Genomic DNA, 114,717 nt, shown 5'->3' with positions numbered 1-114,717 from the left:
AGCCAAAAATCTTACTAGCTTTGACTTAACTAGCATTGCGTATCACATGGATGCTCAACTGACATGTCCCGACTACTTTCCTCTGCTACTTCTTCACAGGCTTGACCTCTGGCTGCAAAAGTTAAAGGATGATAAAACTCTAAGAGATTCACTAAAATCTCCAGATGAGGTTCAGTCTATTTTCAATAATGTTGAAAAAGATGATGCTCTTGAGATTCTTAGCAAGGAAGTTTCTGACTTGGCAGCCTCTGTTTATCGAGATCTGTACCCATATGATAGAGAGAAAGATATAAACAAATTAGTCTACAAATCTATTTATATTTAAGCAAACAATTAATTTCCCGAAAAATATTACCGCCTTTAACCATGGCCCCAATGGGGCCAATGAGTAACATCGTAGGATCTTACTATTATTTCTCAGGTTGTCTGACCCAATGATGAGGACTATAATCCCCACCCTGATTTTGATTCCTACTAATTGTTGTCTTTCGAGACTGAGGGTTACCTATGGGCTCCCAAACTGTGTGGCTTCCAACCGTACTCTACACTGCACTAATTCGGTTACAGCTGAACGATTTCACTGCACAGGAGTGCGTAATCGCGGTATTTGGTGACAAGTTAAAGCGCCCATCAAAACATAAATACTATGGACTCATATACCGCCATCTGAACAAGTTGGTCGGTATGGGTCTTTTGAATAGGCGCAGTGTGGGCAATAAATGGTTTCGTCCAAATTACGTCAAAGCGCAGTTGTTTGATGGGGTGACTTTTCTGGAGGATCTACTTGGCCCACAGGTTCCAGTGACTCAGGTCGAGCAAAAGGCAGTCGTGGAAGTGAAGGATGAGGTGCGAAAGGGGTTGGAAGAATTGGAGGCCAAGGCGAAATCTTATCGATTTGAAATTCAGGAATACCAGGCCACGTTCGCCGAATACAACGAACTACGAGCAGATTTCCCCGCGCTAGAGGCAACCATTGATAGTGTGCTCAGGCACACCAGTCAGGAATTTCAGTCCTTACGAGGACGGTTGGCAGCCGTGGAGGAGGTAATGAGGGCGTTGAAGGCCTAGAAAGAGAATCGACCTGTGTCTAGGGCAAGACCAGCCTGACGTTAGCTACAAAAACGCACACTATCGCTGGCATGGCTTTCAGCTCGGCACTTCGTAAGTTACATCGCGAACAACTCATCAGAAGTTCACTCAAAAACCAACTATGTAAAATCAGGAAAAAAGCCATCCCCTATGCGGGGGGGTTGTCCACAGATCGTGGAAAAACAGAACAAATTTACCTAAAAAAATTCCTAATTAAAATCAGCGGCATTATAAGACGTTGTTTTAATTGAGAAGAATCAATTCATTCATTCAATTGATAAACCTTAGGTCTAAAGAACTCCACCAAACGTTTGGAAAGGGCCACTTCGCAAGAAGTGGCCCTTTTTGTATCCTTTTTCTCGCCTTCAGAGGATGTATCCGCCCCGCGAGTGCTGTGCATCTCCAGACCAAGGGCCAAAGGCTCTGCGGGTCGTGACTGCATTTGACATGGGCCAGCATCCAGGTGATGCGGCCAGCAAAAACCGGCGAGTGGAACGGCAATTTGCCCGGGAGCTCTGGGCTACGCCATCAGCCCAGCGCCTCCATGGGGTTGAAACAGCCTCGAGGATTCGCCCCCGAGAACTTTCCACTAGCCGTTGGCAGTGGAATGCTGGGTCAGATGAACGACGGGATTTTCGGAGAAGAGGTAGCGGTCATCCTCCATTTCGTCATCGAAGATGGTGGCCTGGAAGAGCATCTGCTTGGTGTTCTCCAGGTGCTGCCACATGGCCAGCTTGGCCGCCTGCGGATCCTTGCGCATCAAGGCCTTGAGGATCTGGTCGTGATCGTCGCACCAGCTGGAGATAGCCTTGTCGTCGATATGCTCGTGGAGCTTGCGCCAGTAGGGGTTGCGCTCGCGATGCAGCCAGAGCTGCTCGGTCAGGATCACCAGCACGGAGTTCTGGGTCGCCTTGGCCACCTGGATATGGAACTGCTTGTCCCACTCCGAATCGCGGGCACGATCCTCCTTGCGGGCCAGGGCCTGGATCTTCAGCAGCTCCATGATGTCCTGCTTGGTCACCTGGGTCGCGGCAAACTCGGCGATGTTGCTCTCCAGCAGTTGCCTGGCTTGCAGCAGCTCGAAGGGGCCCGCCGTCAACAGGGCGTCATCCAGGGTGGGAATCGCTTCGGCATACTGGCTCTCCCGGGCGATCACGTGGATCCCGGACCCTTTCTGCACCGCCACCAGCCCTTCCACTTCCAGCATGATGATGGCTTCGCGCACCACGGTGCGACTCACGTCCATCTCCTCGGCAATCAGCCGCTCGGCCGGCAGACGCTCGCCAACTTGATAACGCTGGCTGGCAATGCGTTGTTTCAGCTCGGCGGCGACTTTCTGATAGAGACGCTTTGATTCAACCAAGTCCATATTCATCTCACTCACACCCCAGCCTCATACTCTTCAAGTGCCGGGACTGTCCCCCGGATACGGTAACTTGTTATACCAATTTACATGAAAATGAACAAGTGAGCCCTGGGCTCACTTGCTCTCTCATGACTCAATGCATGCCAAACAGTCCCGGCAGGAAGAGGCTGAGTGACGGTATGTAGGTCACCGCCATCAGGCTCAGCAGCAAGACGAAGAAGAAGGGCAGCATGGGCCGGATCAGGGCCTGCAGCTTGACCCCCGAGACCGAACACCCCACAAACAACGCACTGCCCACCGGCGGTGTACAGAGCCCGATGCAGAGGTTGAAGATCATCATGATGCCGAAGTGGACCGGATCCATGCCGAGCTCGGTGACGATGGGCAGGAAGATCGGGGTGAAGATCAGCACCGCCGGGGTCATGTCCATGAAGACGCCCACGATGAGCAGGATCACGTTGATGATGAGCAGGATGACCAGAGGGTTATCGGAGACATTCATCAAGGCGTCACTGATGGTGTAGGGGATATCCGCATTGGTCATGGCCCAGGACATGCCCACCGAGATGCCGATCAGCAGCAGCACGATGGCGGTGGTGATGACCGAGTCCAGCATGATGGCCGGCAGATCCTTGAACTTCACTTCGCGGTAGATGAGCACCGAGAGCACGAAGGTGTAGACCACGGCGATGGCGGAGGCTTCGGTGGCGGTGAAGATGCCCCCCAGGATCCCGCCCATGACCACCACCACCAGCAGCAGGCTGGGGATGGCATCCCAGAAGGCGCGCATCACCATGGCAAAGGAGGGTCGCTCCGCAACCGGGTAGCCACGGCGCTTGGCGATGATGGCTCCCACGGCCATGATGCTGAGCCCCATCAGGATGCCGGGGACGTAACCGGCCATGAACAGGGTGGCCACCGAGATGCCGCCGGCGGTCAGGGCATAGATGATGAGCACGTTGGAGGGCGGGATCAGCAGACCCGTGATGCAGGAGGTCACGTTGATGGCCGCCGAATAGGCCGGATCATAGCCGGACTTCTTCTGCATGGGGGCCATGGTGCCACCCACCGCGGCCGCGGCTGCCACCGCCGACCCCGAGATGGAGCCGAACAGCATGTTGGCCATGACATTCACGTGGCCGAGCGAGCCCGGCATGCGGCCCACCAGCACCTGGGAGAAGTTGATGAGCCGCTGGGCGATGCCGCCGCAGTTCATCAGGGTCCCCGCCAGGATGAAGAAGGGGATCGCCAGCAGGGAGAAGCTGTCGAGGCCGGTGGCCATCTTCTGGCCGACCACCGCAAGGATGGTTTCCATCGGCAGCATCATCATGCCGGAGGCCAGGGTCGCCAGGCCGATGGAGAAAGAGATGGGCACGCCCGCGAACACCAACACGAAGAAGGAGCCGAACATGACCAGGGCTATGGTCCAATCCATCAGATGTTCTCCTCTGAGGGGGCAAGATCGGGGGTGGGCGCCAGACTGTCGAGCAGGGTCTCCAGCATGAAGAGCACACAGTAATAACTGATGATGAGGCCGCTCAGGGGCAGCACGGCGTAGACATAGGCCATCGGCAACTGCATGGCCGGGGAGACCTGGCCGGTGCTGTAGACCTTGGTCACCAGGGTCAGGCCGCCCCACACCATGGCGCCGCTGGAAAACAGCAGCACGCAGAGATCCACGAACAGCTGGTTGGCGAGCTTGCGCCCTCCCTTGAGGTCGGAAACGAACAGGTCGATGCTGAGGTGGCGACGCTTGCCGGTGGCGTAGGCCGCTCCCAGCAATCCCACCCAGATCATGCTGAAGCGGGCTATCTCGTCGGTCATGGTGCTCGGCTGTGCCAGCACGTAGCGGCTGAACACCTGCCAGACCACGCAGACCACCAGCATGGCCATCACGGCGACGGTAAACCCGGCGAGCAACCTGTCGATGGGTTGCTTGAACTTTTCAAGACGCATTGCGGTTCTCCCGGGAGGGCGATCTCGTCGCCCTCCCCTCATGATTACTGACCGGCTTCATTCTCGATCTTGGTGAGCCACTCACCGCGTATCGGATCCTTGCGGAAATCGTCATACAGGGGGGCCAGCGCAGTGCGGAAAGCCTCCTTGTCGACCTGGATGAAGGTGGCCCCCGCGTCGGTCGCCTGCTTGCGAGATGCCGCGACCTCCTTGTCCCACAGCTCCTGTTCGTAGGTTTCCGAGTGCTTGGCGGCAGTGGTGAGGATGGCCTTCTGCTCGTCGGAAAGCTTGTCCAGCACCTTGCTCGAGATCACCAGGAAATCGGGCACAGAAGTGTGCTGATCTTCGGCGTAGAACTTGGCCACCTCGACATGACGAGTCTGCACGTAGGAGGGCTCGTTGTTCTCGGCGCCGTCGATGACCCCTTGCTGCAGTGCGGTGTAGACCTCACCGAAGGGGATCGGGGCCGGGGCCGCACCCAGCAGTTCGATCAGCTTGATGGTGGTGGGGGTGGCGACCACCCGGATCTTCATCCCCTTCATGTCGGCCGGGGTGTGAATAGGCTTGTTGGCGTAGAAGCTGCGGGTCCCCGCCACGTAGGCGGCGATGGAGACGAAGCCCTTGTCACGGGTCTGGGCCATCATGGATTCGCCCACGGGGCCGTAAATAACCTTGTTGAAGTGGGCCTGATCCTTGAACAGGTAAGGCAGGCTGAAGATGGAGAAGGCGGGCGAGAAGGGTTCCATCTCGCTGGCACTGGCCTTGGTCATGTCCAGGGCGCCGTTTTGCAGCAACTCCAGGGTCTCACGGGGACCGCCCATCTGGCCACCCGGGTAGATGCGCAGCTTCATCTTGCCGTCGGAGGCGGTGCTGATCTCCTTGGCCATCTGGGCCAACGCCTGGTGTACCACATGGTTGGTGTCCAGGTTATGGGCCAGCTTCAGCGTCACTCTCTCCATGGCATGGGAAGAGAAGGCTGTCAGGGCCAGGGGGGCGGCCATCAGGATGGCGGCGGCGATGGTTTTCATTTTCATTGGAGCGGGACCTCAAGTGTGTGCGTTTATCTGCTAGACCTCTTCCCTGAGGAGTCAGTCTTAATGTCCTACATCTTTGTGATGCACACTGTAATTGGTAGAACATCTATGAATGTTGAGAACCATCACAAAAACGGCATACCCCCACAAATGGGCTGTGATAAACCCAACGCAGGTCACATTTTCCCGATCCACAAGAGTAAAAAGGTGTCATACAAACCTCTCATCCAGCCTCTTCATCCTCTTTCCCGCTCTTTCTCACCCTGTTAGGCACCATTGAAGGCCCTCTTTGAGACTCAAAATGGTTTAATTCGACGATTTTGTGAGCCGACCGGTGTTTTTTCAATATGGTGACTGGACGAGATGTCTGGCAATGAGAATAATTGGTCCAACAACTATCTCCACTTCACCGAGCACTCTCGTAGGGAGCAAGCGAATGACCGCCTTCATGACCGATGACTTTCTGCTGGATACCGAATTCTCGCGCCAGCTTTATCATGGCTTCGCCGCCGGACAGCCCATTTTCGACTATCACTGCCACCTGCCGCCCCAGCTGATTGCCGAGGATCACCGCTTCGCCAACCTGTATGAGATCTGGCTCAAGGGGGATCACTACAAGTGGCGCGCCATGCGCTCAAACGGAGTGGATGAACGCTTCTGCACCGGGGATGCCGACGACTACGCCAAGTTCGAGGCCTGGGCCCGCACCGTGCCCCACACCATCGGCAACCCCCTCTATCACTGGACCCATCTCGAGCTCAAGCGGCCCTTTGGCATCACGGGCCAGCTGCTGGGGCCGCAGACCGCACAGGCCATCTGGCACCAGTGCAACGACAAGCTGGCCCAGCCCGACTTCTCGGCCCGCGGCATCATGAAACAGATGAACGTCAAGATGGTGGGCACCACGGACGATCCCGTCGACGATCTGCGCCACCACGCCGCCATCGCGGCCGACGGCGGCTTCGACATCAAGGTGCTGCCGAGCTGGCGTCCGGACAAGGCGTTCAACATCGACGCCCATGGCTTTGCTGACTACCTGGCCGAACTCGGCCGGGTCAGCGACATCCAGATCCGCACCTTTGCCGATCTGACCCGGGCCCTCGGCGTGCGGCTGGATCACTTCGCCGCACACGGCTGCAAGATTGCCGACCATGCCCTGGACGAAGTGCCCTTCGGCCAGGCCGGCGAACAGGCGCTCGACGCCATGCTGGCCCGCCGTCTGGGGGGCATCGTGCTGGAGAGCGCCGATGTGGCCGCCTTCAAGACCGCCGTGCTGCTCTATCTGGCGAGCGAATACCACAGGCGCGGCTGGGTGCAGCAGTACCACATCGGGGCGCTGCGCAACAACAACAGCCGCCGCCTGCTGACCCTGGGGCCGGACACCGGCTTTGACTCCATCCACGACGCTCCCGTGGCCAAGGCCCTCTCCCGTCTGCTCGACGCCCAGGACGCGCAAGGGACGCTGCCCAAGACCATCCTCTACTGCCTGAACCCGAGGGACAACGAGGTGCTCGGCACCATGATCGGCAACTTCCAGGGGGACAACCTCCCCGGCAAGATGCAGTTCGGCTCGGGCTGGTGGTTCAACGATCAGAAGGATGGCATGGAGCGCCAGATGACCCAGCTCGCCCAGCTCGGCCTGCTCAGTCGCTTCGTCGGCATGCTGACCGACAGCCGCAGCTTCCTCTCCTACACCCGTCACGAATACTTCCGCCGCATCCTGTGCCGCATGATCGGGCACTGGGTCGCGGACGGCGAGGCCCCGGCCGATCTCGCGCTGCTGGGCCAGATGGTGGAGAACATCTGCTTCCACAACGCCCGCGACTACTTCGCCATCGAGCTGAACTGACCAGAAATAAAAAATGAGGCGGCGGGCATGTCCCGCCGCCGGAGCGGACCATTCCATGGGTCAAACCGCGCCCATCATCCATATCCGCCACAGGGGCACAGCCCCATGAGGACCACAACAAGATGCAACGCCTGAATCGTGATGCCTTCCCGGGGGCCCAATATCCGGACCGCGTGATCCAGTTTGGCGAGGGGAATTTCCTGCGCGCCTTCATCGACTGGCAGCTGGACCTGCTCAACGAGCACACCCGCCTCGACGCCGGCGTGGTCATAGTGCGCCCCATCGACAGCGACTTTCCCCCCAGCCTGAGCACTCAGGACGGCCTCTACACCACCGTCATCCGCGGGCTGGACGAGTCCGGCAAGGCCATCAGCACCCAGCGCCTGATCCGCAGCGTCAACCGCGAACTGAGCTGCTATCGCCAGTTCGACGAGGTGCTGGCACTGGCGCGCAACCCGGATATCCGCTTCCTCTTCTCCAACACCACGGAAGCCGGGATCAGCTATCACGCCGACGACCAGTTCGACGACACTCCGCCCGCGAGCTTCCCGGCCAAGCTGACCCGCTTGCTGTTCGAGCGCTTCAGTCACTTTGACGGCGCCGCCGACAAGGGCTGGGTGCTGCTGCCGTGCGAGCTCATCGACTACAACGGCGACGCCCTGCGCGAGCTGGTGCTGCGCTACGCCGCCCAGTGGCAGTTGCCAGAGGCCTTCCAGACCTGGCTGCGCGAACACAACACCTTCTGCTCCACCCTGGTGGATCGCATCGTCACCGGCTTCCCCCGGGACGAGCACGCCGAGCTGCAGGCGCAATTTGGCTATCAGGATCAGTTCGTGGTCACCGCCGAGCACTTCTACCTGCTGGTGATCCAGGGGCCTGCATGGCTGGCGAGCGCCCTCTGCCTCGATCAGCTGCCCGCCGGGCAGGCACTCAACATCCTAATCGTCGACGACATCAAGCCCTACAAGGAGCGCAAGGTCGCCATCCTCAACGGCGCCCACACCGCCCTGGTACCGGTCGCCTTCCTGGCCGGGCTCGACACGGTGGGCGAGGCCATGGCCGACGAGGAGATTGGCGAGTTCGTCGAGCGCATCATGCGCGATGAGATAGTGCCGACCTTGAGCCTGCCGCAAGAAGAGCTGCTCTCCTTCGCCCGCGACGTGCAGGGGCGCTTTCGCAACCCCTTCATCAAGCACCAGTTGCTCTCCATCGCCCTGAACGGCATGACCAAGTTCCGCACCCGTTTGCTGCCGCAGTTGCTGACCTATCAACAGCAGCAGGGCACCCTGGCGCCGCGCCTGAGCTTTGCCCTCGCCGCCCTGCTCGCCTTCTATCGCGGGGAGCGCAACGGACACGCCTATCCGCTGCAGGACGATCAACCCTGGCTCGACGCCTACGCCCGCCTCTGGCCTGCGGTGGAGCGCGGCGAGATCCCCCAGCTTGCCCTGGTGCAAGAGGTGCTCGGCCAGGAGGCCCACTGGGGCCAGTCCCTGTGCGAGGTGCCCGGCCTGGTCGAACGGGTCGATTGTTGCCTGACCCAGATCCGCGAGCAGGGCCTGCGCGCGGCGCTGGCCGCCTGCTGCTAAGGAGTGTCCATGCAAGCCGTGATTCGCATCCACCCCGCCGACAATGTGCTGGTGACCCTGAGAGAGCTCGCCGCCGGCGAGCAGATAGCGCACGAAGGTGTTTCCTTCACCCTGAGTAACCCCCTCCCCCGCGGCCACAAGCTGGCGCTGGTGGGCCTCTGTGAAGGGGATCAGATCATCAAGTACGGTCTGCCCATCGGCCACGCCACCCGCGCCATCGCGGCGGGAGAGCATATCCATCACCACAACCTGGCCACCAACCTCAGCGATCTCGACGAGTACAGTTACCAGCCGGAGCTCATCGACGTCAGCACCGCGCTGCCGGACCGGGAGATCCAGGTCTACCGCCGTCACGACGGCCAGGTCGGCATTCGCAACGAGCTGTGGATCCTGCCCACCGTGGGCTGCGTCAACGCCCTCGCCAAGCAGATGAAGCAACAGCTCGAGCGCGACACCGATCTCGGCGCCATCGACGGGGTGCACCTGTTCAGCCACCAGTACGGCTGCTCCCAACTCGGTCAGGACCACCTCAACACCCGCACCCTGCTGCAAAACCTGGTGCACCACCCCAACTCGGGGGGGTTCTGGTAGTGGGGCTGGGCTGCGAGAACAACCAGATCGCCGCCTTCAGGGAGACCCTGGGCCCGATCGATGCCGCCCGTGTGCGCTTCATGGTGTGCCAGCAGCACGATGACGAGGTCGAGCACGGGCTGGGGCTGCTGCGCGAGCTGCTCGCGCAGATGCAGCAAGACAGGCGCCAACCCGGTCGGCTCGGCGAGCTCAAATTCGGACTGGAGTGCGGCGGCTCGGACGGCCTCTCCGGCATCACCGCCAACCCGCTGCTCGGCTGCTTCTCCGACTACGTGATCCAGCACGGGGGCAGCTCGGTGCTGACCGAGGTGCCGGAGATGTTTGGCGCCGAGCGCATCCTGATGTCCCGCTGCCAGGACAAGCAGACCTTCGACAAGACGGTGCAGATGGTCAACGACTTCAAGCAGTACTTCATCGACCACCAGCAGCCCATCTACGAGAACCCCTCCCCCGGCAACAAGGCGGGCGGCATCTCGACCCTGGAGGAGAAATCCCTCGGCTGTACCCAGAAGGCGGGGCACAGCCAGGTGGTGGACGTGCTGCCCTACGGCGCCCGCTTGCAGCGCCCCGGTCTGAACCTGCTGAGCGCCCCGGGCAACGACGCCGTCGCCACCAGCGCCCTGGCCGGCGCGGGCTGCCACATGGTGCTGTTCAGTACCGGGCGCGGCACCCCTTACGGTGGCCCGGCCCCCACGGTCAAGCTCGCCACCAACAGCGATCTGGCCAGGCGCAAGCCGCACTGGATCGACTTCAATGCCGGCACCCTGATTGAGGGCACCCCCATGAGCAGCCTGCTCGCCCAGTTCATCGACCTCATCGTCGACATCGCCAACGGCAAGCCGACCTGCAACGAGCGCAACGACTTCCGGGAGCTGGCCATCTTCAAGAGTGGTGTCACCCTGTGAGTCTCGAGCTTGGCTGGCTGCAACCGGTCTGGACCCTGATTGAACAACAGCCCCTGGCGCAAGGCATCGGCCTTGCCGCCATGCTGGTCGGGGTGAGCGCCTTCCTGCAACGGGACGACAGCCGCTTTCGCTGGCGGCTGTGCCTCTACCAGGGGGCCATCGCGGTCCACTTCCTGCTGATGGGTGCCAGCACGGCGGCTCTCAGCGCCGCCCTCAGCTGTGGTCGCACCATCGCCTCGGGGCGCACCCGCAGCCCCTGGGTGATGCTCTTCTTCCTCGTGCTGGTGTGGGTACTGGGCATCCCCGGGATCACCAGTGCGGTGCAGTGGCTCCCCATCATCGGCACCACCATCGGCACCTGGGGCCTGTTCCGGGCCCGCGGGCTGGCGCTGCGGCTGTGCATGCTGGCGGGCGGCCTGTGCTGGACCAGCCACAACATACTGATCGGCTCCATCGGCGGCAGCCTGATTGAGACCACCTTCCTGTTCGTCAACTGCCACACCATGTATCGCATGTGGCGTCATCCCCTGGCGAACCCCCTGTAACGATTGCAAGGAGTCGAAACCATGACCCGACAGATAGCCGTCATCGGCGAATGCATGGTGGAGCTGCGCCGAGCCGGGCAAGGCCTGCTGGCACAAGGTTTCGGGGGCGACACCCTCAACACCGCCCTCTATCTCGCCCGCCTGGGTAGCCAGGCGCTCGCGGTGCACTACGTCACGGCCCTCGGCCAAGACGGGTTCAGCAGCCAGATGCTGGCCGCCTGGCAGCAAGAGGGCATCCACACCGACTGGGTGCAGCGCCTGGCTGACAAGGCCCCCGGTCTCTATCTCATCGACACCGCGGCCGACGGCGAGCGCTCGTTCACCTACTGGCGCAGCGACGCCGCCGCCCGCTACTGGCTGGCGCAACCCGAGGGCGAGGCCATTCTCGCCGCCCTGGGCCAGTGCGATCTTGTCTACGTGAGCGGCATCAGCCTGGCCATACTGCCGCCCGCCTCGCGCCAGCGCCTGCTGGAAGGACTCGCCGCAGCGCACGCCCGGGGGGCCAGAATTGCCTTTGACAACAACTACCGCCCCCGCCTCTGGCAAGACAAGGAGACCGCCAAAGAGGCCTACACCGCCATCCTGCGCCTGGCGGACATCGCCCTGCTGACCCTTGATGACGAGCAGGCGCTCTGGGGCGACGAGGAGGTCGAAACCTGCCTCGCCCGCAGCCAGGGCTTCGGGGTGGGCGAGATCGTCGTCAAGCGCGGCTCTGAGCCTTGCCTGGTGGTCACGGCAGCGCAGCGGATCGAAATCGCCGCCCTGCGGTTGGCCGCCGAACAGGTGATCGACACCACGGCGGCGGGCGACTCCTTCAGCGCCGGTTATCTCGCCGCACGCCTGCAAGGGGCCGACGTCACCGACGCCGCCCGGGCAGGCCACCGCCTGGCGGCGGCCGTCATCCAGTATCCGGGGGCCATCATTCCCCCCTCCCACATGCCATCACTCAAGGAAACGCACCATGTCTGATCTCATCGCCCGCCTCGAAGCCCTCAAGGTGATCCCCGTCATCGCGCTGAAAGATGCTGCCCAGGCCGTCCCCCTCGCCCGGGTGCTGGTGGAAAATGGCCTGCCCGCCGCCGAGGTGACCTTCCGCACCCCCGCCGCCGCAGAGGCCATCCGCCAGATGCGTGCGGCCTACCCGGATCTGCTGATCGGGGCCGGCACCGTGCTCAACCGCGAGCAGGTGGATGCGGCCGTTGCGGCGGGCGCCGACTTCATCGTCAGCCCCGGCTTCAACCCGACCACGGTGCAGTACTGTCTGGACAAGAACGTCACCATCATCCCCGGGGTCAACAACCCCAGCCTGGTGGAGCAGGCCATGGAGATGGGGCTGCGCCACCTCAAGTTCTTCCCGGCAGAGCAGTCTGGCGGCACCGTCATGCTCAAGGCCCTGGGCGCCGTCTATCCGGTGCGCTTCATGCCCACCGGCGGCGTGACGCCGGCCAATCTGAAGGAGTATCTGGGGCTGAATGCCGTGATCGCCTGCGGCGGCACCTGGATGGTGCCGGCCAAGCTCATCGACGAGGGCAGGTGGGAAGAGCTGGCCGCCCTGGTAAGAGAGGCCGTGGCGGCCCTGTGATCATCCGCTGACTAGGGGAAGGTCTGTCCTCCCCCGATGTGTTGAAGAGCCACTTCCCGCGAAGTGGCTTCTTTATGCCCTGCCAGGGCTGGAGATCAATGTGCGGTGCGGTTGCCGCAGTCTGCCAGCGGCTTATTCCCCTGCGTCATCGGGCGTCAACACCAGCCTGCGCCAGGGCCCCGTGATGTCGCAATGACCCGTTTCTTCGGTGTTCTCCCAGCCCAGGCGATGATAGAAAGCCATCGCCGTGGTGTTGCGCATGGCCACCTTGAGGGAGGCCGGGGAGGGGTACCCGGCCAAGCCGGCGGCAAGCAAGGCCCGCCCCATGCCCTGCCCGTGCCAGTCCGCCACCACGTAGAGATGATGCACGAAGCTCTCGGCCCCCCAGATGGAGACGAATCCGCACGGGCTGCCCCCTTTCTCCGCCACCCAGATCTCCTCGCCCCGGGTCTGCTCGGCAAAATCCTCGAGCCGGAACAGGGCGGGATCAACCCAATGGAAGGCCTGGCGCCTTCCCTTGAGGAAGAGCTGCGCCAGCATGGGCTCGTCAGCTTCCGTCATCATTCTGATCATGACACCATCCTTGCGTTGCGTGCTTGTCGCTTCCCACTCTCGATGGATCCCGCCGTGCTGTCAAATCGGCAATGTGGACCCTCTTGAATACGTAACCGTGTGACACAGGGCTGCCTATTTTATCGCCTCAGGGGCTATACTGCCGAGGTCCCGTCCATGACTGGTTTGAGGTTCACTGATTTATGGATAACAAGCAAATTGAAGGCAGTATTCTGGTACCCGCCCACATTGACGATGTCTGGCGGGCCTGGACCACGGAGAGCGGGCTGCGCAGTTTTCTGGCGCCGGAGTGCCTCATGGTCCCGGAACCCAACGGGCCGTTCGAGATCTATTTCAGACCCGATGCTCCCCTCGGCGAGCGTGGCAGCGAAGGGTGCCGGGTGATGGCGGTCATGCCCCATGATCTGCTCAGCTTCAGCTGGAATTTCCCTCCCCAGTTTCCCCACATTCGTCAGCAGAAGACCCAGGTCAGCCTGCGCTTCGTGCCGGAGGGCCAGGGCACCCGACTCCACTTCCTGCAGACCGGCTGGGCGCAGGATCCAGACTGGGACCAGGGCTATGCCTACTTCCGGGAGGAGTGGCTGGAACTGAGTCTGCCGAGGCTTCAGTACCGTTTCACCCACGGCCCCATCGACTGGAACAACCCGCCGGGCAAGCAGCAGCTGAAATCACTGGCCCAGTGACGTCCATTCAAGCGATGGGCATGGCACGAAAAAGGACCCGCTCAGGGTCCTTTTTCATGGATGGGCAGGCGGTCACTCCACCGGCTCTTCATCGAACAGGGGGTGATAGAGCACCTCGCCCCTTACCCCGTCGAGCCCGCCGGGTTGCAACTCCATCGCCATGAAACACTCCGTCGGCACCTCGTAGATGCAGTGCAGGCCGAAGTCGCTGGCAGGCCGAAAGCCGAAACGGGCGTAGTAGGCGGGATCCCCGAGCACCACCACCGCCTTCCAGTCCATCTCCAGTGCCGTGTCCAGCCCTTCCCGCACCAGATCCGAGCCAATGCCCTGTCCCTGCCAGTCGGGATGCACGGCCACGGGTGCCAGTCCCAGCCAGGGCCCTTCCTGTCCCTCAATGGTGATCGGGCTCAGCATCAGGTGCCCCATGAACTCGTACTCTTCCTCCTCGACCATGGTGACCACGGCGGCCCCACATTCTCGCAGGCGGTTGACCAGTTCGGCCTCGTCGGGACGACCAAAGGCGGCACTCACCAGCTCATAGACTGGCAGCATGTCGCCGGGACGCTCGGTTCTCAACATACAGCGTTACTCCTCGTACAGCAGGGCGGCCATTATTCCACAGAAGTGGGGCGCCTCTTCACTGCCTTTGTCTGAAAATGGGAGGGCGGACTCAGGAAAACGCCTGACAGACCCCGCACCAGGCTTCGCGATGACCGCCCTTGCGCAAGCCATCAGCGTCCGTCGTCAGGCTGTCGCAATCGCCGCAGATAGGCGAGGCCCAGATCCCCGCACTCCTTGAGCAGGGCGCCACCACCATGGGCCTGCACCCCGGGTGCCTCTGGCGCCAGCATGGCCAGGGGATAGCGCCGCACCGTCAGCCCGCTGAGTGTCTGCTCGCCCTCTGTCGCCTCCCCCGCCATGAAGAGCGCCACCCCCTCATCGTGCAGTATGGCCACGACCACTTCCTCGTCATCCAGCCAGGGGGCCAGCGCCTCTTTGCGTGCATCCGTCAGGCGCGCCGGGCGATCCAGCCGCCAGTGATCGAGCTCGAGGGCGCCATCGGCCGGATCTGGCCGACGCCCGTCATGGTGCATGCCAGTCTTTTCCATCACCCGGCCTGAGGCGAGGTTGCCCGGCATGTGGCGGGCGGTGAGGGCAGGCAGGTGCCACTGTTCGAAGGCAAACGCCCTGACCAGGTTCGCGGCCCGGGTGGCCAGCCCCCTGTTCTGCCAGGGCACGCCGACCCACCATGCCAGCTCCCCGTGCCAGTGCAGGGAGAGGGTGCCGACCAGGGGAGCGGGCTCGTCTTCACGCCCCTGGGGCAGAGTCAGGGCCCAGGTGCATCCCAGCCCGAGAGCAGCCTTGCGCCCGCTCAGGGCAAGCCAGTCCCGCGCCGCCTCCGGCGAATAGGGGTGGGGGATGTTGAGGGTATAGCGGGCGAGCGCCGCATCCGAACAATAACGCAGGATGGCGCTCTCATCGCCGGGCAGCAGGGGGCGCAGCACCAGCGCGTCCTGCCCGCCAGGCTCGCGCAGCACCGGGGTCATCAGGCGGCGGGCAAGCAGGCGTTGCAGGGCAACCCCGAGGTCGTCATCGGCACCGAGGCGGTGATCCGCCCCCGCGGGCCCCAGGGTGAGCAAGCCGCTCTCTCTGGCCAGGGTCAGCAGGGAGCCGGAGGCAGCGATCAGGATCTGCCGGTCCGGCTGTGTCACCATCAGCGGGGAGGCGGCCTCACCCAGCCAGGCGGCAAGCAGGTCGCGGGCAAGGAGAATGCCATCTGGCGGGCTGGCCGCCCAAGGTGCCATCTCCCTCGCCTCCCCTTTGCCAAGCAGCAGCCACCAGCGGTTTCCCTGGTGCTGCCAGGCCTGCAACGCCGCTTGCCAGGAGGGGCGCCAGAGCGCGCCCTCTATCAACAGATCCATTCCTTCCCCCACATCCCCCCCCGGATCAGGCACCGGGTGCCCGGGCGGCACCACACTCCTGTCTGAGGCAGCATAAGCAGCTGCCAATGAGTTGTTAAACCATATGTTTACCATGGTTAAACGGCATACCCCATGAAAAAATGCCATATGGCTGACTTGATGGCGGTCACATTCCTTCCCCTCCTCGCTTCCTATCATGCCCCCATCATGGCGTGACCAAAGACGCCCATGAAGGACAACGGATAACAAGAGAACACACTATGCAGCCAACCAGCCCACTCAAAACGGTAGTAGTCAGTACCCTGGCGACCGCCCTGCTGATCTTCGTGGCCCAATCCCTCATCGGGAAGCAGGAGATCAGACTCGGCATCGCCATCATCCCCATCCTGCCCATGCTCTTTGCCGTCATCATCGGCATGATCGTCTCCGCCAAGCCCGTCAAGGATCGCATTCCCGGCTGGAAGAGGCTCTTCACCGAGCGAGAAGAGGGCTTCTGCGGCAAGATGGTGGGTTTCAGCCTGCTGATCCTCGGGACCCAGTATGCGGGGATGATCATCCCCAACCTCAAGATGATCCTGAGCGTCGGCGTACCGCTCTTCCTGCAGGAGATAGGCAACCTCCTGCCCATCCTCATCGCCATTCCGCTGGCGGTGAAGTTCGGCTTTGGCCGCCGCGCCATCGGGGCCTGCTCCTCCATCAGCCGTGAACCCTCGGTCGCGGTGATCCAGGGCAAGTTCGGCACCGGCTCCCAGGAGTACATCGGCGTGCTCGCCATCTACCTGTGCGGCTCCGTCATCGGCACCCTCTGGTTCAGCGTGCTCGGCAGCATTGCCCCCCTCACGGGGCTGCATCCCCTGGCCCTGGCCGCCGGTTCCGGCGTGGGATCCGGCTCCATGCTGAGCGCCGCCTCCGGTGCCCTCATCAACGGCCTCGATGAGGCGATGGCCCAGCAGGTGCTCAGCATCGCCGCCGCCTCGAACCTGCTCTCGTCGGCCCAGGGAGCGCTCTCCCTCACCTATCTGGGTCTGCCGCTCGCTGAAAAAATCTATGCCCTGACCGCCAAAGGAGAGAAAGCATGAAAAGCATCGTGATGGATATGCGCTTCGTCTTCCTGGCGATCCTGCTGGCCATGTTCACCCAGACCCTGACCTCGGGCCTGCCGCTGTGGCAGATGGGGGACAGCTTCATCGCCATGTCCCTGGTGGTGTTCGCCTCCCTGGTGACCAAGCGCTACCTGCCCTCCTCCCTGCCGGCCTTTGCCTATGCCACCATCATCGGCATTCTCATCTGCCTGCCCGAGACCCCGGTGCGCGGCCTCTTCATCGATGCCGTGGCCAAGATCTCCTTCCTCTCCTGCTGCGTGCCGCTCCTGGCCTTCGCCGGCCTCTCGGTGGGCGGTCAGCTGGAGGAGCTCAAGAAGATGTCGTGGAAGGTGATCCTCATCTTCATGGTCGTCTCCACCTGCTGCTTCTTTGGCGCCTCCCTGGTTGCCCAGCTCGGTTTCTCCATTCAAGGGATCATCTGATGAACCACTACCATATCGAACCTGACCTGTTGGCCCTGCGCGACTTCAGCTACGAAGTGCGCCACCACCTGCACCGCATCCCGGAATACTCCGGGGCCGAGTTCAAGACCTCTGCCTACTGCCGTGGGTTGATGGAAGAGTTCGGCTACAGGATCACCCTGTATCCCGGCTTCACCGGTTTTCACGGGGATCTGGCGGTCGACCCCACCCTGCCCACCATTGCCTTTCGTGCCGACATGGATGGCCTGGAGATGCACGACATGAGCGAGGTGGCGTTCAAATCCACCCATGAGGGGATGGCCCACAACTGCGGCCACGACTCCCACATGGCGATCGCTCTGACCGCCGCCAGGTTTCTGGCCGCCAACCGCGATCGCCTGCGGTACAACGTCCGCTTCATCTTCCAGATGGCGGAAGAGGACATGCGCGTCCCCGGGGCCGAAAAGATGGTGGAGCTTGGCTGCATGAAGGGGGTGGACGAGGTCTATGCCCTGCACAACGACGGCGCCATGGAGACGGGCACCATCAAGTTCAACCAGGGGGTCATGTCCTCCTGGGGGTCGGCCTGGACGCTCGATGTGCACGGCATCTCCGCCCACGGATCCACCCCCCACAAGGGGCTGGATGCCATCCGGGAGGCGGTGCGGATCATCGAGGATATGGACTACATCGTCGCCAAGCGCACCAGCCCGTTCAGCCCGGCGGTCTTTGGTTGCGGCATGATCAACGGCGGCACCATTCCCAACGCCATCGCCGATCATGTGCAGGCCCGTGGCACCATCCGCGCCATGGACGCCGAAACCGACCAGATCCTGAAAAACAGCTTCAGGGACATCATCGCCCAGAGCGAGCTGCGCGGCTTCAAGACCACCATGGTCCATGCCGGCTACCCGGCAGTGGAGAACCACCCCCAGGCCTGCGAGCGCCTGCAACAAGCCGCCTCGGATGTGTTGTCCAGCGACGGGATCAACGCAAAGGGCCAGCCCATGACCGGCAGCGAGGACTTCAGCTACATGATCAACGCCACGCCAAGCCGCATGGGGGCCATGTTCTTCCTCGGCAGCGGCAATCAGGCCAAGGGGATCTGCAACTACCTGCACGCGAACCCCTATTACCTGGACGACGACTGCCTGCTGGTGGGAGCCCAGATCTTCGTCAATCTGGCGACCAGGGTCGACTGACGGGCCAGGGGGATCTGCCACTACCAGCACCACGTCAATCCCCTACTACCCGGATGATGACTGCCTGCTGATCGGTACCCAGATCTTCGTCAATCTGGCGACCCGCCCCCCCTAAGCAGCAAGGGGGCTGCCGCACCCCGAGGCCATGCTGGATGATGGCGAACTGCGGCTCGGCACCCGGAGCGCCGTCAATATGGTGACCACGATAGCCGGGAGAGAGGGATCACCGGGAAAAGGCAGCGCAGGACACCACTTATCACAAAAAAGAGAGGCCATTGGCCTCTCTTTTTTGCCTCTATGCAGCACATCTGACTCCCCCTGACGGCCTTCAGAGCCAGGGCAGGGTCGCAGACGGGGCGGGCGTTCCCTGGTTGAGCAGCGCCAGCTGCACCGTCTCCCGGCTCACATGGGGGGCATAGAGGTTGATGAAGTCGTACATGTAGTCCCGCAGGTGGGCGTGCCTGCGCAGGCACACATGGGCCACGCTCGAGGCGATCAGATGATCGATGTTGAGGCAGACCAGGCTCTCCCTGTCCCCTTCGTCGAACGCCGAGGTGGCGATCACCCCGACACCCATCCCCAGGCGCACATAGTGCTTGATGATGTCGCTGTCGGTGGCCGTCAGCACGATGCGGGGGCTGAGGCCATGGCGTCCGAACGCCTTGTCCATCTTGGAGCGGCCGGTGAAACCGAACACATAGGTGATGAGGGGATACCGGGCCAGATCCGCCATGGCCAGCGGCTGGCAGTCCAGCAGCGGATGGCCGTGGGGCACCACCACGCTGCGCCCCCAGCGATAGCAGGGCACGGTCGCCAGCTCGTCGAACAGGTGCATGGACTCGGTGGCGATGGCCATCTCCACATCCCCGTTTTGCGCCATCTGCGCCAGTTGGGCAGGGGCTCCCTGATGCAGCTGGATGCTCACCTCGGGGTAGCGGCGGGAGAATTCGGTGATGACCGCCGGCAGCTTGTAGCGGGCCATGGTGTGGGTGGTGGCGATGCGCAGCACCCCGCTGGTGGCCAGCTGATCCCCGAGGGAAAGCTGGCCAATTTGCTCCACCTGGGCCACCACTCCCCTGGCCAGCTCCATCACCTGCTCCCCCATGGGGGTCAGGCCCGACAGGTTCTTGCCCTTGCGGGTAAACAGCGCCAGCCCCAGCTCCTCTTCCAGCATCTTCATCTGCTTGCTGAGGGTCGGCTGGGAGGTATAGAGCTTCTCCGCCGTCGCCGAGATGTTGAAGTTGTTCTTCACTATCTCGGTGAAATTCTTGAGCCGGGCGATGTTCATCAGGGCGCCAGGCGCTCGATGTGCCAGCCGTCCCCCTCGCGGGTGTAATAGAAACGATCGTGCAGACGATGCTCCCCGCCCTGCCAGAACTCGACGGTGTCGATGCGCACCCGGAAACCACCCCAGAAGCTCGGCAGCGGCACTTCGCCATTGGCAAACTTCTGCTTGAGTTCGAGGAACTTGGCCTCCAGCACGCCACGGGCCGAGATGCGGGTCGACTGTTTGGAGACCCAGGCGGCGATCTGGCTGTCCTTGGGACGGCTGTGGAAATACTTCATCACCTCGAAGGTGCTCATCTTCTCCACCCGACCGGTCACGTGCACCTGTCTGTCCAGGGTGTGCCAGGGGAAGAGCAGGCTGATACGGGGGTTGCCCTCCAGCTGATGCGCCTTGCGGCTGCCCATGTTGGTGTAGAACACCATGCCTTCGGCATCGTAGTGCTTGAGCAGCACGGTGCGCTGCCAGGGCTGGCCATCGGCATCCACGGTGCCCACCACCATGGCGGTGGGATCGGTCAGTTTGGCCTCGCAAGCCTGGGCCAGCCACTTCTCGAACAGGGCGAGGGGCTCGGCCGGCAGATCGGCCCGGTGCAGTCCACCCCTGGTGTATTCGCGACGCAGATCAGCCACATCCATCATCTTGATTTTCCTTCTCTCTTTCTCTGCCGCCCGTGCGGCGATGGGTGCAGGCATTGTGCGACGAGCGCGCCATGGGTACAAGCCTCGGGGCGGCCAAATGGCGGAGCAAAAAAAGAGGGAGGCTCATGCCTCCCTCTTTATGCCGATGACCGTCAGCCTACTGCTTGCCGTCAACCGGCGGGCAATGGGCCAGCATGCGCCGGTTGTAGTCCGCCGCATAGGCGCTCAGCCTGGCATGGGCCTCCTTCTGATCCGGCTTGATGACATCCCCGAATCCATCGAGATAGCGCACGCCGCAGCGCGCCTTGGCCGCCGCCTGCTGATCCGCCGCGATCCCGGGCGCCACCTCGCCGCGCCCGGCCCGCACGATCAGCCGGTAATCCTGCCTGGCAAGGCTGGCGCTGACCGCCTGTTCCAGGGTGTCTGCATCGGCCTGACAACCACCGAGCAGGGTGAGCAGCAGCACCCCGGCCAGTCTCATGCCCGCCTCCGCTGCCAGCCCAGCAACGCCAGGGCCAGGGTCCAGAAGCCGAGGGCACCGCCGCCACCGCTTCCCCCCTCTTCACCGCGCTGGGTGACCGAGAGCTTGAGGGGACTGATGGCGAAGAAGATGTTGTCGCTGCACGCCACCTTCAAGCGGGCAGTGCCATCCTGGCCCGCCGGGATGGTGACGCTCGCCGAGCCCGAGTTGGGTTTGCCGCTGGCAAGGGAAGTCCAGTTTGCCCCCTCGTCCCGGGTCATGAAGAGATCCACCTTGCTGCAGTTGATGGGGGCGGCATTGGTGCCGGCCACTTCCCAACTGATGGTCTGCGTCTTGCCCGCCCCCAGGGGGGTCACCACCGGGCTGGTCAGGGCAAAGGCCTTGCCGGTGTTGACCACCTGGATCTTCATGTCATCGCTGGCGACACCGCCCTTGCCGTCCCGCGCCGTGAGGCGGAAGTTCAGGTCCCGGTTGGTGGCAGGCCAGGCCTCCCCTATCGCCAGGGTGTTGGTGAGCAGGGAGGTGAGACTCGGCAGGGTGCGCTCCGGCACGCTGGTCGGCGCCACGAAACGGAACAGCGGACGGCTGCCGTCGTCCACCATGGTGGCCGGGCTGCTCGACTCCGTCCCCAGATCGATCTGCTCCCAGGTGTAATTCAGCGGATCGCTGTCAAGATCGGCCCCCGCCCCCTTGAGCACGAAGGGGGTGTTCGCAGGGATGACGTAGTCATTGCCTGCCGCCACCTGGGGCGCATTGTTGACCAGCGCCAACGGGGTGCCGCAATTTGGCACAGTGGCCATGTGGGCCCGCATCTGCTCGATGGACTTGCTGTGGAAATAGGGCTCGCTGTGGGGCTGCAGATCTTCGTCTCCGCAGATCCCCGCATAGGCCATGATGGAGCTGCCGCTGCCCGGCTCCCAGGCCTGGCTTGCCTCCCGGTTGCCGCCGCCACAGCTGCCTGTGGTGCCGTTGAAGGTGTGGTCTGCCCCGAACTGGTGACCAATCTCGTGGGCCACGTAGTCGATGAAGAAGGCATCCCCCACCGGCTCGGAGGAGCCCGTCATCCCCGCCGATTTGTCAGGGGTGCAGAGTACGCCCAGTCCCGCCAGGCCGCCGCCACCGGTGTTGACCACATGGCCGATGTCGAAGGCCCCCAGACCCTTGGTCAGGGCATCGGCCTGCACCTGCATGTTGGCATCGACATCGCCGTCATCATTGTTGAAGGGATCGTTCGCCACGTCGGTGAAGATGATGGTGTCGTTGCCGCTGGCCAGCTGGAATTCGGCCGCAACATCACGCTGGTAGACCTCGTTGACCCGGTTGAGCAGGGTGGTGATGGCGCCAAGACCCGCCTCCACGGTACCGCCGTGATACTGGGTATACTCCCCCGCCGCCGAGATGGCGATGACATAGCGCTTGCGCTCGTTGCCATCCACCAGCACCTGACGGGCCAGCTTTTTGGCCTCGCCCCCGATCACCTTGTCCGCCTCTTCTTCCAGCCGGCTGTGGGCATCCTGCTGGTAATAGACGGCATAGCCTTCCCCATTGCGAAGGGGATCGACGAACACCATCTTTCCTTCATGGCTGAACATGGCGTGGAATCCCTGGGGACCGAGATCGAAGCGCCCGGTCTCGCCCGGCGCCGCTTCGTTGTGCCCCTTGAAGGCCAGGATATCGGGATATTTGGCGGCCAGATCCGCCGGCAGCAGATCATAGGGTTGCAGGCTGAAGGTCACCTCCTTGCCATCCGGCAGAGGCAAGGTCAGGCGGCGCTCGCCCCCCTTCAGGGCAGCCAGGTAATCGGTAGAGACGGTGACGATGCGATACTGGCTGGCCCTCACCTCGTACCCATCGGCGGCGGTGGCCCGCGCCGTGACCGTATGCCACTCGCCGGCCATCAGATTGCCGGACGTCATCAGACCCGCCACCAGCACCGCCAGCGGAGAATATTTCATCAACTGCATCTTTTTAATTCCTTTTTAAACGGATTCACCTGAACTGCCACGGCATCATTTGCCCGCTGGTCCGATTAGTCCAGCAACATCCTCTGTACATTCCCCGAATGGGGAAGGTTGCACCAATGCAGACTAGCCCCTATCATGGCGCGGATTTGTCCGTTCCAGAACCCCTCTTCGACGGGGCCGGTTCACTCTTTCTTTGGCCAAGGTTAATCTCATGCTCAAATCCCCACTGTTGCCCCGTTTCGGGGATCTGGTCGTTGCCATCGTTGACGATGTGCTGGGTCAGGGTCTTACCCTCGACCGCGCCTATGCACGTCACTTCTCCGGCATCGAACTCAAACCGCAAGAACAGGCAAGGATTGCCCTGGTCACCGGCGATCTGCTGCGCCGCCTCAGCCTCTACTGCTTCCTCACCGGCATCCAGGTCCGTCAGGCGGAGAAGAATGTCTGGCCGCTGCTGCACAGCTGGCACGCCTTCCACAAGATAGATCAGCCCAACCACCCGACCCTGGATCGCTTCAACGAGGAGGCCTTCCGCCGCCGCCTGACCGAAGCCAAGAAGAACCCGGTGCTGATGGACGGCTGCCCTGCCTGGCTGGAAAAACTCGGCAGCGAGCAACTGGGCGACGCCTGGCCGGCCGAGCGTGCCGCCCTGGCCTGGATGCCCAAGCGTTACCTGCGGGTCAACACCCTCAAGTGCACCCGGGACGAGCTGCAAGCCATGCTGGCCAAAGAGCATGTCACCACAGTGCCCGTCGACGGAGTGGAGACTGCCTTGCAAGTGACCTCGGACGCCGCCCTGTTCCGTACCCAGGCCTTTGCCGATGGCTGCTTCGAGCAGCAGGATGCCGGCTCCCAGCTGGTGGCCGCGGCCCTCGACGTCAAGCCCGGCATGCGGGTCATCGACGCCTGTGCCGGTGCCGGCGGCAAGACCCTGCACCTGGCCGCCATGATGCAGGGCAAGGGCCGTCTGCTGGCCATGGACGTGGAAGAGTGGAAACTGGAGAACCTCAAGCAGCGCGCCCGCCGCGCCGGTGCCCACAACGTGGAGACCCGGGTCATCACCAGCAGCAAGACCGTCAAGCGCCTGAAAGAAAGCGCCGATCGCGTGCTGCTGGACGTCCCCTGCTCCGGCCTTGGCGTGCTCAAGCGCAACCCGGATGCCAAGTGGCGCGACACCGCCGAGCGCCTGCCGGTGCTGGTCGCCCTGCAAGAGGAGATCCTGCAGCGCTACAGCCAGATGGTGAAGGTGGGCGGCCTGCTGGTCTACGCCACCTGCTCCATCCTGCCCGAGGAGAACCGCCAGCAGGTGGACAAGTTCCTCGCCGCCAACGAGCACTTCCGCCTGATCGGCGATCACAACGTCAGCCCGGCCGAGACCGGCTTCGACGGCTTCTACATGGCGCGCCTCGAACGCATCGCCTGATGTCTGTCGTGGGCACAAAGAAAAGGGGAGCCAGTGGCTCCCCTTTTTGCATGGTATGGATGCGGCCTTATTCGGCGGCAGCGTCATCCTGCTTGTGCTTGGCGGCAGTTTCCTTGATCAGGGTCTGCAGCTCGCCGGCCTGGAACATCTCGATCATGATGTCGCAACCACCGACCAGCTCGCCCTCGACCCACAGTTGCGGGAAGGTGGGCCAGTTGGCGAATTTCGGCAGCTCGGCGCGGATGTCCGGGTTCTGCAGGATGTCGACATAGGCGAAAGGCTCGCCGCAGGACATCAGGGCCTGGGAGGCCTGGGCAGAGAAACCGCAGCTGGGCAGCTTGGGGGATCCCTTCATGTAGAGGATGATGGGATTCTCAGCCAACTGCTGTTTGATCTTTTCAATAGTTTCCATAAATGCCTCACTGGAGCGATTTCGGCGGCCATTCTACTGCAATCCGGGCAGACCACAAACTGGCAAACCGTTGCGAATGAAAGAAGTCATGCATCAATACGCCGCAGCTTGATCCGGATCATGGCAAGAATCAAGGGTTGTTCGCCCATCTTTGATACTGCTACAATCGACGGGCTTTGGGCCGTCTGGCCCCCTCATTTCAAGAACAATTCTTTTCAAGATAGAAAAGAGTACGCAATGTCTTGCAACCGTCGCCTTCGCACGGACCAGCCAATGGAGAGTAGAAAATGGCTTTCGAACTTCCCGCTCTGCCCTATGCAATCAATGCTCTGGAACCGCACATCTCCCAGGAAACTCTGGAATACCACCATGGCAAGCACCACAACACCTACGTGGTCAACCTGAACAACCTGGTGCCGGGTACCGAGTTTGAAGGCAAGTCTCTGGAAGAGATCATCAAGACCTCCACTGGTGGCGTCTTCAACAACGCTGCCCAGATCTGGAACCACACCTTCTACTGGCACTGCCTCTCCCCGAACGGCGGTGGCGAGCCCACTGGCGCCCTGGCCGATGCCATCACCAAGGCCTTCGGCTCCTTCGCCGAATTCAAGGATGCGTTCACCAAGTCTGCCATCGGCAACTTCGGCTCCAGCTGGACCTGGCTGGTGAAAAAGGCTGACGGCTCCCTGGCCATCGTCAACACCTCCAACGCCGGTTGCCCGCTGACCGAAGCCGGTACCACCCCGCTGCTGACCGTCGACCTGTGGGAACACGCCTACTACATCGATTTCCGCAACCTGCGTCCGAAGTACATGGAAACCTTCTGGGCCCTGGTCAACTGGGAATTCGTGGCCAAGAACCTGGCTGCCTGATAAGCCTTTCTTGCCAAAACGCCCCGCACTTGCGGGGCGTTTTTTTATGGTCGAACACCTGCCATCGACAACAAAGGCGCCCGCAGGCGCCTTGTGGAAGATGACCGTGCTTACTGGTCTATCTCGTCCATGTAATCGTCGAGGTTGCCATCATCAGCCGCCTCTGGCTTCTGCTCCTGGAGCTCGGGTTTGCGGCCCGTCACCTTGCCATCGTTGTACTGCAAGTAGAAGTCCTTGGTCAGGGCGTAAGGATCCAGCGCGTTGTCGATGATGCGCTCCTGATCGATCAGCTTGGAGCGGGTACCGAGGCCATCCAGCGCCCAGTGCACCACCTTCAGCGGGAAGGTCAGCAGGGCATAGGGGAAGTAGATGGTATCGATGGTATCCCCCACCAGTTGCCGGGTGGTAGTGGGACCGTAGACCGGCACCATCAGATAGGCGCCATCCCCGATGTCGGCCTTGCCGAGCACGGTATCCATCTCCAGCGTGTTGCGAGCCAGGCCCGCATGCTTGGCCACGTCGAACAGACCGAGCAGGCCCACAGTGGTGTTGAGGGTGAAGCGGCCCAGGTTGGTACCGGCCCCTTTCAGATCACCCACCAGCAGGTGGTTTACCATACTGCTCGGCTCGTCGAAGTTGTCCACGAAATTCTCGATGCTGTCCCTCACCCCTTGCGGGACATAGCGGGCATAGCCGTGTACCACGGGGCGCGCTACATAGGGCTCCAGCACGTCATAGTTGACGGCCCACATGGCACGGTTGGGCCCCTGGAAGGGGTCGCGAGGATCGCTGGCCGTGCTGGATGCCCCGGGGCGGCTCGGGGTCTCGCCGAGATCCAGGCTCTCCGGGCCCGGCTTGGGAGGGCCGCCCGCACAGCCCGCGAGCAGCAATGCCACCGCCAATGCTCCTGAACGCAGATACATATGAAAGTCCTAAGATTTTTTTGGGTATTGATATGAATTATACAGGGGGCCCACCCCAAGGGGTGGGCCAAAAGCGTATTAGAGGGCGTGATCGATGCGGATGTCAATCGGCGCTGTGGGGATGGTGCTGGTCGGCACGGTGACCGAAACCCCTTCAAAGGCGCCTTCCTTGTTCATGACGTTGCCACCTCGGGAGAGGCGCGCCTTGAACTGCAGCTCGGCATGGGCCGCCAGCTTGCTCCCCTCCATCATGGCATCCCCGTCCCCCAGGGAGAGGGTGAGCGGGAGATGCGGGTCTGCAATGCGCTTGACCGCGATGGGCATGGGCGGACCGTTGGGGATCACCGCAAAGACGAACAGATGGGCATCTTCCGGCATCTTGATGCCCGGCGCCAGGGTGATGTGCAGGGGGAACTCCCCCTCTTTCACCGCCAGCACCTCGGCTTGTGCCTGGCCTTCGGCAGACGGGGTGGTCACGGCGATGCCACGCTGGCCAAGCTGCTGCCTGGCGTACTCCATGGAGCGCTCCACCATGGTGTAGCGGGCCGAGCCCGGCTCCAGCAGCGGCAACATCCCCTGCCAGCGGTCGAGGGCGGTCTGGAAATCCTCTTTTTGCAGGGCCATGAAGGCGTGGACGGAGCGGGCCTCGATGTTGGCCGGGTCCTCGGCAATGACCGCCTGCAACAGCTGATCCGCACGGGCTTCCTCCCCCGTCATCATCAGGGCCTGGGCATAGGGCACCGCTACCATGGCCTTCTGGGGCGCGAGGGCGTAGGCACGTTCCAGCGCCTCGCGGGCCATCTCGGGATCATTGCCATCCAGGGTCAGGCGCCCCAGCAGCAGCCAGCCGCGATAGTCGTTCGGTTCTTCTTTCAGCCGGGTTCGCAGGGCCAGGGTGAAGTCCAGCAGATCCTGCTCGGTCACCCGGGTGTCGCGCTCCACCAGGATGCGGTTGCTGAGCTCCCCCAACCGGCTGCTGGCATCCTGCCAGCGGCTCACCTCCTGCCAGGCGCCGAGCTTGGCGTAGAGGCCGATGCTCACCACCGCCAGCACCAGCACACCGGGGATCCAGATCAGGCTCTTGCCGCCACGGGCGGTCTGCTCCACGTCGGGAATGTCGTCCAGGAGGCTGCGCTGCAGCTCCACCAGGGATTCTGGCTCCTCCGCCAGTATCCCCTGCTCCCGCTCTTCCCCTATCTCCAGCAGGCGCTGGCGATAGAGCTGCTTGTTGAGGGCCGAGCGACTGATGCTCTGCCTACCCTCGCCGCGCCACAGCGGCACGATCAGCGCCAGGCTCGCCAGCACCAGCAGGGCCGCACCCAGTATCCAGAATGGGGTCATGGTTTCTCTTCCTCTTTGAGCAGGGCGGACAGCCTGGCCTGCTCTTCCGCACTCAGGGTGCCTTCAGGCTGTTGAAAGGGAGCAGGGGCATGGCGGCGGCTTCGCACCACCACGGTGACGACGCCAATCACGATGACCAACAAGGGGCCAAGCCAGAGGATCAGGGTCGAGGCCATCAGGGGGGGATCATAGAGAATGAAGTTGCCGTAGCGGGCCACCATGTAGTCCACCACTTCCTGCTTCTCCTTGCCCTCGCGCACCATCTGGTAGGTCTTGTCCCGCAGATCCTTGGCGAGCCCGGCGTTGGAGTCCGCGATATCCTGGTTCTGGCACTTGGGGCAGCGCAGCTCGCGGGTCAGCTCGCGAAAGGTCTGCTCCTGGGCGTCGCTCTCGAAGGTGTAGACATCGATGGCGGCGCGGGCCTGTCCGGCGCAGACGAGACCAGCCAGCAGCAACAAGGATGCAATCAGTGTTTTCATCGGGGAGGCCTCACTTCATGGCATCGAAGATGGGTTTGAGGGTACTGGCCCAGACGTCTGGGTTGATGTCCCCCACGTGGCGATAGCGGATGATGCCCTGGCTGTCGATGAAGAAGGTCTCGGGCGCGCCATAGACACCGAGATCCAGCCCCAGCATGCCGTCCGGATCGTAGAGGTTGACCTGGTAGGGATTGCCAAGCTCCGCCAGCCACTTGATGGCCTTGTCACGCTCGTCCTTGTAGTTCATACCGACGATGTAGATCCCCTGCCCCGCCAGCTCCTTGAGGTAGGTGTGTTCCCCGTAACAGGTCGGGCACCAGGTGGCCCAGACGTTGAGCAGCATGGGGCGCCCCTTGAGGATGCTCCTGTCGTGCTGCTTGCCCAGGTCATAGATGTCCTGCAGGGTGAACACGGGCACCTCCTTGTCCACCATCACGGATTCGAGCTTGGTGGGATCGGAGTAGAGCCCCTTGAACAGAAACACGGCCCCCATCAGGAAGATGATGAAGGGCAGCAGATAGAGCCAGGTCTTCTTGCTCATGCCTTGGCCTCCTCGTCACGACGTCCGAAGCGGTAGCGCTTGTCCAGCATGGCCAGCACGCCGCCGAGGGCCATGAAGACGCCGCCGAACCAGATCCAGCGCACGAAGGGCTTGTAGTAGATCCGTACCGCCCAGGCGCCGTTGTCGAGCTGCTCGCCAAGCGCCGCATAGAGATCCCGGGTAACCCCCGCATCGATGGCCGCCTCGGTCATCGGCATGCGGCTCACGGTGTACATCCGCTTCTCGGGTTTGAGCAGGGCAACCTGCTTGCCATCCTGGTGCACTTCCAGCACGCCCTTGAAACCGTCGTAGTTGGGGCCGTTCTTCTCCTTGATGCCGGTGAAGACGAACTCGTAATCGGCGAACTGGACGCGATCACCGGCCTGCATCCGCAGGTCCTTCTCGATGCTGTAGTTCTGGGTGCAGGCGATGCCGATGATGCTGACTGCGAGCCCCACGTGCCCCAGGATCATGGCCCAGTGGCTGTTGCCAAGCTTGCGCACGCCGGTGGCAAAACCGTGTTTGTGGGTGGCCCGCGCCCAGGTCTCCTGCACGCTGGTGACGATGATCCAGACGCCAAGCCCGATACCGAGCGCAGCCCAGGGTTTGAACGCCTCGGCAAAGAGTTTGGGCAACAGCAGAGCCGCGGCCAGGCTCAGCACCAGGGCGAGCATCACCTTGCCCTTGAGCTCACCGAGATCCTGGCGGCGCCAGCGGAACAGGGGGCCCACCCCCAGCAGCAGGGCGAAGGGGATGATGAGCCAGCTGTAGATGTGGTTGAAGAAGGGGGTGCCGATGGAGATGCTGCCAAGCCCCAGCTCCTTGTGCACCAGGGGCAACAGGGTGCCGAGCAGCACGGTGAGCAGGCCCGCCACCAGCAGGATGTTGTTGCCAAGGAGCAGGGTCTCCCGGCTCCACAGCTCATGCTTGCCGTGGCTCTTCACCTGGGAGCCCTTGAAGGCGAACAGCAATAGGGAGCTGCCTATCACCGCCAGCAGGAAGCCCAGGATGAACAGACCCCGGGTCGGGTCCGAGGCAAACGCATGGACCGACACCAGCACGCCGGAACGCACCAGGAAGGTGCCGAGCAGGCTCAGGGAGAAGGCCGAGAGCGCCAGCAGCACGGTCCAGGCCTTGAAGGTGGCGCGCTTCTCGCTCACCGCGAGGGAGTGGAGCAGGGCCGTGCCCGCCAGCCAGGGCATGAAGGAGGCGTTTTCCACCGGGTCCCAGAACCACCAGCCGCCCCAGCCGAGTTCGTAATAGGCCCACCAGGAACCGAGCACGATGCCCAGCGTCAGGAAGACCCAGGCCGCCATGGTCCAGGGACGGGACCAGCGCGCCCAGGTGGCGTCCAGACGCCCCGTCATCAGGGAGGCGATGGCGAAGGCGAAGGCCACCGAGAAGCCCACGTAGCCCATGTAGAGCATGGGGGGGTGGAAGATGAGACCGGGATCCTGCAGCAGCGGATTGAGATCGCGCCCGTCCACCGGGAAATACGGCAGGGTGCGGGTGAAAGGATCCGAGGTGAACAGCACGAAGGCGGTGAAGCCCACCGAGATAAGGCCGAGCACCCCGAGTACCCGCGCCACTGCATCGAGCGGCAGGCGACGGCTGAAGAGGGCTACCGCCGCCGTCCAGCCCCCCAGGGTGAGCACCCAGAGCAGCAGCGAGCCTTCATGGGCTCCCCACACCGCCGAGATGCGGTATTGCAGGGGCAGCAGGCTGTTGGAGTTGGTGGCCACGTACTGCACGGTGAAGTCGTTGTCGATAAAGGCCCAGGTGAGGCAGAGAAACGACAGCAGCAGCAGCAGAAACTGGCTGTAGGCGAGCGGGCGGGCTGCCGACATCATGCCAAGACGACCGAGATGGGCCCCGATCAGCGGGTAACTGCCCAGCAGCAGGGCGGTGGCGAAGGCCAGGATCAGTGAGAACTGCCCTAATTCCGGGATCATTGACTATTCCCTCTCGATTGCACGGAGAAACCTGCCGATTTGGCGGTATAAAGAAGTGAATTTTTGGCGCATACCGGCATCATTGCTTGGCTCCCTGCAACTGCGCCTCTGTGTATTCGGGCTTGAAGTGCATGCCGTTGGTGGCGTCGGCCACTTCCGGCGGCATGTAGTTCTCGTCGTGCTTGGCCAGCACCTCGAAGGCGGCGACCGTGGTGGCATCCTTGAGGGTGCCCTGAGCGACGATCCCCTGCCCTTCCCGGAAGAGATCCGGCAGGATGCCGTCAAACTCCACCGTCACCAGATGGCCCCCGTTGTCCACCAGCTTGAAGGCTACCTTGAGGCTCTGGGGATCCCGCACCACAGACCCCGGCACCACCAGGCCACCGATGCGAAGGCGCTGCCCCTCCTCGGGCTTGATCTTCTCCGGCCCCTTCCCTTCCACCAGCTCGCTCGGGGTGTAGAAGAGGTCGATGTTCTGGCTCAGGGCATAGAGCACCAGGCCAGTCACGCTGGCAAGGCCCAGGCTGATGGCCAGGATGATGGTGAGGCGTTTCTTGCGGCGCGGGTTCATAGGGTGTTCTCCATCTGCTGGGCCGCCTTGCGGCGTGCCTCCCGAGCCTGCTTGTTGCGCAGTTCGCCAAGCAGGCTGCGGGTCTTCAACCGGGTGGAAATGACGATGCCGACCAGGCAGAGCAGGGTCAGACCGAAGGAGAGCCAGACGTAGAAGGCATAGCCTCCCATGGCCATGAAATCACTGAACGAGGCAAAGTGCATGCTTACTTCTCCTGCCTGGCGATGTCGGCGACCCAGGGGCGGTGCCACTCCCGCATCAGCAGCTCATTGCGAAAACGCATCAGGGTCAGGGCACCGAGAAACGCGGCGAACGCCAGGATCATGATGAGCAGCGGCCACAGCATCTCGGGGGAGATGGAGGGTTTGTCAAACTTGGTGATGGTGGCCCCCTGGTGCAGGGTGTTCCACCACTCCACCGAGTAGTGGATGATGGGCAGGTTGATCACCCCGACCAGCGCCAGGATGCCGGCGGCGCGGCCCGCCACCACCTTGTCGCTGAAGGCGTTGTAGAGGGCGATGACACCCAGATAGAGGAACAGCAGGATGAGCTCGGAGGTGAGCCGGGCATCCCACACCCACCAGGTGCCCCACATGGGTTTGCCCCAGGCGGCGCCGGTAAAGAGGGCGATGAAGGTGAAGACGGCCCCCACCGGGGCGATGGCCGCCACCGTCATGTCTGCCATGCGCAGTTGCCACACCAGGCCAATGAAGGCGGCCACCGCCATGGTGGAGTAGGCGCCCATGGAAAGGATGGCGGAGGGCACATGGATATAGATGATCCTGAAAGAGTCACCCTGCTGGTAATCGGCGGGAGCGAAAGCCAGCCCCCAGACGGTGCCGATGATGAAGGCGAGCAGGCTTGTCACGGCAAACCAGGGCAGCAGGGTGCCGGCCAGCCCATAGGCGCGCTCGGGTTTGGCATAAGGGTGCAACCATTTCCACATAGCTCACGAAACCTTTCAGTTATTAATTTTTAAGTGGCGAGGGCTACCATACCCATGGGGGAAAAACATCATATCCCCCGAAAGCAATAAGCAGCCATCCCCTTGATCTATCTCAACTATCTCGCCCCTAACAAGGCTTCAAACGAAAATCTTTTCGCCAAATCAATCAGTTGACACTCACCCGCAGCGCCGCCGAGATGGCCAGGGGCGTCAGGGTCAATGCCCCCACCAGCATGGCCCCCAGGATGGCGAGCTGACCGGCATAGGGCAGTCCCATGCTGGCCGCGTCGATGGCGGACGTGGCGAAGATAAGCACCGGAATATAGAGCGGCAGCAGCAGCAGGCTGAGCAGCACGCCCCCCTTGCGCAGCCCTGCGGTCAGCGCTACTCCGACCGCCCCGAGCAGGCTCAGCACCGGTGTACCGAGCGCCAGGGTGGCCACCACGGCCAGATAGGTCTTCAGCTCCAGGGAGAGCAGGATGGCGAGCAAGGGGGAGACCAGCAACAGCGGCAGACCGGTCAGCAACCAGTGAGCGATCACTTTGGCCAGGGCCAGCAACCCCAGGGGATGTGGCATCAGCATCATCTGCTCCAGGGCGCCGTCACTGAAGTCGTCACGAAACAGCCGCTCCAGGGAGAGCATGGCTGCCAGCAGGGCCGCCACCCAGATAATGCCGGGAGCGATGCGGGCCAACAACTGGGGCTCGGGCCCGATCCCTAACGGAAACAGGGTGATGACGATGAGGAAGAACCAGAGCGGGTTGAAGATGTCGGCGCGCTGGCGCAGGGCCATCAGCAACTCGCGGTGAATAAGGTGTATGACGGCGCGCAGCATGGGCTACTCCTGCAACAGCGAGGTCAGAGAGAGGGTCTTGAGCCGTCCCTGCATCAGGGTCAGATCCTGGTGGGTCGTAAGGACCACCATGCCCCCCCTGTCCGCGTGGGCGAGGAACAACTGCTCCAGCACCCTGACCCCCTGCTTGTCGATGGCGGTGAAGGGCTCGTCCAGGATCCAGAGCGCCGGTCGCTCGCTCAGCCACAGCCTGGCCAGCGCCACCCGTCGCTGCTGCCCGGCGGAGAGCTGCCCCGCGGGATAGTCTTCGAAACCGGCGAGGCCGACCTGGGCCAGCACCCGCCAGAGATCCACGCCGTCCCCGACAGGACCATGGAGCTTCTGGTAGAAGGAGAGATTCTCAAGGGGGGTCAGGGTCGCCTTGACGCCGGGCTGATGGCCCAGGTAAAGCAGGCTGGCGTGGTATTCATCCCTGCAATGGCGGATATTCTCCCCATTCCAGCACACCTCGCCAGCAAAGGGCAGGGAGAGGCCGGTGAGCAGGCGCAACAGGCTGGTCTTGCCCACCCCGTTGGGACCCTCAATCTGCATCAAATCCCCGGCACGCACCGCGAAGGAGAGATGTTCAAACAGGGTGCGATCTTCACGCACGCAGCTCAGATTGTTCGCTTGAAGCAGCATGGGGATGTAATCGTTGAAAATGAGGCGGCCTGCATCTTAACACAGGATCCGGAGGCGTCTTTTCAAAGATGCCAATAATCAACAGGATTTGTGGGGAAGATCGCGCCCCCACCAAAGAGATTGATGCCAAAGGATTATCCACCGTCCTGGCATCAAGAAAGAGGTGGCCACGGGTCGAACAGAAAGCGGGGAGGCACCGGCCTCCCCGCGACACATCCGTCAGCTGCGTCCTTTTCGCAGGGAAATAAGCAGCTCCGCTTCCGCCTGGGGCAACTCGCACTCGCTCATCACCTCGTCCAGATCGGCACCGAGCTCCACCATCTTGGCGGCGCGGCTGTAGAGGCGGCGCTCCGGATCCTGCAACGTCAGCTCCTGCTGGCTGTCGTGGATCTTCTGCATGGCCCCTTCTGCGGCTTGCAGACGCTGACCCATGCCGATGGCGCCCGTGTGCAACTCCATCATCTGCTTGCGCAGACTCTCGAGCTGCCCCTGCAGCGCTTCCACCCTGGCCTCGGACTCTCGCTGGCGACGACGGTGCCCCAGGATCCCGTAAAGGGCCAGCACCAGTGCGAGCAAGGACAACCCCAAGGCTGCAAATTCAATCATCAAACCATCACCTTACCGTCACAGGGAGGCGGACAGGTGCCATCGCCCCCGTCCGCACGTTCCCGTCCCTGTTACAGGGAACCAATGTCTTCCCACTCTTCGTCGGAGAGCAGCTTGTTGAGATCCACCAGGATCAGCAGTTGGCCGTCACGGTTGCTGACGCCCTGGATGAACTTGGCGCTCTCCTCGGTGCCCACCGCCGGGGCGGCATCGATCTCTGAGGAGCGCAGATAGACCACCTCGGCCACGCTGTCCACCATGATGCCGATCACCTGCTTCTCCGCCTCGATGATGACGATGCGGGAGTTCTCGCTCACGTCCCCGGCCGGCAGGCCGAAACGGGAGCGGGTATCGATGACGGTCACCACGTTGCCACGCAGGTTGATGATGCCCAGCACGTAGTCAGGTGCACCCGGGACCGGAGCGATCTCGGTGTAGCGCAACACTTCCTGAACCTGCATCACGTTGATGCCATAGGTCTCGTTTTCCAACTGGAAGGTCACCCACTGCAGCACTTCGTCTTCGGCCAGATTCTGTGCAATATTGCGCTTCTCTGTCATCTTCTTGATCCTTGTATGAACCCGTCAACGGGTAAAATTAGCAATAAAACCATGGCGATGCCGACGTTGTCAGCGGCCTTCGATGTTCACGCCCCGGCCAAGCAGCAGCAAGAGCTCCCTGACGTGCAGCAGGGCACACATCTTCTCCTTGACCATGCCGGCCAACCAGGGGCGCTTGCCCTCCTGATGGCGCCACTTCACCTGGTCCCGGTGCAGCAGTTCTGTGCCCTTCAACTGGTGACAGGCCAATCCCCAGGGTGATTCTCCCAGCATAATCAGATATTTGTAATCGTCCATCTCCAGATGCTGGCCCGGCATGACCCACTGGGCCGTGTCCACCACGTTCATCTTCTGCTCGCGGGAGGTCATGATCCCCTTGTACCAGCCCGGCTGGCCGAAGAGAGAGGTCACCTCCCCCAGTTGATGGATGCCCCCCAACTCGGTCAGAGGCACCGCAAACGTCACCCCGGCCACGTCGAAGAAGAGCGCCTGAAACTCGTTGCCGGTATCCAGGTTCTCCCAGGTCGACGGTGCGGGCGCCGCCTCGAGGGCGGGCGCGGGTTCTGCCACCGCGAGGGCGACGGGCTCGACCTCCTCCACCACGGCTTCCACCATCGGCTCTGCCAGGGCGACCAGAGGCTCACTGTCAACCACCTCCGCCTCGAGCTGGAATGGCTCGACATGCACCTCTTCGTGGCTCAGGGCATCCATCTCGAACTGGACCTGTCCCACCTGGGCAAGCAGCTCGCTCAGCTGGGCCAGTCGGGTATCGGCTTCAAGATAGGGGGTGGCAGCCACCTCCGGCACGGCGACGGTCTGACGTTGCAACGCAGGGGCCGGTGCTTCGTCTTCGGAATCTTCCCGCAGCAGGGCATCGTCCAGCAGCAGGGAGTGGAAATAGTCGTCCATGGCCCGAACCTGGGTGGTCTCTCTCACGGCATCACCTCCTGGGTCCGTTGACGCTCCAGCGCGTCGAGATGGTTGAGCAGGGTCTCATAGGCATAGGTGCCCCGGCTGCCCGGTGCATAGATGGAGGGAGGAATGTGCACCAGACTGGCATCCCTGAATTTGGTGTCGATGGGAATGACCGCATTCCACACCGCCTCCCCATACTGCTCCTTGATGGACTGCAATGTCATCAGGGAGGCGCGGGTACGCTTGTCAAACATGGTCGGAATGATGGTGTAGCGGAACTTCTCCCGCTTGGAGCGCTGCATGATCTCGAAGGTCTTCATCATCCGCTCCAGCCCCTTGAGGGCCAGGAATTCGGTCTGTACCGGCACCAGGATGCGATCGCAGGCCGCCAGCGCGTTCACCATCATGACCCCCAGCACCGGCGGGCAGTCGATGAGCACGTAGTCAAACTGATCCTGCACCCGCAGCAGAGCGCGCTTGAGCACCAGCCCCATCCCTTCCCGGTTGCCCATCACCCGATCCAGCGTGGCCAGGGTAATCGAAGCGGGCAGCAGGCTGATGTTCTCGAATCGGGTCTTGAGGGTCATCCGGTTGACCAGCTCGGCGCTGGGTTTGGCCGCCTGGAACAACTCGTACAGGGTGCCTTCCAGCCTGTCCGAGTCGAAATCGAGATAGGAGGTCAGGGAGGCGTGTGGGTCGGTGTCGATCAGCAGTACCCGCTGGCCACGCTGGGCCAGAATGCCCGCCAGGGAGACGACCGTGGTGGTTTTACCGACTCCACCTTTCTGATTGGCAACCGTCCAAACAATCACTGTATCAATCCTGCCTTGTTGTTATGCGTATGCCCCCACCGGGCAGCGCGATCACCCTGATCTTTTCACTATCGACACTCTGCGGTGCGTCCTGCACCGGTGCCACCGTCAGCGGTTTGACGGGGGCTGGCGGCACCCAGGCGAACCTGGATATGGCGACCACCACCTTGCGATTCTGTAATCGTCCCTGCTCGGTGCCATTGTCGACGAAGGGGGAAAACTCTCCATACGCCTCGTAGGCGAGCCGACCGGGAGCCACCCCTTTGCCCACCAGGGCATTGAGCACTGCCTCGGCGCGGGCCGCTGACAATGTCCAGTTGGAGCGGAAAATTTCGTTGTTTATCGGTTGGTTATCCGTGTAGCCCCGCACCCTGACATAGTTATCGACCGGTTTGAGAATACCTGAAAGCGTATCGAGCACAGGGGCGGCATTGCTCCCCAGAAAAGCGCTGCCACTGTTGAACAGGAGACCTGAACTCAGCTCCACCGTCAGCCAGTTGTCATCCTGCGCAAGCTTCACCACCCCCGCATCGACCAGGGCGCCCATGGACTCCTGGATCTGCATGTCGATCTGCGCAAGAGCCGTGCCATCTTGCGAGACGGGCGTACCCGTGATGGGGGCACGCGAGGGGGACGCAGAGGCCTGGCTCTCCAGCAGGCTGGGGGCGGCCGAGACCGGGTTGTCCAGCAAGGAATTACCCCGCCCTTCCAGCAGGCCATCGCTGCGCGGCGCCTGGTTGAAGGCCTGGGTCATGCCCTCGATGACGGCGCGGTACTCCTCCTTGTTGACGATGGCAACGGAGTAGAGCACCACGAAAAGGGCGAAGATGAGCGTCATGTAATCGGCATAGGAGACCAGCCAGCGATCGAGATGCTCTCGCCCTTGCAGGTGCAAACGATAGCGCTTGCGCATGGCTACTCCCCTTTCAGATAAGCCCGTAACCGCCTTTCAACCTGCGGGCCGTTCTCCCCGTGGGCGATGGCCAGAAGCCCCTCCAGGGTCATCTCCTGATAGAGGCCGTAATGGTAGTGGAAGGCGCGCAACCGATTCGCAATCGGCAGATAGAGCAAGTTGGCAAAGCCCACCCCGTAGATGGTGGCGACGAAGGCCACGGCAATGCCCGCCCCCAGGGTGCCTGGCTCCTCCAGATGAAACATGGCCTGGATGAGGCCAATCACGGCCCCGATGATGCCGATGGTGGGGCTGTACCCCCCCATGGACTCGAACACCCTGGCCGAGTGCTCGTTGCGCTCCTGCTCGATGTCGATGTCCGCCTCCAGCAGGCTGCGGATATCCTCGATGGAGACGCCATCCACAATCATGGAAAGCCCCTGGCGGGTGAAGGGATCGGGCTCGGCCTCGGCCTGGTTTTCCAGCGCCAGCAAGCCTTGCTGGCGGGCGAACTGGGCCCACGCCTTCAGGCGCTCGGCCTGCTCCGCAAGATCCAGCTGCGGCGGAAACAGCATCCAGGTTGCCTGCCTCAGGGCACTGAGCAGGTACCTGCGGGGAGTCTGCAAGATCACCGCCCCCCAGGTTCCCCCGACGACGATGACAAAGGCCGGGCCATCCAGCAGGGTCAGCAGGCTCCCGCCATGCCACCACTGGGCGATGGCGACGGCCCCCAGCGCCAGCACCAGGCCGAGCATGCCCATGGTCAGCGACCCAACTCGACCAGAATGCGCTGGGCCACCCGATCCAGCGGCAGGGATTCGCTTGCTATGCCCGCCTTGGCAACGGCCTGGGGCATGCCATAGACCACGCAGGAGGCTTCATCCTGCGCCCAGATGGTCGCCCCCTGCTCCTTGAGCAGACGGGCACCGTCGCGGCCATCCGCACCCATGCCGGTCAGGACGATGGCCAGCACCTTGTCGCCATAGGTCTTGGCAGCGGAGGCGAAGGTGATGTCCACGCAGGGTTTGTAGTTGACCTTGTCATTGCCATCGATGATGCGAAGACGGGCACCGGGCCCGCGCCCTTCCAGCAACATCTGCTTGCCACCGGGGGCAAGATAGGCCTGACCCGGCTTGAGCACGTCGCCATCCTGCGCCTCCTTGACGCCTATCTGGCACAGCCCGTTGAGGCGGGCGGCAAAGGCAGCGGTGAAGGTGGCCGGCATGTGCTGGATCAGCAGGATGGGATGAGGGAAATCTCCCGGCAGCTTGGTCAGCACGTTCTGCAGTGCCACCGGCCCGCCGGTGGAGGTACCGATGGCAACCAGCTGGTAACTCTTGCCACTGCGCTTGAACGCGGCGGGAGCCGCCGCTGCCCGCGCAGGCTCGGGCTGGCGTTCGGCCAAGGGACGATTCAGGGTCCCCGTGACGGCGGGCCGGACGGCAGGCTCGGGGGCACGGGGCCGGGTCGCCATCAGGAAGCGTTTGCGAGCGATCTCCTTGACCCGCTGCTGCAGCAGGTTGACGGCTTCGTCCTTGTCCCGGGCGATGTCTTCAAACTTCTTGGGCAGAAAATCGAGGGCGCCCGCATCCAGCGCATCCAGTGTTGCCTTGGCTCCCTCGTGGGTCAGGGAGGAGAACATCAGGATGGGGGTCGGACACTTGGCCATGATCTCGCGCACGGCGCTGATGCCGTCGAGCACCGGCATTTCAATGTCCATGGTAATGACGTCGGGCCGCAACTGCTGCGCCTTGTCTACCGCCTCCCGCCCGTTCTGGGCCGTGTCGATCACCGTCATCAGGGGATCCTGATTGATGATTTCGCTGACCCGACGGCGGAAGAAACTCGAATCGTCGACCACTAATACCTTGACTGCCATTGTTATTCTTTTAACTCCTTGAGCCTGGCGCTCAGTGGCGACGGGCATAGGCCTTGAGCAGGCTGGGCACATCCAGAATGAGGGCGATGCCGCCGTCGCTGGTAATCGTGGCGCCGGCCATGCCGGGGGTACCTTGCAGCAGGTTGTCCAGGGGCTTTATCACCACCTCTTCCTGACCGATGAGGTTGTCTACCACGAAGCCCACCTGCTGGGTCCCTATCTGGACGATGACCACGTGACCCTGGTCCTGGCGGGCCGTCTTGCCGGCACCGCGTACCAGCCACTTGTGCAGGTAGAACAGCGGAATCGCCTTGTCACGGACGATGATGGTGAGCTGGCCATCCACCACGTTGGCCTTTTTCAGATCCAGGTGGAAAATTTCATTCACGCAACCGAGGGGCAGGGCGAAGGTCTGCTGACCCACCTCCACCATCAGGGTCGGCAGAATGGCCAGGGTCAGGGGAACCTTGATCTCGAGACGGGTGCCCTTGCCCCAGGTGGAATCGATGTGTACCGAGCCATTGAGGCTGACGATGCTGGTCTTCACCACGTCCATGCCCACTCCACGGCCTGAGATGTCGGAGATCTCCGACTTGGTGGAGAAGCCGGGGGCGAAGATCAGGTTGTAGGCATCGTTGTCGCTCATGCGCGCCGCGCTGTCAGCATCGAGCACGCCACGGCTGATGGCGATGGACTTGAGCTTCTCCGGGTCCATCCCTGCGCCGTCATCCTCGATGCAGAGCAGAATGTGGTCCCCTTGCTGGGAGGCGCTCAGGGTGATGGTGCCCTGACGGGGCTTGCCCGCCTTCTCGCGCACGTCCGGCATCTCGACGCCATGGTCGCAGGAGTTGCGCACCAGGTGAACCAGGGGGTCGGCCAGGGCCTCCACCAGGTTCTTGTCCAGATCCGTGTCCTCACCCACCATCACCAGCTCGATCTCCTTCTTGAGGGTACGAGCCAGATCGCGCACCACGCGCGGGAAGCGGCCGAATACTTTCTTGATAGGCTGCATGCGGGTCTTCATGACCGCGCCCTGCAGATCGGCGGTCACGACGTCGAGGTTCGCGACAGCCTTGGACATCTCTTCGTCATTGCTGGCGATGCCGAGGCTCACCAGGCGGTTTCTCACCAGCACCAGTTCGCCCACCATGTTCATGATGACGTCCAGGGTCTTGGTATCCACCCGCACCGTGGTATCGCTCTGTACCGCGCTGCTCTCGGCGGGAGCGGCCTGCTTGGCAGGGGCGGCCCTGGCTGGCGCTGGGGGCTCTGCCGGCGCGGGTTTGGCGGCCACTGGCGCCTTGGGCGGCGTCACCGGGGCTGCGGGGGTAGCGGGTGCCGGGGCCTTGGGTTCGGGAGCGGGCGCAGGAGCAGGTGCCAGACTGTGCTGGGGCGCCTGGCCACGGCCGTGCAGTTCATCCAGCAGGCGCTCGAACTCATCGTCGTCGATGAGCTCGTCCACCTCTTTCTGGACCGACTGCAGGGGGGCCAGATCGGGGGCACCACCGTGCTGGCCCTGACCATGGAGCTGGTCGAGCAGAGCCTCGAATTCGTCGTCTGTGATGTCACCTGACCCGCTCAGCACGGGGGCGGCAGAGACCGTCGGCGCTTTGCCGACACCGTGCAGCTCATCGAGCAGGCGTTCAAATTCGTCGGCGGAGATCTCGTCGATGGAGCCACCGCCATTGACGGCGACAGGCGCCACCTCGGCGATGACCTCGGGTTCTGGTGCGGGTTCGGGCTCAGGCTCGGGTTCTGGCTGGGCCGCCACGCTGGCGGTACGCAGCTGCTCCTGCCCTTCCGGCTTGCACAGCTCGTGCAGATCGTGCAGCAGATCGGGAGAAGCGGGGCTTATCTCTTCGCGGTTCTGGACCTGGGCAAACATGACGTTGATGGCATCCAGCGCCTGCAAGATGACATCCATCAGCTCGGCACTGAGGGTCCGCTTGCCGTTGCGCAACATGTCGAACAGGTTCTCGGCACCGTGACAGACATCCACCAGTTCGGTGAGGGAGAGGAAGCCCGCTCCCCCCTTGACGGTGTGGAAGCCGCGGAAGATGGCGTTCAACAGGTTCTTGTCATCGGGCCGCTTTTCCAAGTCGACCAGTTGTTCAGACAACTGTTCCAATATTTCTGATGCTTCGACCAAAAAGTCTTGCAGTATGTCTTCATCAACTTCGAAGGCCATGCGTCACTCCATTAGAATCCCAGGCTAGACAGCAGATCGTCCACATCATCTTGACCATTGACCACATCTGAGCGGGTCTGCGGGTTCATGATGGGGCCTTCCGCTTCGATGCCGCTCACTGGCAGGCTACGTGCCGAATTGTCGCTAACGCCCTCACCGAACATGGTCAGCATCTCTATCAACTTCGTTTCAACTTCCTGCACCAGTTTGATCACCTTGCGGATCATCTGACCGGTCAGGTCCTGGAAATCCTGAGCCATCAGAATTTCCGTCAGCAGTTGTCGTAACTTATCGGCATCCGTCTCAGAAGCCTTAATAAAATCATTCAGTTGATGGCACAGCGCCTTGAATTGACCCAGCTCGAGATCCCGGCTCATCAGGGCATTCCAGTTGGGCATGACCAGCTGAATGTTGTCGTTGAGTCGATCGGCGATGGGAAGGCTTGCCTCGACCGCATCCATGGTGCGATTGGCCGCCTTGTCCGTCATGTCGATGACATAGCTCAGACGCTCCCGGGCATCCGGGATCTCATGGGTGGCCAGGTCGGGGATCCTGGGATCCAGGCGAAAATCCTGCAATGAGTTGTGCAATTGGCGGGTCAGCTGCCCCACCTTGTCAAACAGGGCCGCCGCATTGGGGGCGCACACATCGGCGAGGATGGTATCGGCCTGTTCAAACTCTTCCCGCTCCAGGTGGGCAACCAGCATCCTTGCCTGGTCAAGCGAGATCATGGCACTCGTTTTGGCCTTCATCCCTGCCGCTCCTTAGCCGATACGTTCAAAGATTTTGTCGAGCTTCTCTTTGAGGGTGGCAGCGGTGAACGGCTTGACGATATAGCCATTGACCCCGGCCTGGGCGGCTTCGATGATCTGCTCGCGTTTGGCTTCGGCAGTGACCATCAGAACCGGCAGGTGCTTGAGCTTGTCGTCGAGGCGAATCGCCTTGAGCAGGTCGATGCCCTGCATGCCGGGCATGTTCCAGTCGGTGACCACGAACTGGAAGTCGCCATTTTTCAGCATCGGCAACGCCGTGTTGCCATCGTCTGCTTCATGGGTATTGTTGTATCCCAGGTCACGCAGCAAGTTCTTGATAATCCGGCGCATCGTTGAAAAGTCATCGACGATGAGGATTTTCATGTTCTTGTCCAAAGTTCCTCCTAAATAGCCGCCAAGACGGCTCACTTACATGATGCAGATCGCAGGTTTTATGGTGCGGATTATGCCTTAGAGTTGTGCTCCAGTGTAGCCAGTACAACCACTTATAAATTCCAATCTCGCAAACGGGCGCGCAGCCTGTGCATGGCCTGACTATGAATCTGGCTCACCCGAGACTCACTCACACTCAATACTTCACCGATCTCGCGCAGATTCAGCTCTTCATCGTAATAAAGGGAGAGCACCAGCGCCTCCCGCTCCGGCAAGCGGGCGATGTGCTCCGCCAGGGCGCCCTGGAAGCGTTCGGCCGCCAGATCGTCGAATCCTCCCTGACCGTTGCCTTCATCGGGATGACCGATGACATCTTCGCTGACGCCCAGATCCTCGATGCCGATGATCTTGCCGCAGGAAACATCCTGCAGCATGGCATGGTACTCCCCGAGGGACACCCCCATATTGGCGGCCACCTCGGTGTCTCTGGCATCCCGGCCATGGGCCTGCTCCACGTTCTCGATCGCTTCTGCGATGGCACGGCTGTTGCGGTGCACCGAACGGGGCACCCAGTCCCCACGGCGGATCTCGTCGAGCATGGCACCACGGATGCGGATGCCGGCATAGGTTTCAAAGCTGGCGCCCTTGCTGCCGTCAAAGTTGCGGGACGCTTCGAGCAGCCCAATCATACCTGCCTGGATCAGGTCATCCAGCAAGACACTGCTTGGCAGGCGAGCCAATAAATGCTGGGCAATCCGCTTGACCAGCGGAGCGTGTCGCTCGACCAGCACGTAGGAATCCTGATGACGCAAGTATGCTTGGGCTTTATTCACGGGAGTCTTCCTGTGTTATGACCGGCTTTTGCAACAAGTTTTCCAGGAAAAATTCGAGGTGGCCGCCCGGCTGATTCGGGATGGGCCAGCTCGCCGCCTTGTTCGCCAGGGCACGAAATGCCAGGGCGGCAGGGGATTTTGGAAACGCTTCAACTATCAGTTTCTGCTTGCGCACCGCGGCCCGCAGGTTGGTGTCGTAAGGCACGCAGGCCACCAGTTCCAGGGAGGTATCCAGGAAGCGGTCGGTGACCCGGGTCAGCTTGGCGAACAGCTCCTGCCCCTCGCGCAGGGAGCGGACCATGTTGGCCACCACCTTGAAGCGGAACACACCGTGATCCTTGGAGAGGATCTTGATGAGCGCGTAGGCATCCGTGATGGAGGTGGGTTCATCGCACACCACCACCATGATGTCCTGGGCGGCACGGGTGAAACTCAGCACCATGTCGGAAATCCCCGCCGCCGTGTCCACCAGCAACACGTCCACCTGGGTCTTCATCTCGCTGAAGGCGCGGATGAGCTCGGCATGTTGTACCGGGGAGAGCTCGACCATGGACTGAGTGCCCGAGGTGGCCGGCACTATCATCATGCCGTAGGGCCCCTCGACGATGATGTCGTCTATGGTGCACTCCCCGGCCAGCACATGGGAGAGGTTGCGATGCACCCTCAGCCCCAGCATAACGTCGACGTTGGCCAGACCAAGGTCGGCGTCCAGCACCAACACCCGCTTGCCCTGGGCGGCCATGGCTCCCGCCACGTTCAGGGTCACGTTGGTCTTGCCGACGCCCCCCTTGCCTCCGGACACGGCGATCACTTTCACTCGATTGTTTTGACGCATTTTGCGCAGACCACTCGCCTGATCCATATACATGTTACTCATAAAACTCCGAATCTTCGGATTCGCCAAAACCCGATCCCCAGAAATAGGGATCTTCTGCTTCCCGTTCCAGCGACCCCATGGCGGCACCGACCAGCAGCGCCGCGTTGGCAACTTGAATATCTTCCGGCACCCGTTGCCCGTCGGTGATGTAACTGATGGGCAGGGCGTTTTGAATGCACACGTTGATCACTTCACCCAGATTCAGGCTCTCGTCGAGCTTGGTCAGAATGCAGCCGGAGAGCGGAATGCGCCGGAAGTGATCCACCGCCTCCTGCATCACCCGTCGCTGGGAGGTGGCCGACATGACCAGATAACTGCGGATGCGCACCTTGGCATTCTTCACCAGGGTGTCGAGCTGTTCGGTCAGGCGGATATCCCGCTGACCCACCCCGGCGGTGTCGATGAGCACCAGCCGGCGATGGCGGAACTGATAGAGGGCACTGGCCAGCTCTTCGGCGTCCCGCACCTGACGCACCGGGCAACCCATGATGCGACCATAGGTCTGCAGCTGTTCGTGGGCCCCGATCCGGTAGTTGTCCGTGGTAATGAGCGCCACCTGCTCGGCGCCATACTTCATGGCAAAGCGGGCCGCCAGCTTGGCGATGGTGGTGGTCTTGCCCACCCCGGTCGGTCCGAGCAGGGCCACCGCCCCCCCCTGACGCAGGATCTCGTCCTCGCTGATCTTGAGCTGGGCCGTCAGCACCTCGGCCAGTTGGGCCATGGCCTGATGGATCGGCATGTCTTCGGGGATGAGGCCCGCCAGTTGATCGGCGAAGGCATCGTCGAACCCCATCTTCTTGAGTTCCTTGATGAGCAGGGCGCGCATGGGTTCGCGGCGCTCCACCTCCTGCCACATCAGGCCGGAGATCTGGTGCTCCAGCAGCTTGCGGATGCTGGCCATCTCCTTGCGCATCCCCTCCATCTCCTGATCCCGCTGGGCGGACTGGGCCTGGCGCGGGGCGGCGGCAGGACGGGCCTTGGGCTTGGCGGGCTCGGGAGCGGCGCCCCACTGGCCCTGTTCGGCCAGGGTTCTGGGAGCACTGGCCGCGCCCGCCAGTCCGGCGGACTGGGTGCCGGCAGCGCCATTGGCGGGCCAGGAGGCCGAGGCTGGCTGACCGTTGCCCGCTCCGCTGCCAGACCATGATCCCGGGGCGCCATTGCCACCCGCCGGGTTGGCCGGATTGAGCTTCTGCTGGCGTGCCAGCAGGGCCGCCAGGGTATCGGCGTAGTATTCGTTCTGTTCCTTGGGTGGCGCCGACCTCGTCATCTGTTTGCCCGCAGACGAGATATTGACGCTCTCTTCATTCAACTGACGGCGAACCGGCGCGTCTTTGGGCCCCGGTACCTGGGATTGATAATCGACGGCCGCGACTATCTCCACCCCACCGGTGACCTTTTTGTTGGACATGATGACGGCATCGGGTCCGAGAGTCTCCTTGACCTCGGCCAGCGCCGTGCGCATGTCTTTGGCAAAAAACCGCTTAATCTTCACCCGTCATCTCCGCTAACTAGCCCTGTCCCACCGCACTGACGATGCGGATCTGCTTGTCGTCAGGCACTTCCTGATAGGACAGCACGCGTAATCCAGGAATGGCATTCTTGACAAATTTCGCCAGGGTATTGCGCAATATCCCCGATGTCAGAAGCACGGCCGGCTGGCCTTCCAGTTCTTGTCGTTGAGTGGCTTCCACCAGGGAGCGTTGCATCCGCTCCGCCAGTCCCGGTTCGATACCGGCGCCATCTCCCCCACCTGCTTGCAGGGATTGATGCAATATACGTTCCAGTTCTGGTGACAAGGTGATCACCGGCAGCTCGGGCTCGGGGCCGGCAATCTCCTGCACAATCAATCTGCGCAGGGCGATCCGGCAGGCTGCGGTCAGCACTTCCGGGTCCGGGCTGCGGGGCGCATATTCCACGAGGGTCTGCAGGATAGTGCGCATATCGCGAATTGGCACGCCTTCATTGAGCAAATTCTGCAATACCTTCACCAGGTTGCCCATGCTGATCACCTCGGGAACCAGTCCTTCCACCAGCTTGCTCTGATGCTTCCCTATCATGTCGAGCAGTTGTTGCACCTCGTCATGACCCAGTAGCAGCGCCGCATGGTTGGAGAGGATCTGGCTCAGGTGGGTAGCCACCACCGTGGCCGCATCGACCACGGTGTAGCCAAGGGTCTGGGCCTGGGAGACCTGCTCCTTGGCGACCCAGACCGCCTCCAGCCCGAACGCCGGGTCCTGGGTGGCGATACCGTGGATCTGGCCGAACACCTGCCCCGGGTTGATGGCCATCTCCTTGTCGTGATAGACGGTGGCTTCCCCCGTGCTCACGCCCATCAGGGTGATGCGGTACTGGTTGGGGGCAAGATCCAGGTTGTCGCGAATGTGGACGGCAGGCACCAGAAAGCCCAGCTCCTGGGAGAGCTTCTTGCGCACCCCCTTGATCCGGTTGAGCAGCTCGCCCCCCTGATTCTTGTCCACCAGCGGGATCAGCTGATAACCCACCTCCAGGCCGATGATGTCCACCGGCATGACGTCGTCCCAGCTGAGATCCTTCTGCTCCACCGGGGCATCCCCCTGGGCCGGCATGAGTTCGCCGCTCGCCGCCTTCGCCTTGTTCTGCTTCTCGCGGCGCAGCAGCCACCAGGCGCCCGCCGCCGCCACCGCCCCCAGGCTCAGGAAAGCCAGGTGCGGCATGCCGGGTACGCTGCCCATCATCAGCAGGATGCCGGCGGAGATCACCAGCGCCTTGGGATTTTCGAACAGTTGGCCGAGCACCGCTGTCCCCATGTCCTGGTCGGTATTCTGACGGGTAACGATGATGGCCGCGGCAATGGAGAGCAGGAGCGAGGGGATCTGGGCGACCAGACCGTCACCGATGGCGAGCAGGGTATAGACCTGGGCCGCTTCGCCGAAGGTGAGCTGGTGCTGCATCATGCCGATGATGAAGCCGCCGATGATGTTGATGAAGAGGATCATGATGCCGGCGATGGCATCCCCCTTCACGAATTTGGAGGCACCGTCCATGGAGCCGTAGAAGTCCGCTTCCTGAGTCACGTCCTGACGGCGCTTCTTGGCCTCTTCCTGGTTGATGAGACCGGCGTTCAGGTCCGCATCGATGGCCATCTGCTTGCCGGGCATGGCGTCAAGGGTGAAGCGGGCGCTCACCTCGGAGATCCGGCCCGCACCCTTGGTGACCACCACGAAGTTGATGATCACCAGGATCATGAAGACGATGATGCCCACGGCATAGTTGCCGCCGATCACCACGTTGCCGAACGCCTCGATCACATGGCCTGCCGCCGCGCTGCCGTTGTGGCCTTCCAGCAACACCACCCGGGTGGAGGCAACGTTGAGGGCGAGCCGCAGCAGGGTGGCGATCAGCAAGACGGTGGGGAAGGCGGCAAATTCCAGGGGGCGGCGGGTATAGACCGCCACCAGCAGCACCACGATGGAGAGGGCGATGTTGAAGGAGAAGAGGATATCCAGCATCAGGGGCGGGATGGGGAGTACCACCATCCCCAGAGAGGCCAATACCAGCAGCGGCGTCCCTACCCCTCTGCTGAGCAGCCACTTGTACTCTTTGAAACGGCCCAGTCCCGCTTTGAATCCCATCGTGCATCTCAATGATAAACTGCCAATAGCGGATTAAAGCAAATATCAAGCCAAGGATTCAATATATTGATTTATATGGTTTTTATTTTAACGCTGTCAGAAGTCCGTCGTTGGCGTCACGGGGAATGGTGACAGGGGGGAAGCTGCCTTCACCAAGCAGGCCAAAGGCCAGCCCAGGCCATGGGGCGAGGCGACGCGCCTCGACAAGGAGATAGCGGCCTTGTTTGCGACACAAGGGAGAGAACCCGGGATCAGGCTGCCACCACTGCGTTATTTGCGAAACTCGGGGGGAATGGGCAGATCCTTGGCGATGGGGGTCGGGCGCCGGCCGCGGCCACGGCGGAACTTCTTGAGCTGATAGACATAGGCCAGCACCTGGGCGACGGCGGCGAAGAGCCCCTCCGGGATCTCCTGGCCAATCTCGGTGGCGTGGTAAAGGGCCCGGGTGAGCGGCGGAGAGGACATGACGGGGATGTCGTATTCGCGCCCGATCTCCCGGATCTTCATCGCCACCTCGTCGACCCCCTTGGCCAGTACCTTGGGCGCAGCCCCCGGCTTGCCCGCATCGTATTTGAGCGCCACCGAGTAGTGGGTCGGGTTGGTGATGATCACATCGGCCTTGGGGACATCCCCCATCATGCGGCGCATGGCCATCTGCATCTGCAACTGGCGTATCCGCCCCTTGACCTCGGGCTTGCCTTCGCTGTCCTTGAACTCGTCCTTGATCTCCTGCTTGGTCATCTTGAGCTGGCGATTGTGGTTCCAGCTCTGGAACGGCACATCGATGGCGACAATGGGGATCAGGGCGCAGCAGAGGATGATCAGCATCCAGAGCAGCAGGTCCAGGGCATCGACGATGCCGCCGGGAAAGCCCTCAAGAGAGAGATTCAGCAGATGGTTGAACTGGCTCGACAGCATCCACCAGGCGAACAGACTAATAAACACCACTTTTGCGATGGATTTGACAAGTTCCACCAGAGATTGCACCCCAAACATCCTTTTGATGCCGCTCAGGGGGCTCAGCTTGCTCCACTTGGGCAGCATGGCCTCGGAGGAGAAGTTCATCCCGCCGAGCAGGGTGTTGCCGACGAAGGCGGCGATGATCACCAGCATGAACAGCAGCCCCAGAGGCTGGATCAGCTCCCCCAGCAGGGCGGGCACCATGGCCCCCATGGCATTGGGGTCGAACGCCTGATCCCGGTCCAGGGTAAAGCCCATGGTGAGCACCTTGATCATGGCCCCTGCCAGACTCTCCTTGATCATCAGGAGGCCGAACACGGTCGCCAGCAGGACGCTGGCGGTACCCAGCTCCTTGGAGCGTGCAATCTGCCCTTTTTCCCGGGCCTGTTGCAGTCGTTTGCCCGTGGGTTGTTCTGTGCGTTCCTGATCGGTATCAGCCATGCTGGCCTCCTGCCGGCATCAGCCGACTGGCGGCCTGCCAGAGTGGCGGCAAAAGGGCCGCAACCGGGAGGGCCTCAGTCATGCTGGCCCCCGAAGCACTGGACGTTGATGAGCTCGCAGCTGGTCTCCTGCACCCGCTCCCAGAGCGCGTCGAAGTGTCCCATGAAGCCACCGATGGTGAGCCAGAGGATGAACAGGCCCGACATCATGCTCACCGCAAAGCCGATGCTGAAGATGTTGAGCTGGGGGGCCGCACGGGTCATCACCCCGAACGCGAAGTTGATCAGCAGCAGGGCGATGATGGCCGAAAGCGCCATCACCAGAGAAGCCTGATACATGACCCCGAGAAAGCTCACCAGGCTGCGGATGGCAGGCAGGGTGAGCCCGCTGTCAGATACCGGCAGGGTTTCGAAACTCAGCACCACCATGCGCAGCATCAGCAGGTGGCCGTCCACCGCGAGAAACACCAGGGTCGCCAGCATCAGGTAGAACTGGCCCACCACGGGAGCCGACTGGCCGTTCATGGGATCCACCAGGGTGGCAAAGCCCAGGCTGGTCTGCATGGCGATGACCTGACCCGCCATCACGAAGGTCTCCAGCAGGAACTGGGTCATGAGGCCGAGCGCGATGCCGATGAGCAGTTGCTGCCCCAGCACCAGGAAGCTGCCGAGGGAGAAGAGCTCGATCTTCGGCATCGGGGGCAGCAGGGGGGCGATGATGAGGGTGATCGCCAGCGCCAGGCCGATACGGATATGGGCGGGGGCGAGCCGGCTGCCGAAGACCGCCATCACCATCAGGAGACTGCTCACCCGGGCCAGGGGCCAGAGGATGGAGGAGAGCCACTCCATGATGAGCGCCGTGGTGTAGGTCATGACAGCAACACTCCCGGCAGGAACAGGCCAACGGGAGGACGCAGGCCACGGTCTGCCTCGGCCAGAGCAAAAGAGTGGCCCTTGGCTGGCATCAGCCCACCACCTCGGGGATCTGGCTCACCATCAGCTGGAAGAAGTCCATCAGACTCTGCAATCCCCAGTGAGCCCCCGCCCCCAAGGCCAGCAGGGTGACCACCAGACGGGGCAGGAAGCTCAAGGTCTGTTCGTTGATGGAGGTGGCGGCCTGGAAGATGGCGACCACCAACCCCACCATCAGGCTCGGCAGGATCACGGCGCACACCATGATGGTCACCAGCCAAAGCGCCTCGCGAAAGACGTCGACGAAGGTTTCAGGACTCATTGCTCGCTCCTTGTGATGGGTTTGCCCAGGGCCGCATCCTTCTGACCTCCTCTTTTGAGAGAAAGAGAGGCCTCGCGCCCTCCCCGAGTGAAGGGGAGAGCCGGGGGGAAGGTCTGCCCTCCCCTAACCACCCGAGCCCAGCCCGAAGCTGGTGGCCAGGGAGCCCAGAATGAGGTTCCAGCCATCCACCATGACGAACAGCATCAGCTTGAACGGCAGGGAGACCAGCATGGGGGAGAGCATCATCATCCCCATGGCCATCAGGATACTGGCGACCACCAGATCGATGACCAGGAAGGGCAGAAACAACATGAAGCCTATCTGGAAGGCGGTCTTGAGCTCGCTGGTGACAAAGGCCGGGATCAGCACCCGTAGCGGCACGTCCGCAGGCTCGGCCACCTGCACGTTCGCTATCTCCATGAAAGTATTGAGATCCTTGACCCGGGTCTGGGCCAGCATGAACTGGTGAATGGGCAGCTCCGCCTTCTCCAGGGCCTCCTTGGCCCCGATGGTCTCGGCCAGATAGGGCTGCAACGCCTCGTTGTTGATGCGATCCAGCACTGGCGACATGATGAAAAACGACATGAAGAGGGCGATGCCGATCAGCACCTGGTTGGAGGGGCTCTGCTGCAGACCGATGGCCTGGCGCAGGATGCCGAGCACCACGATGATCCGGGTGAAGGAGGTCATCATGATCACCATGGCCGGCAGGAAGGAGAGCGCGGTCATCAGCGCCAGCACCTGCAGGGTCAGGCTGTACTCCTGACTGCCATCCGCCATGGTCTTGACGGTGAGTGCAGACATGCCGTCCTGGGCCATCGCCAGGGGCGAGAGCACCAGGGAGAGCAGTGCCAGCCACCGGGTCCAGTTAACGTTTTTCATGCTTGCCCATCAGTTTGCCCAGTTGCTCGGAGAACGCCTGAGGCTGGCTCTCGTCCAGCGGCTCTTCCAGGCGATAGAGGAAGTTGACCTGCTGCGGCGTCACCCCGACCAGCAGCTGCTGGCCGCCCACCTTGACCACCATCAGCTTCTCCTTGTAGCCAAGGGGCAGGGTGGCGATGACCTTCATCTGGCCCCCTCCCATCACCTGGGAAAGCTTGCTCTTCTTGAGCAGGAAGCCGAGCACCAGGATGAGGCCGATCACCATCAGGCTGGAGAGCAGCCAGGAGGTGAGGCTGGGGGGATTCGCCCCTACCCCCGGGTTGGCCAGGGCTGGCAGGGAAAACAGCCACAACGGGAGCACACGGATCATTTGAGCTTCTTGATCCTTTCAATCTGGCTGATGACGTCGGTGAGACGGATACCGAACTTGTCGTTCACCACCACCACCTCGCCGTGGGCGATCAGGGTGCCGTTGACCAGCACGTCCAGGGGTTCACCCGCCACCCGATCCAGCTCCACCACCGAGCCCTGGTTCAGTTGCAGCAGGTTGCGAATGCTGATCTGGCTGCGGCCCACTTCCATGGCGATGGTCACCGGGATGTCCAGAATGGTGTCCAGCTTGCGCCGCTCTTCGGCGCTGATGGGGGCTTCGTCCTTCAACTCCTCCAGGGGGGCAGGCTTGGCTTCGGCCGTGACCTGCTCCTCCAGTGCGGCCGCCCAGGCGTCAGCCATCAAATCCTGCTCGTCATCGGTTCCGCTCATCTTCAATTCCTCAGTGTTGCAACACCTCCCCGGGGGAGGATCAATCAGGGTGTTTGTCAGAGATGCTTCGTTCGAGCTCTTCCAGCTCGGCTTCGCCATCAATGCGCACGCCCCCGCGGGTCACCAGATGCATCTCTGTCTTGACCCCGTCAGGGCGCTTGATTTTGTCGGTGATCTTGAGCGCCACGTTCTCCTTGGTGCGCCCCATCTTGGCGTGGAAGGTGGGCAGATCCTCCACAAAGACCAGCAGGTTCTCCGGCATCTCCACCGGGATGATGTCCCCGGGTCTGAGCTCCATCAGCTCACGCAAGGAGAGCTCGGTCTCCAGCAGCTTGGCCTTGAGCTCCACCTTGACGTCCATGATCTCGTCGCGCAGGGCCTTGCTCCAGCGCACGTCGGTATCCCCCTTGTCGCTCTGCACCCCCGCATCCAGCAGTTCGCGGATGGGTTCCAGCATGGAGTAGGGCATGGCCACGTGGAAGTCGCCGCCGCCGCCGTCCAGCTCGATGTGGAAGGAGCTCACCACGATCACCTCGGTGGGGCTGACGATGTTCGCCATGGCCGGGTTCACTTCGGAGTCGAGGTATTCAAAGCCCACGTCCATCACCGGCGCCCAGGCATCTTTGTAGTCCTCGAACACCAGCTTGAGCAGCATCTGGATGATGCGCCGCTCGGTGGGGGTGAATTCCCGCCCCTCGATCTTGGCGTGGTAGCGGCCATCACCGCCAAAGAAGTTCTCCACCAGGATGAAGACGAGCCGAGCCTCCATGGTGATGAGCGCCGTCCCCTTGAGGGGGCGGAAACGCACCATGTTCAGGCTGGTGGGCACGAACAGGGTGTGGACATATTCGCCAAACTTGAGCATCTGCACGCCGTTGATGGAGACCTCGGCGGTGCGTCGCATCATGTTGAACAGGCTGATGCGCATGTGGCGGGCAAACCGTTCGTTCACCAGCTCCAGGGTCGGCATGCGGCCGCGGACGATGCGGTCCTGGGAGGAGAAGTCGAACTGGGCGATACCGGGATCCCCGGCTGATCCCAGCTCCTCCTCCTCGACATCGTCGACCCCGTGCAGCAGGGCATCAATCTCGTCCTGACTTAACAGATCGCTCACGCTTCACCTTTCATTGCATGACAAAGCCGGTAAACAGCACTTGTTCGATTACGGGAGAAGAGACCAGGTCGTTCAGCACCCGGCGGCACTCTTCCAGCGAATCCTGACGCAGCTTCTCCTTGCCCTCGAAGGTCATCAGCTGTTCGGCGGTCGCCGAGCTGAAGACCCGCAGCAAGGTGCCTTCGATCAGGGGGATATTCTGTTTGGCCAGGGTTTCGTCGGCGGTGCCGCGCACCATCAGCTGGATCTTGATCTGCACCAGCCGATCCCGCTGGCCTCCCGCCACGTTGAACACGAAGGGACGGGGCATGCCCACATAGAGCGAGGGCTGGGGCGTGTTCGCCTCCGGCTTGGCCTCGCTCTTTTCGGCGGCGGGCTCATCCCCACCGGCGAGCATGAACCAGGCGCCGGCGCCGCCCCCGCCAAGGAGCACGACGGCCAGGGCGACTATCATGATCAGCTTCTTTTTCTTGCCTGCCGCCGGATCCTTCAGCGTCAGTTCGTTATCGTCTGCCATCCCTTGTCCACCCTAGTCTCAAACTTGTTCGGTATCATAAACTTACTTAAGAATGCATCAAGCATAGAAATCGATTCCGGCATCGTTTGCCGATTCCACCAGCAGCGTGAGGTTGCGAGCGCTCCCCTCGGCCTCTCTGCCATCGCTGCCGCCGCCATTTCCCCCCTGTCGCCCCTGGTCACCGAAACCGGACTGACCCTGGGAGGATGACTGCCCCTGCTGCTGGAAGGCTTGCTGCTGCGCCTGTTGTTGCACCACGGTCTGGCCGAGCTGGATCCCCTGCCCTGCCAGCATGTCGCGCAGGCGCGGCATGGCCTGCTCCAGCATCTCACGGGTCTGGCCATGCTGCACCACGAAGTGCACGCTGGCCTGGCTGGAGGCATCCATCTGGATTTGGATCTTCATCTTGCCAAGCCCCAGGGGGTCTAGCTGGATCTCCGCCTGTTGCAGCTTGTCCGCCAGCATCAGGTTCACCTTGTGGTGCAGCTGCTCGGGGGCCTCAGGGGTCGCCAGCTTGAGGTGGGGCAGGCTCTGGGGCTCTCGTCTGACGGTCGCCTCGGCCAGCGGTCGGTTCTCGCCGACCTGGCTCTGTGCCTGATGCAAAGGCTGGCTCCCCTCGGCGGGTTCACTGCCCTTGACCTCCATCCCCGACTGTTTGCCCAGCTCATCGAGCCGGGACTTGTCCACCGCGGGCTTCACCGACACGGCAGCGCCGGCGGCCACCACGGGGGCGCTCTCCATCTGGTCCAGGCCCGCCGAGAGAGCCGTCAGGGGGGCCTGTGCCCCCAGGGATTCATGACGAGCCAGGATCTGCGGCGCCACCTGCACGGGGGCCGTGTCCTCCGTCGTCACGGGCTGGCTGCTCCCTGCATTCACCGCAGGCTCGGCCCCTGCACGGGCTCCCTGCCCGCTCGCGGCCTCAGCCTGTCTGGCCTCACCGGCGACAGGGGCGTCCTTCTCTGCCCCTGCCGCCGTCGCGGGCGGGGCGGACTCCGGTGTGGCTGCAGAGGCCGGCCCCTGCGCCACCGTCCGGATCACGCCATCGCCATAGGCGCTGGTGGCACGGGAAGCGGTTGCCCCCTGTCCGGCCGACGTCAGGGGATTGGCCACCTGTGCCTCTTGCGATGAGTCAGCCCGGGTGACAGTGGGAGCCAGGGCGTTTTCTCCTGCCACCACTTTGGCGAGCAGGGCAGCACGCTCCTGACCCGAGAGAGGGGGCTCGACCCCCTTGGCATCCGGCTCCGCTCCCTTGCCTGCCATGGGCTGGCGGGTCGCTCCGCCCTGGTCAGCCACGGCAGTGTCATCAGCCAAGGGGGGCTCTTCGGCCCCCAGCGGCAGAGCACCCTGACCGCTTGGCACGGCGCTGGCGCCTTGGGCAGCACCGTGGATGGCTTTCGTTTTGTTCCCTTCATGCTGACGCTCTGGCGTCATCTGCGACAGGGAGGCGCTCCCCTCTGCCGCCTCCACGCTCTCTGCCATTCCCACGTCCTTCGCCATTCCCACATCCTCTGGCACCCCAGGCGCAGCTGCGCCAGGCGGCAAGGGGTTGCCGTCCACAGGCGCCGCCGCCTCACCGGCCATGGCGGGCGATGTCGGGGGCACCACCAGGCTCACATCCTGGCGCAGGGAGGCTTGCAACTGTTGCAGGAAGTCGTCGGGAGGCAGCTCGCCCTCGTCGTCCGCCCCCTTCGAGGAAGACGCGGACTCGGTGGCGGGCTCGTCAGACGCCAAAGATTTGGCAGCCGGGGCAAGCCCCTCCCGGGCGCCCTCGGCGGGCCCCTGGAGTGGTGGATTGCCCTGACTGGCTGGCGCCTTGCCCATCAGCTGGGCCATGGCCATGGCTTGCGAGAAGGCGGCCTTGCCCTCGCCTGACGGCTGCACGCCCCCTTCGCCCCCGACGGTGGGAGCCAGCAGGGTGGCGCTGCCATCGGCAGAAGGCGCCTGGGGGAGAGTGCTAATCAAGGGGGTCTGTATCATGCTGGGATCCCTGACGACGATTCGGTGACGGCCGCACGTGCGGTCATGGCTTAGCCCATCGGCCTCGCATGACCGGAAGAAAGCAAATTACAGGCCAGATTGGTGATAACGACGCAGGATGGCGTAGTCATCCAGCATCTTCTGCTCCTGGCGCTGGGCCTTCTGGCGCACCTTGTCCGCCTTCTTCTCCAGCAGCAGCTCGACCGCCTTGCGCCGCTGCTGGGCTTCGAGCCACTGGGTGCGGCACTCGGCCAGCGCCTCGCGCACCTGCAACACCCCTTGGTACTGCTGGGTCGCCGCGTTTTCGAGCTTGTTGATGAAGGCGTGATACTGGCTGTTCTGCTGGGGGCTGATCCCCTGCAGACCGCGCTCCGTCCACTGCTGGTGGTAGATCTGGCGATACTGGTTGAGGGCGTTTTGCTGATCCATGAACAGCTTGAGATCCTGCTGGGCCTTGGCCAGCGCCATGGCGGCCTGCTGTTCGGCCTCCTCCAGCCGACTCGCCAGCAACGTCAATCCTTTACTCATAAGGGCTCTCCACCGGTCAACGCATCAGGGGCATGGCCACCAGTTGCAGGGATTGCAGGCCTTCATCGTAGTGAATGACCTCGCGCATTTTCTGCTGCAAGAACTGATCCAGATAGGGTTTCTGGATGATGGCCCGGTCGATGCGCGGATCCGATCCCTGGCTGTAGGCGCCGATGGTGATGAGATCCCGGTTCTGCTGGTAGAGGGAGTAGAACTGCTTGAAGGTGCGCGCCAGCTCCATGTGCTCCGGTGAGGTCACCATGGGCATGACCCGGCTGATGGATTTTTCGATGTCGATGGCCGGATAGTGGCCCGCATCCGCCAGCTCCCGCGCCAGCACGATGTGGCCATCGAGGATGGCCCGGGCCGCGTCGGCGATGGGATCCTGCAGATCGTCCCCCTCCGTCAGCACGGTGAAAAAGGCGGTGATGGAGCCCTGGCCGTCACTGCCGTTGCCGGCCCGCTCCACCAGCGCCGGCAATTTGGCAAACACCGAGGGGGGATAGCCCTTGGTGGCCGGCGGCTCCCCCACCGCCAGTGCAATTTCCCGCTGTGCCTGGGCGTAGCGGGTGAGGGAGTCCATCAGCAGCAGCACGTTGAGCCCCTGCTCGCGGAAATACTCGGCGATGGCGAGCGCCGTCTCGCACCCCTTGAGGCGCATCAGCGGCGAGGCATCGGCAGGGGCGGCCACCACCACGGCGCGCTCGCGCCCCTCGGCGCCGAGGATCTCCTCGATGAACTCCTTCACCTCCCGGCCCCGCTCGCCGATGAGGCCCACCACGACCACATCCGCCACCGAGCCCCGGGTCATCATGCCAAGCAGCACGGATTTACCGACACCGGAGCCGGCGAACAGCCCCATGCGCTGACCCCGGCCCACGGTGAGCACGGCATTGATGGCCCGTACCCCCACGTCCATGGGCTGATGGATGGGGCGACGGGCCAGAGGATTGATGCGGTGCTGGGCGAACTGCACCGTCTGGGACGAGAGGATGGGGCCGAGCCCGTCCAGAGGTTGGCCGATGCCGTCGATGACCCGGCCAAGCAGACTCATGCCCACCGGGATGCCGTGATCTTCGGTGACGGGCACCACCCGGGCGCCGGGAATGACCCCCTTGAGCTGCTCGCTCGGCATCAAGAACAGGCGATCCCCGGCAAACCCCACCACCTCGGCCTCCAGGGCCCCATCCTGTGTATCGATGCGGCACAGGGAGCCGATGGCGGCGCGGCAGCCAATGGCTTCCAGGGTCAACCCCACCACCCGGGTGAGCTTGCCCGCCACGGGCGGTATGGGGGCCTGCTCGCGAACCCGGTAGCCTTTAAGCCGATCAAGAAGGGGTTCCGTCATGTCGCCTCCGACGATGAGTGCCTGATGATGCCGTCAGCAGGGCGCTGCACGACGGGTTCGAACCGGGCCATGGCTCAGCTCGCGTTGTCACGCAGGAAGTTGCGCAGCAGCTGATCGATGCGCCCGGAGAGGGTGAGATCGATGCTGGAAAGCTCGGTGGCCAGTTGCAGATCGCCGGGGGAGAAGGTGGGCTCGCTTTGCAGCCGCCAGTGGCGCCTGGCGCACTCCTCGGCGCCAAAGGCGGCCTCTACCCGGGTCACATCCTCCGGGTGCAGCATCAGGGTGACCCCCTGCTCGGCGGCAGGGAGCAGGGCCAACCCCTGCTTGAGGGCCTCCAGCAGCAGCGTGGGGGAGGTTTGCGCCTCATGGCGGATGAGGGCGCGGGCGAGCTGTTGTACCAGGGCGATGAGCTGCTGCTCCACCGCCTCGTCCATCTCGCCAAGGGGAGTGGCCAGGCGTGAGACCAGGGCTTGCCAGCGGGCTATCTCCAGCTCCACCTGCTCCCGCCCCATGGCGAGGCCCTCTTCCCTGCCCTGCTCCAGCCCGGCCTGGTGGCCCTGCTGCAAGCCTTCGAGCTTGCCCTCTTCCAGCCCCTTGGCAAAACCGGCCTCGCGCCCATCGCGCATCCCCTCTTCCCAGGCGGCCTGACGAATCGCCTCCACCTCTTCGGCGGTGATGCTGGGGGCGGGTTCTTCGGGTTGTTCTTCCGGCAGGGCCGCATCGGCCTGCTCCTGACGATACCAGTCAGGAGCCAGCCCCAGGGCATTGGTCTCGACCTCGGCTTCGGTCTCCATCTCTGGCCAGCCCCAGGTCTCAATCTGCGCCGTGTCGGACTCGGGCCTCAGATAGCCGCGCAGTTTGCTGTTCTTGTCATTCATGTGCCGAAGAGACTCCTATCGAGGGCCGGGTACAGGGGCCGACATCATCGCACATTCCATGGCCCATGGCTTAGAGGAACTCTTCGCCACCACCCGCCCCCAGCATGATCTCGCCCGCATCCGCCAGGCGGCGCGCCGTGGAGAGGATCTCCTTCTGGGCGGCTTCCACCTCGGAGACCCGGATCGGCCCCATGGCCTCGAGGTCGTCCGCCAGCATCTCGGCGGCCCGCTTGGACATGTTCTTGAATACTTTTTCCCGCATCTGGTCGTCCGACCCCTTGAGGGCTCGTTGCAGCAGATCCCCGGGCACTTCCCGCAACAGGGTCTGGATGCCCCGATCGTCCACGTCGATGAGGTTTTCGAACACGAACATCAGATCCTGGATCTGCTGGCTCATCTCCTCGTCCGACTCGCGGATGGAGTCCATCAGCTGCCCTTCGATGTTGGTGTCCAGGTAGTTCATGATGTTGGCCGCCGCCTTCAGGCCGCCCATCTTGGCCGCCTGGGCACCGGCCGCACCGGCGAACTGTTTCTCCATGATGTCGTTGAGCTCCTGCAGCGCCGCCGGTTGCACCTCTTCGAGGTTGGCGATGCGCATCACCAGATCCAGGCGCACCTGCTCCGGGAACTGGCTCAGGATCTCGGCGGACTGCTCCGGCTCCAGATAGGAGAGGACGATGGTCTGGATCTGCGGGTGCTCGTTCTGGATGATGCTGGCCACCTGGCGGGCATCCATCCATTTGAGGGAGTCGAGGCCGCGGGCGCCTGATCCCAGGATGATCTGATCCACCAGGTTGCTGGCCTTGTCCTCCCCGAGCGCCGCCACCAGGGCCTTGCGCACGAAGTCTTCACTGCCGATGCCGATGTTGGTGTACTTCTGGATGTCGTCGATAAATTGACGATGCACCGCCGCCACCCGATCGTGGCTGAAATCCGACATGGAGGCCATGGACATGCCGAGCCGCTGCACCTGCTTGGGCTCGAGGTGGCGGAAGATCTGGGCCGCGTCCTCCTCGTTGAGGCTCAGCATCAGCACCGCCGCCATCTCCATGCCGCCCATCTGATCCAGGATCAAACGCTGGCTTTCGGTGATGTCGTTGCCGGTGACCTGGCTTTTATTCTCTTCAGGCATCTTTGGTTACCCATTCTTTGATGACCTGGGCGGCCAGGTCAGGTTCGTTCGCTACCAGGGCGCGCACGGCCTTGAGCAGATCCTCGTCACGGTGCAGGTCAGGCAGCTTGAGCTGACCATCCCGCAGACCGAATACCGGTTCGGCCTCGGCCTGGGCGGCCAGCAGGCTCAGTTCGTCGTCGCCACCCAGCACGGTGTGGTTGTCGAAGTCCAGCTCCCCTTCCGGCTTGGCGTCCGGGTAGAGCAGGCGCTTGAGCATGGGCCGCACCACGGTGACGATGAGCACTATGATGACCAGCACGGAGGCGGCGATGCGCACCGCGCGCCAGAACCAGGGCTGCTCGTAGAGAGGGATGTCGGCCACGGTCTCGAGTTCCGGGCGGTTGAACGGAATGGCGACCACCTCCAGAGTATCCCCCCGGGTCACGTCAAAGCCCAGACCGCCGCTCAGCAGACGGCGCAGGGTATCGAGTTCGGCCTGGCTGCGGGCTTCCCGGGTCACGGCACCGTCGGCACCGGGGATGGCCTTGTAATCCACCGCTACCGACACCGTCATGCGGCGAATGCCGCCCTGCTGGCGCCGGATGTGGCTGACGGTGGTATCCAGTTCGAAGTTGCGGGTCGCTTCCTTGCGGGAACGGCCGGAAGAGGCGGTTCCTTCTGCGCCGGCAGCCTGCTCGGGAATGTTGGACGCGGCGGGCGGCTGGTTGGAGAGGGCGCCGGGCACCCCGCCGTTGCTGCCGCTGGCGCTGTTCTCTTCCATGGTCATTTCGGAGCGCACCGCCGGCAGGTCCGGGTTGTAGGTCTTGCGGGTCTGTTCCTGCTGGGAGAAGTCGAGGGAGAGATCCACCTCCGCCGTATAGTTGTCGGCCCCCAGCACCGGGATCAGGATGGCGTCAATTTTTTGTTTGTATTCGAGCTCCTGCTTCTGCTGCATCGCAAACTCCTTGCGGGTCTGGGCAGAGAGGGGATCCTGGGAGCCGGAGTTGAGCAGGCGACCGTTCTGGTCGGTCACGGTGACGCGGGTCGGCTCCAGACCGTGAACGGCGGAGGCGACCATGTCGACGATGGAGTCCACCTCACCCTGCCCCAGGGCGTTGCCCTTGAGGCTCAGGACCACGGTGGCGCTGGGCTTGCGTTCGTTGCGGGCGAACACGTTGTCTTTGGGAATAGCCAGCAGCACCTGGGCCTTGGCGACGTTCTGGAACTGCTCGATGGCGCTCGCCAGCTGGCGCTCGCGGCTCAGTTTCAGGCGCTCGCTCTCCATGCGCTGGCTGACGCCGAAGCTGGAGTCCTTGAGCAGGATGGCTTCGCCGTCGTTGCTGGCGTCGCTGTTATTGGCCAAACCGGCGCGGGTCAGGCGCAACCGGATGTCCGCATAGTTTTCGGCACTGACCAGCACGCTCTTGCCATCCACCTGATAGGGGATCTTCTGCTGATCCAGGTAATCCAGGGTGGAGACCAGCTCCTGGGTGGTGAAGGTGCCGAGGGGACGCATCTCCGGCTCCTTGCCCCACAAGAGGATGAAGACAGCGATGGCCAGACAGATGGTCAGCCCCAGGATCAGGGTGATCTGGCGCAACACATCGGTGTTGGACAGGAAGCCCAGCGCCGAGCTCTTCTGCTCGTGCTCGTCGAGGGCGGCCGCCCCCTCGTTGTTGATCAGCAGATCGCCGTTTTGATCAGTTGCCACGGTTTATGTCCTTGTTGCTGACATGTTCATGATGCTCGGTCGCCATGGGCCCGAGTTACACCGGCATGTTCATGATGGTCTTGTAGGCATCGACCATCTTGTTGCGCACCTGCACCGTCGCCTCGAAAGCGATGGAGGATTTCTGGCCGGCGATCATCACCTGGGAGAGATCCACCGACTTGTCGCCGAGATCGAAGCGGGTACGCAGATCGTTGGCGGTGCCCTGCAACTCGTTGACGTTGTCCAGGGCCTGTTGCAGCATCTGGCCGAAATCCGAGCTGACCGGACGACCGGGCTGGGTCAACGGCGTGGCACCGGCTTCCACCTTGAGGGCCTGCATCTCTTGCATCAGGCTGCTTGCGCTAATTTCCATCTTCCCTTCCCAGACAAATCATTGACACTGACTGGCTTGAAGCAATAAAGGTGCCAACCAGAGCGAGATCTCGAGATCAGGGATAAAAGCGGGGCGCGATCAGGCCGGCGGGCACCGGCCATCCGGGGATCAGGTCGCAGATCCGGGGGGATCGCCCAGCCGCCGCCGCAGGTAGATGCTCTGCTTGTCCCACTCCCGGCGGTGGGCAGCCATCCGCTCCTGTTCGGCCTCATGGGTCATCTTGCTCTCCTTGTCGCTGGACTCTGTGCGGCGCCCATGAAAAAGAGGGCCCAAGGCCCTCTTTTTACTGCAAATCCCGACAAGTAAACAGGGTGCATCTCTAGCCATCCATGAAAGACCGGGTCAGATTGGCAGGGGTTACTTGTTCAGGTCATCATCCAGCCAGTACTTGGAGCCCGAGATGTTGGCGTCCAGCAACAGCCCCTTCTCGCCAATCTGGTAGATAGCCATGCCGCCATTGTATTTGGCGGTGAGCTCGGCGCTCTCCTTGCCCGCCACGGCGCCCACCTCGGAGGTGGCTTCCCACCCCTTGCTGACGAAGGCATCGAACCTCGCCTTGTCCTCGAACAGGATCACCTGCTGGTAGAACTTGCCGCCGATCCCGGCCGCAAGACCGGCACCGAACATCTTCATGTAGGTGTGCTTGTCACTGGTGCGATTGACGGCCACCCCGGCCCCCTGATTGGTGTGGATCATCAGGGAGAACTTGCGCGAGTCGAACACCGCATAGCCATAAGCCTTGTCAAACAGCAACTTGGCCGAGGGCTGCTCGTTGAACAGCCGCACCAGGGCGGTATCGGCCATGGTATCGAGGGCGGTTCTCGCCTCCTCCGGGGTCTTGGGCTCGAGCATGGTGTCGAGCTTCTTGTCGGCGGCGGTCAGCCACTCCTTGCCGGTGGCCGCGCTCTCTGCCGTCCAGGCCCCCGCCTTGTTGTAGGCCTCGGCCCCCCAGCTGGACACCGACTCCCAGGTCTCCTTGGAAAAATCGGTGATCCCCTTCCACGCCTCCTTGCTGGTATCGCTCACCGCGGTACCGAGTTCGGAGGCGGCCTCCTTCAGCTTTGCCCAGTCGGCCAGACCGGGGGTTGAGGCCAGCGCCAGTGCCGTGGCTATCACCAGGAATCGAATCTTCATTGTTTCCACCCTCTGTGATGAGTCGAAGGTCACAGTAGCAGATCTGGCGCCAGCCCGTTAAGAGCATCCCCCCGGCGCGGGTCAGACGCTGACGCGCAGGGTCTCAACGAAGCCGTTTGCCCTGACCGTCCACCACCTGCTCGCCATCCTCCTTGGCAAACGCCCCTTGCTGCGGGTCGGGCAGGATATCGAGCACCACCTCCGACGGGCGGCACAGCCGGGTGCCGAGGGGGGTGACCACGATGGGCCGGTTGATGAGGATGGGGTGGGCCAGCATGGCATCGATCAGTTCGTCATCGCTGAAGCGATCTTCTGCCAGCCCCAGCGCCTCGTAGGGGGGCACGTTCTTTCGCAGCAGATCGCGCACCGGCATGCCCATGGCGGCGATCAGGGCCACCAGCTCGTCGCGGGAGGGAGGTGTCTCCAGATAGTGAATGATGGTGGGCTCCACACCGCTGTTGCGAATCAGCGCGAGGGTGTTGCGGGAGGTACCGCACTCCGGGTTGTGATAGAGGGTGATTGCACTCATTTGCCTGTCTCTCATGACTCAAGTGAATAGAAATGGGTTAGCGGCCATCCGTTAGCGCCTTAGTCCCGCCTCGTACCAGGGTTTGCTGGCGTTAACCACCCGCACCACCAGCAGCATGACCGGTACCTCGATGAGCACCCCGACCACGGTGGCGAGCGCCGCGCCGGAATGAAAGCCGAACAGGCTGATGGCGGCAGCCACCGCCAGCTCGAAGAAGTTGGAGGCCCCGATCAGGGCGGAAGGGCAGGCCACCGAGTGCTTCTCCCCCACCTTGCGGTTGAGCCAGTAGGCGAGCCCGGAGTTGCACAGTACCTGGATCAGGATGGGCACCGCCAGGAGGGCGATAACCAGCGGCTGCTCGATGATGGCGTTGCCCTGGAAGGCGAACAGCAGCACCAGGGTGAGCAGTAGGGCCGCCACCGACCAGGGCTGGATGCGGGTCATGACGCCGTCAAAATGGGCCTGCCCCTTTCTCAGCAAGGCCTTGCGCAGCAGCTGGGCGAGGATGACGGGGATGACGATGTAGAGCACCACCGAGGTGAGCAGGGTATCCCACGGCACTATGATGCTGGAGACCCCGAGCAGCAGCGCCACCAGCGGGGCAAAGGCAAACACCATGATAAGGTCGTTCACCGCCACCTGTGACAGGGTGAAGTAGGGATCACCGTTGGTGAGGCGACTCCAGACAAACACCATGGCGGTGCAGGGGGCTGCCGCCAGCAGGATGAGGCCCGCCACGTAGCTGTCCAGCTGATCCGCCGGCAGCCAGTCGGCAAACAGCACCCGGATGAAGAGCCAGCCGAGGAAGGCCATGGAGAAGGGCTTGACCAGCCAGTTGATGAAGAGGGTGACCCCGATTCCCTTGAGGTGCCCCCTCACCTGATGCAGGGCGCCAAAATCTATCTTGAGCAGCATGGGGATGATCATCACCCAGATAAGCAGCCCCACCGGCAGGTTGACCCTGGCCACCTCCATGGCGCCGATGGCCTTGAAGAGACTCGGCAACCCCTGCCCCAGACCAATGCCCACCAGGATGCAGAGGGCGACCCAGGCGGTCAGATAACGTTCAAAAAAGCCGATGGCAGGGGCTGCCTTGGCCTCACAGCTTGCAGACATGATGACTCCCGGTGCGATCCACGCTCGCACCCCAAGTTGAATAGATAAATGGCACGGCACATGGGCATCGACAGCCCGCCCTGGCCCGCTACGACTCGCCGCAGCAGGGCGACGACCCCTCGGCGCGGGAAGCGCTGCCGGGCCCGGCGGGCAGCAGGCCGCACGCCTCGGGATGACCGGCGCAGCACTCCTCGGTGAGGTAGGCGATCACCCCCAGCATCAGGGGGATGTTGGCGCGATAGCGCAGAAAGCGCCCCTCCTGCTCCACCGACAGCAACCCGGCGTTGAGCATCCCCTTGAGGTGAAACGAGAGGGTATTGGGGGCGATGTCGAGCTCGCCGGCCAGCTCCCCCGCGACCCGCCCCTCCAGCCCGGCCTTGACCAGCAGCCGCCACACCTCGAGCCGGATGCCGGAAGCCAGCGATTCAAAGACCTTGGTGGCCGTCTCTTTGTTCATGGGTCTCCCTCTTGGATGCTTTATTTCAACTATACAAGAATTATTGAAATGATCAAAACACCACCACCGAGCCGGCATCGCGACGGGACGGGCCGCCAGAGGAGCCGCCCCGGCCATGTCGTGCCCGCCAGCGGCCTCATGTCAGTCATACGGCTAATATCTGGCCTCTCTTTATAAGGCATTCTTATGACCTTACCCCGGACAATCCTCCCGTTGGCCGCCCCGCCCACCGCGGCGCCCTGCCCCGCCGCAAAGCCGCAATGCCGCAGAACAACCCCCGGCGCCGGATGCACCAAAAGGCGATGAAACGAGAAATGGCCCCAGGGCCCCGCCGTCAGATGACGGGGCCTGGGGAATCCGGGAGAAGCCGGGGAGGAGAGAGAGGCGCAATCAGGTGATCACGGGATCCCGATATTGCCGATGGATGGCACAAAACGCCTCCCGGCTTTGCAGCGCCGCCGCGACGCAGACAGGGTCGAACTGGCTGCCGGCATGGGTCTTGAGGTATTCAAAAGCCGTTTCGAGGGGCCAGGCCTGCTTGTAAGGGCGCTCGCTGGTAAGGGCGTCAAACACATCTGCCACCGCAACGATGCGGGCTTCCAGGGGGATCGCCTCCCCCGCCAGTCCTTCCGGGTAACCCTGACCGTCGAAACGCTCGTGGTGGTAGGCGATGATGTTCTTTAGCATGTCGGTGTGATGGATGCCGTCGAGGCCGAACTCGCGGATCATCAGGGCGATCATCTCTCGCCCCTTGAAGGGGTGGGTCTTCATCACCCCGTACTCCTCGGCCGTGAGCTTGCCCGGCTTGAGCAGGATGGCGTCGGGCACCGCAATCTTGCCGATATCGTGCAGCTCGGAGAAGAGGTGAATGAACTCCACCTCCTCGTCACTCAAGGGGTAATGGGCCGCCACCTCCCTGGCGATGAGCCGCGAATAGGCCGACATGCGGTGCAGGTGATTGGCGGTCTCCTCGTCCCGGTAGCGGCTGAACTCCCGCACCGTGGTCAGGGCCCCGTTCAGGGTCTGGATGGAGAAGAACTCCACCGCGATGATGGCCGCCAGGATCTGGGCATAGGCCGCCAGCTCACCGCAAATGGCGCCATCGAAGTAACCGGGCTCTTTGGCATCGCAAAACAGAAAGCCGAACAAGCGACTGTTGAGCAGCAGCGGCTCGGTATAGCTCGACGCGTACCCGGCCGCCAGCACTTTGCGGCTGTGCTCGGAGGGGGAGCCCAGCAGGGAATCCAGGGTGTCGAGCACCCTGGGCTGCTGGTGTTCGGCCAGGTAGCGCAGGGAAGGCACCTCGCTCAGCCTGACCTCGTACTGCAACAGCGGCGAGCCCCCGTCCGTGCTGTGGGCAAAGGTCTTGAGCTGGTCCGTCTGCGGGTCGTAGATGGCGATCGCCACCCGGCTCAACTTGTCAAACCGCTGCCTGAGGGTGGCGTGCACGTTCTGCACTTTCTCACCAAATGAACTCTCCATCCCGCACATCCTTCTGATAGGCCTGTTGGGAGTATAGTGACACCCGTTTTGCCCCTCCTGCCAAATGGTGACGGCGCACAGGGATCGTGATCCCGCCCGCACTGGCGACGGCCCCCTCCCTGCCCGTGGTCATGTCACGCCCGCCCCACCCCGCGTCCCCGGGCAAAGAGATTGTTCGCTTCCGACGTGTCGGCTGTATAGTTTTTGGTTAGCCATTCCGGTAAAATCCGCGCCCTTGAATAAGAGCCACCTAAGAGTGATTGAGCGATGTCCAACACAAAACAGGCCCCCAAAGTAGGATTCGTCTCCTTGGGTTGTCCTAAGAGCACAAGACCAATCCATAGCTAATACAGTCAGTCAGGCTTGTGCTGGCGGTATCCCATCACTGTGCTGGTGCTGAAAGTTGTAGTACTGATATGTCGCTTCACACAGGGTCATGTCTCCCGTTACCTAGGAGGTGTTCGTCCGATCAACCATCAGGATACCCCGAACACGCTCAAGCTCTGCTCGACCGCATCAGCCGCATCGAGCATGGAATCCTGGCTTAACGCCTAGGCTAGGATGTTATGTTGGGTTGACCGACATTGAAGAGGTGCTTAATGAAGCCCGCCCCCATGGAGACTCATAGGGGGATTAAAACGCTGATTGACGCCAGTTATAATCCAAAACAAGCTGAGGCAGTGTTGGCATTACTTTACTAGGTCCAGCGACAAATGCGCCCGCCGCTGTGGCAAACCACGATGAGCGAAGAGCGGTGATCTTCCGTTGGCAGACATCAGGGCTGACGCAACTTGTCTCAAACACAGCCTCTTTTTGGAGGGCGCAATCGTGTTGTTTACCACGTTAAAGTACATATTTTGGGGATGAGCATGCTGGGTGGCTCAACGCCCCCAGATTTGTTCACGCTTCTTCTGCACACAAAGACCAATATCGAATCTATTCAGATAAGTTCAAGGTGCCGGTTAATCAATCCAAAATCAGCAACTGGTTCATAGCCTTTCTCTGAAAACATCAGTGCACCTCGCCGCTGCTCTTTCAGATTTGCTATGGCCTGAAAAAAGCAACTCTCGCACAGGTGAACCTCGTAACTTTCGCCATCGTGCTGAGTTCCATAACCCCAGTGGGCACTCAATGTGCCAAACTCGATATTGCTAACAGCCCCCTCTGTTTGGCAACTCTCTTCACAAACATCACAGCGAATATCGCTGATTACCTCGACCTCTTTTTTGGTCATGATTTTCATCTTTTGTTACTCCATTCATGCAACATCTGCGAATCAACTGCATCGAGTCCGCAGGTTGACCACTTCTCTGCATTGATGATTGCGCGTGATGGTCTCTCTAACTTGTGCCACTGCCGCTCTATGTGATTCACCCAAGGGCTGTAGACTGGCTGGAATACCAGGCATGACTAATGATGGCCCTCTAAGATACAGCTCCATATGAGTGTAAACATCTCATATCAGAGACTTGTTCACTTCCTTAGCTCCTGAGGTATCGGCCAATTTTTCTTAAAATCCATAAACTCAGCAACAAACGAACCCATCACACTCTTAACAAATTCATCATATATGGATTGATTGATAGTGACATGTAAGAGTGAATCCACTCTCAGCGAATCTCCTACTGCGGCTAGGAAATCCGCATTGTGAAAAATTAATGTCACTGTGCCACTTTTTTGATCCTGGCTCAGGATGATCTGTTGATTGGACATTATCCACCCTCAAATGATGCTTATATGCCGTGTCATTATACAAGTGTACTGATGACCGTGTACAGTACGCCGTATAACGTAGAACATAGCTCCTCTTGTGAGGAGATAACATGGATTCTGACGAGTTTGAGCTGACGATGCTCGCAACTGCATTCGGTAAAAATGTACGAGAACTGCGGTCTGCACGAGGTATGCAACAGGAAAAACTAGCGCTAATTGCTGGTATAGACCGTGGTCATATGGGAAAAATCGAACGTGGGGAGACTAGGGTAACCCTTGAAAAAGTTTATTTGATCGCAAAAGCCCTTGGGGTCTCGCCTGCATCATTGCTGCCATAGCCATAGCATGGCTGTTGCTCTTACCCAATGGCCCGCCCTGGATTTGCAATAAACTCGAACACGCCAAACACCTCACCTTATCACTGCATGCAAACCGCCCTGAGCTGGTTTGGTACAGTGTCAGCTCCAGCCAGTGCCAGGCGAAACCATACTCGTTGTCATCGGACGCATTAGGGAGATGCGTCGCATTCGGCCAGAAGTTTGCCCACAAACGCTACATCCGGTGCTCCGTCGACCCTCACAGAGTAGCGATGATACCAGGCAGTCCTCTCATGAGGCCTGTAGGGAAGAGAGAGCCTGTTTAGGAAATCGTCGGTGTCACAACTCACAAACGCATCGTCCAGACAGGCGATTAGGAAACCAGCAGGTATCTCAATCCCCTCGTTGTGACTACAACAAAACCGTTGAAAACAACAACCCTGTGCCTGGGAGATATTCTGAAAAAATCGCTGATACCGAGATTGATGTACTGTAAGCATTTCACGATACTTATAATGCAAATGCCTGCGGGCATTGATGTACTGATCACTCCGTTGTCAGCTGACAATCGCCATCGCTGGACAGGTGCGTATTCCGGTGAAGTTGAACAGTGATTCCGGAATCTGTGAACACCATTTCCGGAAAGTATGCGGACAGGGATTCTTCGAGCAGAAGCTGAGCTTTGAGGGGAGGCATCTTTTCGACTCACTGAACAAGCCAGCAGCCAAGCGCAGCGCGGCAGTTGTGGATCCAAGACGTTGGAACAGGACGGTTCATCTGACATCAGAGTACGTGCACTGAGGTGTCCGGAATCGGTGTACACGCAAGCCGGAATCAGCGTTCATTTTAAACCGGAATAGGTGTTCATTTTCGACCAGAATATGCAACAGGACGAGTTCCATCTCATACTACCGATAATCCATCTGCCAGAAAGCACCGAGCCGAAGATCGGCCAGCAAGCAGCCAGGATTTCATTTCACGATACCGATAATGGGGTCGCCAGCGACTACTGAGGTGCAGATCACCCCGTTGTCAGCTGACAATCGCTGCCAGCCAGTAGCCTAGTTTCCATTTCTCGATACCGATAATGCGGTTTCCAGCGGCTACTGATGCGCAGATCACCCCATTGTCAGCTGACAATCGGTGCCAACCAGCAGCTTGGTTTCCATTTCTCGATACCGATAATGCGGTTTTCAGCGGCTACTGAGGCGCAGATCACCTCGTTGTCAGCTGACAATCGCTGCCAACCAGCAGCTTGGTTTCCATTTCTCGATACCGATAATGCGGTTTTCAGCGGCTACTGAGGCGCAGATCACCTCAATAACGATAAGCGGTATCTGACTTGATTGTCAGACACCGTTGTTATGTCGGCATATTGTCACTTATGTACGCAAACACGGGCCTTACCTGCGTTCTTGGCTTCGTACATCGCAGAGTCAGCTTGGCTAATCAGTTGATCGGCATTGATTATATCGTCAGCATGATGGATTGCTATGCCGATACTGGCACTGATAACAGCTGTTGTTGAATCGAGTTGTATCGGCTGTTGGATGGCCTCCAATATCTTCTGCGCCAGCATATTGACATCGGGAGTCCCGTGCTTAGTGTTCTCCAACACGATCGTAAATTCGTCACCGCCTAAACGTACTGCTGTATCCGTTTGTCTAATGTTTTCCTGTAAGCGAGTTCCTATGACACGTAATACGGAATCGCCGGCATCATGACCGTGTGTATCGTTGATTTGCTTGAAGCCATCAAGGTCGATATAAAGTAACGCTAAAGATGTCTGAGTCCGCTTGGCGCGGGCTATTGCTGCTGGCAACAAGTTGAACATACCACGCCGGTTATACAATCCAGTTAGCGCGTCGTGAGTGGCTTCGAATTCGTGGATTGCCTCGGCCTTTTTTCGCTCGGTGATATCATGCAGGAACGCACTAAAAATTGTTTTCCCATCAATAAATAAAGGGCTAATTCGGACCTCAACAGGTAAGGTCATGCCATCGCGGCGTACCGCTGTCAGCTCGTTATGTTGATTGAGGACATGGTGCTTACCGGTAGCCAGATAGCATGCCAACCCTGCACGATGAGCCTCACGCATTGAGGCCGGGATGATCGTTTCATCCAGTGGGCGGCCAATCACCTCTTCGCGGCTCCAACCGAAGGTATGCTCTGCTTGTTGATTCCAGTCGCGGATCACACCGTGGTGATCAATGCATACGTAAGCATCGTTCGCGTTTTGGAGCACCATTTGCAATTCAGCTTCGCGTCTACGTAATTCCTGCTCAAACCGAAGCTGCTGAGCAATAGAGGCGGACAGCATTTCATTAGCTAATTTTAGGTCTCTGGTTCTTGTTTCTACTCGGCTATCCAAGTCCTTACGTAACTCAGCCAAGGACGCCTCTGCTTCCTTTTGCTCCTGTACATTTTTGATAATTGAAATGAAATACTCTAACTCACCGTTGTTACTCAATTTTTTGGTGACTATCAGCTGTATCCAAACAGAACGTCCTGATTTAGTGATGTAACGTTTTTCCAGCTGATAGTGGTCGATATCATTATTAATTAATTGCTGTAACAGGGATAAGTCAGTATCTAAATCGTCTGGGTGGGTTATATCCTGAAATGTGAGCTTGAGAAGCTCATCTTGGCTGTAACCGACAATTTGGCATAACGCATCGTTGACGCGCAGCCATCCGCCGTCTGGCGCAACCATCGCAATACCTATGCCTGCACGTTCAAAGATAGTCCTAAAACGCGCTTCGATATCCTCCATGGCTTGTATGGCTTGCTCGGAACGCGCATGACTCAAAAGCACTTCACGCATTTGCATTTCTTTGCTAACGAGTGCGGCAAGGTCAACCAGAATGCTTATCTCATCAGGACTCAATTGTCGAGGTTTGGAGTCTATAGCACATAATGTGCCTATTGCGAGCCCACCGATACTACGTAAAGGCACACCGGCATAGAAGCGAATATTCGGATTTCCCGTTACGAGAGCATTACTCATGAAGCGGGAGTCTTGCTTTGTGTCTGTCACGATCAGCGGTGTTGTTTGCGCTATAGCATGAGCACAAAAAGCAACTTCTCGTGGGGTTTCATTTTCATCAATACCTATCCGCGACTTGAACCACTGTCGGTCAGTGTCGACCAGTGAAACCAATGCAATCGGGACATCTAAAATGAGTGCAACTAATCGAGTCATGCGATCAAAAGCCTCTTCTGACGGAGTATCGAGAATGTTGAGGGCGTGTAGTAGATTGAGTCTGTCTTCTTCATCTGGTGGAATTGGATAAGTTGCCATGTTCGGTAGCTCCTGATGCCTGCCGAAAAATATAACCATAATAAATATCAGTGGTGAGGTTAACGAGCAAATTTCTTCTAAGAATTAGTATGATATGTCTCACTTGTTGAGTTTTTTGGAAGGGTTGGGGCAGCATCAAGATGTTGAGTGATCATCCTTCGAGTGGAGGGAGGCTGTACTCGGTGGTCGTATCCAGGCTTCCCATCACACAGGGGATGGATTATCCAAACAGGCCGCGACACGGCGTGACGAATTGGCTGGCAGGCAGTTTTTCGCAAAACCCATCATCGGCTATGGGTTTTGTCATCAGGTGAGGGGTTTTGTTATCAACCGGCGAGAAGCGGTTGAGAAGGCTCATAAGCCCCGACAGATTTTGTGTAGCGGTTTGTCGGGACGGTCGCTGAAAACGGATCATTGGGCTGCTAAACAGCGATATCGGTATCTCACCACTGGATGAGATACCGACATACCTAGCTAGCCTGAACCCACTCGCCCTCTTCGGGCTGTGGCAGCGGCTTGGATGGTACAGAGCTGGTCAGGGCATCATGGATGCAATTGGCTATTTTCTGGCTGGTCTGCTGCATCCGAGTGTTATGCAGGTGAGCATAACGCAGTGATGTCTGACTGCTCCGGTGCCCAAGCTGGGATTGCACGTCAAACAGGGTGCCGCCGTTGGAGACAATCAACGCCGCTACCGAATGACGACAGGTGTGCAGGCAAACCCCCTCCTTATCTATACCGGCTCGCGCCAGCATCCGCTGAAACCCCTTGGTGGGATTTTGCAATGGCTGCCCTTGCCGCTTGCCGGGAAACAGGTAGGGATTTCCCTGTGTCACCGGTAAGTAGTTCAACAGCTCCACCGCCATATGGTTCAGGTGCAACACACGGCTATGGCCGTTCTTGGTGTGGGGAATATATAGGGTCTTGTCCTCCTTGTTGTAGTGCTGCCATTTGGCCCTTGCCAGCTCGGCCCGGCGCAAGCCGGTGAGCAGCAACATCTTGACATACTGACCGGTATAGAAACTCTCATGCTGATCAGCAGCCCGGAACAGGCGGCGGATTTCATCTGGAGTGAAGTAGCGTTCGCGCCGATTGTTCTCTCGCAGCAATGACACCAAGGCGGCGGGATTGTCCTTGATCAGTCCGGCACGGGCTGCCCAGGTCATGATGGCCTTGAGCAATGCTAATACTCGATTGCAGGTGGCCGGTTTCCATTTCTCGATACCGATAATGCGGTTTCCAGCGGCTACTGATGCGTATTCCGGTGAAGTTGAACAGTGATTCCGGAATCTGTGAACACCATTTCCGGAAAGTATGCGGACAGGGATTCTTCGAGCAGAAGCTGAGCTTTGAGGGGAGGCATCTTTTCGACTCACTGAACAAGCCAGCAGCCAAGCGCAGCGCGGCAGTTGTGGATCCAAGACGTTGGAACAGGACGGTTCATCTGACATCAGAGTACGTGCACTGAGGTGTCCGGAATCGGTGTACACGCAAGCCGGAATCAGCGTTCATTTTAAACCGGAATAGGTGTTCATTTTCGACCGGAATATGCACCGATAACGCTAATGCCTGATGGTTCTGATGAGCTGATCGCCCCGTTGTCAGCTGACAATCGAGTTCGCTGGAGCCAGATTTCCATTTCACGCTACCGATAACGCTAATGCCTGATGGTTCTGATGAGCTGATCACCCCGCTGTCAGCTGACAATCGAGCTCGCTGGAGCCAGATTTCCATTTCACGATACCTATAATGCGGCTGACAGAGAGTGCCGAGCAGATTATCGGGCAGCGGCCAGGACTTCATTTCACATTACCGATAACGCCAATGCCTGATGGTTCTGATGAGCTGCTCACCCCGTTGTCAGCTGACAATCGAGTTCGCTGGAGCCAGATTTCCATTTCACGCTACCGATAACGCTAATGCCTGATGGTTCTGATGAGCTGATCACCCCGTTGTCAGCTGACAATCGAGTTCGCTGGAGCCAGATTTCCATTTCACGCTACCGATAACGCTAATGCCTGATGGTTCTGATGAGCTGATCGCCCCGTTGTCAGCTGACAATCGAGCTCGCTGGAGCCAGATTTCCATTTCACGATACCTATAATGCGGCTGACAGAGAGATTATCGGGCAGCGGCCAGGACATCATTTCACACTACCGATAACGCCAATGCCTGATGGTTCTGATGAGCTGATCACCCCGTTGTCAGCTGACAATCGAGTTCGCTGGAGCCAGATTTCCATTTCACGCTACCGATAACGCTAATGCCTGATGGTTCTGATGAGCTGATCACCCCGCTGTCAGCTGACAATCGAGCTCGCTGGAGCCAGATTTCCATTTCACGATACCTATAATGCGGCTGACAGAGAGTGCCGAGCAGATTATCGGGCAGCGGCCAGGACTTCATTTCACATTACCGATAACGCCAATGCCTGATGGTTCTGATGAGCTGCTCACCCCGTTGTCAGCTGACAATCGAGTTCGCTGGAGCGGTAATCCCCCCGAAAAACTGAGGTGCTCATAAGTAGAATTTTCTCGTATCTTGAACGCAGGAGGTTCTACATGAAAACATCACGCTTTAGCGATGCACAGATCATCGCCATCCTCAAGCAGGCCGAGTCTGGTTCACCCGTCCCTGAGCTCTGCCGTGAGCATGGCATCAGCTCCGCCACCTTCTACAAGTGGCGCTCCAAATTCGGTGGCATGGATGCCTCTCTCATGGCGCGCCTCAAAGAGCTGGAAGAGGAAAATCGTCGCCTTAAGAAGATGTATGCCGAGGAGCGCCTAAAGGCTGAGATCATCTCCGAGGCGATGGCAAAAAAGTGGTGACGCCATCTGCCCGCAGGGAGATGGCGACCAAGGCTGTGGCTCATTACGCCATTTCTATCCGTCTGGCTTGCCAGGTGTTCAAGGTGAGCGAGGGTTGCTACCGTTATCAGCCCGTGCTGGCTGATGAAAACCAGGAGATTGCCGACTGGCTGCTGCGCCTCACCGCCAACCAGCGCAACTGGGGTTTCGGACTGTGCTTCCTGTACCTGCGTAACGTCAAAGGCTTTGGCTGGAACCACAAGCGGGTCTACCGGATCTATCGGGCGCTAGAGCTCAATCTGCGGATAAAACCCAAGAAGCGGCTAGTGCGGGCCAAGCCGGAGCCGTTGGCAGTCCCTGACCAACCGAATCACTGTTGGTCGATGGACTTTATGCATGACCAGCTCAGCGATGGTCGTTCGGTGCGGTTGTTTAATGTGATCGATGACTTCAATCGCGAAGCACTGTGCATCGAGGTGGATTTTTCCTTGCCTGCCTCGCGAGTCAAACGGGTGCTGGAGCAGGTCATCGAGTGGCGGGGCAAACCAGCCGCAATCCGCTGTGATAATGGTCCGGAATACATCAGCGAAGAGCTCAAGCAATGGGCGCAGCAGAAGAGGATTGCGCTGAGGTATATCCAGCCAGGCAACCCGCAGCAGAATGCCTACATAGAGCGATTTAACCGCACTGTGCGTTACGACTGGTTGGGCCATTACCTGTTTGAGTCACTGAATGAGTTACAGGAATTTGCCACGAACTGGCTGTGGGTTTATAACCATGAGCGGCCCAATATGGCGCTGGGCGGCTACACGCCGAAACAGCGCTTGGCACAGGCCGCATGACCTCTACTTTTGAGTGCTCCAAAAAATGGGGGGATTACCGAGCCAGATTTCCATTTCACGCTACCGATAACGCTAATGCCTGATGGTTCTGATGAGCTGATCGCCCCGTTGTCAGCTGACAATCGAGCTCGCTGGAGCCAGATTTCCATTTCACGATACCTATAATGCGGCTGACAGAGAGATTATCGGGCAGCGGCCAGGACATCATTTCACACTACCGATAACGCCAATGCCTGATGGTTCTGATGAGCTGATCACCCCGTTGTCAGCTGACAATCGAGTTCGCTGGAGCCAGATTTCCATTTCACGCTACCGATAACGCTAATGCCTGATGGTTCTGATGAGCTGATCGCCCCGTTGTCAGCTGACAATCGAGCTCGCTGGAGCCAGATTTCCATTTCACGATACCTATAATGCGGCTGACAGAGAGATTATCGGGCAGCGGCCAGGACATCATTTCACACTACCGATAACGCCAATGCCTGATGGTTCTGATGAGCTGATCACCCCGCTGTCAGCTGACAATCGAGCTCGCTGGAGCCAGATTTCCATTTCACGATACCTATAATGCGGCTGACAGAGAGTGCCGAGCAGATTATCGGGCAGCGGCCAGGACTTCATTTCACATTACCGATAACGCCAATGCCTGATGGTTCTGATGAGCTGCTCACCCCGTTGTCAGCTGACAATCGAGTTCGCTGGAGCCAGATTTCCATTTCACGCTACCGATAACGCTAATGCCTGATGGTTCTGATGAGCTGATCACCCCGTTGTCAGCTGACAATCGTTGCCAGCCAGCAGCCAGGATTTCATTTCACGCTACCGATAACGCTAAGGAAGGTGCTAAGGAAGGTGCGAATAAGCGGGGAAATTCTTCTCGGCTGACTCAGTCATTTCATTTCTTCATGTTTGAGCCGATTTTTTCTCCCGTAAATGCCTTGAATCAGCCTATTTAGACCGTTTCTTCGCCATTTAAGGCGTTATCCCCAGTTTTTAGTGAGATCTCTCCCACTGACGTATCATTTGGTCCGCCCGAAACAGGTTGGCCAGCGTGAATAACATCGCCAGTTGGTTATCGTTTTTCAGCAACCCCTTGTATCTGGCTTTCACGAAGCCGAACTGTCGCTTGATGATGCGAAACGGGTGCTCCACCTTGGCCCGGATGCTGGCTTTCATGTATTCGATGTTGATGGCCGTTTTGTTCTTGCGTGGATGCTGTTTCAAGGTTCTTACCTTGCCGGGGCGCTCGGCGATCAGCCAGTCCACATCCACCTCGGCCAGCTCCTCGCGCTGTGGCGCCCCTTGGTAGCCGGCATCGGCTGAGACAAATTGCTCCTCTCCATGCAGCAGATTACCCAGCTGATTGAGGTCATGCTCGTTGGCCGCGGTGGTGACTAGGCTGTGGGTCAGGCCACTCTTGGCATCGACACTAATGTGGGCCTTCATGCCAAAGTGCCACTGATTGCCTTTCTTGGTCTGATGCATCTGCGGATCGCGTTGCTGCTCTTTGTTCTTGGTCGAGCTGGGTGCCTCAATGATGGTGGCATCGACCAAGGTGCCTTGAGTCATCATGACGCCTGCTTCGGCCAGCCAGCGATTGATGGTCTTGAACAATTGGCGGGCCAGTTGATGCTGCTCCAGCAGGTGGCGGAAATTCATGATGGTGGTGCGGTCCGGCAAGGCGCTATCCAGGGATAACCGGGCAAACAGACGCATGGAGGCGATTTCGTACAGAGCATCTTCCATCGCGCCATCGCTCAGGTTGTACCAATGCTGCATGCAGTGAATGCGTAACATGGTTTCCAGCGGATAAGGTCGCCGGCCATTACCAGCCTTGGGGTAAAACGGCTCGATGACTTCCACCATGTTTTGCCATGGCAGAATCTGCTCCATGCGGGACAAGAAAATCTCTTTTCTGGTCTGACGGCGCTTACTGCTGAATTCACTGTCGGCGAAGGTAAGTTGATGACTCATGATGAACCCTGTTCCATGGCTCCAGATGACAAACATGATCTCATATCAGGGACTTGTTCGCACCTTCCCTAACAAGTCACTTGGCACAAAAACACACCATTCTAAATTATTGATATTAAATGGCTAAACTTTTTAGTTTTGGCACATAGGGTACTTATTCGCACCTTCCCTATTCGTCCATTACTCTACATGTATCGCGAGTGTTCGATGAAAATAATGACCACAAAAGAGGTTGAGGTTATAGCTGATATTCAGTGTGACGTATGCCATAAAAGCACAACCCCACATATGAACCCAAATTTGTATAATCCTCAGTTTGGAGCCCTGACTGCAAAATGGGGTTATGGTTCGAAAAATGATGGTGCGGCATATGAGGTGCATCTATGTGAGGAGTGCTTTTTTACTGTGCTGAGTCAGATAAAAAATATGCGTAAAAATGATCATGCGGGTTATGTTGATGATCAATCATTTGGGAGGATTTTATCTCACAGTCTTGAGCTTATATGACATCATTGGTTCGACTAGATCTAGAAAAGGTATGTCTGTCATAGGATGAGAGCATGCCTTTTTATATAACTTTAATCAGCCTATGTCATAGTTTTAATTTCACGGAAGAAAATTAAAATCACCATATAAGTCTAGTTAATTTCATATTTTAAATATTAACTTTCGCCAATGCCATTGATAACGTTAGTCGTTAAATTAATAATTTAACTCAAAAAATTGTTGATATTATATTTAGTGTTTGCAATACTATAATTAGAGTGAGCATTAAATATCACCGAATAATTTAGCTCATTTCTTAATGTGACTTCGTATAAATCTATTGTATATTTTTTGAAAAAACGCTAAACCAGCTATGTTTTAATGTCTATTAAATTGGTTGGTTTGAAAAAAACGCATAACACTACTAATAATTATTATAAAGGTGCACGCAATTGAACAGAAAACCACGATCTGGTAGACCCAAAAAATCAGCTGATGAAAAACGCAGTTTAATACTCCGAATCTCATTTAATGCAGCTGAGCAACGTGTTTTAACTAAGCATAGTAAAACCTATGGTATTCCCAAAAAGTCTAGCCTGATTCGTTTTTTGGCTCTCCGGGAACCAGACAGTAATATCTCACCAGATTTTTCATATGATGATCGTGTGAGATTGCTCGAGGGGTTATACAATATATCATCGAATTTAAATCAAATCATGTTGTTGATTAGACAAGCTGAAGTCGGTAGTGACGTTTATAAATTTATTACTGACAGTAGTGATAACTCTCCAGTGATGCAGGCTTTATCATCTATAAATTCTCTGTTTATAGGAATTGAAAAAGCTCTGATTGGAGTGAAGTTGAAATGAATTTTGAAAAACACAGGTTCGGCCCAAACTTCCAGTACAGACTGTCTTATATTTACCGAGCTATACATATTGGTAGGAAACGAAAATCCATGCCATCACAGGTTTATCATCTCGGTGGTGGTGTAATTAATAGACCAAATATTACATTGAATGAAAGAGGTGAGGTCTCTGATTATGACATCGGGCCACTACTCATGGAGTTGAATATGCAGGCATCATTGTATGCAGGCACAGGAAACCAACTATGTGCACATTATTCACTATCATTGAGCCCTGATGAATCATTAACGCCATATCAATGTCTAGTTGCAGCTAGGCTGCTAATGAGTGAATTGGGATATGGTAGCGATACTCGATGGACATCTGTTATACACCGCGATACAAGCTCTCTACATGTACATGTTGTGGCATGTAGAGTAAAACTTGACAGAACCTTAGTTGATGATAGTAATGACTACGCTCGGGGTGTTGACGCTGCTCGAAAAATAGAAATTGAATTGGGATTGGCGAACTGTAAAAGTCCTGAAGCAAATTTCGGTCATGAGTATAGCATAGTCAATATTAAAAATGGCCGTGGTAGAGGGAGCTTTCATGCTATGCATGATCCCGCCTGTATAATTAGGGATGCAATGGACGTGGTTTTTAAAAACCAGCCGAACAACATGACTAAATTTGTCACTGGGTTGCGCGAGCATAATGTAATGGTCAGGGTGAGGAGAGCAGATAATCACGAGCCAAAAGGTATTTGTTATAGTATAGACGGTAAGAAATGGATATCAGGGTCTAAGGTTAAGAGATTGCGGGCTACCTGGTCTAAGCTGCTCGACCAGGGCATTGAATATTCACCTCGGCGAGATGATTTAAATTTGCAATTAGGTGAATCAAATCAATTAAGCGAGCTTAAGGTTATACTATTTACTGCATGGATTCGTTGTACTAAAAAACAATATGCAAAGATGAAAAGATCAGTGCAGTCATTTGTGGATAAAAAAACATATGGTACATCGTCATTCTTTTTCCGGCTTCTAAGATTGGATTTTGTTTTGCTATCAATCGAAGAACCATCAGATAGTTTTATATCAAATGCACGATCACTGTTGAAAGACGTTTTGGCTACAATTTTTAGGAAAGGGCTGGAGAGCGTTCATGTAGGATCAAACGCATTGATTCCTGATGGATATGTCCAGGATATCAACTCAGAAAAAGATACTATTGATAAGCCAAACATGTTTTTCTTAGACAGAGAAAAACTTAAGAATGAAATTTTGACGAACAATGAATGGATTGCTGATTGGTATGGGGATCCCATATCACATGAACAAACTAAAGAAAAAAACATAAAATAACAATAATAATGAGAGGTGTGGCATGGCTAACATGAGGTTGAATGCAAATCTTAGAACAGTATCATTTAGCAAAACCGTGAGTGTACTGGAAGAGCTGGAGCTCAGTTCAGGTAAATGTGTTCGTAGGTATAGGGCTGTAAATGTTCACCTAGGTACAGTTGATGTAGATTCTGACTTTTCACTTATAAAAGAGTTAACCGAGGCTGACGCAAAAAATGCAAAGCTATGGGTCCAGGAGCAGCAACGACTGGTCCAGTATGCTTATATGGAAAATATGAGGCGTGGGTTCCTTGGTGGTTCTCCTGTGATTAAGCGTAGTAAAGGCGACGATGAGCAGTATAGTGATTGCTATGGTTTTATACCGGGTCGGAAAGTCGGTGAGTTTATTGGTGTGATTATTGATGCTATTCCTATGGTTGAGGAATGTAGCGTAGAGAAGGATGAGTATGAAATAGAGTATGAGAAAGTGGAGCGTTTTCGTAAGAAAGGATGTCTATCTGAGATACTTGATCTGCTTTTATATGCCCTGAAAAGAAGCAATGAAAAAGTACCTTTCTCAGAAAAAGAGAAATGTGACCTATATTGTGCTGAGAGAGTTCTTTTTTACTTTTGCACTGAAGGTATGAATGTTAAACAAAGTAAGTTAGAAAAAGCCTCTCGAGATAAAGCTAAAGGTAAATATAAAAATTTGTTACGTGTCAACGCCGACCGAAAACTGATCCACTCTGGCTAATTTCGCCGATTGAAAAGTGATCCACCCGGACATGGGGTTAATTGGTTTCCTGATTACCCATGATTAGCAGTCACCACGAGCTATACTGATCTTCATGTACAGGATCTTTAGCAGCAACCAATTGAAATAGATATAAAAATGGCTTCGATTGTGATCTGATTTTATCGCCAAACAAAACCGCCACGCACGAAGCCATGACCATTATCGATGCCAACCACTATCTTGAGCAACTTCTCTCTCCTGCCGAACTCGACCGCATTGCCCGTGACTGCCAATTTTGCTTGCGCAAACGAGCCATTACGCCTGCCATGCTGGTGACTGCACTCTTGCGGGCACTTGGCTGCGACCAGGTCGATGGTATCGCTGGATTGCACCATCATTTCAATGCCTTGCAACTGGTTGATGCCCATCAGGTTTCCTACAAGCCCTTTCACAACCAGTTGCGCAAAGCGTCGTTCGCCCTGTTCATGAAGGCGCTGGTTGAACGGGCTATCGCCTTGCGTATCGGCCAACAGATGAAGACTGCATCCCTTGGCGCATTCAAACAGGTGTTGTTGCAGGATGGTACTTCCTTTGCCGTCCACAAAAGCCTGGCCGAAGTGTTTCCGGGAAGGTTCAAGACCATTAGCCCGGCGGCAATCGAGTGTCATATGCTCATGTCTCTATTGGAGCAAAGTCCAGTTTGCATGCAGGTCTCTGCCGATACGGCGTCAGAGCGCCAGTTCCTGCCTGAGCCCGAGCGGCTCAATAACAGCCTGCTGTTGGCGGACGCGGGTTACATCGATATGGCCTACTTTGCGAAACTAAACGAGGCGGGCGGTTTCTATCTGGTCAGGGGTAGTAAGAGCCTGAACCCGAAGATTATCCGGGCATGGCGCGGTGACGAACGGGAAGTGCCGAAGCTGGCGGGCCTGTCACTCAAGGATGCTGGACGGCGGCACTGTCGGGCAGAGGTACTGGATATGGTGGTGAAATCGGGCAAGTTCGAGTATCGGCTGATCCGACGCTGGTTTGCCGAGGAGAAACGGTTCTGTATCTGGATGACCAATCTGCCACGAGAGGCATGGCCAGCAGAGCGGGTGATGAGCCTGTACCGCTGTCGTTGGCAGGTGGAGCTGCTGTTTAAGGAGTGGAAGTCGCACAACCGGCTCAAGGGCTTTGTGACAGGTCAGAAAGCCATTGCCGAGGGGCTGGTGTGGGCCAGCCTGTTGTCGCTGGTGATGAAAAGACGGGTAGCTCAGATGCTGATGGGGGACGGTTTATCCACACTGAAAGCGGCGAAAAATAGCGGAACCTGGTGGTTCCCGTTATTGGAAGCGGTGGCTCATCGGGTGTTGGTGGAAATAAGAGAGCGTCTGGAATGGGCTGCCGTTTACTTGGCGAAAAATGCCCGTCGAACCAAGCAGCGAAAATCGATACAGAACAGGACCTTAGAAGGAATTTCAAATGAAGTGTTTTCTTAAGGTCCTGTATATGTACTGATCTTACGTACAGTTACTGAGGTACGAGATCATGGCCAAAAGCAAAGTCCAATTCCAGAAAGGCTACAGCCTGTTTGATTTTTATGTTTGTTGAATTGAGGCATGCAGTCGTGGCAAGCCCGCCGATGCCATATCGGCTCTTGAAGCTGGCTGAGGGTCATGGGTAATCAGAAATTTCATTAACAAAGTGCGATCCCGCCCTGGGATGCGCTAGGGGAAGCCGTTTGCATCTGTTTAGGAAAAACCGGGCCCCGCTATCCGCGGGGCCCGGTTTTGATTTAGGCCATCAGCTTTTGCATGGCGCGGTTGAGGTCGACCGCGGTTTGATGCAACTGGTCGCTGGCACCCTGGGTGCGGTGGGCGTTCTCTTCGTTCTCGGTGGCGATGGTTTTGATATCCACCAGGTTGCGGGCGATATCTTCCACCACCAGCGTCTGCTCCTCGGCGGCGGTGGCGATCTGCTGGTTCATGCCGTGGATCTGGCTGATGGAGCTCGTGATGCTCTGCAACTTGCGACCCGCGACCGTCACCTGTTCGATACTCTGCTGGCTGAGTTGCTGGCTACTACCAATCGCCTGTACCGCTTCCTGGGTGCCACGCTGTACCTTGGCGATGATCTGGTTGATTTCCGCCGTAGAGTCCGCCGTGCGCTTGGCCAGGGTACGAACCTCGTCCGCGACCACGGCGAAGCCGCGACCCTGCTCACCGGCCCGCGCCGCTTCAATCGCCGCATTCAAGGCCAGCAGGTTGGTCTGCTCGGCAATGGAACGGATCACCTCCAGCACGGTACTGATGCGGCGGCTATCTTCATCCAGTTGTTTTATAACGCCAGCCGTGTTGTCAATTTCTTTACCCATCTGGGCAATGCCGCCTATGGTGTCCTGCATCACTTGCTCGCCTTCGTGAGCCGTATGGTCCGCCTGATCCGTCGCCTGGGCGGCCGATGCGGCATTCTCCGCGACATTCTGCGCCGTCGCCGACATCTCGTGCATCGCGGTAGCCACCATATCGGTGCGGGAGAATTGATCCTGGGTGCCCTTGGCCATCAACCCTGAGATTTCCTTGAGTTCATGGCTGGCACTATCCAGCTGCTCGCCACTCAACTTGAGCTGGGAAAAGGTCGTCCCCAAGAAATCGCGCAGGGTATTGGCGGCCTTGGCCAGGGCACCTAGTTCATCCTGCCGTTGCAGCGCAAAGGGTCGATCAAACTTGCCATGGCTCAACTGGATAATGAAGTCGGTGAGCGCCTTGATCGGCACCAGCAGTTGGCGATTCACCAACCAGAGACTGAGCACCCCCACCAGTAATGACGCCACAATCAGGAATACCACGCCGAGAATGGCTTGGCTGCGGGTCTCCTCACTAATGGCTTGGGCCTGACGATTGCCTTCTTCATGCAGATGCTTGACCAGAGCCTCCATCTGCTCGCTGGTTGCCCGATCGATACCCTTCACCGCCTGATCCCCCACAGTCGGGTCGCCCTGAGCGGCAACAAACTTCTCTTTGCCCTGACGATAGGCCAGCCCGAGTTTCTGATGTTCATCACTCAGGCTCCGCACCTGGGCAACCAACTCCTGATCCTGCCACTGCCCGGCCAACTGGCTCAGTTGCGCCAGCGTCTGGTTGACCGCACGCTCCTGCTCTTCAAACCGGGTCCAATACTTGGTCAGAGCCTCCGGATCCTTGCCGCGCAGCAGGACATTTTTCCACTCCTGAACCTGGCTCTTGAACTCCAGATTGGCCCGCTCAACCAGCGTCGACTCTTGCAGCGTGCTGTTAACCAGGGATTGATAATCTTCGACCCCGTGCTCCAGCAGACGGAAACATAACAACGAGATGATGACGAGAAGAAGAATACTTCCGCCCAACAACGCCAGTAACTGTGCTCTCAACGAACCTTGTATGGACATACTTGCCCCTTCATGACCTGAATCTGTACCTATATAGCGCCCCATGGAGCCTGACACCGTAATGGTGTCGTCACCGGGGGCGGCGTAGCATACACCGTAAGCGCCGTTAAATCGACCTACTTGCCTTCGTTGTATTGCACCACTTTTTTTGAAATCGGCTCCAGCGCCACATTCCACGGTAGCAGCGCTTCCAGCTTTTCCAGGCTGTCCGCTTCGCCGATCCGCGCAGCACATAATTGATATACGCTGACGGCTCCAGTTGATTGGCTTTGGCGGTCTCCAGCAACGAGTAATATGACACCGCCTGGATGCTCAAGCACAAGCTGCTGCAAGCCATGAAAGAGTCCGATGACAAGCAGCCCATCAGCGGCATCATTCAGCTCGATGATGTCTACTGAGGTGGCGAGCGCCGTGGTGGCAAACGGGGTCGGGGCGTGGCAGGCAAGACGCCGTTTGTGGCAGCAGTGGCCCTGAACAAGGGAGGGCATCCAATCAAGATGCGGATGACGGTGGTCGATGGTTTCAAAACGTCATTGCTGATTGGGCAAAACGGCATATTGCCAGTGGTAGCGCGGTGATATCCGATGGATTGGCCTGTTTCAAAGCGGTCAAGGAGGCCAATTGTGAGCACCTGGGTGTTGTCACCGGGGGCAACCTGGACTGGCTGGATCATCCGGCATTCAACTGGGTAAACACGATGATAGGAAATGTGAAAAACTCGCTGCGGGGCAGCTGTCATAAGCTCGGAGCGAAGCATTTACCAAGGCATCTTGCGGAATACTGCTTCCGGTTTAATCATCGTTTTGACCTCAAGAGCATGTTGGTTGAATTGGGGCATGCAGTCGTGGCAAGCCCTCCGATGCCATATCGGCTCTTGAAGCTGGCTGAGGGTCATGGGTAATCAGGATTGGTTTTGGGTGTGGCCCCCGCTTTGCGTTTCTCTTTCAAACGATAGCTTTCACCGCTGATCTGAACGATGTGTGCATGATGTAACAGTCTATCGAGCATAGCTGCCGTCAGTGTCTGATCATCGGCAAAGGTGCTGGCCCACTGGCTAAAGGGCAGATTGCTCGTCAAGATCAGGCTCCCTTTCTCATAACGTTTGGCGATCACATTGAAAAACAGGTTTGCTTCCTCACGCCCAAACGGCAAGTAGCCTATCTCATCGATCACCAGTAAACGCGGCCCCATCACGACACGGCTGAAGTAGGCTTTAAGCCGCTCCTGTCGTTGAGCTGCTTGCAGCTGCAACATCAGGTCTGCTGCGCTGATAAATCTGGTCTTGATGCCAGCCATCAGAGCCCGATAGGCCAGTGCGATGGCAAGATGCGTCTTGCCCACTCCGCTTGGGCCCAGCAGCACTATGTTTTCGCTACGCTCTATAAAAGCTAGGCTGGCCAACTCCTGCAACTGGCTGCGAGGTGCGCCACTGGCAAAGCCGAAGCCAACTTATTGATTACAATTAAAAACTGAATGGTAATCTGAAAATTAAACCATGTTCATAGTCAGAAGTCCGATACCTCCAGCCAACACCAATATACCTAAAACAACTATGGCTCGTAGCCCACTTATCGATCTTTTCTGAGACTCCGCCACAGCCTCTAACTTACTGTTCAATTCGCCAAATTGTTTAGCAATGCAGCTATCAATTGCTGCGCGGCCTTGTTCAAACTGATCAGGTGTTACGAACGTCAAGGCTGCTACGTCACGCCTTAGTTTAAACTGTTCATCTTTGATCTGGCCTAGAAGGTCATTAAGTGACGTCAGGCGACCTTCAAACTCTTCAAATTTATTCGAGTTCTTCGTAACCCATTCACCCTGTTCAGTAGCTAGATTTGCGAGGGTTGATTTCGCAGCCTCTATCTCTGTTCTTGCATCGTTAACTGCGCTTAACAGGCCATTAAACTCTGCCACTTGCGCCGATTGCTCTTCGAGTGAATCGATTACTCGGTGTAGTTTCTGTATGTCATTCACCAATTAATCCCCTTGTATTGGCTGGTAAGTTTTTCAAGCCTATTTGCTAGTGGAGCTAACAAAGTGTGATAGGAGAACGGATCCCCTAGCTCTTCATTTACCTCCCCAAGAACATCCAAATCATCAAATTTCTCATGGACCAAACGAGCAAAGCGGCTTCGCGCATTTTCAGAGAACATTGGCTTTAGCTGCATAGTTTTTCGGACCAGCTCTAGTGCTTCATCCCTATTATCACTAATCAATCGATCAAAAGACGCTGCCATTCTTCGCTCTCCATCTGCATCATCAAACTCATCGGAAGCTAGTCGCAGTACACCGCTCAAGTAGTTCAAGAATGCATTATCTTTGTATGACTCTAGGAATCGAGAAAGTTGACCTCGTAGGAGCGTCATCTTCTCGCTGCCTACTAGATGTTCCGTGCGCTCTTCTTCATCAGTTTCAAAAAATACTGATGGCCATATCTTCGCCGACACAGAATTCTCAGCCATATTGAGCAGAAGTTGGCTCGACTTGTCGTGCCTGAAATAACCCTCTAGCTTCTCCTTAAATTCTTTGTCGTCCATCCTGCCTTCAGCGAATAAACTACATTGTTCATAAACGTTCTTCTGTGACTGGCGACGGTTGTAGACAAAATGGTCATAGGACCAGAGTAAAAGAACAAGAAAGATAAATTGCGATTTATCGATAGACCCTTTTCTTAACTTGTCGCAGAGAATTTTGTAGTACTGGTTATCACTACTGAACACATCCGCGAGTTTGAACTCAGGATCATACTTTCTGACGGTATGCTCAATTTTATTTTCAAGACCTTCTTCCGATAGGCACTGGAACTCGACATAGAGCGTGCCATTAAAAAAGTCTTCGATTACCCAGTCAGAAACAATACCTAATTGAGAAAGACGGTAGATAGCCTTTTCCAATTTATACTTTTCCGTACCAAACTGCCTGGCAGTAATGGTCACCGTGTTGTGTTCCTGATTGTACTTAAAGAATTCGTATACGTTTGCCATCAACTTGAACTCATCATTGATTGTGTCCAAGCTGTTTGTCATCAGGAACAGATTTGTGTTCAGGTCGCTATCTCGACTCAATAACTTCACGTACTCCTTCAGATCTTTGACGTTCGTACTAGCGTCCCAAATCTTGTCGAGAATAGCTGAATTGGGCTCTTTTGTGAGAAGCACATAGCAATCTGCGGGTACTTCCTTGAATAATTTTTTATCTCGCCCTGCCCTGCCTGCTTCCTGATACAAGGCTTCCATCGACCCAGGTATTCCGAAGTGAACCGTATAGGCAATATTCCCCTTATTCACGCCCATTCCGAATGCCTTAGTAGCAGTAAGTAGGCGGTATTTATTTTCTTTAAAATCGTCTTGAACTTGGCGCTTATATCTATCGAAAGCCTCTCCCTGTAATACCCCCATTTTCGGAGCAGACCCCGAAAAATATCTAACATCCATATTCAAGAGTGTTGAAATTCGGCCCGCTAAGCTATGACAACCCTTAGACCCGTTGACGGTGGCAGTGAATATGATTCCCGCCTTATTGCCATATTCCCCGTCGGAATTCCATTTACGCTCCATTTCAGAAACAAGTTCGACGGCTGCATCAACTTTGCGGCCTTTATCGTCGATAACGTGGAATGAGAGTTCCTCGCGAGTGAAGTCCATGGGTGTGCGGACAAAATCATCGGGGATATCAAACTCTGTTTGAATATCCTTTAGGACGTTAACTGATGCGGTTGCAGTTAGGCCTATATAAATTGCACTGGGAGCAAACCGTCCAATTGTATTTGCCAGGTTAAGATAAGACGTCCTGAAATCATGCCCCCACTCAGACAAACAGTGAGCTTCATCGATCACCGCGTAGGCAAATGAGAGATCTAGTCCGATAGCCAACATCTCTTTTCTAAACGCATGGGTTTGGAATCGCTCAGGCGATATGAAAACGAAGAAGTACTTACCACGTCCGAAATCGCTCTGAACTTTGGCCTTCTCTCCTGCCTTCAAATCACTAGTAATAAAATTGCTTCGAGTGAAGCCGATGCTATCCAAATCGGCTTTCTGGTCATACATCAAACTCTTTATCGGACACACGACAAAGCTAACAGCTGGTTGCAGAACCGCAGACAGCTGGTAGCAAATCGACTTACCCGAACCTGTAGGCAACAATCCTATTGTGCCGTTTCTCGAAAGTGCAGATCCTATGATACCAACCTGCCCTTCCCTGAAATCTACATCCTCTAGGTATGGTAGAAACAGGTTGCTGAGGAAGTATCTCAGAGACTCTCGCTGCTCGCTGCCTGGGCTAAGATCTAGCTTGTAGGCAATGGGATCACTGCATGAAAGCTCGAAGAAGTCATAGTCAATTAATTGACTGGTTTCTATTGAAACAGCATCAGAATCTTCGAAGTATCGATAGAAATCGAAGTAATCCGTACGTGAATATATGACGTCTTTGTTAACTTGAAAGGAATCGTCATAACGCTCCAGTATGCTGAAGTCGATGAATATATTTTCACCAGACCGTTCGCTCGGAAGCTCATCTGATTCGATCAGCGCTACTTCAATTCGCCTTTCTTCAATACCAATGAGACGCAAGAGATTCGATAACAAATCGTTCAGGTCGTCTAGTGCCGCTTCAGCAAAATCTGTGCCATCACGATTGACTATGAATAGTTTTTTCAACTCTCCTAGTCTGATCTGACCGCGTTCAAGAAGCTCCAATAACAGTAACTGGAAACGCAACGCCGAGGTCAGCCTCAATCGTGGGTCGGTAACATCAGCTCCATTTTCATAAACCTCTTGGTAATTCAATAAAGAAATACCATTAGGAGGCGTTAGGACACCGTCACGCTCTAGGCCATCTACGATCTGAATGTGAGAAATAATCGAATTTATCTTACTGATAAATGACTGGTTCTCAGATGCCAGTTCTTGAACAGTGAACCGAACAGTCTTCAGTCCCTGGGTTTCAGTAAACAAATCCCTCATCTCATCTAACTGCTGAGAATTTTGGTGTTGCTGACCGTCTATCTCAATAATTAAACCAACTTGAGGAATGTAAAAATCTACCTGTCGGTTCTGGAATTGTTCAACGTAGACCTGAGTCATATCGTAAATCTGGACTTCAGGGAGCATTAGCTGTTTTACAAAAATGTACTTACCGAAATACTTCGGAATCAGCTCATCAAAAAACCTTTTCGCTGGGTAGCTTCCAGACTGTTTGTTGCCTCGAATTAATCTGTTCCAAAAAACTGACTTATCTGACAAAAGAGCCTGAGCTGGTGTATTAAGAGCGCTCTGTTCCAGCTCAATGCCAAATGCTTTCCTCAGTTTTCGCGAGGCTATTGTAGGCTTCCCTCTCTGAAGTATGTTTTTAAGAACTTGAATTGCTCCAAATAGCTGACCAGACGCCACTTCAGACGAGATAGAATAGTTGAGAAGATTATGGAAAATGAAGTTATGGTTGGTTCTCGCGTAGTTAGCAGAAAACTTCTTGCTTACAAGCCTACGACTAGACTTCGGCCTGACATATCCAGATAGTTCACTTTCATCCGCCAGCGAGTCGATGATTGGGTTGTACAAATCTGAAAATAGTTGGTTATTGTGCTGTTGTTCAATGCTGTCAGTACTTAGCTCTAATCTATAGAGAGTTTTGACCAACGTAAAAATGTAAATACTTGAATTCGGGAAAGCTTGAGATAGACAGCGTGTTATCTCATCAGTTGTAGCCCCCGAAGTTAATACGTCGTCAACGATAAGAAATGTCGGATTTGAATTCGCTTCTATTGAATCAACTTCGGCTTTATAGGCCCCTCCGACCTGCTGTCGTCTTTGTACTGCACTGCAATTAGTCGATTTAACTAATACGTGCTTTTTCTCTAATATCTTAGGTTGGTAAGTAGCCCCTAAAGCAACAGCCAGCGACTTGCCCAAGGTATCTAATGCTTTATCGCCATCTTCAGCCCTAAGCTCAGCGTGACCTAACGCTCGAACAACAATATCTATAACTGGAAATGAAGGAGCTAGCTCAACAGTCTTGTTAACCCAGCGGCGTACAGAAGGATTCTTGTTATCTTTGAAAGACCAAACTTCCTGTTTGACACCATCTAAATAGAATCCCAGATGAAGTTTATTTCCAGATTGTATTAACTCAGAACGTCCCGTTGTTGCGGAACTCGGTGTCGAGTTTTTTCCAATAAGCTCGGAGAGATTGCTTACTCCCTTATGTGACGAATCGATCTCCGAGGCAGAACCCCAATCTACTGAGAAAAACTCAACTCCTGCATTGAAAGCAGCGTCTCGATCTAGGTTGCTATCTCCTAAATAAATTGACTCGTCGGCGCTAACACCGAAATACTCGAGAATACGAGTAACGCCCTCATGGCTCGGCTTATGCTGCGTTACATCATGGTAGGCTACTACATAATCAACAGAGATACTGAAGTGTTTGAGTAGACCCTGAACGTAATTCGAAGGCGCATTCGAGAAGATAGCAACCTTGATTCCAACTGACCGAGCCGTTGTAACAAGGCCGACAACGCCCTGATAAACGGCACAACCATTAAAGTACCTGTGTATGTCTCTCCATCGGCCAGCTGACCGAAATGGTTCGAGGCTTGATGTATCAATAAGCGTGTCATCAAGATCGAGGACGATGACCTTTATCACAGCAGGCCACCGTTTGATTTCAACGATCTAAATGAACTCGCGATGTCTTTTAATTGAAGCTGAATATCTTCATAAGATTCGCTCGTGTAGGGTATCGCCTTTCCTTCGTTAACTAGATGTTGCGTTCCTGAAATTGCCTTGATAGTAAGATCTGGATACCTAGCTTTCTGTGCGTCAGGAACGAAGACAGGACGCTCCATAGAGAGAGCAGATTTGACTGCGTGCATCGTCCCACCATCTATCGAAGTTTCAATAGCAAAGACGGCAGTAGATAAACCTGCTTGTATCCTGTCTCGCTTAGCAAAGAACGCAGGTATTGCTTTGGTTCCTGGAGCATTCTCCGCAACTAGAAGTCCATCCGTATCCAAAATTTCCTGAGCGAGTTCTCGATTACTTGTGGGAGAAATAGAATCCACATCGACAAGAACAGAAATCGTTGAGGTTTTGGCGTCTAATGCAGCGCGATGAGCAATTGTATCGATACCCAGTGCAAGTCCACTGACTATCGTGAAACCATAAGTCGCAAACTTTTGAATAGTTTTAATCGTTATGGTTTCACCCTTGGGGGTGTTTTCACGAGTTCCTACAACAGCTATAGAAAGCCTATTCTCTAAGAGTTTCAGATTGCCTTTGCAGTAAAGAAAGGGAGGAGGTTTCGGGAGATTGTATAACGAGATTGGATAGGTTTTCGAACCGAAGAGAACAATCTCAACTCCTTTATTTTTGAACGAATCAATCTCAGCTTGTACTTCGTCCCTGAGAGCCTGGAAGTTCGCAGCGTTGAAGAAACTTTCGAGAGCTGCTCGAGATTTAACATTTGAGATTTTTAGATTGGAGGAATGGTGTACCAGTTCTTCGAGCGTTGACACTCCGCTATACGCTGAAAACTTTAAGATCGACAGAACCGTTTCATCACCAACGCTCATTAACTTCTTAAGAACAAGAGCATCTACAATGTTCACATCCCCCCCCAAAAAACGACCGTTTTTAGTCCATTAATCGTACAGATTAATTGTATTCTACCGAGAAAACAACATAAACTAACCTTTTCCATGACCCTCAGCCAGCTTCAAGAGCCGATATGGCATCGGACTAGCTCCAAGTCGAGCCGGATGGGCATAGTCTTTATGCAGAATTTGAAATGTATATACTGAGCGACTCGGATAGGGGCTTGAGACAATCCGAGTCGCTCATACTGGGCTTTTATAGAGGATAGAGTGTGTAATGAGTAAACCATTTAGTTCCGGTAGCGTTACAGTTCAACCATCTCGTGGCCTGTGGCAGGCAAGCTACTTAGGGCAGAAAGTCCCATAGCGAAGCGCGGTTTGGATCAATGGCAGAGACCCTTGCTCACCGTGCTTTGTTAAAATTGCAGGCTGGAAACTTTGACCCTGTGTCCGACGATCTGCAATTTAAGCTGTCATGGCGAATGCTGGATGCTGCCAGGCAATTGCGGCTCTCATTGGGCCAACTGCGGCAGTGGATGCTAACTGGAATGCTCAACGGACATGAGATTAAACCACCAATGCGTGATGTTAAAGGCGTTGACCGAATCACCGGTTGCGAATTGATGATGGCGCAAGAGCGCCTTGCTGAGTGCAAATCCGGGTTGTCACTTTGCAATGGGTAATTCGTCTAATGCCGTGGTATAGCGGGGACTGAGTTTTTCACGCTTCATCATCCAATCACTGTTGTCTCTCCCACAAGATCCAAAATGAATTTTTCCTAATCGTCCTTGGTTGATTCGGTCGATCATCTGCATTAGGTCTTGGCTGCGGGGCTTATGTTGATGATGGTCGAACAAATCTCCCTGCTGGCTGCCGATAGGAGTGAAGTCGGCTAGCATCACGCCCCCTTTTTGGTAGCGATGCCCATCCCGCCAGATATGAGAGAGCAGTGAGTGGATCACTCCCAGCAGCTCCCTGGTATCGTTTGTAGGCACAGCCAGCGTGGTGCTCACTTGGTTGCCGTAGTAGGGCTCTTTGTCATTGAAGGGATTGGTACGAATGAATAGGGTGACATGGCGACAGCACATTCCCTCTGCCCGGAGTTTTTCAGCTGCACGTTCCATATATCCTACGAGTGCTTGATGCATGGAATTCATGTGTGTGATCCGTTCACCGAATGATCGGGAGCAGATGATCTGCTGTTTGGCTTGTGTGTCCTGCTCCAGGCTGGCGCATGGGTAGCCGCGTAGCTCTAGCACGGTTCGCTCAACAACGACCCCATAACGATGCCGTAGGTTTTTACCATCGACAGCGACTAGGTCCGCCACACTATTGATCCCGTGCGCTTCGAGCCTGGTGGTCAGTTTTCTACCTATTCCCCATATTTCCCCGACCGGAGTGATAGCCATCAAACGCGCTCGACGTGCCTCATCACGCAAATCAACCACTCCACCAGTCGCAGGCCACTTCTTCGCGGCGTAGTTTGCCAGCTTGGCGAGTGTTTTGGTTGGCCCGATCCCGACGCCGACTGTGAGTCCAGTCCATTGCTGTATTCGTTCACGGATCTGACGACCATATGCTGTTAGGTCTCCCGCCCATGATTCGTTCAGTTCAACAAACGCCTCATCAACACTGTACACCTCGACAGTTGGCACCATGCCTTCCAGCGTGGTCATTACGCGCTGTGACATATCACCATAGAGGGCGTAGTTGCTCGAGAACCAAACACCGCCTACGGCCTCGAAGAACTGACGGATCTGGAAGTAGGGAACACCCATCTTGATGCCAAGCGCCTTGGCTTCTGCCGAGCGAGCCACAACGCAGCCGTCGTTGTTCGATAGCACCACGATCGGGCGCCCCTTGAGGTCTGGCCTAAACAGGCGCTCGCAGGACGCATAGAAGTTGTTCACATCGACGAGGGCAATGGCGTTGGGCATGGTTTACCCCAGTTTGGTCTTGTGGAGCACATAGGTTACGACGCCAAAAATTTCTAGTTCCTGCCCGTCCAATAGATGGATGGGCTGGAAATCCGGATTGGCGGGTAGCAGGGCAGGGAACGGGCGTTCTTGCAGCTGTTTGACAGTGAATTCTCCATCAAGGCAGGCTAGAACGATAGCGCCGTGGCGGGCCTTGAGCGCTCTATCGACGATCAAAAGATCCCCGTCATTGATGCCCTTTTCCACCATGCTTTGGCCACTGGCCCTGACATAGTACGTTGCTGCGGGGTGCTCAATGCAGATCTGGTTCAGATCTATGGTTTGCTCTATATAGTCCTGTGCTGGGCTAGGAAAGCCGCAAACCACAGGGGACAGAAAAAGCGGCAGCTCTAGAGCGTCCGGGGTTGGATGTGGGATGGCGAACATGGTGGCTCACTGGTTACTGTTTTTATATACAGTATAGACGTATTGCATAACGTGTGCATCCGGTGTCAGTTGACATACCGGCCCAATTAGCTATGTTCGGTTCACATGTTATTTGGGTTCATAGGACGCGTGATGGAATCAACAGTTTTTAAGTGTGGTCGTGGCCAGGGGGTTTACCTACCCGAGGCCGTGGCCCTGCCAGATGAGGTCACGCATGTTGAGAGGCGTTGTTGATCAAATCCGTCGCTGGATGGCCGTTCCCCAACCCGTTGATACCACTCAATTCACTGGCTGGCGAACAGGCATACCAAGCCCTATCAGCTTGTTCATCACCTTCACGCCAGCCAGGATTTCGCCCACCTGGGCGTTGTAGTTCCGCAGGCTCAGCGTTGGCCCGATGAGTTGCTTGAACCGGTACATGGCGGTCTCGGCTATCGAGCGCTGGTGATAGCCGGAGTCTTTCTTCCATTGCTTCAGTTCACCGGCCTTGAGCGCCGTCACCGCCTCGTTGCGGGGATGGTCTTCCTCCCACGGTGCCGCATTTTTTCTCGGCGGTATGGTGGCTTTCGCCCCCTTCTTCTTCAGTAGCGCATGACAGGCCTTGGTGTCATACGCACCATCGGCGCTGACCTGTTTTATCTTGCGTCGTAAGGGGTTGAGCAACGTCGGTAACACCTCGTTATCCGCCACCGTCTCCAGGCTGACTTCGGCAGCGATGACCGCATGGGTTGTGGCATCCACCGCCAAGTGGAGCTTGCGCCACACTCGTCGCTTCTCCTTGCCGTGTTTGCGAATTTTCCATTCGCCTTCGCCATAGACCTTGAGGCCGGTGGCATCAATGACCAAGTGAGCCACCGGGCCTTGGCTGGGGAGGCGGTACTTGATGTCGACGGTCTTGGCGCGCTTGCTGATACAGCTATAGTCCGGCGACTGCAAAGGCACCGCCATCAGTTGGAACAACGAGTTAATGAAGCCTTCTAGCGCCCGCAGCGGCAACTTGAACAAGCCTTTTAGCATCAGGGCCGTCTCAATGGCGGTGTCACTGTAGTGGAAACCTCTCCCTCGGCGGCCATGGTGGACCAGGCAATGCCACTGCTTAATGGCTTGTTCGTCCATCCAGATGGTCAACGAACCGCGTTGCACCAAGGCTTGGTTGTACTGCTGCCAGTTGCTGATCTTGTGCTTGGACTTGCCCATCTGATGCTCTCGGAGACTGCGCTACAGGATCAGATCACCGAGATGACAGATAGTTCCCCGATTTGAGCAACAAGGCCATGTTGAGATCGTCGTGGTTGGTCGTACTCGCATAATCACACCTGTAGGTGAGTCCTGGGATAGGTGGTTTGATGAGCCTTGTATGAGCACCGACTTCATGGCCGAACGTGAGCAGCCAACCGCTCAGGAGCGAGAGAAACTCTGAGGTCCAGCAGGGTAACTGAGTTGCGTAGCTGAGAGGGATTGTTTTTATATATATAGATAAAGCGCATCCCTCTCACCTGAAAAGTGAATAGCTATGGCCATCATTCTCGCGTAGCGAGGATTGTTCATAGATCTGTCGGTACTCGCCCCCCAGGCAGGATAGCTCAGTAGCCATTTTTTCTAGGTTGCACCACTGGTCGTGGTGCATGTGATCCAGTTATCTACCCGTGGTTTCCATTGGATCATTCGTTGAAGGTGTTTTGGTGGCACTAGGCTGTGTTCTCAAAATGCTGGTTTTCTGTCCACCAATAGCTCTCGTAAGTAACGAAGGCAGAAAGCCAGCTTGATAAAAGCAGCAAAACTTCCCGCCAGCTTTTCATATCTCGTTGAGAATCGGCGAAACTTCTTCAGCCATCCGAAGCACCGCTCGACCACATTTCGCCTGCGATAACGAGCTTTGTCTAAGGAAGGTGCGAACAAGTCCCTGATATGAGATCATGTTTGTCATCTGGAGCCATGGAACAGGGTTCATCATGAGTCATCAACTTACCTTCGCCGACAGTGAATTCAGCAGTAAGCGCCGTCAGACCAGAAAAGAGATTTTCTTGTCCCGCATGGAGCAGATTCTGCCATGGCAAAACATGGTGGAAGTCATCGAGCCGTTTTACCCCAAGGCTGGTAGTGGCCGGCGACCTTATCCGCTGGAAACCATGCTACGCATTCACTGCATGCAGCATTGGTACAACCTGAGCGATGGCGCGATGGAAGATGCTCTGTACGAAATCGCCTCCATCCGTCTGTTTGCCCGGTTATCCCTGGATAGCGCCTTGCCGGACCGCACCACCATCATGAATTTCCGCCACCTGCTGGAGCAGCATCAACTGGCCCGCCAATTGTTCAAGACCATCAATCGCTGGCTGGCCGAAGCAGGCGTCATGATGACTCAAGGCACCTTGGTCGATGCCACCATCATTGAGGCTCCCAGCTCGACCAAGAACAAAGAGCAGCAACGCGATCCGCAGATGCATCAGACCAAGAAAGACAATCAGTGGCACTTTGGCATGAAGGCCCACATTGGTGTCGATGCCAAGAGTGGCCTGACCCACAGCCTAGTCACCGCCGCGGCCAACGAGCATGACCTCAATCAGCTGGGTAATCTGCTGCATGGAGAGGAGCAATTTGTCTCAGCCGATGCCGGCTACCAAGGGGCGCCACAGCGCGAGGAGCTGGCCGAGGTGGATGTGGACTGGCTGATCGCCGAGCGCCCCGGCAAGATAAGAACCTTGAAACAGCATCCACGCAAGAACAAAACGGCCATCAACATCGAATACATGAAAGCCAGCATCCGGGCCAAGGTGGAGCACCCATTTCGCATCATCAAGCGACAGTTCGGCTTCGTGAAAGCCAGATACAAGGGGTTGCTGAAAAACGATAACCAACTGGCGATGTTATTCACGCTGGCCAACCTGTTTCGGGCGGACCAAATGATACGTCAGTGGGAGAGATCTCACTAAAAACTGGGGATAACGCCTTAAATGGCGAAGAAACGGTCTAAATAGGCTGCTTCAAGGCATTTACGGGAGAAAAAATCGGCTCAAACATGAAGAAATGAAATGACTGAGTCAGCCGAGAAGAATTTCCCCGCTTATTCGCACCTTCCCTAGGGAAGGTGCTAACAAGTCACTTGGCACAAAAACACACCATTCTAAATTATTGATATTAAATGGCTAAACTTTTTAGTTTTGGCACATAGGGTACTTATTCGCACCTTCCCTAGAAGTCGATACATCTGACGGTGTTTGTTCTCTATCAACTTTGCTATTACGGCTGAAGTCGTCTCTGGATTGGCCCAAGCAGCTTACGCTGTTGGCAGAAGAGTTAACCCAGAAATCACTGCACTGGCCAAGTCAGCGGTTAAAAATGCTCTGCGGCAAGGATGGCTATTCCGGCATTCCTCACCCGCAGACCAAATCCGTGGATAAGGGCAAGTTGCATGAGGAGTCGATAGAGCACTGGGCGGCAAGATTTCACAGTTGGATGACATCAATCTAACGTATTGAAGAGATTTAATACAAGACGAACTATGTCTGCGTTTGAGGCTTTATATCTTGTTGTTATAGTAAAGATGGTGCATGATTGTAATCAATTTGATGATAACAATAGCGCTATATGGATCACATCACTACATTCCCCTTTCATTTCATAGCTGCGGCACATGATTAGTTCACCCTCTAAACGGGTCGAGGATTTGAGCCTTGCCCAGCGCGAGCGGCTGGCCTACATCGACTTCCAGCTCTACTTCTTCGGTGATATTGGGCGCCCAGACCTGATTGAGCGCTTCGGTGTGGCGCCGGCAGGGGCAACGCGCGATCTGGCTCTTTACCGGGAAATCGCACCGCAGAACATTGAATTCGATGGTAGCAACAAGATCTACCGCATAGGCAAGGCGTTTGTTCCAATTTTCGAGCACGCGACGCAACGTGTTTTGTCGACGCTCGCGCTTGGGTTTGGAGATGGTGTGAACGTCAACTCGCGGCCGCTGCTGCCATGCGAGTCTCCTGTGGCTTTGAGCTGCCCACGGATGGATGTGCTGGCCTCAATCTGCCGGGCTATCCACGCCAAGCGGCCAGTAGCCATCCGCTACCACTCAATGAGCAGCGGTGAGACCGAGCGGATCATTGTGCCCTTTGCGCTGGTCGATACCGGCCTGCGCTGGCACGTCCGAGCTTTTGATCGCAAGAGTGGCGAGTTCCGCGACTTCGTTGTCACCCGCATTGAAACGCCTATCCTGCTTGATGAAGAACCTAAGGCTAACGAATGTTCGGACAACGACATTCAGTGGACTCGGATCGTGGAGTTGGACTTAGTGCCTCATCCGCGCTTTGAGCGTCCCGAGTTCATCAAGATGGACTACGGGATGACCAACGGGTCGATCAAGATGCGCGTGCGGGCTGCTGTTGCGGGCTACATGCTGCTGCACTGGAGCGTGGACTGCTCGCCTGACCATCGCCTCAAAGAAGAACAGTATCGCCTATGGCTTAGCGATCCGCTGGTGCTGTACGGAGTCGAGAGCGCCAAGCTGGCTCCAGGATACCAAGCCCTGAGCAGTTCCAAGGAATCATAGGAAAGAGGAAAACAATGGCCAAGACACTTGAAGCCCACGACAAACTGATCCGCGAGATATTCGAAGGCAGCTACCAGTTCGAGATTCCGGACTACCAGCGCCCCTATGCCTGGACAACCGAGCAGGCCACAGAGCTGTTCGATGATCTGCTCTCGGCGATGCTGGATGCGCGTGTCTCCGGTGCAACCAGCCAATACTTCCTCGGCAGTATCGTTCTGATCAAGAACGACCGAGAGCCCAAATCGTCGGTGGTCGATGGCCAGCAGCGCCTGTCGACGCTGACGATGCTGTTTGCAGTGCTGCGCGAGGCCATGCCGCACGCAGCCGACGACATCACCGATTTCCTCTACAAGAAGGGCAAGGTCAGTCTCGGCGAGAAAAATGAATACCGCCTGACCGCCCGCGAGGAGGATGCCGACTTCTTTCGCACCAACATTCAAGAGCCGGGCGGCATCGCACAGTTGGTCACTAGCACCGACAAGCTGGAAGACAGCCGACTTCGATACCGCGAAAACGCCACGCTGCTGCTTGCCAAGGCCAAGGCGCTGCTGCCCGCCGATCTGATCGCGCTGTGGCAGTTCCTGGCCAACGACTGCTCGCTGGTCGTTATCTCCACGCCCGATCTTGAAGCTGCCTACCGCATCTTTTCCGTGCTCAATAATCGGGGGCTTGACCTCGCGCCTATCGACATCATCAAGGCGCAGGTTCTGGGCCTGATCCGCACCACGGCAGGCGACATTAAGAGTCGGGTCTATGCCAAGGAGTGGAGTCGCATCGAAACCTCACTGGGCCGTGACGCCTTTGGTGATCTGTTCGGTCACATCCGTAGCATCTATGCGAAGAAGAAGCAGAAGTACATTTTGGTCAAGGAATTCCAAGAGCACGTCACCGAGTACAATACCCCTATCGCCCTGATCGACTCCGTCATCAAACCTTATGCAGAAGTATGGGACTTCGTGCGCGACGCTGACTTTGAGGCGACCGAGCACGCCGAGACGATCAACGAGCACCTGTTCTGGCTCAACCGCGTGGACTTCAAGGACTGGGAACCCCCGGCACTGGTGTATTTCAAGCGATTCCGGCAAAAACCAAAATTGCTCGCAGAATTCTTCGAATCACTAGAACGCCTTACCTATTTCATGTTGGTCACAAAGGTGGGTATCAACGAACGCATCGAAACCTACGCTGCGCTCATTAAAGACATCGAGTCCACAGCCTTCGACGGCGCTCTAGTCACCTTGGGCACTCTGGCACTTACAGACAAACAGAAGCGAGATTTCGTGGCTGCTCTCGACGGAGATATCTACCGCAACCTGCCCAAAGCCCGCATGGCACTGGTTTTACGTCTCGAATCTCTGGTTCGAGCCCCTGGAGTGCAGCTGCAAAACGCCGTGTCGCTGGAGCATGTGCTGCCGCAAAACCCGCCTGACGGTTCGGACTGGATCAAGTGGTTCCCGGATGAAGACGAGCGAGATTGCTGGACGCACCGTTTGGCCAATCTAGTTCCGCTGGATAGGAACAAGAACTCATCTGCCAGCAACTACGACTTTTCCAAGAAGAAGGATGCCTACTTCAGGGGTAAGGGCAAGGCGTCGCCCTTCGTGCTAACGCAGGAAGTCAGGTCAGAAAACGAGTGGACACCCAACCTTCTGGCTGAGCGTCAGAAACGCCTGATGGGCGAACTCAAAAATCATTGGAAACTCGCCGTCACCACAGACAATGCCAGCGCCTCAGCGGCGAATTAAGGTAAGTATCGATGCATAAGAAGCAACAACAAGACCAAAGCCAGATCAAGTGGATTTCCGATTTCATCTGGAACATTGCCGATGACCGCTTGCGCGACGTCTATGTACGCGGCAAGTACCGCGACGTGATCCTGCCCTTCACCGTACTGCGACGGCTTGATGCCGTGCTAGAGGCGACGAAGGATGCTGTGCTAGAGCGCAAGAAGCTCCTTGATGCCCATAAAGTGGTCGAGCAAGACGGCGCTCTGCGTATGGCAGCAGGCCAAGCCTTCTACAACGTATCGGAATTTACTCTGGCCAAGCTCAAGGCCAGTGCCGCAGGCCAGCGGCTGCGTGATGATTTTATTGCGTATCTGGATGGATTTTCGCCCAACGTCCAGGAAATCCTCGCCAAGTTCAGTTTCCACAACCAGATCCAGAAGTTGGTGGATTCCCACGTTCTGGGCTACTTGATTGAAGATTTCCTCGACCCGGAGGTCAATCTCTCGCCGTTGCCGGTGAAGGATGCAGATGGCCGTCTCAAGTTACCCGCACTGGACAACCACGGTATGGGGACTGTGTTCGAGGAGTTGATCCGCCGTTTCAACGAAGACAACAACGAAGAGGCAGGCGAGCACTTCACCCCGCGAGACGTGGTACAGCTCATGGCAAAATTGTTGTTCCTGCCCGTGGCCGATCGCATCGAGTCCAGTACCTATTCACTCTACGATGGCTCCTGCGGTACCGGCGGCATGCTCACCGTGGCCGAAGAGGCGCTACACGAGCTGGCTGAACAGCACGGCAAAGATGTATCCATCCACCTGTTCGGGCAAGAAATCAGCGACGAAACCTACGCTATCTGCAAGGCAGATCTGCTCTTGAAGGGCGAAGGTGAGGAGGCCGAGAACATCGTCGGTGGCGCTGATAAATCCACTCTGTCTGCCGACCAGTTCCGTTCGCGCGAATTTGATTTCATGATCTCCAACCCGCCCTACGGCAAGAGTTGGAAGACCGATCTGGAGCGCATGGGGGGCAAGAAGGAATTCAATGACCCGCGCTTCATTGTCAGCCACGGGGGCAATGCCGAATTCAAGCTCCTGACTCGCTCCAGTGACGGACAGCTCATGTTCCAGGTGAACAAGCTGCAAAAGATGAAACACCACACGCCGTTGGGCAGCCGCATCGCGTTGGTTCATAACGGCTCCGCATTGTTCACCGGCGATGCAGGCCAGGGCGAGAGTAACATCCGCCGTTGGGTACTGGAGAACGACTGGCTGGAGGCCATCATCGCCCTGCCGCTCAACATTTTCTACAACACCGGCATCGCCACCTACATCTGGGTGTTGGCCAACAAGAAAGCCGAAGCGCGTCGTGACAAAGTGCAGTTGATCGATGCAAGTGGCTGGTTCCAGCCGCTGCGCCGCAATCTCGGCAAGAAGAATTGTGAACTCTCGGATGGAGACATCCAGCGAATCATCGACATCTACCTCGGCGAGGCGCAAGAAACCGCCGAGTCGAAATGGTTCGACACTCAGGACTTCGGCTACTGGAAGATCACTGTCGAGCGCCCGCTGCGCCTGAAAAGCCAGCTCTCCGACGAGCGAATCGAACTCCTGCGTTTTGCCACCGGCGACGAGGCGATACGCGCCGAGATCTACGCCACCCACGGCGAGGCGCTCTATACCGATTTCGCCAAGCTCAAGCCGACCATCGAGGCATGGCTGAAAGGCGAGGACGAGAACGAAGAGGACGAGAACGAAGACAGCGGCGATGACAGCGAGGCTCCCGCCGCGCGTAAGGCCGTGCCCGCCAAGCGCCGCAAGAAGCTGCTCGACGCATCGACGTGGCTGCGCGACAAGGCGCTGATGGTGGTGGCGCAACGGGTGCAAAAAGCTCTAGGTAGCGCCGTGTTCGATGACCACAATGAATTCCGTACCCGCTTCGATACTGCCCTGAAAGCTCAGGGTGACAAGCTCAGCGCACCCGAGAAGAAGGCCATCTACAAAGCTGTGAGCTGGCGTGACGAAACGGCCCCGCCAGTCATTGCCAAACGCAGCAAACTCAAGGCAAGCGACTTCTTTGAGCCCGGCTTCGATGGCGCGTACCTGGAGACAGTGGGCAAGGATCGGTTCATGGTCGAGTACGAACCCGACAGTGAGCTGCGCGATACCGAGCAGGTACCGCTGAAGGAGTCGGGTGGTATCGATGCGTTTTTCGAGCGGGAAGTGCTGCCGCATGTACCGGACGCCTGGATCGCTACCGACAAGACCCAGATCGGTTATGAGATATCGTTTGCCCGCTACTTCTACAAGCCCACACCACTGCGCACGCTGGAAGATATTCGAGCTGACATCCTCGCGCTGGAGCAGCAGAGCGAAGGGTTGCTGCACAAGATCGTGGGGGGCGCGTAATGACAGTGGCGAGTGTGTACCCGAACTACCGACGGCCGAAAATGCGCTGGTTGCCTGCTGTGCCGGAACACTGGAACGAGCAACGTGCCAAGACATTCTTCCGCGAGGTGGATGAGCGCTCGAAGACCGGACAGGAGGAACTGCTGTCGGTGTCTCACCTCACCGGCGTTACCCCGCGCAGCCAAAAGAAGGTCACGATGTTCAAGGCTGCGAGCTACGTTGGCTCCAAGCTGTGCCGCCCTGGCGACATCGTCATCAACACGCTGTGGGCGTGGATGGCGGCGCTTGGTGCGAGCAAGCACGAGGGCATCGTCAGTCCCGCCTATGGTGTGTATCGCCCGCATCACGCCGATAGCTTCAACCCGGGGTATCTCGACTACCTGTTGCGCACCCGCGCCTACGTGGCTGAATACATCGGACGCTCGACCGGCATCCGATCCTCGCGCCTGCGTCTGTACCCAAACCAGTTCCTCGACATTGCGCTGATCCAGCCGCCGCGCACCGAGCAAGACCAAATCGTCGCCTACCTGCGCGCTCAGGATGCGCACATTGCCCGCTTCATCAAGACCAAGCGCGATCTGATCAAGCTGCTGACTGAACAGAAGCTGCGCATCATCGACCATGCCATCTCGCGCGGCCTTGATACTGCTGTCGCGCTGAAGGCATCCGGTATCGAATGGCTAGGCGAGGTGCCGGAGCACTGGGAAGTGCAAAGGCTGAAGAACGTGGCCAACGTGGTCTTGGGCAAGATGCTGACCACGGAAGCCAAGGCTGGCGATGGGGATTTCAAGCCCTACCTGCGCTCCACGAATGTGCAGTGGATTAAGCCCGATGTGCGCGACGTAAAGGAAATGTGGGTAGCCAAAGCTGAGATGGCGCAGCTCCGCGTCCGCAAGGGTGACTTGCTGGTCAGCGAAGGCGGAGAAGTTGGTCGGGCCTGCATGTGGAACGATGAACTGCCGGAGTGCTACATCCAGAACTCTGTGCATCGGGTTGCGGCCAAGCCGATGATGCTGCCGGAATTCCTGTTTCACCAGTTTTTCACCTATGGCAAGCGTGGCCGTTTCAATGCCATCGTGAACCGCGTCAGCATCGCGCACCTGACGCGCGAAAAGCTCGTGACGATTCCGTTCACCGTCCCTCCCATCGAAGAACAAAAAGCCATCTGCCGGTGGATCAGCGACGAATGCCAGCCGCTGGACGACGCCATCGCCCGCACCGAAGAAGAAATCAAGCTGATCCGCGAATACCGCGACCGCCTGATTGCCGATGTGGTCACAGGCCAAGTGGACGTGCGGGGCTGGCAGCCCGGCCCGGAGGACGTGGTGGACGACACGGCGCTGGCTGCGCTCGGCGATGACCCAGATGATGTGACCGAGGAGGAGGATGGCGATGTCGAAGAATAGCCACACATTAATCGGACAGACCAACGTTCTGTCGGCTGAGAGGTTCGACCCGTTTTGCCGAAAGGGGCGATGACGTGCACAACACACTGATAGCAATTCAGGCTCGCTTGAGGGAGCTTGTCTCACAAGTACAAGCTTCTGTTCCCAACGATGAACCCTTCGGAAATGCGCATGCCAACTGGGGTTTTCCCGGTCTGACTCGTGCGGAGTTGATCGAAGAAGCCGAGACTATCGTTGACCTGATTGAAGAACGGTGCGGCGATGATTTGGGTGAACATGAGGCGCGGCTACAAGACTATGTGCGTCGCCTTCAGCACCTACAGCAGCATACAGTCGTGCAACTGTGGGGCAATGCCGGACAAGCCGTGCCCGCTTACATGCTGACCCTCCAAGGGTTGCGCAAGGCACTCGGTCCGGTGTTGACCCGAGATGATCGTGCAGAAGCAGCGTCTAAGCTAAAAAGGCTGACTCAACAGCTGCGAGGCATGGAGGCTCGCCTGAATGGCCTTGATCCTCGCGCGGCAGAACTTAGCACGATGGTTGAGCGAGTCGAGCAGGCATACCACGCGGCCGATCAGTTGCCTACAGACCTGGAGACCTTGGCTGAGGCTCGGCAGAAGGTCACCGCTCTCATCAATGATGCCACGAGAGATCAAGGTGACGTGCTGCGGATCAGAGAGAGCGCTGGAGAACTCGACAAGCAGCTGAACAAGATTGCAGGGGATGCCAAGGCAGTTCTTGAGCGATGTGAGACTGCGTACTCGGCGGCCACCAGTGTCGGGCTGGCCGCAGCGTTTAGCGAGCGATCCAGCACCTTGTCGAAATCCATGTGGGTTTGGGTTGCAGGGTTGGTTGGGGCATTGGCAGCTGGGAGTTACTTTGGCTCTGCCCAACTGCACTCCTTGGCAGAGTTGTTCAAGGTTCCCAATGTTGCTACCTCAGTAGTACTCCTCAACCTGCTACTTTCCGTGTTGTCGGTTGGTGCCCCGGTTTGGTTTGCCTGGCTTTCTACAAAACAGATCGGACAGCGGTTTCGGCTCGCCGAGGACTATGCCTTTAAAGCTTCGATCTCTAGAGCTTATGAGGGTTTCCGGCGGGAAGCGGCAAGGTTTGACAAAGACATGGAGGCAAAGCTCCTGACATCTGCGCTGACAAGACTTGATGAGCTTCCGCTTCGATTGGTAGAAACTGACTGCCACGGTAGCCCATGGCATGAGCTGGCATCATCGAATGTAGTGAAGCAGGCAATGCAGGCGATACCAGGATTCTCTGAGCAGATAAAAGACTTGGCCAGCAAAGCACTGGTAACTGTTACATCACCCAAGGTGCCAGTCGCGTCAATATCAAGTGCTGAGGATGCTCAGTCATCCGAAAAAAACAAGGTAGGTGACGCATGAAGCATGCTGACACCAGTGAACGCTGGTTCGAAGCGCGTGTGGTACGTGGCCTGACCGGTGTGCCGCAGCCCGAGTATCACCATGATCTGGCCCCCATGGACTTCGCCGCCACCCACAACGGCTATGTGCAGGGCAAGCCCACCGACTATAACCGCGACGTGGCGCTGGATGTGGCGCAGTTGCTGAGCTTCTTGCAGGTTTCCCAGCCCAAGGTGGTGGGCACTCTGGAATTGGCTGCGGACGGCATCAAGCGCACTCAGTTCCTGCACCGGTTGCAAGGTGAGATCACCAAGCGCGGTGTGGTGGATGTGCTTCGCAAGGGGGTTAGCCACGGCCCCGTACACGTCGATCTCTACAAGCTGCTACCCACGCCGGGCAACGCAGCAGCAGCAGACGCCTTCGGCAAGAACATCTTCAGCGTTACCCGACAGGTACGCTACAGCAACGAATCCGGCAACGAGTTAGACTTGGCCATCTTCATCAACGGTCTGCCGGTGCTGACTTTCGAGTTGAAGAACTCGCTGACCAAGCAGACCCTGGCCGACGCCATCGTCCAGTACCAGACCACGCGCAGCCCGCAGGAGCTGCTGTTCCAGTTGGGGCGTTGTGTGGCGCACATCGCAGTGGATGATGTGGAGGCTGCGTTCTGTACCGAGCTGAAGGGCAAGGCCTCGTGGTTCCTGCCATTTAACCAGGGCTGGAACAGCGGCGCTGGCAACCCACCCAATCCGGATGGTCTGAAGACTGATTACCTATGGAAGCAGGTGCTGACTCGCGAGTCGCTGGCCAACATCATCGAGAGCTACGCGCAGGTGGTAGAAGAAGAAGTGGACGCTGGCGGCAAGAAACGCAAGAAGCGCAAGCAGATCTTCCCACGCTTCCATCAGTTGCGCACGGTGCGAGCCCTTCTGCGCCGCGCCCATGCGGATGGGGTGGGTAATCGTTACCTAATCCAGCATTCGGCAGGAAGCGGCAAGAGCAACACCATTGCCTGGCTGGCGCACCAGTTGGTGGAGCTGCGCCGCAAGGACGATCCGCTGACGGTGCAGTTCGACTCCATCATCGTCATCACCGACCGGCGTGCGTTGGACACACAGATCGCCCGCACCATCAAGGGTTATGACCATGTGGCGGCGATCTTCGGCCACTCCGACAACGCGCAGGAGCTGCGCGAGTATCTGCGCCGGGGCAAGAAGATCATCGTCACCACGGTGCAGAAATTCCCGTTCATCCTCGATGAGCTGGGCGACCTCTCAGGCAAGAGCTTCGCGCTGTTGATCGACGAGGCGCATTCCAGCCAAGGTGGCAAGACCACGGCGCGGATGCACGAAGCCCTCGGCGGCAAGGTTGCTGCGGAGGAGTTCGAGGAGGACAGCACGCAGGATGCAGTCAACGCGGAAATCGAGAAGCGTATTGCCTCGCGCAAACTGTTGGCCAACGCCAGCTACTTCGCGTTCACTGCCACGCCCAAGAACAAGACGTTGGAGTTGTTCGGCGAGAAGACCCTCGTCGGTGACAAGGTGCAGTCCCGCTCGCCCGAAGAACTGACCTACACCACCAAGCAGGCGATCCAGGAGAAGTTCATCCTCGACGTGGTGGAGAACTACACCACCTACGACAGCTTCTATCAAGTGGCTAAGACAGTGGCGGACGATCCGGAGTTCGATAAGGTGAAGGCGCTGAAGAAGATCCGCCACTACGTCGAGTCGCACGACAAGGCCATCCGCCGCAAGGCCGAGATCATGGTCGATCACTTCATCGCACAGGTTGTGGGTAAGCAGAAAATTGGCGGCAAAGCGCGGGCCATGATCGTGTGCAACGGCATCGCGCGGGCCATTGACTACTGGCGCGAGGTGTCGGACTACCTCACGCAGATCAAGAGCCCGTACAAAGCTATCGTGGCATATTCGGGTGATTTCGAGATTGGTGGTCAGAAGAAGACCGAGGCCGATCTCAATGGGTTTCCAAGTAAGGACATTCCGGCCAATCTCAAGCAAGACCCGTATCGCTTCCTCATCGTTGCTAACAAGTTTGTCACCGGCTTCGATGAGCCCTTGCTGCACACTATGTATGTGGACAAGCCACTGGCGGGCGTTCTGGCGGTGCAGACCCTGTCACGTCTGAACCGGGCTCATCCGCAAAAGCACGACACTTTCGTGCTCGACTTTGCTGACAACGCCGAGGCGGTGAAGGCAGCGTTCCAGGACTATTATCGCGCTACCATCCAGACTGGAGAAACCGACGCCAACAAGCTGCACGACCTAAAGGCTGAACTCGACGGGCAGCAGGTGTATAGCTGGCAACAGGTGGAAGAATTGGTGACCTTGTACTTGAGTGGCGAAGACAGGGACAAACTCGACCCCATCCTCGATGTGTGCGTGGCCGAATACACCGACAAGCTCGGCGAGGACGATCAGGTCAAGTTTAAGGGTAAAGCCAAGGCCTTCGTGCGCAGCTACGGCTTTCTTGCTGCGATTCTGAGCTACGGCCACCCGACGTGGGAGAAGCTCTCGATCTTCCTGAATTTCCTCATCCCCAAGCTGCCAGCACCCAAAGAGGAAGATCTCTCCAGGGGGGTGCTGGAGACTATCGACATGGACAGCTACAGGGTGGAGGCCAAAGCGGCGCTGAAGATGGCAATGGCCGACGCCGACGCCACGGTCGAGCCAGTGCCGCCGGGCGGCGGTGGCGGCAAGGGCGAGGCAGACATCGACAAACTTTCCGCGATCATCAAGACCTTCAACGACCTGTTCGGCAACATCGAGTGGAAGGACGAGGACAAAATCCGCAAGGTCATCACCGAGGAAATCCCTGCGCGAGTAGCGCAGGACAAGGCTTACCAGAATGCGCAGGCGAACTCCGACAAGCAGAACGCCAAGTTGGAGCACGACAAGGCGCTCAACCGCGTGGTGCTTGAGCTGCTTTCCGACCACACCGAGTTGTTCAAGCAGTTCAGCGACAACTCCAACTTCAAGCGCTGGCTGACGGACACAGTGTTCGATGCGACCTACCAGCGGGGCGCGGTGCCGCCGAAAGCACCGCCGCAGACTGGGGCGTCGGCATGAGAAGGTGTTGGTGCGGGAGGGTGCGATGACCGGAATATCTACAGAGGATCAAGCCAAAATTTCTGCGCTTTGCCGAGAGGCTGAGCGACTGGAAGAAGACGCCCTTTATTCGAGCAAGGGGCATTTCAATGCCGAAGACACATGGGTTCAGCGCAACTACTGGCTTGGTGTGCCAGCTACCACTCTCGGTGCAATTGCAGGTGCCGCGCTGGTCAAAAGCCAACCTGAGTTGGCCAGTGCCTTCACCTTGCTGGCGTCGCTACTGACGGGGTTGATGACCTTTCTCAAGCCCAACGAGCGCGCTGCAATGCATCGGGCCGCTGCCGGACAGTTTTTGGCTCTTCGGAATGAAGCCCGATTTTTTCGTGAGGTCGAATTGCTTGAGACCGATCGGCTGGGAGAGCTCCTTGAGAGATTGAAGGCTCTTTCCTCTGCACGCAATGAGCTGAACCAAAAGAGCCCGAGTATACCAAGGCGAGCATTTGTCGCTGCGCGCAAAGGCATCGAGGAAGGCGAAGCCACCCACAAAGTGGATATGGAGAAATGACAGGATGTCGGTATTGAGTTTTCTGGCGGACGCAGCCAGCAGTGCTGTGCTCTCCGCAACCGAGCAGTCGTCCATCTCGACTTCGATTTCTACGCTGCAAACTCGGATTGGTCAGCATTTCGCTAGCGGTGTAATCAAGCAGCACTTCCGCTTCGGGTCATCGACGCGGGGGACGATTTTGCCGCGCTCTATGGACGAGCGTTCGGATATTGATTACATGATCGTGTTCAGCGAGAACAGTGCCACGCCACAGACCTATCTGAACCGGCTGAAGGCTTTTGTTGAAAAGTACTACAGCTCTTCGAACATCCGTCAGTCCAGCCCGACCATCGTCCTCGAACTGAACCACATCAAGTTCGACCTCGTGCCCGCCACAATGACGTGGCTTGGCGAGTTGCAGATCCCGGATGGCTCAGGTAGCTGGATGACGACCAACCCGAATGATTTCAACGCAACGCTTGAGGCGAAGAACAAAGAGAACAAGTCGCTGATCAAGCCGTCCATTCGGTTGTTCAAGTACTGGAATGCGACCGCAGGTTTTCCGTTTCGATCCTCCTTTGAAATGGAGAAATGGGTCTGTGGCCTAAATAGCTGTTCCGAATAGTAGATCACCGGAGGAAGGGAACTCAGTCCAGTTTGTGCGATCTGATTAGTCGCTAAACAAAACAAGCCACACCCAAAGGACTGAGTTGATGCCTATCCTACCACCTCTGCCACGACCACAACGGCGCCGCATTCACAAAATCATCCATGCCACCCGTGATAAAGGACATGCTCGTCGCTTGATGGCCATCTTGCTGTTACATGAAGGACGCACGATCACCGATGTTCATCACCTTACCGGCGCTGCGCGCTCGACCATCGGTCGTTGGCTTCGGTGGTATCGAGATGAAGGCATAGATGCGCTAGAAGCCTTACCGGCTGGCCGTGCCCCAGTCTTACCTATCGCCAAGATTGTCACCTTACTGGTGCTGCTCATGCAGTTTTCTCCGCAAGATTTTGGTTATCAGCGCAGCCGTTGGTGTACTGAACTATTGGCTATAAAAATCAATCGGTTAACAGGGCTCAATGTGGCAGCCTCCACGCTCCGCCGATGGTTACCTCGTATGGGCATTGTCTGGCGCAGGCCCGTGCCGACCTTGCGGATAAAAGACCCAGCCTATCAGGAAAAAATGGCGAATATCGACGCCGCGCTGGCCCGCTGTGATGCCGATAATCCGGTGTTTTATGAGGATGAAGTCGATATAGACCTCAATCCCAAATTAGGAGCCGACTGGATGTTCAGAGCGCAGCAAAAGCGGGTTGTCACACCGGGGCAGAATGCCAAGCATTATCTGGCAGGCGTTCTCCACGCAGGCAACGGAAGGGTACTTTACGTCAGCGGGATCAAGAAAAACTCATCGCTGTTTATTGCCATGCTGGAAAAGCTGCGCCACCACTACCGACGAGCCAAAACCATCACGTTGATCCTCGATAACTACATCATTCACAAAAGCAAACAGACCGAGCGATGGTTGAAGAAGAATCCCAAGTTCTGCCTGGTGTTCCAGCCAGTTTACAGCCCTTGGGTTAATCACATAGAACGGCTATGGCACAAGTTACATGAAACCATCACGCGCAATCATCAATGCAGAGGGATGGCAAACCTGCTGGCCCGAGTGAAACACTTCATGGATACCGTGTCTCCTTTCCCGGGGAATGGCTATGGCACAGCGAAGGTGTAGCACTATTGGGATCAGTTATTTAGGCTTTTGGTTGCAGGCAAACCAGAAGGACTATTTCTTCACGGTCATCGACAATCTGAATACGAGCTTCTCATACCCTAAGTGGGTGAACGACGAAATCACTCGCGCAAAAACCATCGTGACCAATGTTCGTCAGTATGAAAAGGATGAGATGCCGGTGACGGCAGAGAACGAAATCCAAAAGCTGTTCCGGCTTTGAGGAGGAATACATGCCTTTTATACTGAAGTCGCAACCAACCCAACAGGTATGATACTTTGTTACTCTTTGCTTCTGATGTATCGGCATCAAACCTTTAAGTTGGTATGACACTTTATTTTCATGTGTTGGTTTTTTCATGCAGTAAAATGCGGATTACGGTGTGATTTGGTGTGATACTTTATTACTCGCATACATGTGGCCGCCGACAAAGCCCGGGGTGGCCAGTTGTACCGCCATCTGCGCCAGGGTGTCAACGCCGACCGAAAACTGATCCACTCTGGCTAATTTCGCCGATTGAAAAGTGATCCACCCGGACATGGGGTTAATTGGTTTTGGGTGTGGCCCCCGCTTTGCGTTTCTCTTTCAAACGATAGCTTTCACCGCTGATCTGAACGATGTGTGCATGATGTAACAGTCTATCGAGCATAGCTGCCGTCAGTGTCTGATCATCGGCAAAGGTGCTGGCCCACTGGCTAAAGGGCAGATTGCTCGTCAAGATCAGGCTCCCTTTCTCATAACGTTTGGCGATCACATTGAAAAACAGGTTTGCTTCCTCACGCCCAAACGGCAAGTAGCCTATCTCATCGATCACCAGTAAACGCGGCCCCATCACGACACGGCTGAAGTAGGCATTAAGCCGCTCCTGTCGTTGAGCTGCTTGCAGCTGCAACATCAGGTCTGCTGCGCTGATAAATCTGGTCTTGATGCCAGCCATCAGAGCCCGATAGGCCAGTGCGATGGCAAGATGCGTCTTGCCCACTCCGCTTGGGCCCAGCAGCACTATGTTTTCGCTACGCTCTATAAAAGCCAGGCTGGCCTGCATATTCCGGTCGAAAATGAACACCTATTCCGGTTTAAAATGAACGCTGATTCCGGCTTGCGTGTACACCATTTCCGGACACCTCAGAGCACGAACTCTGATGTCAGATGAACCGTCATGCTCCAATGACCTGGATCTGCATATTCCCACGCATGGCGATCGCTCAATAACATTCATGCCGATCACGTAATAACATCCATGCCGATCACTCAATAACATCCCAAGCCGATCACTTTTTACCCTCGATGGGAAACCATGATCGGCATCCATGTTATTGGTGACTTTTTCTTCCCGCTTCGTTAAACCCGCACTTTCCCATCTGCTCCAACAGAGGAACGTGCATGTCTGCGAGGCCTATCACTGTGAGAAAACTCAAAGAAATTCTTCGCCTTAAATTTCAGGCTCAACTGGCTCATCGGCAGATCGCCCTCAGCCTGCATATCTCTCCTAGCACCGTATCCTATTACCTCAACCGGGCGGCTCAACTGGGTATCATGACCTGGCCCCTGTCTGAGTCCTGGGATGATGTCTCCCTGGAGCGCGCATTTCTCAAGACCTGCTCTGTTCATAAAACTCAGCACAAACCCACTCCCAACTGGGCCTTGTTGCATCAGGAACTCAAAAAACCAGGTCAAAAAGGCGTGACCCTCGAGCTGCTATGGCAGGAGTACGCCGAGCGCCATCCAGGCTCCCACTACAGCTACAACCACTTCTGTCGGCTCTATAAAGAGTGGGCGGCGCTGCTGCAACCCTCGATGCGGCAGACCCATATTGCGGGCGAAAAACTCTTTGTCGACTACTGCGGCCAGACCATGCCCATTGTCGATCCGCATACCGGCGAGATCCTTTACCGGGCCCAGATCTTTGTCGCCGTGCTGGGGGCCTCCAACTACACCTTTGCCGAGGCCACCCGCTCCCAGCAGCTCGATGACTGGGTGATGAGCCACAAGCGCGCTTTCGAGTTCTTTGGCGGTGTGCCGCAATTGGTGGTACCTGATTGCCTCAAGAGTGCCGTCAGCGTGGCGCGCAATACCGATCCGGATCTCAACCCTACCTACCAGATGCTGGCGGCCCATTTCGGTACGGCGATCATGCCCGCGCGGCCCCGCAAGCCGAAGGATAAGTCCAAGGCGGAGGTGGGCGTGCAGATCGTCACCCGCTGGATCCTGGCGGTGCTGCGTCATGAAACCTTCCATAGCCTGGCCCAGCTCAATCAGCGAATGGGTGAACTGCTGACCCGGCTCAACCAGAAATCCTTCCAGAAGCTGCCTGGCTGCCGTGCCTCACTGTTTGCCGAGCTCGATGCACCGGCGCTCAAGCCGTTGCCGGATTATCCCTATCACTACACCAAAGTAGTGCCGGTGCACTGGTTGGTAAGGACTACCACGTCGATCTGGAAAAGCACTATTACTCAGTGCCCTATGCCTTGCAGGGCAAGCGGCTGGAGGCGCATCTGGCCGAGCATACCGTCACGCTGTACCACGCGGGCAAGATCGTGGCCGAACACCAGCGGAGTCATCACAAAGGCCAGCACAGCAGCCTGCGTGAACACATGCCCGCGCATCATCAGGCACTGCTGGAGTGGTCGCCGGAGCGACTGCTTGGCTGGGCGGCGTCCATCGGCCCCTACACCACGCATTGGGTGGATGGCTTTATCCGGCAGGCAGAGCATTCGACGCAAGCGGTGCGCCCTTGCCTGGCCTTGCTGGGGCAGAGCAAAACCTATGGCAAGGAGCGGCTGGAAGCGGCCTGCCTCCGGGGGCACCTGACCGGCGCCAACCGGCTGCACAACATCCGCAGCATGCTCAAGCATGGCCTGGAGGAGCAACAACTCATTGCCAACGAGCGACAGGATCCGCTGCAAGACATCCGTCATGACAATGTCCATGGCGAGCACTACTTCCACTAACCCCACGGATCAGGAGAAGCCGATGCAATTACACCTCGATGAACAACTAAGCCGCCTGCACTTGAGCGGCATGAAACAGGCTCTGAACCAGCAGCAGGCCCAGAGCATGCTGTACCTGGATATGGGTTTTGAAGAGCGGCTGCAACTATTATTGAGCCATGAGCTGGTGCAGCGGGAGCAGAGGAAAACCAACCGCCTGGAGAAGCAAGCCCGGTTCCGGCTAGCCGGACAGGTGGAGCAGCTCGACTATCGGGCGGGTCGAGGCGTGAGCAAAGCGCAGATCCGCCAACTGCTGGAAGGACACTGGCTGAGTCATCAACAAAACCTGCTGCTAACGGGCGCGGCAGGCTGTGGCAAGAGTTACCTGGCGTGTGCCCTGGGCCGTTACTTTATCCGGCAAGGAGTGGGCGTGCGGTATTACCGGCTGAAAACCCTACTTGAAGAGATGCGACTGGCCCAAGCGGATGGCAGCTATCCGAAACTGCTGGAGCGGGTAAGCAACATAGGGGTACTGATCCTGGATGACTGGGGCATGGAGATGCTGGACGCGAGCGAACGCAGCAACCTGCTGGAGATCATCGATACCCGCTACGGCAACGTCTCAACGATAGTGGCGAGCCAATTGCCG

Annotated in this window: 105 protein-coding genes and 7 pseudogenes (2 of these 112 running past the window's edge); 39 read left to right on the top strand and 73 right to left on the bottom strand. The window is 57.9% G+C overall.

Translation table 11 applies throughout. From position 1 onward, the window contains the following. Together C2U47_RS17335 and C2U47_RS17330 are read left to right on the top strand one after the other, a co-directional pair. A protein-coding gene (locus tag C2U47_RS17335) for a hypothetical protein (protein WP_049637250.1) crosses the window boundary here: on the top strand, positions 1-325 show its end. Its footprint begins 791 nt before the window's first position; only the last 325 of its 1,116 coding nucleotides appear in the window; its start codon lies beyond the left edge, outside the window; its stop codon occupies positions 323-325. Positions 326-507: 182 nt separating this feature from the next. Next, a complete protein-coding gene (locus C2U47_RS17330; RefSeq protein WP_049637251.1) occupies positions 508-1,068 on the top strand; it encodes a hypothetical protein in 561 nt (186 codons plus the stop codon). Positions 1,069-1,678: 610 nt separating this feature from the next. Here C2U47_RS17330 and exuR read toward each other — a convergent pair. From exuR to C2U47_RS17310, 4 genes are all read right to left on the bottom strand, one after another. Next, complete coding sequence (exuR, locus tag C2U47_RS17325; RefSeq protein ID WP_216823192.1) at positions 1,679-2,464, bottom strand: transcriptional regulator ExuR; 786 nt, start codon at positions 2,462-2,464, stop codon at positions 1,679-1,681. A 124-nt stretch (positions 2,465-2,588) separates the two neighbouring features. Further along, the gene (locus C2U47_RS17320; protein ID WP_043154537.1) at positions 2,589-3,890 is read right to left on the bottom strand and encodes a TRAP transporter large permease; all 1,302 of its coding nucleotides are present in this window, start codon (positions 3,888-3,890) and stop codon (positions 2,589-2,591) included. Then, a complete protein-coding gene (locus tag C2U47_RS17315; RefSeq protein WP_043154535.1) occupies positions 3,890-4,411 on the bottom strand; it encodes a TRAP transporter small permease in 522 nt (173 codons plus the stop codon). The genes C2U47_RS17320 and C2U47_RS17315 overlap by 1 nt, the downstream gene beginning before the upstream one ends. A 44-nt stretch (positions 4,412-4,455) precedes the next feature. After that, the gene (locus C2U47_RS17310) at positions 4,456-5,445 is read right to left on the bottom strand and encodes a TRAP transporter substrate-binding protein (protein ID WP_043154532.1); all 990 of its coding nucleotides are present in this window, start codon (positions 5,443-5,445) and stop codon (positions 4,456-4,458) included. 436 nt (positions 5,446-5,881) lie between these two features. Between C2U47_RS17310 and uxaC the strand changes: the two genes are divergently transcribed. The 7 genes and pseudogenes from uxaC (at position 5,882) to C2U47_RS17280 (ending at position 12,503) form a co-directional block, all read left to right on the top strand. Next, positions 5,882-7,294, top strand: coding sequence for a glucuronate isomerase (gene uxaC / locus C2U47_RS17305; RefSeq protein ID WP_043154529.1), 1,413 nt, complete (start codon positions 5,882-5,884; stop codon positions 7,292-7,294). A gap of 122 nt (positions 7,295-7,416) precedes the next feature. Then, a complete protein-coding gene (locus C2U47_RS17300; protein WP_043154527.1) occupies positions 7,417-8,880 on the top strand; it encodes a tagaturonate reductase in 1,464 nt (487 codons plus the stop codon). A 9-nt stretch (positions 8,881-8,889) separates the two neighbouring features. Continuing rightward, positions 8,890-9,563: pseudogene (locus tag C2U47_RS23650) on the top strand (UxaA family hydrolase); the annotation flags it as partial. Further along, on the top strand, positions 9,552-10,376 hold the full coding sequence (locus C2U47_RS23645) for a UxaA family hydrolase (protein ID WP_442778400.1): 825 nt from the start codon (positions 9,552-9,554) through the stop codon (positions 10,374-10,376). The pseudogene C2U47_RS23650 and the gene C2U47_RS23645, both read left to right, overlap by 12 nt. Then, complete coding sequence (locus C2U47_RS17290; protein WP_049637252.1) at positions 10,373-10,921, top strand: YgjV family protein; 549 nt, start codon at positions 10,373-10,375, stop codon at positions 10,919-10,921. The genes C2U47_RS23645 and C2U47_RS17290 overlap by 4 nt, the downstream gene beginning before the upstream one ends. A 21-nt stretch (positions 10,922-10,942) precedes the next feature. Beyond that, positions 10,943-11,890 (top strand): sugar kinase, encoded by a 948-nt coding sequence (locus C2U47_RS17285; protein ID WP_043154521.1) that lies wholly within the window; start codon positions 10,943-10,945, stop codon positions 11,888-11,890. Continuing rightward, positions 11,883-12,503 carry a bifunctional 4-hydroxy-2-oxoglutarate aldolase/2-dehydro-3-deoxy-phosphogluconate aldolase gene (locus tag C2U47_RS17280; RefSeq protein WP_103261779.1) on the top strand — a complete coding sequence of 207 codons (621 nt, stop codon included), beginning with the start codon at positions 11,883-11,885 and terminating at the stop codon, positions 12,501-12,503. The genes C2U47_RS17285 and C2U47_RS17280 overlap by 8 nt, the downstream gene beginning before the upstream one ends. Positions 12,504-12,635: 132 nt before the next feature. Here the strand turns inward: C2U47_RS17280 and C2U47_RS17275 are convergent, their stop codons facing one another. Further along, positions 12,636-13,076: a GNAT family N-acetyltransferase gene (locus C2U47_RS17275; protein WP_041212649.1), complete on the bottom strand. Its 441-nt coding sequence runs from the start codon at positions 13,074-13,076 to the stop codon at positions 12,636-12,638. A gap of 182 nt (positions 13,077-13,258) precedes the next feature. On the opposite strand from C2U47_RS17275, the gene C2U47_RS17270 reads away from it, so the two are divergent. Next, positions 13,259-13,759, top strand: a complete 501-nt coding sequence (locus C2U47_RS17270) for an SRPBCC family protein (RefSeq protein WP_010673967.1) — start codon at positions 13,259-13,261, stop codon at positions 13,757-13,759. Positions 13,760-13,831: 72 nt separating this feature from the next. Here C2U47_RS17270 and C2U47_RS17265 read toward each other — a convergent pair whose 3' ends face one another. Next, positions 13,832-14,338 carry a GNAT family N-acetyltransferase gene (locus C2U47_RS17265; RefSeq protein WP_010673966.1) on the bottom strand — a complete coding sequence of 169 codons (507 nt, stop codon included), beginning with the start codon at positions 14,336-14,338 and terminating at the stop codon, positions 13,832-13,834. 152 nt (positions 14,339-14,490) lie between these two features. After that, a complete protein-coding gene (locus C2U47_RS17260; RefSeq protein WP_043154515.1) occupies positions 14,491-15,681 on the bottom strand; it encodes a GNAT family N-acetyltransferase in 1,191 nt (396 codons plus the stop codon). Positions 15,682-15,941: 260 nt separating this feature from the next. On the opposite strand from C2U47_RS17260, the gene C2U47_RS17255 reads away from it, so the two are divergent. The 3 genes from C2U47_RS17255 to C2U47_RS17245 are packed head-to-tail and all read left to right on the top strand — an operon-like array spanning position 15,942 to position 18,387. Next, a complete protein-coding gene (locus C2U47_RS17255) occupies positions 15,942-16,760 on the top strand; it encodes a DUF3100 domain-containing protein (RefSeq protein WP_103261778.1) in 819 nt (272 codons plus the stop codon). Further along, positions 16,757-17,206 carry a hypothetical protein gene (locus tag C2U47_RS17250; RefSeq protein ID WP_043154511.1) on the top strand — a complete coding sequence of 150 codons (450 nt, stop codon included), beginning with the start codon at positions 16,757-16,759 and terminating at the stop codon, positions 17,204-17,206. The genes C2U47_RS17255 and C2U47_RS17250 overlap by 4 nt, the downstream gene beginning before the upstream one ends. Further along, the gene (locus C2U47_RS17245) at positions 17,206-18,387 is read left to right on the top strand and encodes a M20 metallopeptidase family protein (RefSeq protein ID WP_103261777.1); all 1,182 of its coding nucleotides are present in this window, start codon (positions 17,206-17,208) and stop codon (positions 18,385-18,387) included. Before C2U47_RS17250 ends, C2U47_RS17245 begins: the two co-directional genes overlap by 1 nt. Positions 18,388-18,715: 328 nt before the next feature. Here C2U47_RS17245 and C2U47_RS17240 read toward each other — a convergent pair whose 3' ends face one another. The 4 genes from C2U47_RS17240 to C2U47_RS17225 form a co-directional block, all read right to left on the bottom strand. Then, positions 18,716-19,675, bottom strand: coding sequence for a LysR substrate-binding domain-containing protein (locus C2U47_RS17240; RefSeq protein WP_103261776.1), 960 nt, complete (start codon positions 19,673-19,675; stop codon positions 18,716-18,718). Further along, the gene (gene pdxH / locus C2U47_RS17235) at positions 19,675-20,313 is read right to left on the bottom strand and encodes a pyridoxamine 5'-phosphate oxidase (protein ID WP_010673959.1); all 639 of its coding nucleotides are present in this window, start codon (positions 20,311-20,313) and stop codon (positions 19,675-19,677) included. The genes C2U47_RS17240 and pdxH overlap by 1 nt, the downstream gene beginning before the upstream one ends. A gap of 157 nt (positions 20,314-20,470) precedes the next feature. After that, positions 20,471-20,794, bottom strand: a complete 324-nt coding sequence (locus C2U47_RS17230; protein WP_010673958.1) for a hypothetical protein — start codon at positions 20,792-20,794, stop codon at positions 20,471-20,473. Continuing rightward, positions 20,791-22,758 (bottom strand): reprolysin-like metallopeptidase, encoded by a 1,968-nt coding sequence (locus C2U47_RS17225; protein WP_103261775.1) that lies wholly within the window; start codon positions 22,756-22,758, stop codon positions 20,791-20,793. Before C2U47_RS17225 ends, C2U47_RS17230 begins: the two co-directional genes overlap by 4 nt. Before the next feature lie 211 nt (positions 22,759-22,969). Here C2U47_RS17225 and C2U47_RS17220 point away from each other — a divergent pair, with 211 nt between their 5' ends. Continuing rightward, positions 22,970-24,181 carry an RsmB/NOP family class I SAM-dependent RNA methyltransferase gene (locus tag C2U47_RS17220; RefSeq protein WP_010673956.1) on the top strand — a complete coding sequence of 404 codons (1,212 nt, stop codon included), beginning with the start codon at positions 22,970-22,972 and terminating at the stop codon, positions 24,179-24,181. Positions 24,182-24,248: 67 nt separating this feature from the next. Here C2U47_RS17220 and C2U47_RS17215 read toward each other — a convergent pair whose 3' ends face one another. Continuing rightward, positions 24,249-24,593, bottom strand: a complete 345-nt coding sequence (locus C2U47_RS17215; protein WP_010673955.1) for a Grx4 family monothiol glutaredoxin — start codon at positions 24,591-24,593, stop codon at positions 24,249-24,251. 287 nt (positions 24,594-24,880) lie between these two features. On the opposite strand from C2U47_RS17215, the gene sodB reads away from it, so the two are divergent. Then, entirely contained in the window at positions 24,881-25,465 is a 585-nt protein-coding gene (gene sodB, locus C2U47_RS17210; protein WP_010673954.1) for a superoxide dismutase [Fe], read from the top strand. 110 nt (positions 25,466-25,575) lie between these two features. Here the strand turns inward: sodB and C2U47_RS17205 are convergent, their stop codons facing one another. From C2U47_RS17205 to C2U47_RS16975, 47 genes and pseudogenes are all read right to left on the bottom strand, one after another. After that, positions 25,576-26,388, bottom strand: coding sequence for an MlaA family lipoprotein (locus C2U47_RS17205; protein WP_029314176.1), 813 nt, complete (start codon positions 26,386-26,388; stop codon positions 25,576-25,578). Between the two features lie 78 nt (positions 26,389-26,466). Continuing rightward, the gene (gene ccmI, locus C2U47_RS17200; RefSeq protein ID WP_043154502.1) at positions 26,467-27,729 is read right to left on the bottom strand and encodes a c-type cytochrome biogenesis protein CcmI; all 1,263 of its coding nucleotides are present in this window, start codon (positions 27,727-27,729) and stop codon (positions 26,467-26,469) included. Then, entirely contained in the window at positions 27,726-28,208 is a 483-nt protein-coding gene (locus tag C2U47_RS17195) for a cytochrome c-type biogenesis protein (RefSeq protein ID WP_043154500.1), read from the bottom strand. The genes ccmI and C2U47_RS17195 overlap by 4 nt, the downstream gene beginning before the upstream one ends. 10 nt (positions 28,209-28,218) lie before the next feature. Further along, complete coding sequence (locus tag C2U47_RS17190) at positions 28,219-28,749, bottom strand: DsbE family thiol:disulfide interchange protein (RefSeq protein WP_041215578.1); 531 nt, start codon at positions 28,747-28,749, stop codon at positions 28,219-28,221. Continuing rightward, complete coding sequence (locus tag C2U47_RS17185; protein ID WP_043154498.1) at positions 28,746-30,701, bottom strand: heme lyase CcmF/NrfE family subunit; 1,956 nt, start codon at positions 30,699-30,701, stop codon at positions 28,746-28,748. Before C2U47_RS17185 ends, C2U47_RS17190 begins: the two co-directional genes overlap by 4 nt. Positions 30,702-30,780: 79 nt before the next feature. Continuing rightward, positions 30,781-31,272, bottom strand: coding sequence for a cytochrome c maturation protein CcmE (ccmE, locus tag C2U47_RS17180; RefSeq protein WP_010673948.1), 492 nt, complete (start codon positions 31,270-31,272; stop codon positions 30,781-30,783). After that, on the bottom strand, positions 31,269-31,475 hold the full coding sequence (gene ccmD / locus C2U47_RS17175; RefSeq protein ID WP_039039901.1) for a heme exporter protein CcmD: 207 nt from the start codon (positions 31,473-31,475) through the stop codon (positions 31,269-31,271). Before ccmD ends, ccmE begins: the two co-directional genes overlap by 4 nt. Positions 31,476-31,477: 2 nt before the next feature. After that, positions 31,478-32,218 (bottom strand): heme ABC transporter permease, encoded by a 741-nt coding sequence (locus C2U47_RS17170; RefSeq protein WP_010673946.1) that lies wholly within the window; start codon positions 32,216-32,218, stop codon positions 31,478-31,480. Positions 32,219-32,384: 166 nt separating this feature from the next. After that, positions 32,385-33,053 carry a heme exporter protein CcmB gene (gene ccmB / locus C2U47_RS17165; RefSeq protein ID WP_010673945.1) on the bottom strand — a complete coding sequence of 223 codons (669 nt, stop codon included), beginning with the start codon at positions 33,051-33,053 and terminating at the stop codon, positions 32,385-32,387. Between the two features lie 3 nt (positions 33,054-33,056). Further along, a complete protein-coding gene (gene ccmA, locus C2U47_RS17160; RefSeq protein ID WP_043154495.1) occupies positions 33,057-33,692 on the bottom strand; it encodes a cytochrome c biogenesis heme-transporting ATPase CcmA in 636 nt (211 codons plus the stop codon). A 219-nt stretch (positions 33,693-33,911) separates the two neighbouring features. Then, a complete protein-coding gene (locus C2U47_RS17155) occupies positions 33,912-34,298 on the bottom strand; it encodes a DUF2802 domain-containing protein (RefSeq protein ID WP_010673943.1) in 387 nt (128 codons plus the stop codon). A gap of 71 nt (positions 34,299-34,369) precedes the next feature. Beyond that, on the bottom strand, positions 34,370-34,858 hold the full coding sequence (locus C2U47_RS17150) for a chemotaxis protein CheW (protein ID WP_010673942.1): 489 nt from the start codon (positions 34,856-34,858) through the stop codon (positions 34,370-34,372). Between the two features lie 69 nt (positions 34,859-34,927). Continuing rightward, positions 34,928-35,794 carry a chemotaxis protein CheW gene (locus C2U47_RS17145; protein WP_043154492.1) on the bottom strand — a complete coding sequence of 289 codons (867 nt, stop codon included), beginning with the start codon at positions 35,792-35,794 and terminating at the stop codon, positions 34,928-34,930. Continuing rightward, a complete protein-coding gene (locus tag C2U47_RS17140; RefSeq protein WP_010673940.1) occupies positions 35,791-36,585 on the bottom strand; it encodes a ParA family protein in 795 nt (264 codons plus the stop codon). The genes C2U47_RS17145 and C2U47_RS17140 overlap by 4 nt, the downstream gene beginning before the upstream one ends. Before the next feature lie 4 nt (positions 36,586-36,589). After that, positions 36,590-37,498, bottom strand: a complete 909-nt coding sequence (locus tag C2U47_RS17135) for an OmpA family protein (RefSeq protein ID WP_043154490.1) — start codon at positions 37,496-37,498, stop codon at positions 36,590-36,592. Between the two features lie 2 nt (positions 37,499-37,500). Next, the gene (locus C2U47_RS17130) at positions 37,501-38,238 is read right to left on the bottom strand and encodes a flagellar motor protein (protein ID WP_042016381.1); all 738 of its coding nucleotides are present in this window, start codon (positions 38,236-38,238) and stop codon (positions 37,501-37,503) included. Between the two features lie 2 nt (positions 38,239-38,240). Beyond that, entirely contained in the window at positions 38,241-39,356 is a 1,116-nt protein-coding gene (locus C2U47_RS17125; protein ID WP_041215583.1) for a protein-glutamate methylesterase/protein-glutamine glutaminase, read from the bottom strand. A gap of 31 nt (positions 39,357-39,387) precedes the next feature. After that, positions 39,388-41,544: a chemotaxis protein CheA gene (locus tag C2U47_RS17120; RefSeq protein WP_049637253.1), complete on the bottom strand. Its 2,157-nt coding sequence runs from the start codon at positions 41,542-41,544 to the stop codon at positions 39,388-39,390. Between the two features lie 11 nt (positions 41,545-41,555). Beyond that, the gene (locus C2U47_RS17115; RefSeq protein WP_041212633.1) at positions 41,556-42,296 is read right to left on the bottom strand and encodes a protein phosphatase CheZ; all 741 of its coding nucleotides are present in this window, start codon (positions 42,294-42,296) and stop codon (positions 41,556-41,558) included. Positions 42,297-42,308: 12 nt separating this feature from the next. Then, positions 42,309-42,680, bottom strand: a complete 372-nt coding sequence (gene cheY, locus C2U47_RS17110; protein WP_425278782.1) for a chemotaxis response regulator CheY — start codon at positions 42,678-42,680, stop codon at positions 42,309-42,311. A 122-nt stretch (positions 42,681-42,802) separates the two neighbouring features. After that, positions 42,803-43,522 (bottom strand): RNA polymerase sigma factor FliA, encoded by a 720-nt coding sequence (locus tag C2U47_RS17105; RefSeq protein WP_029314170.1) that lies wholly within the window; start codon positions 43,520-43,522, stop codon positions 42,803-42,805. Further along, complete coding sequence (locus tag C2U47_RS17100; RefSeq protein ID WP_041212631.1) at positions 43,515-44,390, bottom strand: MinD/ParA family protein; 876 nt, start codon at positions 44,388-44,390, stop codon at positions 43,515-43,517. Before C2U47_RS17100 ends, C2U47_RS17105 begins: the two co-directional genes overlap by 8 nt. A gap of 1 nt (position 44,391) precedes the next feature. Next, the gene (gene flhF, locus C2U47_RS17095) at positions 44,392-45,891 is read right to left on the bottom strand and encodes a flagellar biosynthesis protein FlhF (RefSeq protein WP_045525209.1); all 1,500 of its coding nucleotides are present in this window, start codon (positions 45,889-45,891) and stop codon (positions 44,392-44,394) included. Between the two features lie 16 nt (positions 45,892-45,907). Beyond that, on the bottom strand, positions 45,908-48,010 hold the full coding sequence (flhA, locus tag C2U47_RS17090; RefSeq protein ID WP_010673930.1) for a flagellar biosynthesis protein FlhA: 2,103 nt from the start codon (positions 48,008-48,010) through the stop codon (positions 45,908-45,910). 270 nt (positions 48,011-48,280) lie between these two features. Beyond that, the gene (gene flhB, locus C2U47_RS17085; protein ID WP_041212629.1) at positions 48,281-49,411 is read right to left on the bottom strand and encodes a flagellar biosynthesis protein FlhB; all 1,131 of its coding nucleotides are present in this window, start codon (positions 49,409-49,411) and stop codon (positions 48,281-48,283) included. A 74-nt stretch (positions 49,412-49,485) separates the two neighbouring features. Then, positions 49,486-50,283, bottom strand: coding sequence for a flagellar biosynthetic protein FliR (fliR, locus tag C2U47_RS17080; protein ID WP_010673928.1), 798 nt, complete (start codon positions 50,281-50,283; stop codon positions 49,486-49,488). Between the two features lie 91 nt (positions 50,284-50,374). Then, positions 50,375-50,644, bottom strand: a complete 270-nt coding sequence (gene fliQ / locus C2U47_RS17075; RefSeq protein WP_010673927.1) for a flagellar biosynthesis protein FliQ — start codon at positions 50,642-50,644, stop codon at positions 50,375-50,377. A gap of 123 nt (positions 50,645-50,767) precedes the next feature. Further along, positions 50,768-51,526: a flagellar type III secretion system pore protein FliP gene (fliP, locus tag C2U47_RS17070; RefSeq protein WP_010673926.1), complete on the bottom strand. Its 759-nt coding sequence runs from the start codon at positions 51,524-51,526 to the stop codon at positions 50,768-50,770. Continuing rightward, positions 51,513-51,896, bottom strand: coding sequence for a flagellar biosynthetic protein FliO (fliO, locus tag C2U47_RS17065; protein WP_010673925.1), 384 nt, complete (start codon positions 51,894-51,896; stop codon positions 51,513-51,515). The genes fliP and fliO overlap by 14 nt, the downstream gene beginning before the upstream one ends. After that, positions 51,893-52,288: a flagellar motor switch protein FliN gene (gene fliN / locus C2U47_RS17060; RefSeq protein WP_010673924.1), complete on the bottom strand. Its 396-nt coding sequence runs from the start codon at positions 52,286-52,288 to the stop codon at positions 51,893-51,895. The genes fliO and fliN overlap by 4 nt, the downstream gene beginning before the upstream one ends. A gap of 40 nt (positions 52,289-52,328) precedes the next feature. Next, positions 52,329-53,402 carry a flagellar motor switch protein FliM gene (gene fliM, locus C2U47_RS17055; RefSeq protein WP_041212627.1) on the bottom strand — a complete coding sequence of 358 codons (1,074 nt, stop codon included), beginning with the start codon at positions 53,400-53,402 and terminating at the stop codon, positions 52,329-52,331. A gap of 10 nt (positions 53,403-53,412) precedes the next feature. Further along, entirely contained in the window at positions 53,413-53,919 is a 507-nt protein-coding gene (gene fliL / locus C2U47_RS17050) for a flagellar basal body-associated protein FliL (RefSeq protein ID WP_010673922.1), read from the bottom strand. 57 nt (positions 53,920-53,976) lie between these two features. Continuing rightward, positions 53,977-55,896 (bottom strand): flagellar hook-length control protein FliK, encoded by a 1,920-nt coding sequence (locus C2U47_RS17045; protein ID WP_043154479.1) that lies wholly within the window; start codon positions 55,894-55,896, stop codon positions 53,977-53,979. An 87-nt stretch (positions 55,897-55,983) separates the two neighbouring features. Continuing rightward, complete coding sequence (gene fliJ / locus C2U47_RS17040) at positions 55,984-56,424, bottom strand: flagellar export protein FliJ (protein WP_039039911.1); 441 nt, start codon at positions 56,422-56,424, stop codon at positions 55,984-55,986. 16 nt (positions 56,425-56,440) lie between these two features. Beyond that, the gene (gene fliI, locus C2U47_RS17035) at positions 56,441-57,772 is read right to left on the bottom strand and encodes a flagellar protein export ATPase FliI (protein ID WP_043154477.1); all 1,332 of its coding nucleotides are present in this window, start codon (positions 57,770-57,772) and stop codon (positions 56,441-56,443) included. A gap of 74 nt (positions 57,773-57,846) precedes the next feature. Beyond that, complete coding sequence (fliH, locus tag C2U47_RS17030) at positions 57,847-58,650, bottom strand: flagellar assembly protein FliH (RefSeq protein WP_042878970.1); 804 nt, start codon at positions 58,648-58,650, stop codon at positions 57,847-57,849. A 70-nt stretch (positions 58,651-58,720) separates the two neighbouring features. Next, positions 58,721-59,782 carry a flagellar motor switch protein FliG gene (gene fliG / locus C2U47_RS17025; RefSeq protein WP_010673917.1) on the bottom strand — a complete coding sequence of 354 codons (1,062 nt, stop codon included), beginning with the start codon at positions 59,780-59,782 and terminating at the stop codon, positions 58,721-58,723. Next, positions 59,775-61,475, bottom strand: coding sequence for a flagellar basal-body MS-ring/collar protein FliF (gene fliF / locus C2U47_RS17020; protein ID WP_010673916.1), 1,701 nt, complete (start codon positions 61,473-61,475; stop codon positions 59,775-59,777). The genes fliG and fliF overlap by 8 nt, the downstream gene beginning before the upstream one ends. A 55-nt stretch (positions 61,476-61,530) precedes the next feature. Further along, a complete protein-coding gene (gene fliE, locus C2U47_RS17015; RefSeq protein WP_029314161.1) occupies positions 61,531-61,848 on the bottom strand; it encodes a flagellar hook-basal body complex protein FliE in 318 nt (105 codons plus the stop codon). A gap of 378 nt (positions 61,849-62,226) precedes the next feature. After that, a complete protein-coding gene (befA, locus tag C2U47_RS17010) occupies positions 62,227-63,003 on the bottom strand; it encodes a beta cell expansion factor BefA (protein ID WP_103261774.1) in 777 nt (258 codons plus the stop codon). Positions 63,004-63,106: 103 nt separating this feature from the next. Continuing rightward, positions 63,107-63,532 carry a glutaredoxin-dependent arsenate reductase gene (gene arsC, locus C2U47_RS17005; RefSeq protein ID WP_089503660.1) on the bottom strand — a complete coding sequence of 142 codons (426 nt, stop codon included), beginning with the start codon at positions 63,530-63,532 and terminating at the stop codon, positions 63,107-63,109. Positions 63,533-63,583: 51 nt separating this feature from the next. Continuing rightward, positions 63,584-64,648 carry an ACR3 family arsenite efflux transporter gene (gene arsB / locus C2U47_RS17000; protein ID WP_103261773.1) on the bottom strand — a complete coding sequence of 355 codons (1,065 nt, stop codon included), beginning with the start codon at positions 64,646-64,648 and terminating at the stop codon, positions 63,584-63,586. 88 nt (positions 64,649-64,736) lie between these two features. After that, entirely contained in the window at positions 64,737-65,105 is a 369-nt protein-coding gene (locus C2U47_RS16995) for an ArsR/SmtB family transcription factor (RefSeq protein WP_039039917.1), read from the bottom strand. Positions 65,106-65,495: 390 nt separating this feature from the next. After that, entirely contained in the window at positions 65,496-66,587 is a 1,092-nt protein-coding gene (locus C2U47_RS16990; protein ID WP_039039918.1) for an HD domain-containing phosphohydrolase, read from the bottom strand. Between the two features lie 940 nt (positions 66,588-67,527). Further along, complete coding sequence (locus tag C2U47_RS16985) at positions 67,528-67,830, bottom strand: hypothetical protein (RefSeq protein ID WP_042878961.1); 303 nt, start codon at positions 67,828-67,830, stop codon at positions 67,528-67,530. 33 nt (positions 67,831-67,863) lie between these two features. Next, a pseudogene (locus C2U47_RS23800) lies at positions 67,864-67,991 on the bottom strand (IS630 family transposase); the annotation flags it as partial. 69 nt (positions 67,992-68,060) lie between these two features. Next, complete coding sequence (locus C2U47_RS16975) at positions 68,061-68,300, bottom strand: hypothetical protein (protein WP_042878959.1); 240 nt, start codon at positions 68,298-68,300, stop codon at positions 68,061-68,063. A gap of 110 nt (positions 68,301-68,410) precedes the next feature. Here C2U47_RS16975 and C2U47_RS16970 point away from each other — a divergent pair, with 110 nt between their 5' ends. Beyond that, positions 68,411-68,638, top strand: a complete 228-nt coding sequence (locus tag C2U47_RS16970; protein WP_080697938.1) for a helix-turn-helix domain-containing protein — start codon at positions 68,411-68,413, stop codon at positions 68,636-68,638. A 1,357-nt stretch (positions 68,639-69,995) separates the two neighbouring features. Here C2U47_RS16970 and C2U47_RS16965 read toward each other — a convergent pair. Both C2U47_RS16965 and C2U47_RS16960 read right to left on the bottom strand, forming a co-directional pair. After that, a complete protein-coding gene (locus tag C2U47_RS16965) occupies positions 69,996-71,918 on the bottom strand; it encodes a sensor domain-containing diguanylate cyclase (RefSeq protein WP_103261772.1) in 1,923 nt (640 codons plus the stop codon). A gap of 470 nt (positions 71,919-72,388) precedes the next feature. Further along, positions 72,389-73,369, bottom strand: coding sequence for a tyrosine-type recombinase/integrase (locus C2U47_RS16960; protein WP_233735828.1), 981 nt, complete (start codon positions 73,367-73,369; stop codon positions 72,389-72,391). Between the two features lie 1,110 nt (positions 73,370-74,479). On the opposite strand from C2U47_RS16960, the gene C2U47_RS16955 reads away from it, so the two are divergent. Then, a protein-coding gene (locus C2U47_RS16955; protein WP_088821966.1) for an IS3-like element ISAs22 family transposase occupies positions 74,480-75,567 on the top strand; the annotation gives its coding sequence in 2 pieces (ribosomal slippage) (positions 74,480-74,732 and positions 74,732-75,567; 1,089 coding nt in all). A gap of 993 nt (positions 75,568-76,560) precedes the next feature. Here C2U47_RS16955 and C2U47_RS16945 read toward each other — a convergent pair. Continuing rightward, positions 76,561-77,541 (bottom strand): IS5-like element IS5 family transposase, encoded by a 981-nt coding sequence (locus tag C2U47_RS16945; protein WP_233735827.1) that lies wholly within the window; start codon positions 77,539-77,541, stop codon positions 76,561-76,563. A gap of 207 nt (positions 77,542-77,748) precedes the next feature. Between C2U47_RS16945 and C2U47_RS22950 the strand changes: the two genes are divergently transcribed. The 5 genes from C2U47_RS22950 to C2U47_RS16925 all read left to right on the top strand — a co-directional run bounded on the left by C2U47_RS22950 (position 77,749) and on the right by C2U47_RS16925 (position 82,438). Further along, positions 77,749-78,048 (top strand): hypothetical protein, encoded by a 300-nt coding sequence (locus C2U47_RS22950; protein WP_134697308.1) that lies wholly within the window; start codon positions 77,749-77,751, stop codon positions 78,046-78,048. A gap of 431 nt (positions 78,049-78,479) precedes the next feature. Then, a complete protein-coding gene (locus C2U47_RS22945) occupies positions 78,480-78,896 on the top strand; it encodes a hypothetical protein (protein WP_158657419.1) in 417 nt (138 codons plus the stop codon). A gap of 89 nt (positions 78,897-78,985) precedes the next feature. Beyond that, entirely contained in the window at positions 78,986-80,242 is a 1,257-nt protein-coding gene (locus C2U47_RS16935; RefSeq protein ID WP_157416892.1) for a relaxase/mobilization nuclease domain-containing protein, read from the top strand. Positions 80,243-80,264: 22 nt separating this feature from the next. Further along, entirely contained in the window at positions 80,265-80,975 is a 711-nt protein-coding gene (locus C2U47_RS16930; protein ID WP_103261769.1) for a hypothetical protein, read from the top strand. 194 nt (positions 80,976-81,169) lie between these two features. Continuing rightward, positions 81,170-82,438, top strand: a complete 1,269-nt coding sequence (locus C2U47_RS16925) for an IS4-like element ISAeme4 family transposase (RefSeq protein WP_103261768.1) — start codon at positions 81,170-81,172, stop codon at positions 82,436-82,438. A 296-nt stretch (positions 82,439-82,734) separates the two neighbouring features. Here C2U47_RS16925 and C2U47_RS16920 read toward each other — a convergent pair whose 3' ends face one another. Next, on the bottom strand, positions 82,735-84,366 hold the full coding sequence (locus tag C2U47_RS16920) for a methyl-accepting chemotaxis protein (RefSeq protein WP_103261767.1): 1,632 nt from the start codon (positions 84,364-84,366) through the stop codon (positions 82,735-82,737). A gap of 116 nt (positions 84,367-84,482) precedes the next feature. After that, a pseudogene (locus C2U47_RS16915) lies at positions 84,483-84,658 on the bottom strand (transposase domain-containing protein); the annotation flags it as partial. Between the two features lies 1 nt (position 84,659). On the opposite strand from C2U47_RS16915, the pseudogene C2U47_RS16910 reads away from it, so the two are divergent. Continuing rightward, positions 84,660-85,267: pseudogene (locus C2U47_RS16910) on the top strand (IS1595 family transposase); the annotation flags it as partial. Here the strand turns inward: C2U47_RS16910 and istB (C2U47_RS16905) are convergent. The 4 genes and pseudogenes from istB (C2U47_RS16905) to C2U47_RS16890 form a co-directional block, all read right to left on the bottom strand. Next, positions 85,258-85,809: pseudogene (gene istB / locus C2U47_RS16905) on the bottom strand (IS21-like element ISAeme17 family helper ATPase IstB); the annotation flags it as partial. The pseudogenes C2U47_RS16910 and istB (C2U47_RS16905) sit on opposite strands and share 10 nt — an antisense overlap. Before the next feature lie 45 nt (positions 85,810-85,854). Then, positions 85,855-86,340: a hypothetical protein gene (locus C2U47_RS16900; protein ID WP_075114281.1), complete on the bottom strand. Its 486-nt coding sequence runs from the start codon at positions 86,338-86,340 to the stop codon at positions 85,855-85,857. Next, complete coding sequence (locus C2U47_RS16895) at positions 86,337-91,013, bottom strand: RecQ family ATP-dependent DNA helicase (RefSeq protein ID WP_075114261.1); 4,677 nt, start codon at positions 91,011-91,013, stop codon at positions 86,337-86,339. Before C2U47_RS16895 ends, C2U47_RS16900 begins: the two co-directional genes overlap by 4 nt. Further along, positions 91,010-91,975, bottom strand: coding sequence for a DNA-processing protein DprA (locus tag C2U47_RS16890; protein ID WP_197930941.1), 966 nt, complete (start codon positions 91,973-91,975; stop codon positions 91,010-91,012). The genes C2U47_RS16895 and C2U47_RS16890 overlap by 4 nt, the downstream gene beginning before the upstream one ends. A 371-nt stretch (positions 91,976-92,346) precedes the next feature. On the opposite strand from C2U47_RS16890, the gene C2U47_RS16885 reads away from it, so the two are divergent. After that, the gene (locus tag C2U47_RS16885) at positions 92,347-92,643 is read left to right on the top strand and encodes a hypothetical protein (protein WP_199766822.1); all 297 of its coding nucleotides are present in this window, start codon (positions 92,347-92,349) and stop codon (positions 92,641-92,643) included. On the opposite strand, the gene umuC is transcribed toward C2U47_RS16885, so the two are convergent. From umuC to C2U47_RS16870, 3 genes are all read right to left on the bottom strand, one after another. Continuing rightward, positions 92,626-93,897, bottom strand: coding sequence for a translesion error-prone DNA polymerase V subunit UmuC (umuC, locus tag C2U47_RS16880; RefSeq protein ID WP_103261765.1), 1,272 nt, complete (start codon positions 93,895-93,897; stop codon positions 92,626-92,628). The two genes, C2U47_RS16885 and umuC, sit on opposite strands and share 18 nt — an antisense overlap. A gap of 3 nt (positions 93,898-93,900) precedes the next feature. Next, the gene (umuD, locus tag C2U47_RS16875; RefSeq protein WP_040096555.1) at positions 93,901-94,323 is read right to left on the bottom strand and encodes a translesion error-prone DNA polymerase V autoproteolytic subunit; all 423 of its coding nucleotides are present in this window, start codon (positions 94,321-94,323) and stop codon (positions 93,901-93,903) included. A 279-nt stretch (positions 94,324-94,602) separates the two neighbouring features. Next, positions 94,603-95,520, bottom strand: coding sequence for an IS5 family transposase (locus C2U47_RS16870; protein WP_024946304.1), 918 nt, complete (start codon positions 95,518-95,520; stop codon positions 94,603-94,605). Between the two features lie 49 nt (positions 95,521-95,569). On the opposite strand from C2U47_RS16870, the gene vapB reads away from it, so the two are divergent. Then, a complete protein-coding gene (gene vapB / locus C2U47_RS16865) occupies positions 95,570-95,743 on the top strand; it encodes a type II toxin-antitoxin system VapB family antitoxin (RefSeq protein ID WP_103261764.1) in 174 nt (57 codons plus the stop codon). A 281-nt stretch (positions 95,744-96,024) separates the two neighbouring features. Here the strand turns inward: vapB and C2U47_RS16860 are convergent, their stop codons facing one another. Next, positions 96,025-96,231, bottom strand: a complete 207-nt coding sequence (locus C2U47_RS16860) for a transposase (protein ID WP_371878976.1) — start codon at positions 96,229-96,231, stop codon at positions 96,025-96,027. 44 nt (positions 96,232-96,275) lie between these two features. On the opposite strand from C2U47_RS16860, the gene C2U47_RS16855 reads away from it, so the two are divergent. The 12 genes from C2U47_RS16855 to C2U47_RS16795 all read left to right on the top strand — a co-directional run bounded on the left by C2U47_RS16855 (position 96,276) and on the right by C2U47_RS16795 (position 111,360). Beyond that, a complete protein-coding gene (locus C2U47_RS16855; RefSeq protein ID WP_233735826.1) occupies positions 96,276-97,256 on the top strand; it encodes an IS5 family transposase in 981 nt (326 codons plus the stop codon). 235 nt (positions 97,257-97,491) lie between these two features. Continuing rightward, a complete protein-coding gene (locus C2U47_RS16850; RefSeq protein WP_267893323.1) occupies positions 97,492-97,794 on the top strand; it encodes a Tn7-like element transposition protein TnsE in 303 nt (100 codons plus the stop codon). A 196-nt stretch (positions 97,795-97,990) separates the two neighbouring features. Beyond that, the gene (locus C2U47_RS16845) at positions 97,991-98,866 is read left to right on the top strand and encodes a transcriptional regulator (protein WP_233735824.1); all 876 of its coding nucleotides are present in this window, start codon (positions 97,991-97,993) and stop codon (positions 98,864-98,866) included. A gap of 14 nt (positions 98,867-98,880) precedes the next feature. After that, on the top strand, positions 98,881-100,611 hold the full coding sequence (locus tag C2U47_RS16840) for a DUF262 domain-containing protein (protein WP_103261761.1): 1,731 nt from the start codon (positions 98,881-98,883) through the stop codon (positions 100,609-100,611). 11 nt (positions 100,612-100,622) lie between these two features. Next, on the top strand, positions 100,623-103,001 hold the full coding sequence (locus C2U47_RS16835; protein ID WP_103261760.1) for a type I restriction-modification system subunit M: 2,379 nt from the start codon (positions 100,623-100,625) through the stop codon (positions 102,999-103,001). A 41-nt stretch (positions 103,002-103,042) separates the two neighbouring features. Next, positions 103,043-104,407 carry a restriction endonuclease subunit S gene (locus C2U47_RS16830; RefSeq protein ID WP_199766821.1) on the top strand — a complete coding sequence of 455 codons (1,365 nt, stop codon included), beginning with the start codon at positions 103,043-103,045 and terminating at the stop codon, positions 104,405-104,407. A gap of 74 nt (positions 104,408-104,481) precedes the next feature. After that, positions 104,482-105,804: a hypothetical protein gene (locus C2U47_RS16825; protein ID WP_103261758.1), complete on the top strand. Its 1,323-nt coding sequence runs from the start codon at positions 104,482-104,484 to the stop codon at positions 105,802-105,804. Further along, positions 105,801-108,869 (top strand): type I restriction endonuclease subunit R, encoded by a 3,069-nt coding sequence (locus tag C2U47_RS16820; protein ID WP_103261757.1) that lies wholly within the window; start codon positions 105,801-105,803, stop codon positions 108,867-108,869. The genes C2U47_RS16825 and C2U47_RS16820 overlap by 4 nt, the downstream gene beginning before the upstream one ends. Before the next feature lie 25 nt (positions 108,870-108,894). Beyond that, a complete protein-coding gene (locus C2U47_RS16815; RefSeq protein ID WP_103261969.1) occupies positions 108,895-109,416 on the top strand; it encodes an SLATT domain-containing protein in 522 nt (173 codons plus the stop codon). Positions 109,417-109,420: 4 nt separating this feature from the next. Then, a complete protein-coding gene (locus C2U47_RS16810) occupies positions 109,421-110,020 on the top strand; it encodes an SMODS domain-containing nucleotidyltransferase (protein ID WP_199766820.1) in 600 nt (199 codons plus the stop codon). An 88-nt stretch (positions 110,021-110,108) separates the two neighbouring features. After that, on the top strand, positions 110,109-111,140 hold the full coding sequence (locus C2U47_RS16800) for an IS630-like element ISAhy2 family transposase (protein ID WP_001809438.1): 1,032 nt from the start codon (positions 110,109-110,111) through the stop codon (positions 111,138-111,140). Then, positions 111,121-111,360, top strand: coding sequence for a hypothetical protein (locus C2U47_RS16795; RefSeq protein WP_199766819.1), 240 nt, complete (start codon positions 111,121-111,123; stop codon positions 111,358-111,360). The genes C2U47_RS16800 and C2U47_RS16795 overlap by 20 nt, the downstream gene beginning before the upstream one ends. A 322-nt stretch (positions 111,361-111,682) precedes the next feature. Here C2U47_RS16795 and istB (C2U47_RS16790) read toward each other — a convergent pair. Then, positions 111,683-112,177: pseudogene (istB, locus tag C2U47_RS16790) on the bottom strand (IS21-like element ISAeme17 family helper ATPase IstB); the annotation flags it as partial. Positions 112,178-112,521: 344 nt separating this feature from the next. Here istB (C2U47_RS16790) and istA point away from each other — a divergent pair. Together istA and istB (C2U47_RS16780) are read left to right on the top strand one after the other, a co-directional pair. After that, positions 112,522-114,089 (top strand): annotated as a pseudogene (istA, locus tag C2U47_RS16785) (IS21-like element ISAs27 family transposase). A 22-nt stretch (positions 114,090-114,111) separates the two neighbouring features. Beyond that, a protein-coding gene (gene istB / locus C2U47_RS16780) for an IS21-like element ISAs27 family helper ATPase IstB (RefSeq protein WP_043851824.1) crosses the window boundary here: on the top strand, positions 114,112-114,717 show its 5' portion. Its footprint extends 150 nt past the window's final position; 606 of the gene's 756 nt are visible here — the first part of the coding sequence; its start codon is at positions 114,112-114,114; the stop codon falls past the right edge of the window.

Source organism: Aeromonas sp. ASNIH7, from assembly GCF_002903485.1.
Taxonomy (GTDB): domain Bacteria; phylum Pseudomonadota; class Gammaproteobacteria; order Enterobacterales; family Aeromonadaceae; genus Aeromonas; species Aeromonas caviae.
This window is presented reverse-complemented; position numbering and strand designations above follow the sequence as displayed.

Excerpts from the sequence above, each read along its gene's own strand:
- umuC (WP_103261765.1), bottom strand. The coding sequence starts at position 93,897 with ATGCCCAACGCCATTGCCCTCGTCGATGTGAACAACTTCTATGCGTCC.
- C2U47_RS17260 (WP_043154515.1), bottom strand. The coding sequence starts at position 15,681 with ATGGATCTGTTGATAGAGGGCGCGCTCTGGCGCCCCTCCTGGCAAGCG.
- C2U47_RS16820 (WP_103261757.1), top strand. The coding sequence starts at position 105,801 with ATGAAGCATGCTGACACCAGTGAACGCTGGTTCGAAGCGCGTGTGGTA.
- C2U47_RS17280 (WP_103261779.1), top strand. The coding sequence starts at position 11,883 with ATGTCTGATCTCATCGCCCGCCTCGAAGCCCTCAAGGTGATCCCCGTC.
- C2U47_RS16830 (WP_199766821.1), top strand. The coding sequence starts at position 103,043 with ATGCGCTGGTTGCCTGCTGTGCCGGAACACTGGAACGAGCAACGTGCC.
- C2U47_RS17150 (WP_010673942.1), bottom strand. The coding sequence starts at position 34,858 with ATGACAGAGAAGCGCAATATTGCACAGAATCTGGCCGAAGACGAAGTG.
- C2U47_RS16795 (WP_199766819.1), top strand. The coding sequence starts at position 111,121 with ATGGCACAGCGAAGGTGTAGCACTATTGGGATCAGTTATTTAGGCTTT.
- flhA (WP_010673930.1), bottom strand. The coding sequence starts at position 48,010 with ATGGGATTCAAAGCGGGACTGGGCCGTTTCAAAGAGTACAAGTGGCTG.
- C2U47_RS17215 (WP_010673955.1), bottom strand. The coding sequence starts at position 24,593 with ATGGAAACTATTGAAAAGATCAAACAGCAGTTGGCTGAGAATCCCATC.
- C2U47_RS16815 (WP_103261969.1), top strand. The coding sequence starts at position 108,895 with ATGACCGGAATATCTACAGAGGATCAAGCCAAAATTTCTGCGCTTTGC.
- C2U47_RS17275 (WP_041212649.1), bottom strand. The coding sequence starts at position 13,076 with ATGATCAGAATGATGACGGAAGCTGACGAGCCCATGCTGGCGCAGCTC.
- befA (WP_103261774.1), bottom strand. The coding sequence starts at position 63,003 with ATGAAGATTCGATTCCTGGTGATAGCCACGGCACTGGCGCTGGCCTCA.
- fliE (WP_029314161.1), bottom strand. The coding sequence starts at position 61,848 with ATGGAAATTAGCGCAAGCAGCCTGATGCAAGAGATGCAGGCCCTCAAG.
- C2U47_RS17205 (WP_029314176.1), bottom strand. The coding sequence starts at position 26,388 with ATGTATCTGCGTTCAGGAGCATTGGCGGTGGCATTGCTGCTCGCGGGC.
- arsB (WP_103261773.1), bottom strand. The coding sequence starts at position 64,648 with ATGTCTGCAAGCTGTGAGGCCAAGGCAGCCCCTGCCATCGGCTTTTTT.
- C2U47_RS17265 (WP_010673966.1), bottom strand. The coding sequence starts at position 14,338 with ATGTTGAGAACCGAGCGTCCCGGCGACATGCTGCCAGTCTATGAGCTG.
- C2U47_RS17120 (WP_049637253.1), bottom strand. The coding sequence starts at position 41,544 with ATGGCCTTCGAAGTTGATGAAGACATACTGCAAGACTTTTTGGTCGAA.
- C2U47_RS16985 (WP_042878961.1), bottom strand. The coding sequence starts at position 67,830 with ATGAAAATCATGACCAAAAAAGAGGTCGAGGTAATCAGCGATATTCGC.
- C2U47_RS16885 (WP_199766822.1), top strand. The coding sequence starts at position 92,347 with ATGGCAGAGACCCTTGCTCACCGTGCTTTGTTAAAATTGCAGGCTGGA.
- C2U47_RS17185 (WP_043154498.1), bottom strand. The coding sequence starts at position 30,701 with ATGATCCCGGAATTAGGGCAGTTCTCACTGATCCTGGCCTTCGCCACC.
- C2U47_RS17135 (WP_043154490.1), bottom strand. The coding sequence starts at position 37,498 with ATGCGCAAGCGCTATCGTTTGCACCTGCAAGGGCGAGAGCATCTCGAT.
- C2U47_RS16970 (WP_080697938.1), top strand. The coding sequence starts at position 68,411 with ATGGATTCTGACGAGTTTGAGCTGACGATGCTCGCAACTGCATTCGGT.
- fliN (WP_010673924.1), bottom strand. The coding sequence starts at position 52,288 with ATGAGCGGAACCGATGACGAGCAGGATTTGATGGCTGACGCCTGGGCG.
- C2U47_RS17100 (WP_041212631.1), bottom strand. The coding sequence starts at position 44,390 with ATGTATATGGATCAGGCGAGTGGTCTGCGCAAAATGCGTCAAAACAAT.
- C2U47_RS17315 (WP_043154535.1), bottom strand. The coding sequence starts at position 4,411 with ATGCGTCTTGAAAAGTTCAAGCAACCCATCGACAGGTTGCTCGCCGGG.
- C2U47_RS17330 (WP_049637251.1), top strand. The coding sequence starts at position 508 with ATGGGCTCCCAAACTGTGTGGCTTCCAACCGTACTCTACACTGCACTA.
- C2U47_RS17230 (WP_010673958.1), bottom strand. The coding sequence starts at position 20,794 with ATGAGACTGGCCGGGGTGCTGCTGCTCACCCTGCTCGGTGGTTGTCAG.
- fliJ (WP_039039911.1), bottom strand. The coding sequence starts at position 56,424 with ATGAGTAAAGGATTGACGTTGCTGGCGAGTCGGCTGGAGGAGGCCGAA.
- C2U47_RS17190 (WP_041215578.1), bottom strand. The coding sequence starts at position 28,749 with ATGAGCAAGAAGACCTGGCTCTATCTGCTGCCCTTCATCATCTTCCTG.
- C2U47_RS16975 (WP_042878959.1), bottom strand. The coding sequence starts at position 68,300 with ATGTCCAATCAACAGATCATCCTGAGCCAGGATCAAAAAAGTGGCACA.
- C2U47_RS16855 (WP_233735826.1), top strand. The coding sequence starts at position 96,276 with ATGAGTCATCAACTTACCTTCGCCGACAGTGAATTCAGCAGTAAGCGC.
- cheY (WP_425278782.1), bottom strand. The coding sequence starts at position 42,680 with ATGAAAATCCTCATCGTCGATGACTTTTCAACGATGCGCCGGATTATC.
- fliI (WP_043154477.1), bottom strand. The coding sequence starts at position 57,772 with ATGACGGAACCCCTTCTTGATCGGCTTAAAGGCTACCGGGTTCGCGAG.
- C2U47_RS16835 (WP_103261760.1), top strand. The coding sequence starts at position 100,623 with ATGCATAAGAAGCAACAACAAGACCAAAGCCAGATCAAGTGGATTTCC.
- fliO (WP_010673925.1), bottom strand. The coding sequence starts at position 51,896 with ATGATCCGTGTGCTCCCGTTGTGGCTGTTTTCCCTGCCAGCCCTGGCC.
- C2U47_RS17130 (WP_042016381.1), bottom strand. The coding sequence starts at position 38,238 with ATGGGCATGCTCGGCCTGGTGCTGGCGCTGGGGGCCGTCGCCATCGCC.
- C2U47_RS16995 (WP_039039917.1), bottom strand. The coding sequence starts at position 65,105 with ATGAACAAAGAGACGGCCACCAAGGTCTTTGAATCGCTGGCTTCCGGC.
- C2U47_RS17170 (WP_010673946.1), bottom strand. The coding sequence starts at position 32,218 with ATGTGGAAATGGTTGCACCCTTATGCCAAACCCGAGCGCGCCTATGGG.
- C2U47_RS16870 (WP_024946304.1), bottom strand. The coding sequence starts at position 95,520 with ATGGGCAAGTCCAAGCACAAGATCAGCAACTGGCAGCAGTACAACCAA.
- C2U47_RS17245 (WP_103261777.1), top strand. The coding sequence starts at position 17,206 with ATGAACCACTACCATATCGAACCTGACCTGTTGGCCCTGCGCGACTTC.
- fliR (WP_010673928.1), bottom strand. The coding sequence starts at position 50,283 with ATGACCTACACCACGGCGCTCATCATGGAGTGGCTCTCCTCCATCCTC.
- C2U47_RS17255 (WP_103261778.1), top strand. The coding sequence starts at position 15,942 with ATGCAGCCAACCAGCCCACTCAAAACGGTAGTAGTCAGTACCCTGGCG.
- C2U47_RS17195 (WP_043154500.1), bottom strand. The coding sequence starts at position 28,208 with ATGAAAACACTGATTGCATCCTTGTTGCTGCTGGCTGGTCTCGTCTGC.
- C2U47_RS17125 (WP_041215583.1), bottom strand. The coding sequence starts at position 39,356 with ATGGCAGTCAAGGTATTAGTGGTCGACGATTCGAGTTTCTTCCGCCGT.
- C2U47_RS17045 (WP_043154479.1), bottom strand. The coding sequence starts at position 55,896 with ATGATACAGACCCCCTTGATTAGCACTCTCCCCCAGGCGCCTTCTGCC.
- C2U47_RS16810 (WP_199766820.1), top strand. The coding sequence starts at position 109,421 with ATGTCGGTATTGAGTTTTCTGGCGGACGCAGCCAGCAGTGCTGTGCTC.
- ccmD (WP_039039901.1), bottom strand. The coding sequence starts at position 31,475 with ATGCACTTTGCCTCGTTCAGTGATTTCATGGCCATGGGAGGCTATGCC.
- exuR (WP_216823192.1), bottom strand. The coding sequence starts at position 2,464 with ATGAATATGGACTTGGTTGAATCAAAGCGTCTCTATCAGAAAGTCGCC.
- C2U47_RS16935 (WP_157416892.1), top strand. The coding sequence starts at position 78,986 with ATGCCATCACAGGTTTATCATCTCGGTGGTGGTGTAATTAATAGACCA.
- C2U47_RS17225 (WP_103261775.1), bottom strand. The coding sequence starts at position 22,758 with ATGCAGTTGATGAAATATTCTCCGCTGGCGGTGCTGGTGGCGGGTCTG.
- C2U47_RS16840 (WP_103261761.1), top strand. The coding sequence starts at position 98,881 with ATGGCCAAGACACTTGAAGCCCACGACAAACTGATCCGCGAGATATTC.
- uxaC (WP_043154529.1), top strand. The coding sequence starts at position 5,882 with ATGACCGCCTTCATGACCGATGACTTTCTGCTGGATACCGAATTCTCG.
- flhB (WP_041212629.1), bottom strand. The coding sequence starts at position 49,411 with ATGGCTGATACCGATCAGGAACGCACAGAACAACCCACGGGCAAACGA.
- fliL (WP_010673922.1), bottom strand. The coding sequence starts at position 53,919 with ATGGCAGACGATAACGAACTGACGCTGAAGGATCCGGCGGCAGGCAAG.
- C2U47_RS17250 (WP_043154511.1), top strand. The coding sequence starts at position 16,757 with ATGAAAAGCATCGTGATGGATATGCGCTTCGTCTTCCTGGCGATCCTG.
- sodB (WP_010673954.1), top strand. The coding sequence starts at position 24,881 with ATGGCTTTCGAACTTCCCGCTCTGCCCTATGCAATCAATGCTCTGGAA.
- C2U47_RS17115 (WP_041212633.1), bottom strand. The coding sequence starts at position 42,296 with ATGAAGGCCAAAACGAGTGCCATGATCTCGCTTGACCAGGCAAGGATG.
- arsC (WP_089503660.1), bottom strand. The coding sequence starts at position 63,532 with ATGAGTGCAATCACCCTCTATCACAACCCGGAGTGCGGTACCTCCCGC.
- fliQ (WP_010673927.1), bottom strand. The coding sequence starts at position 50,644 with ATGAGTCCTGAAACCTTCGTCGACGTCTTTCGCGAGGCGCTTTGGCTG.
- C2U47_RS17300 (WP_043154527.1), top strand. The coding sequence starts at position 7,417 with ATGCAACGCCTGAATCGTGATGCCTTCCCGGGGGCCCAATATCCGGAC.
- ccmA (WP_043154495.1), bottom strand. The coding sequence starts at position 33,692 with ATGCTGCTTCAAGCGAACAATCTGAGCTGCGTGCGTGAAGATCGCACC.
- C2U47_RS16925 (WP_103261768.1), top strand. The coding sequence starts at position 81,170 with ATGACCATTATCGATGCCAACCACTATCTTGAGCAACTTCTCTCTCCT.
- C2U47_RS22950 (WP_134697308.1), top strand. The coding sequence starts at position 77,749 with ATGAAAATAATGACCACAAAAGAGGTTGAGGTTATAGCTGATATTCAG.
- C2U47_RS16965 (WP_103261772.1), bottom strand. The coding sequence starts at position 71,918 with ATGGCAACTTATCCAATTCCACCAGATGAAGAAGACAGACTCAATCTA.
- fliG (WP_010673917.1), bottom strand. The coding sequence starts at position 59,782 with ATGCCTGAAGAGAATAAAAGCCAGGTCACCGGCAACGACATCACCGAA.
- C2U47_RS17285 (WP_043154521.1), top strand. The coding sequence starts at position 10,943 with ATGACCCGACAGATAGCCGTCATCGGCGAATGCATGGTGGAGCTGCGC.
- fliP (WP_010673926.1), bottom strand. The coding sequence starts at position 51,526 with ATGAAAAACGTTAACTGGACCCGGTGGCTGGCACTGCTCTCCCTGGTG.
- C2U47_RS17240 (WP_103261776.1), bottom strand. The coding sequence starts at position 19,675 with ATGAACATCGCCCGGCTCAAGAATTTCACCGAGATAGTGAAGAACAAC.
- ccmB (WP_010673945.1), bottom strand. The coding sequence starts at position 33,053 with ATGCTGCGCGCCGTCATACACCTTATTCACCGCGAGTTGCTGATGGCC.
- ccmI (WP_043154502.1), bottom strand. The coding sequence starts at position 27,729 with ATGACCCCATTCTGGATACTGGGTGCGGCCCTGCTGGTGCTGGCGAGC.
- C2U47_RS16945 (WP_233735827.1), bottom strand. The coding sequence starts at position 77,541 with ATGAGTCATCAACTTACCTTCGCCGACAGTGAATTCAGCAGTAAGCGC.
- ccmE (WP_010673948.1), bottom strand. The coding sequence starts at position 31,272 with ATGAACCCGCGCCGCAAGAAACGCCTCACCATCATCCTGGCCATCAGC.
- C2U47_RS17155 (WP_010673943.1), bottom strand. The coding sequence starts at position 34,298 with ATGATTGAATTTGCAGCCTTGGGGTTGTCCTTGCTCGCACTGGTGCTG.
- C2U47_RS16800 (WP_001809438.1), top strand. The coding sequence starts at position 110,109 with ATGCCTATCCTACCACCTCTGCCACGACCACAACGGCGCCGCATTCAC.
- C2U47_RS17310 (WP_043154532.1), bottom strand. The coding sequence starts at position 5,445 with ATGAAAATGAAAACCATCGCCGCCGCCATCCTGATGGCCGCCCCCCTG.
- C2U47_RS17220 (WP_010673956.1), top strand. The coding sequence starts at position 22,970 with ATGCTCAAATCCCCACTGTTGCCCCGTTTCGGGGATCTGGTCGTTGCC.
- fliH (WP_042878970.1), bottom strand. The coding sequence starts at position 58,650 with ATGAATGACAAGAACAGCAAACTGCGCGGCTATCTGAGGCCCGAGTCC.
- C2U47_RS16930 (WP_103261769.1), top strand. The coding sequence starts at position 80,265 with ATGGCTAACATGAGGTTGAATGCAAATCTTAGAACAGTATCATTTAGC.
- pdxH (WP_010673959.1), bottom strand. The coding sequence starts at position 20,313 with ATGATGGATGTGGCTGATCTGCGTCGCGAATACACCAGGGGTGGACTG.
- C2U47_RS16920 (WP_103261767.1), bottom strand. The coding sequence starts at position 84,366 with ATGTCCATACAAGGTTCGTTGAGAGCACAGTTACTGGCGTTGTTGGGC.
- C2U47_RS16960 (WP_233735828.1), bottom strand. The coding sequence starts at position 73,369 with ATGTCAGATGAACCGTCCTGTTCCAACGTCTTGGATCCACAACTGCCG.
- C2U47_RS16990 (WP_039039918.1), bottom strand. The coding sequence starts at position 66,587 with ATGGAGAGTTCATTTGGTGAGAAAGTGCAGAACGTGCACGCCACCCTC.
- C2U47_RS17320 (WP_043154537.1), bottom strand. The coding sequence starts at position 3,890 with ATGGATTGGACCATAGCCCTGGTCATGTTCGGCTCCTTCTTCGTGTTG.
- umuD (WP_040096555.1), bottom strand. The coding sequence starts at position 94,323 with ATGTTCGCCATCCCACATCCAACCCCGGACGCTCTAGAGCTGCCGCTT.
- C2U47_RS23645 (WP_442778400.1), top strand. The coding sequence starts at position 9,552 with ATGGTGTGCCAGCAGCACGATGACGAGGTCGAGCACGGGCTGGGGCTG.
- C2U47_RS17270 (WP_010673967.1), top strand. The coding sequence starts at position 13,259 with ATGGATAACAAGCAAATTGAAGGCAGTATTCTGGTACCCGCCCACATT.